Consider the following 108,868-nt stretch of genomic DNA (forward strand, 5'->3'; position numbering starts at 1 on the left):
GTGACCATGGCGAACGCATCGGTGCGCGTGCGCGCGGCATAAGCGTTGGCGCTGTCTTCGTTCGCAAAGCCGGCCGCGCCACCGCTTGCCCCTGGTCCGCCATTCTGCCGCGCGACAGGATCGGTGAGCAGGCCCATGAACTGGCCCATCGCCTGGAACGTCGTCTGCTGCGTGCCGGCGCCGAGTTCGCCTGAGGCTTGCGTGAGCGCTGCGGGCGTCAGCGTGCCATAAACCAGCGGAATGCCGCCGTTCGCGTTGAAGAAATTCGTCAACGCATTGCCGACCGCCTGCTGGTTAGCGTTGAGCCCGGCAGGAATTGTAAAGATCAGCGCTAGATTGAGATAGACATGGTTGGCGTCGTAGCTGAGGCTCGTTCCGAAGCTGGACGGCAAGTTGGTGTTGACCACGGCCGGATCAAACGTCCCAGAGATGCCGCCGCTCGCGCTGAGGATCGTGTAGGTCCTGCTGACATAGCTGCCGCTTGCGAAGACGGCATTGACCTTGGCGTTGCCGAGCTGCGCTGTGCCAGTGACATTCGCATAGGAGGCCGCCGAGGGACTGACCTGAACGAGGTAGATCGCGCCGGACTGGAAGGCGAGGTTGCCGGTGATCGTCATGGAGCTGCCCGGCATGCCATTGCCAGGCGCAAACCTCCCAGCGACGTTGACATAGGTGTCGCCGACCGAACCGCTGCCGGCCAGCGTGCCGCCGCTGTTGATCGTGGGATCGCTGAGCGTGCCCAAGACATCGAGCACGCCGCCGTTCACCGTCGTCCCACCGCTATAGGTGTTGCTTCCGGTCACAAAGGTCGTGCCGCTCGTCGTCGTCAGACTCGCGGTTCCGCCGATACCATTCAGTGTGCCGCCAGTAGAGGTGATCGGCGCATTGAGATTGCCGTTCTGGATCGTGCCGCCGGCAAGAGCGACGGCAGCCTGCGTCTGCGTCGTACCGCCGAGATCGAGGGTGCCGCCCGCAACAGTCGTCGTACCAGTCGTGGCACCGAGAGTGCCGGCGCCCGAAAGCTGCAGCGTACCGGCCGAAACCGTCGTGACGCCCGAATAGGTGTTGGTGCCGGACAGCAACGTCGTGCCGCTTGTCGTCGTCAGGCTGGCGCTGCCGCTGATGCCATTGAGTGTGCCGCCGCTCGAGGTGATCGGCGCGTCGAGATTGCCGTGCTGGATCGTGCCGCCCGAGAGACTGATGGCAGCCTGCGTCTGCGTCGTGCCGCCGAGATCGAGCGTGCCGCCGGACACGGTGGTGGCTCCGCCGGTGGCGCCAAGCGTGCCGGTGCCCGTGAGGTGTAGCGTGCCAGCCGTGACGGTGGTACCTCCGGTGTACGCATTCGTTATCGAAAGTGCCAGCGTTCCGTTGCCGGTCTTGGTGAGAGCGCCGGCGCCGGCGAGCGCGTTGGCGAACGCGACGTTGTTGCCGTTGGTATCGAAGGTGGCGCCGCCGGCGCCGATCGCGGTGAGCCGGGCGGAAATGTCGATCGTGTTACCGCTTGCCCATTGCAGGCCGCCGCCATTCAGCGTGACGTTGCCGGATCCGAAATTGTTCGCGGCGCTGAACTTGATTAGGCCGCCGGTGATCGACGTGCCGCCGCTATAGCTATTTGCAGCACTGAGGGTCAGTGTCCCGGCGCCAGACTTGATGATGCTGCCGCTTCCGGCGATATCGCTGGCAACCGATTGGCTGCCGCCGCTTCTGACGCTGTAGGTCGCGGTAGCGCCGTTCAGGTACAGAGCGCCGCCGGCGGCCGAACCGCTCGCACCGTTCGTGTTACCGGCGCCGCCCGCACCGGCCGTTACCGTGTTGCTGGACGCAAAGGAGGTGTCCTGGATCGTGAGCGTCCCGCCCTGGCGAACGAAGACGGCACCACCATAGGCCGAGCCACCGTCGCCGCCGTTCCCGGGAGTGCTGCCCTGGTTGCCGAGGCTGGCACCGCCATTGCCGCCGCCGAAACCAGCAGTGCCGGCGCCACCAACGGGGCCGCCAGAAGCGCCTTGCGACCCGCCGCCGCCACCACCCGCGCCGAAACCTCCGGCGCCGCCATTTGCCCCGGTGCCGCCGCCGCCGCCGCCGCCGAAATCCCCGCCGCGGCCGCCCGGGCCACCCGTCGCGCCGCTTCCGTACGCGCCGCCGCCGCCGCCGCCGCCGACACCGCCATTGCCTCCATTACCCGCAGTGCTGCCGTACGCGCCGCCCCCGCCGCCACCACCGAATCCTCCGGTACCCCCGGAGCCTCCGTTGCCCAACGCGTTACCGTTACCGCCACCGCCGCCACCGCCGCCGTACCCACCAGCTACGCCATCTCCTCCGTTTGTAGACCCGTTGCCCGCGGCTCCGCCCGATCCTCCATTCGGCGCGCCGCCCGCGCCACCGGCGCCGGAGCGGTTGCCGTTTGTGCCGGAGCCACTCAGGCCACCCCCTCCGCCAGCGCCGGAACTCATCCCAACGTTGTTCCCGCCACCGGTCCCACCATTGCCCGCAAGACCCCCGCCGCCGCCGCCGGCGCCTTCCCCACCCGCGCCGCCCGTGCCGGACCAGCCGCCACCGCCGCCGCCAGAGCTATTACCGCCAGCACCGCCGGCGCCGAAGATTCCTCCGCCGCCTCCGCCACCCCCCACCAGAGCGCCGCCCGAGAAGGATGAGCCACCAGCGCCGCCCATGGCGTTGTTGTTGGCGAGGCTGACGCCCGAGAGGGTGACATTCGCCCCCGTATTGACGAACACCGCGCCACCTGCGCCGAGCCCTCCGCCGCCCCCACCGGAACTGAAACTTGACGAGCCGCCGGCCCCGCCTTGCGCCACCGTGTTCTGGATCGCCAAATTGCCGATCGAGACCGTTCCCGAGTAGACAAAGAACCCGTGCTGCACGCCGCCGCCGTCGAGTGCGTTGTTACCGCCGTTGATCGTGATCGTGCTGTTGCTCATGACCACAGGCAGCGTCGTCATCCCGGTCAGCGTGATATTCTGGGTGAGGTTGAGCGTGTAGCTGGTGTTCGGATTGTTGTTGATGGTGGTGAGCGCCGCCACCAAGCTGGCGCCATCGCTCGCCGTGAGGACGGTCTGAGCGGCAACCGGGTCAAGGCTCACCAACTCCGATGTCGCGAGCACCACAATCGCACAGCCAACCATGACTGCACGCGCGGCGAGCGATCGACGTGGCAGGTCCAGCAACTGTAATCTGGCTGTCATAAACCAATCTCGGACGCGAACTGTGCCGCACGCGATCAAGAATGAGGCAGGGCCTGCGGCAAGTGGATCGGGACACCCCTTAACAGGCAGGCCGCATACGCGATGTGCCCAGAATCTCAGCCGTGAATTCATGCCGTCACTGATGCAATCGCATCACAACTTCCGCGGCAGGCGTTGCCACTTCCACGCGGTTGCTCGACATTGTCCGGATCACTAGATACGGCCGTGGATGTCGGCAGTCCGGATGATCTATGTCCGCGGCCGGTGTCATCGGGGGACGGCGTGGACGGAGCAGTTGCGAACGAGAGCCTGCCGGCGGATGACGGCGAGCGCGGACCGGCTGCGCTGGCGCAGATGCGCGCCATGACCGCCGACGTCTGCGAAGTCATTCCGCTCACCCCAGAGGACGATTTCCATATCACCGCCGTGACGAGGATGGCCGGCAACGCATTGCTGGTCGAATCACGCGTGACTGACGTCGAATACGACCGGACGCCCGCGCACATCGCCCGCGGGGGCATGGATCACTATCACGTGACCCTGTGTCTCGAAGGCGAGATGTGGTTCAGCTCCGGCCGGCGCGAGGTGACGCTGAAGCCTGGCGACATCTGCCTGCTCGATATGGGCCCCCCGAACCGGACCGTGCTGCGGGGCGGCAGCGGCCGCACCCACCTCAGGGCAATCATCCTGCCACGCGCAATGCTGGCGCCACGCCTCGCCCATCCCGATGCGGCCACGGCGGTGTTGTTGCCGGCGGAGCATCCCCATGCCCGGCTGCTCGCCAGCCATTTTGCGGCGCTGATGCTGCCTCCAGATCCCGAGGCCGGCAGCGTCGAGGCCACGATCGAGGCGATCGCCGATATCGTGGCATCGGCCGCCGGCGGCGCCGCTGACATTGCAACAGGCGTCGAGCGGGCCGAGCGGCATCTCTACCTTGCGATGATCAAACGCCACATCGCGCACAATCTGGAGACGGACGCGCTTACCGTGCAAGAGCTGTGTCGTCATTTCCAGATTTCGCGCGCGACCCTCTATCGTCTGTTCGAGGCCGATGGCGGGCTGGCGCATTACATCAGGGAGCGGCGGCTCGACCTGGCCTTTCGCCAGATGATTTCCCCGTCCGCGGAGGACAAGCGTCTGATCGACCTCGCGGTCGACCTGCGCTTCAGCAGCGATTCCACCTTCATCCGCGCCTTCCGCCGCAAGTTCGGCGTCACGCCGGGCGAGCTCAGGGAAATGGCCGACAATTGGCTCCGCGAGACCGGAGCGATCCCGGCGATCGACACGCTGCTGCACCAATTGGGGCGCCGCCGCAGGTCATAGCTTCGGCGACCACCTTCAGGCGAGATGACACGCCACGAAATGCCCGCCCGCGCCTTCCTTCAGCTCCGGCGCGACTTCCGCGCAGCGCGGCTGCGCGATCGGGCAACGGGTGTGGAAATGGCAGCCTGACGGCGGCTTCATCGGGCTCGGCACGTCGCCTTTGAGGCGGATGCGCTCGCGCTTGAGCTTCGGATCGGGTACCGGTACCGCCGACAACAGCGCCCTGGTGTAGGGATGCTGCGGGTTGCGGTAGAGGTCGCTCGCCTTCGCCAGCTCGACGATGCGGCCGAGATACATCACCGCGACGCGGTCGGAGATGTGCTCGACCACGGACAGGTCGTGCGCGACGAAGAGATAGGTGAGGTTCAGCTCGGCCTGCAGATCCTCCAGCAGGTTGATGACCTGGGCCTGGATCGAGACGTCGAGCGCGGAGACCGGCTCGTCGCAGACGATCAGCTTCGGCTCGACCGCGAGCGCGCGCGCGATCACGATGCGCTGGCGCTGGCCGCCGGAGAATTCGTGCGGATAGCGCCGCATGTGCTCGGGCTTGAGCCCGACCTTCACGAGCAGGCCCGCGACGCGCTCCTCGCGCTCCTTGGCAGAGGAGGCGAGATTGTGGATGGTGAAGGCTTCGCCGAGGATGGCACCGACCGTCATGCGCGGATTGAGTGAGGCGAACGGATCCTGGAACACCAGCTGCATGTTCCGCCGCATCGCGCGTAGATCGCTGCCGCCGAGCTGGCGCACGTCCTGGCCGTCGAAGGTGACCTCGCCGTCGGTCGGCTCGATCAGGCGCAGCACGCAGCGTCCCGTCGTCGACTTGCCACAGCCGGATTCGCCGACGAGACCGAGCGTCTCGCCGCGATTGACCGAGAACGACACGCCGTCGACCGCGTAGACGGTGCCGACCTGGCGCGACAGCAGGCCGCCGAGCACGGGGAAGTGTTTCTTCAGGCCGCTGACGCGCAGCAAGGGCTCGCTCATGACACGTTCCCCAACTGCGGATCTCCCAGATGACAGGCCATGCGGTGGCCGGGCGCGACCTCGCGAAGCAGCGGCTCCTTCGCAGTGCAGACGTTCATGGCAAACTTGCAGCGCGGCGCAAAGCGGCAGCCGACCGGCGGATTGATCAGGATCGGCACCGAGCCGCCGATCGCCTCGAGCCGCGTCTTGTGCTCGCTGTCGAGATCGATGCGCGGGATCGAGCGGATCAGGCCTTGCGTATAGGGATGGCGCGGGTTGGCGAAGAGATCGTCGACGGGCGCCTCCTCCACCACCTTGCCGGCATACATCACGACGACGCGCTGCGCAGTCTCGGCGACGACGCCCATGGCATGGGTGATCAGCATCACCGCCATGCCGAAACGCTCCTTCATGTCCTGGAGCAGATCGAGGATCTGCGCCTGGATGGTGACGTCGAGCGCGGTGGTGGGCTCGTCGGCGATGATCAGCTTCGGCTTGCAGGCGAGCGCCATCGCGATCATCACGCGCTGGCGCATGCCGCCGGAGAACTGGTGCGGATAGTTGTGCACGCGGCCTTCCGCGTTCGGGATCTGCACCAGCTTCAGCATCTCGATGGTGCGCTCGAGCGCCTGCTTCTTCGTCACCGCCTCATGCCGGCGCAGACTCTCGGCGATCTGCTCGCCGACGGTGAGCACCGGATTGAGCGAGGTCATCGGCTCCTGGAAGATGAAGCCGATCTCCTTGGCGCGGATCTCGTCGAGCTGGTTGCTCGTCAGCGGCACCAGGTCGCGGCCCTCGAAGATGATCTGGCCCGCGGCGATACGGCCGGGCGGCATCGCGATCAGCTTCAGGATCGACATCGCGGTCACGGTCTTGCCGCAGCCGGACTCGCCGACGACGCAGAGCGTCTCGCCGCGGTTGATCGAGATGTCGACGCCGTCGACGGCCTGGAGGATGCCGTCGTCGGTGGAGAAATGAGTTTTGAGCCCTTTGATTTCGAGCAGCGGCGCCATCAGATCACCCGTCGCGCATCGAGCGCGTCACGCAGGCCGTCGCCGGTGAAGTTGATGGCGACCACGGCGATGAAGATCGCGCCACCCGGAAACAGCGCCCAGTGCGGGCCGATGTCGAGAAAATCCTTGGCGTCGAACAATAGCCGGCCCCAGGTCGGGGTATCCGGCGGAAAGCCGAGGCCGAGGAACGACAGTGTCGATTCGGCGATGATAGCGGCCGCAACGTCGATCGTGCCGGCGATGATCACGGGTCCGACCGCATTGGGTAGGATGTGCCGTACCACCTGCCGCACCGGGCTGGCGCCCAGCGCGCGCGCCGCCTCCACGAACTCCTTCTCGCGGATCGACAGGAACTGCGCGCGCACGAGGCGGGCGACCGGCATCCAGCGCAGGCCGCCGATGACGAGCACGATCAGGATGAAGATGCCGCCTTCGGGACCGAACATCGACTTCAGCCCGTCGCGGAAGAGATAGATCAGCAGCAGCAGCAAGGGCAGCTGCGGCAGGGACAGGAACAGGTCGGTGAGCCACATCAACCCGTGCCCCAGCGCACCGCGCGACATGCCGGCGAGCGCGCCGATCAGCGTGCCGATGAACACCGAGACCAGCATCGCGGCCAGCCCGACCGCAAGCGAGATCCGCCCGCCATAGATCATGCGGGCGAGGATGTCCTGGCCGAGATCGTCGGTGCCGAAAGGGTGCGCGAGCGAGGGCCCCTGCAGCCCCGCCACGATGTCGATGTCGTTGATCTTGATGCGCCAGATGAACGGGCCGATGACGACCGCCAGGATCAGGATGAGGAGCAGGAAGGCGCTGATCACGGCGAGCTTGTGGCGGCTGTAGCGCCGCCACGTCTCGCGCCAGGGCGAATAGACGCCCCGCTCAGCGGAGGGAGATGCGAGGGTCAAGCCAGCCATACAGGACGTCCGCGATGAGGTTGAACAGCACCACGAGGCACGCGAAGACGAAGGTGACGGCCATCACCACCGGCGTGTCGTTGGAAAGGATGGAGGAGATCAGCAGCGAGCCGATACCAGGGATACGGAAGATCTGCTCGGTGACGATGGCGCCGCCGAACACCGCCGGCATCTGCAATGCGATCAGCGTCACGACCGGGATCATGGCGTTGCGCATCACGTGCTTGACGATGACCTTGGCCTGGCCGAGGCCCTTGGCGCGCGCCGTGGTGACGTAGTCGAGCCTGATGACGTCGAGCATCGCGGAGCGGACGAAGCGCGTCATCGATGCGGCCTGGAACAGGCCGAGCACCGCCACAGGCATGATCGCCTGGCGGATCATCTCCAGCACCCAGTGGATGCCGGTCGCCTTGATGTCGGTGGTGTAGACGAAGGGCAGCCAGTCCAGCGTGACCGAGAAGATCAGGATGAACAGGATGCCGGTGAAGAAGGTCGGCAGCGAGAAGCCGACGAAGGCGAGCGTGTTGGCGATCTGGTCGAACAGCGAATAGGGCTTCGTCGCGGCATAGACGCCGACGGGAATCGCGATCAATAGCGCCAGGATCTGCGCCGAGCCGATCACGTAGAGCGTGGCCGGCAGGCGCTGGAGGATGAGCTGATCGACGTTCATCCGGCTGACGAACGAGAAACCCCAGTCGCCATGCAGCATGGCGGAGAGCCAGCTCAGGTAACGAAGGTAGATCGGATCATCGAGGCCGAACTTGGCCCGAAGTGCGGCCTGCACTTCGGGCGGCACGTTCGGGTTCGTCGCCAGCTCCGAGAAGGGATCTCCCGGCGCCAGCGCCAGCACGACGAACAGGACGACCGAGATCCCGAGCAGGCTCGGAATCGCGATCAGGAGGCGACGCAGGACATACTGACTCATGAAAGAAGGACCCCGCCTAGCTGCGCGTGATCATTCCTCGCGGTACCAGTCGTGCAGATTGTCGGTTTCGTTGGCCCATCCGCTGATGATCGGGCGCAGATTGTTGGCCGCCGCTTCCACCTTCAGCCGATGCTGCACCGGGATGAACACGGTGTCCTGGAACATGAGATCGTTGGCCTTGATGTAGAGCGCCGCGCGCTTGACCGGATCCATCTCGCTTTCGGCGGCTTCGATGGTCGCGTCGTATTCCTTGTTGACCCATCGCGGGAAGTTCGTGCCCTGCCACTTGTTCTCCTTGGTGGCGACGAGGGTCGACAGGTAGCGACGCATGTGCTGCGCCGGATCCGGCTGGCTCAGCGGGATCTGGAACATCTCGAGGTCGGCGTAGAAATGCGCATAGGTATCGGGGTTGGCGACGTCGGAGGAGAAGAACACCGAAGCGACGACCGATTTCAGCTCTACGTCGATACCGGCCTTCTGACAGGCCTGCTTGACGATCGCCTGGGTCTTCTGGCGCGGGCCGTTGATCGAGGTCTGGTACAGAAGCTTCAGCTTCTTGCCGTCCTTCTCGCGGATGCCATCCGCGCCGGGCTTCCAGCCGGCATCGTCGAGCAGCTTCGAGGCCTTCTCGATGCTGAACTCCCAAGAGGTGTTCTTGGAAACGAACTTCTCGGGACCGTTGAGGAAGTTGGCGGTGGTGCGGCCGGCGCGGCCGTAGATCGCCTTCTTGACGGACTCGCGATCGACCAGCAGCGACAGCGCCTTGCGCACCGCAGGGTCGGACAGCAACGGATGCTTGGTCTTCATCGACGAGCGCTCGCCGTCGACCTCGGTATTGGGATCGGTGAAGTTGAGTGCGATGAACTCGGTATCGCCGCCCACGGCGTAGATGGTCTTGCCCTTGCCGCCCTTCTCCAGCCGCAGCAGCACGTCGTCCTCGACCTGGATGTTCCAGCCGAAATCATATTCGCCGGTCTGGATCACCGCGCGCGCCGCCGAGACGGCGTCGCCGCCGCCCTTCATCTCGACCGTGTCGAAATAAGGCCGGGTCGGCATGTGGTAATCGGGATTGAGCTGGCCGCGGACAAGATCGCCCGGCTTGAACTCGACGAACTTGTAGGGGCCGGTGCCGACCGGCGAGAGGTTGGTCGGCGCTTCGCGCGACTTGGCTCCCTTGTAGTCGGCGAAAAGATGCTTCGGGATGATGGTGTTGGGAGCACCGACGAAGGCATCGGCCCAGAACGGCGTCGGCTTGTTGAAGAGGATTCGCACCGTGAGATCGTCCACCTTCTCGACGGTAATGTCGCGATAGGTTCCGATCGTCAGCGCCGAGGTCGCCGGATCCTTGGCATATTCCCAGTTGAACACGACGTCGTCGGCGGTGAACGGCTTGCCGTCGTGCCACTTGACGCCGGGCTTGAGCTTCCAGGTGACCGATTTGCCGTCAGCGGCCAGCCCGCCGTTCTGGATCGACGGAATCTCGGCTGCCAACACCAGCTTCATGTTGCCGTCCGGATCCCAGCAGGCGAGCGGCTCGTAGAACAGACGCGAGCCGTCCTGGTCCTTGGTGCCGGTGGCAAAGTGCGGATTGAGCAGGGTCGGGCCCTGCCACCACAACAGCTTCAGGGCACCGCCGCCGCCGCGCTTGGTCGGCTTGTAGACCTGCGGACCTTCCGCCATGGCGACGCCGCCGAGCGCGAGGATCTGGTTGGCCAGGGGAGCGGTGAGGCCGACCGCGGCCATGCGCTTGATGAAGGCCCGGCGATCCATCCGCCCGTCCTTCACGTCGCCGATCATCGAACGCAGTTCTTTATCCAGCATGGTTGTCCCCCGTCTGGTTCCCGGTATGGATGCAGGCGACCGCGAGCGGCCGCCGATTTGGCTGGCGGTAGATGGCACACCGAATAGGCTGCGCGTCAACTCCGACCGTGTGTATGCGAACGGTGTTCTGGCTGTCTGTTGGGCAAAACTGCGTTCCGCAGCCCAGGCCCTTGGCAAACCGGCGTCAAAACACGCCGGATTCCTCGTTGCACTGCGAAAAATTTGTTCGCCGGATCAGACGAAGTATCGAGACTATATTTTCTACACCACGGACATATCGAGCGGCGGCGCGACGTGGTCCGGCAGCGGACAGACATAGGGCGTCTTGGCTGTCCGCTTGGTGAGGTCCGCTTTCGCGGCCTTGATCAGCTCCGGCTCCGTCAACGCCTTGATGCCGAGGCCCGCCATCGCCTTGGCCGCCTGCACCATGGCCTTGTGGGCGTGCGGGCTTTTGCCCTGCGCCACCACCTGCCAGGTGTGGAACGGAGTGCCGATTGCAACCGTCGGTGCGTGAACCTGCACGGTCGGCACCACCCAGCTCACATCGCCGACGTCGGTCGAGCCGACAAGCGGGTTGCGCTTGGCGTCGAGCGGCACCAGGAAGTCCGCCAACGGCTGATCGGTCGGCTCCATGCCGATCGCGTAATAGACCGAGGCGATGTCCTTGTCACTCAGGGTCGCGCGGATCTGGCTGGCAAAGCTCTTGTCCGCATCGTCGAAATGCGGGGGCCCGAGCTCCTCCATCACCCGATGCAGCGCCTGCTCCAGAGGTGCGTTCGGCAGGATGTTGGAGACCGCGGAGATGATCTTCATCTCCACCTTGGTCTCGGTCATCAGGGCTGCGCCCTGGGCAATCTTGTTCACGCGCCCGACCAGCTCGTTCATGCCGGGCAGGTCGCGGGCGCGGATCGAATAACGCACGCGCGCATGGGCCTGCACCACGTTGGGGGCGATGCCGCCGGTGTCGAGCAGCGCGTAATGCACGCGTGCGTCGCTCGGCATGTGCTCGCGCATGTAGTTCACGCCGACATTCATCAATTCCACCGCGTCGAGCGCGGAGCGGCCGAGATGAGGCGAAGCCGCCGCATGCGAGGTGCGGCCGGTGAAGATGAAGTCGGCGCGGGTATTGGCGAGCGACGGCGTCACCGCGACTTCCCAGAAGCTGTGCGGATGCCAGGTGATGGCAATGTCGGCATCCTCGAACGCGCCCGAGCGCACCATGAAGGCCTTGGCCGCGCCACCTTCTTCCGCCGGGCAGCCGTAATAGCGCACGCGGCCCGGCACCTTGTTCTCGGCGAGCCAGTCCTTGACCGCGGTCGCGGCGAGCAGCGCGGCGGAGCCGAGCAGGTTATGTCCGCAACCATGACCATGGCCGCCGGTTTCGACCGGACGGTGTTCCGCAACGCCGGCCTCCTGACTGAGGCCGGGCAGCGCGTCATATTCGCCCATGAAGGCGATGACGGGACCGCCCTCGCCCCATTCGCCCATCAGCGCGGTCGGAATGCCCGCGACCTTCTCGGTGATGCGGAAACCCTGGTGACGCAGCTCGGCAAGATGCTCGGCGGCCGACCTCGCCTCGGTGTAGCAGACTTCGGGCATGCCCCAGACCTTGTCGCTGAGGTCGATGAAACGCCCCTTGATCGTGTCGATGCCACGCCAGATGTCGCTGCGATTGTCCATTGCTTCGGTCCGTGATCCCTTGGTCAAACGAAGCGGCAATGGTTAGCAGCTTCATTGCAGGCCGCCTAGCATATCGTCGGACAGCAGCCATGCGGCCCTTGCCGGATCACACACCGCCTGTCGTGCGCGCGATGTTTCCGCGCCTTTCGAAGATTTCACGCGGCGTTCTCCGGAATAGTTGAGGTCAAGTCTTTTAAGATGACCCTCGTCGGCCTAAATTACCGGTGCTTCGCCTGCCCTCGCTTGGCGGCGAAGGGACCGCTCGCAAATCAGGAGACCTCCATGGCCGTTCTAACCGAATGGAGAGTGCCGCCGGCCAACCAGCCGCGTGCGAGCGACTACGGTTTCGATCTCGATCACGCGCTCGGCTCCGTCGTCGGCCTGCACGCCATCATCCCGCCGGACGCTTTCAGCGCCGAAACATTGGGTACCGAACGCGCCGGCAATGGCGTCGTGATCGATGACGGGTTGGTGCTGACCATCGGCTATCTCATCACCGAGGCGGAATCGGTGTGGCTACACCTCGCCGACGGGCGCGTCGTCGAGGGGCATGTGCTCGGCTTCGATTCCGTCACCGGCTTCGGCCTCGTGCAGGCGCTCGGCAGGCTCGACCTCGAGCCCTTGCCGCTCGGCAACTCGGCCGACACCCGCATCGGCGACCGCGTCGTGGTCGGCGGCGCCGGCGGGCGCACGCGCTCGGTCGCGAGCCAGATCGTCGCCAAGCAGGAATTCGCCGGCTATTGGGAATATCTGCTGGACGAGGCCATCTTCACTTATCCTGCGCACCCCAACTGGGGCGGCACGGCACTGCTCAACGAGCGCGGCGAATTGATCGGCATCGGCTCGCTCCAGCTCGAACGCGAGCGTGAAGGCAACGCCGAGCACGTCAACATGATCGTGCCGATCGACCTGTTGAAGCCGATCCTCGATGACTTGCGCAAGTTCGGCCGCGTCAACAAACCGGCACGGCCGTGGCTCGGGCTCTACTCGACCGAGATCGACAACCGTGTGGTGGTGATCGGGATCTCCGCCAACGGCCCGGCCGCGCGTGCCGAGCTCAAGACGGGCGACGTCATCCTCGCCGTCGACGGCGAGAAGGTCAGGAGCCAGACCGGCTTCTACAGGAAGATGTGGGCGCTCGGCGCTGCCGGCGTCGATATACCGCTCACCGTTCATCATGAAGGCGTCACTTTCGATGTCACGGTGACCTCGACCGACCGCTTCAAGCTTCTGAAGGCGCCGAAGCTGCATTGATCCCATACTGGGGTAGCCGCGATGAGCGAGGCCGTGATCGACGACATCGTGGCCCTGCTGCCGCCGCTGCTCAATGCGCTGGAAGCGCTCGGTTTCTTCCAGCGGCATTTGCATCCGCCGGCCTTCGCCTCGGTGATGAATGCAATCGGCAGGCCTGACAAGACGCTGCAGGCGGCACATAGAGCGATCGGAGAATGGCCGGAGCAGTTCGCCGGATTACGCGAGCGGCTCGATCGCGCCTGCAACGAGACGCTCGCCGCCCTTGCCGGCATCCGCGATGTCGAGCGCGGCAATGGCGATCTCGTCGCGGTCTTCCGCGCGCTGCGTCACGTCCCGCGTGCGCAGGAGGCGCTCTATCCGATGGCGGCGCAGTTTCCGCCGGTGAGCAGCTTCTTCCTCAACGCCGCCAATCGCGACAACGGCGATCTGCTGGCGCGGCTCGAAGCCGGCGCGGGCGACGGCACCGGCATCTTCCACGATCAAAATGAGCCCGGCAGCCGCGGCGGCTTCTCGGTCTATGTGCCCGAATATTACAGGCCCGATCTCGCCATGCCGCTGGTGATGGCGCTGCATGGCGGCAGCGGCAACGGCCGTGGTTTTCTCTGGAGTTGGCTGCGCGACGCCCGCAGCCTCGGCGCGATCCTGGTGGCTCCGACTGCAACCGGCCCGACCTGGGCACTGATGGGCGACGATTCCGACACGCCGAACCTGATGCGTATCCTTAAGACTGTCCGCAGCCGCTGGAGCATCGATGCCTCGCGCCTGCTGCTGACCGGCATGAGCGACGGCGGCACCTTCTGCTACGTTACAGGCCTCGACGGCGCTTCGCCCTTCACGCATCTCGCGCCGGTGTCGGCGACATTCCATCCGCTAATGGCGGAGATTGCGGACGCCACGCGCCTGCAAGGCCTCCCCATCTTCATCACCCACGGCAAGCTCGACTGGATGTTTCCGGTGCAGACCGCGCGCCAAACCCAAGCTGCGCTCTCGGCGGCGGGCGCCAACATCACCTATCGCGAGATCGACGATCTCAGCCACACCTATCCGCGCGAGATCAATGCGGAGCTGTTGGAATGGCTGAATGGGGAATGAACGATCTCTCCTTACATGCGCCGCATCGCCGCGGAACCATCACTCCGGGCCGACGTTATCGCCCGTCACCGGAGGTTCGCAAATGCAGACTTTTTTCGGAATGATCCTGGGCGCGCTGCTGCTCGTGTGCGGCGTCTACGCCTATGACTCCATGCAGACGTCCTCGGTCGCCAATGGCGACGTCGCGGCCACCAACCGCACCATCGTAAACTGGGACGTCGCGAAGGCCGATTGGAACGCGCTGCGCGATCGCGCGCACAAGGACTGGGTCCGAATCTCATCGAAGTAATTCGGACGAAGTATTCTCGACTTGCCAAATGAACAAGGCGCCGTCGCGGCTTCGCGGCGGCGCCGTCGCGTTGGCTGTGATCGATGCGCCAGCTCAGTTCATCTTGGCCTTGCGGGCGTCGGCAATGACCTGCTCGAACTCGTTCATGCTGAGCACGCCCGGCACGCGGTACTTGCCGACGATGAACGAAGGCGTGCCGCGGAAACCGAAGGCTTCCGCCTGCTCGTTGTTGCGCTTGAGGATGGCGTCGATGTCCTTGGCATGACCGGTGAGATCGCGTTTCAGGCGGTCCATGTCGACGCCGGCAGCCGCCAGCAGCTCGTTGATGCGCGGCTCGGTGAGGCGGGAGCTGACGGCCATCATGGCATCATGGGCCTGGTGATACTTGTCCTGGAATTTTGCCGCGAGCGCAATCCGCGCCGCGGTGACTGAGACCGGACCGAGGACCGGCCAGTCCTTGATCACCAGCCGCACCTTGCCGTCGTCCTGGACCACCTGGCGCAGCTCGGGCTCGAGCTTGCGGCAATAGGGACAATTGTAGTCGGACCACTCGACGATGGTGATGTTGCCATCGGGATTGCCGGCGACCGGCGTCTCGGGATCGCGCAGCACCTTGGCTTCGGTCAGCACCTCGTCATCGTCTGCCGCCGCCAGCGCCGAGGTGATCCCGCCCGCAGCAAGCGCGCCCGCCCCAATCAACGTCAACGCACTACGCCGCGTCGCCACGAGGCCTTTCTTGCCAAATCCAGTCATATCTCGTCCCGTTTCGGTCCCATCCCGCAAGAATACGGCCCAGGACCGGCAATTGTTACGGGTCATATAGAACTTCGCGGGCGCGATGTCATTGCCGCGCCCTGCGCAAATCGTGTCCGACGGGCTTAAGCCGCCGCGCGCGGCAGCATCGCCATCAAGGTCCCGGTCATGGTGGCGATCAGCGCGGTCGTGCCCTCATGCTCGGCAAAGGCTTTGGCCTCGCAGAAGGTCAGCGTGCGGCCGGGCTTGATCACCTCGGCCTTGAAGATGAAGCGCGTGCCGCGGGCGGGTGCGAGCAGCGTGGTCTTGAACTCGACGGTCAGGATGTCCGCCTCGTGCGGCATCAGGCTGAAGGCAGCAACGCCGCAGGCATTGTCGAGGCCCGCGGTGATGATGCCGGCATGGATGAAGCCGTTCTGTTGCGTCAAAGCCGGCGCGTGCAGCATTGCCAGCTCGACCTGGCCCGGCGCGAGCCGTACGATTGCGATACCGAGCGTACGCATCGCCGGCTGGCTCTCGAACATGGCAATAGTCGCTGCGCGATAGCCCGGGTTTTTCGGCTGGAATGCGGTCATGACTCAGACCTCGGCCGGTTCGGCGAGATGTTTCAAAGCGACCGCCCGGATCGCGTCCGCGAACGGCGTCGACTTGCGCAGCCCACGGTCCATGTGCACACCCGTGATCTCGCAAATTGCGGCGATCTCGCCAGTCTCGGCATTCGTCATGTCGTGCCGGAAGCGGATCGACTTGTCGCGGACCTCGAGCAAGTGGCTGCGGATCTCGACGATGTCGCCGGCGAGCAGCTCGCGCCTGTAGGTGATGTTCTGCTGCACGGCGGCCATGCCACGGCCGGAGGAACGCAGATAGCTCGGCGTCAGCCCGAGGCGAGCGAACAGATTCCAGTTGGCTTCGTCGAACTTGCCGACATACCACATGATGTTCATGTGGCCGACATGATCGCATTGCCACGGATACACCGTGCCGCGATAGGTCGCCTCCTGCTCCATCGCAATGTCTCCCTGCCCTTTTTCTTGCTGACTTTTTGGTGCCTTTTTGGCTTTGATACGGTAGCGTATCAGGGGCTCGCCGCGTTAGCAATACGGCACCGTATCAAGAACCGGTGAGGCGACTTCATGAGCGAGGGCAAGCGCGACGTCTGGGTCGAGGCGGGGTTTGCCGAGCTCGCCCGCTCGGGGGTCGAGGGTGTCCGGGTCGAAGTGCTCGCCAAGAATCTCGGCGTCACCAAAGGCGGGTTCTACCGCCGCTTCTCCGACCGGGCTGCACTGCTCGATCTCATGCTGGAACGCTGGCGCGAGGGACGCGCGGCGTCAATCGCGCAGCAGACCAGCCTGGACGGCGAGGCGCCGCGCGAGCGGCTGAGGGCGGTGATCCAGCTCTATTCGGAGCGGCTCAACCCGGAAGGCATGGCGATCGAGCTCGCGATCCGGCAATGGGCCCGCTCGGACGAGAATGCGGCGGCGGCGGTGGCGAGCGTGGATGCGGTGCGGCTGAAGCACGTCGCCGAGCTCTATCGCGCGACCGGCCTTGCGGCCGAGGAGGCCGAGGCGCAGGCCTTCCTGTTCTACTGCTTCATCTTCGGCCAAAGCCTTTTGTTCGTGGAGCGCGGCCCGCGCAAGCGGTCGCAGCTGGTGGCGAAATCGGCGGAGAAGCTGCTGGATTAGAGCATGATCCGGAAAAGTGCGCAGCGGGTTTTCCGAAAAGATCATGCTCAAACACCAACCTAAAGCGCGATGACGATTCATCCCAATCTCATCACGCTTTAGGCGCGCCAGAGGGCCAAGCAAGATGGCCGGAGCATTGCTCCGGCCATCGCATCAAATCGAAGCTCAGGCGGCGCCTTTCAGCCTCTTGTTGCATTCGCTGTAATAGCCGCCCCCCTTCTCGATCCACTTCATGCCGCCATTGCCGTTGGTGGCCTTGTTGGCGTTGTACTGGTCGACACAGGTGTGCAGGCGTGCCTTGCCGGCGGTCTCCTTGGAGTATTTCGGATCGATCGCATTCGGATAGACCGCAGGTCCCGCCGGCAGGGTCGGTGCGGCGGGAGCCGCTTCCTTCTTCGCTTGCTTCGGCTCGGCGGGAGCGGCGGGCGCAGCCGGAGCGGCTGCGGTCGGCGCGGCGGCGGGGGTCGCGTCCGCGCCGCACTGGGCCTTGCGGAATTCATTCCACTTCATGGTGCCGAGCGAGCCGTCCTTCTTGGCGGCCTGATATTTCGCGCTGCACTCCTGCGAGGTCAGCGCGTGCGCCGGTGCGCTCGCCGCCAGCGCGGCAAACCCCGACACCGCAATCGCACACAGCAATTTCGATTGAATGGTCATCCCTGATCTCCTCCTTGGTCTTCCCTTGGTCATTCCCTGGGGAAGTGAAACGAACATTGCTATCCTAGCGTGTCGGCCGCTTGCGACAAGGAAGCGATGGCGCCCTCCGCCAAAATATAGTGAAGCCGCCGTTCAAATTATTCATGTCGCGTTCAGCAACACCAGCCGACGTTCGCAACCCTTCGCCATTTTCGCAAGAAGAGTGCAACACCATGACCTTTACGTCCCGCCTCGCCGTCGTCGCTCTCGCCTCCCTGCTCGCTTCCGGCACCGCGTTCGCACAGACCGCCGCGCCGGCTGCCAAGACCGATGCCGTCACCATCGACAAGAAGGCGCCGAAGGAGCGCTCGGCCGAGTCGCTGGAATGCTCCAAGCAGGCGGACGCCAAGGGCCTGCATGGAAAGGAGCGCAAGAAATTCCGCTCCGAATGCATCAAGAGCGCGAAGGCCGGCACCGCCGCCCCCGCCGCCGACAAGAAGTAAATCCGTCACAATACGGCTCGCGAGCATCCGCGGGAGGCGTGCGCATTGCGGCATGACCAGCCTGCAATTGTGCGCCTGCCGCTGATTTGCGATAAGGTGGCGTGAAGCAAATCACCACCTCCCTGCCGTTCGAATGGCCGAGCCGTGCCAAGCTCTTGAGCACGGTGGAGACGCTCGTCATTGGCACCGCCGGCGGCCTCGTGTTTCTGCTCGCCGGCCTTCCCGGCGGGCTGATCTCGGGCGCGATGATTGCGGTCGGCATCGCCGCGATCGCCGGCCGCCAGCTGACGCTGCCGCCGATCCTGACCCAGACCGTGCTGGTGCTGCTCGGCATCTCGCTCGGATCAGTGGTGTCGCGCCATCTGATCCAGCAGGTCAGTGCCTATCCCTTAACCATCGGGCTGCTCGCGCTCGCCACCTTCTGCTCGACCTTCGGCTCGAGTTATTACCTCCAGCGCATCCATGGCTGGGACCGCACCTCCGCCTTCCTCGCCGGCAGCCCCGGCGCGCTGTCGCAGATCACGATTTTGGCGGTCGAGCGCGGCGCCGACCTGCCGGGCATCGCCGTGGTGCAGACCATGCGCGTCATCATTCTCACCGCGGCGCTGCCGATGGTGCTCGCGATCGCGGGCGTCGCGCCCTCCGCCGCGCCAACGCTCACTACAGCGATCGCCTCGCCGCTCGACCTCGTCGAGCTGGTCGCGGCCTCGCTGGCCGCCGCGCTGCTGCTGCGGCTGATCAAGTTTCCGGCGAGCTGGATGTTCGGCGCGATGATCGCCTCCAGCGTGCTGCATGGGGTGGGCTGGGTCGAAGGCGGCCTGCCGAACTGGGTGCGGGGGGTGGCGCTGATCGGCATCGGCGCGCTGATCGGCAGCCGCTTCGCGCGGATGCGGATCAAGACGCTGGCCGGCCACATCAACGCGGCGCTCGGCTCGTTTACTGTGGCGATCGCCGTCTCCGCGATCTTCGTCGGCATCGTCGCACTGACCACGCAGGTGAAGTTCTCGGACGTCGTCGTCGCCTTCGCGCCGGGCGCGATGGATGCGATGCTGGCGCTGGCACTCACCCTGCATATCGACCCGATCTTCGTCGGTGCCCATCACCTCTCGCGCTTCGTGTTCGTCACGATCGCAACTCCGGGCATCGTGCATCTGTTCGGCCGCACGCAGGACGATGTGGATGATTGACGGGGCACAGCTGCCGTAGCGGAGCACAGCTCTCGTGGGGTGGGTAAAAGGCGCACTAGCGCCGTGCCCACCATTCTTACGACGGTATCACTAGGAGTGGTGGGCACGCTCCGCTTTGCCCACCCTACGGCAGCTTGCCTAGCGCTTCGCCGTCCGCACAAATCCCCACGCGGCGAGCGCGGCCATCAAGAGCGAGATCAGCACGTTGTAGCCGGCGAGCGAAAAGCCGAGGAAGCGCCACTGAACCTCGTCGCAGCGCACCACCTTCACGGTATCGAGCTTCGACAGCAGATCGGCGGCGCTGCCGAGATTGACGACCGGACCGGAGCAGTCGGTCGGGCCCTTCCAAAAGCCCCATTCGACGCCGGAGTGATAGGTGCCGAGCCCGGCATTGGCGAGCGTCGCCAGCGCGAGGATCGCGAGTCCCGCGAGCAGCAGCGGCCGCGGTGCGCCGTTCCGCGCTGCAAGCGCCGTCAGCGCGCCGAGCGGGATCGCGAGATAATAGGCGTAGCGCTGCTCCAGGCACAACGGACAGGGCAGGATCTCCAGCACGAGCTGGAAGAACCAGGCACCTGCGATGGTCGCCGTCGCGATCAAAGTGACCAGCACCGAGGCGGTCAGCGCGGGGCCGGCGCTGTCCTGCCTGAACGCAGCTATTGCGGCACTCTGGGTCGTCACGGCAGCCTCTTCTCGACGGGGTCGCGCTTTAAGGCTGTAACCCCGGCCTATGCGGCTGTCGAGAACGGCCGGGATCACTTTGGCGCGGGTTGACCTCGCTTTGTTCATGGCTATAGTCCGCCGGCTTCGCGACGCTCTCCCTGGAGGGGCCGACCGAGGGCCCCTGTGGCGGAACTGGTAGACGCGCTCGACTCAAAATCGAGTTCCGCAAGGAGTGCTGGTTCGATTCCGGCCAGGGGCACCAGCCTTCGCTGCTTCGCAGCTACGGCTGGGCGAGCCACGCACATCTCTACTGGAGCGAAGCGGCGAAGGCTGTCCCGCCGGAGTCTTGGCGATGGCGGACTGGCTCAACGAAGCCTTCCCTTCCAATTGTCACATCCGCCCTGTAAAAGCCGGTAGCTTCTTCCATAACTCGAAGGAGCTAGTATGAACGACCTGCACGCGTGGCTTTCAGAGCAGCACCACGGCCTGCGCACTTTCCGGACATTCCAGCAGAAGCTCGAGACGCTCGGTCGCGACGACCCTGAGCAGCGCGGCCTGTGCCGGCTGTTGAGCAGCCTCGTCGGCAGCTATATCGAAGCGTTTGACGAGGCTCCGCTGCCGGTCCAGGTCGCCGATGGTGCCTATCAGCGTCTGCTGGCGCTGGTCGAGAGCATCGACCTGAACGCCGACGCGAGCCGCCGGCTTGCGGACATCAACCGCGTGGCGGAAAGCCGGCTCTGGCAGTGACCAGAGCGCCTCCACGTCAGCCCCCGCGCTCGTCCTCGACAGCACGCTTCAACATCGCGAGCGCGCCGCGCCAGTAGAAGGCCGCGTGCTTCCAGCCGGAGTCTTCGCCGATCTCCCAGCCGGGTCCCCAACGCGGAGGTGAAGGCGGCACCAACTGGTCGACCGTCAGGATCGTCTCCGCCTCGTCGGCGCGGAGCGCCATGGTGATGATCGACCAGGATTGAGGATGGTCCGGCAGACCGGAGACGCGCGACCAATAGGCGCAGCGAAGCAGCATCAGCGGCTCGACCGCGATGACGCGGCCCTTGTCGCGATAATGCTTCGTCCCGATCACGGCCTCGATCTCGAAGGGCTCGCCGACGCGCCAATCCGTCTTGAAATGAGCGTTGCGCCACCTCTCCCCTGCGTGGGGATCGGTGAGCGCATCCCACACGCGTACCCGATCCGCCGCGATCCGGATTGATTCGGTCACCGTCTTGAAGGTCATTTTCAGGCTTTCGGACATGCAGCGGAGGGGCGCGATTTTGTCCTGTCCGCCGCAAGGCGTTCGACTTCACCGCGCCGACACCTATATTCCTACCGGAACGTGTAGCGATGCAGCGAGCAGCTTTGATGGCCAGACGACGCGCGACGGAAGCGGAGGCCGACGACCTCCCCCGCTATTTCGTCTGGGTCCGGGGCCTCGACGGCCCCGAACCGCAGAAATGGATGGCGATGGACTTCGGTGTAGGCGACTGGAAGCGGGCGCTGGTGCTGGCCTATCTGGAGCTGCCGGAGGGCGAACGGCATTTGCCGCTTTCGGTGCTGGCGCGGCGCTATCCGCCGCCGAGGATGGAGACGCTGTAAAAGCCGTACCTCACTTCCCCTTGCTGCGGTCAGTGTCAGCCGTCGATGCCCCATGATTATGGGTGTCACGGCAAGTGCGCTGCGGATAAACTGGCTCGCGCCGCGGGGGACACGCGGTGCGGGACGATGAACATGAGCGAACAGGGCGAGACGGGTGAGGCCATCACCATCCTCCTCGTCGAGGACGACGCGCCGACCTGCTGGCGGCTCCAGGATGCGCTGGTCAAGGCCGGCTACGAGGTGCGCAGCGCCGGCACGCTCGGTGAGGCCCGCTTCGCGCTCGGCGAGGGTGTGCCGCGCGTGCTGCTGACCGATCTCAGGCTGCCCGACGGCCACGGCGTCGAGCTGATCCGCGAAACCCGCCAGCGCTTTCCCGACACCGAGATCATGGTGATCTCGGCGCTCGGCGACGAGGAAAGCGTGATCTCGGCGATCACGGTCGGCGCCACCGGCTATCTCCTGAAGGACGCCTTCCCCACCGACATCGCGACCACCGTGCGCGATCTGGTCGCCGGCCATTCGCCAATCTCGGCCTCGATCGCCCGCTTCATCGTCCGCCGAACACAAGGAGCGGCGCAGAATTCGGCGGCGCCGCCGCCCGGGCCCGTGCTCAACACGGCGAGGCTGACACCGCGGGAGATCGACATCCTCTGGGGCATCGCCAAGGGCTTCAGCTACGCCGAGATCGCCAGCCATCTCGGCCTGTCCAGGCAGACCGTGCCGGGCCACATCAAGAACATCTATCGCAAGCTCGAGGTGCACACGCGCAGCGAGGCGGTGTTCGAGGCGGTGCAGCAGGGCCTGATCAAGCTGTGAGCGAGATCGCGGCGAAGGCACCGGGCAAACCCGCGCGGCCCCGGCTGCTGGCCTCGCGGCTGCTGCCTTATCTGCTGCTCCAGGCGCTGATCGTGATCGCCACCATTCTCGGACTGCGGCTGCTCCAGCCCAGCGATCCCGACGATCATGCCGTGACGGCATTCTCGTTGCGGGAGGACGGCATGACGCGCCCCGTGACGCTGCCGCACTTCACCTCGTCGCGCTATTCGCTGGCGGACCCGCCGCTCTATACCGGCACTTTCATCTTCAAACGCGGAGACGCGGGGTCAGGATGGTCGGTCTACCTGCCGCGCTTCAGCAATGCGGTCGAGGTCGCCGTCAACGGCGTCGTCGTGCTCGATTCCTGCCGCGACGCCAACGCCAACCGGCCGGACCGCAACACGCCGCAGATCGCGCTCATCCCGGCCTCGCTGCTGCGCGACGGCAGCAACGAGATCACCGTGCGGTTGTTCGTATGGGGACCGCTGAAGGGATTTCTCGACACCGTCTATGTCGGGCCGGATATAGCCTTGCGTCCGGCCTATGAGACGCGCACGCTGCTGTTCGTCACGTTGCAGGTGGTGTTCTCCGCCTGGCAGTCGATCCTCGCCGTCATCCTCGCGATCATGTGGCTGATGCGGCGACGCGAGCCGGTCTATGGCGTGCTGGCGGCTGCGATGGTGCTCGGCGTCATCCAGGCCTTCATGCCGCCGCCGGTGCCGCCGTTCACCGTATCGCGGCTTCCCGCGGTGCTGCTCGCATCCGCGCCGATCGAGAGCGCGCTGATCGTCGCCTTCGGCGTGCTGTTCTTCGGCTGGCGCTGGCCGCGCTACGGCGCCCTGCTGTTCGCGCCGGGGCTGATCATATTCGTGGTCGGATTGATCGGGGGCCCGCCGCTGCCACGCATCCTGTTCCTGGTGCTCGGCATCCCCACGGTCGGGCTCAGCCTGTTCCTGATGGCCTGCGTCACCACGGCCGCGGTGATCAGGCGGCGGGACGCGGCGAGCTTCACGATCGGCTGCGCGGTGACGATCGTGCTGACCTGCTGGATCCACGACATGCTGTCGGTGTTCGAGATCGTGACCAACGAGCGCATCTTCGTCTCGCGCCTGTCCTATTCGGCGATGCTGGTGGCGATCGGCGCCGGCCTGACGTGGCGTTTTGCCCGCGCGCTGAACCAGATCGACAGCTTCGCCGGCCAGCTCGTCACCCGCGTGCGCGAGGCCGAGGAGCGGCTGAAGGCGAGCTTTGCCCGCGAGGAGGAGCGGGCCCGCGCCGCCGCGCTGGCGAACGAACGCACGCGCCTGATGCGTGACCTGCACGACGGCCTCGGCGGACAGCTCGTCAGCATCGTGGCACTGTCCGAACGCGGCCATGAGGGCGCGACCATCACTGACGCGGCCCGCGCGGCGCTGAAGGACCTGCGCCTCGTCATCGACTCCATGGACGATATCGGCGGCGACCTGATGCTCGCGCTCGGCTCCTGGCGCGAGCGCGCGACGGCGCAATTGCGACCGCACGACATCGCGCTCGACTGGCGCGTGACGACGCCGCAAGGCCTGCCGCTGCATCCCGAGCTGCGGCCCTGGCATGTCATCCAGATCGTGCGCATCCTCGACGAGGCCGTGACCAATGCCGTCAAGCACGCCAAGGCGCGCCACATCGCAGTGACGATCGAGACCCTGGAAGGCGGCCAGCGAAGCGGCCAAGGGCCGTATGGCGTGATCAGCGTGACGGATGACGGCTGCGGTTTTGCGCTCACGGGCCATGGCGAAGCCGCGGGCGCGAGCCAGACCGCGCGGGGCTTGCGCAACATGAGAAGCCGCGCCGCGCGCTGCGGCGCCGCGCTCGACCTGAGCTCCGAGGGCTCGGGCACGCGCGTGCGGCTGCAATTGCCGCAAGTCTTTCCCGACAGCGACGCCGCCGCCGGCTGAAAAGCCCCCTCCCCGAACGCGTGGGACGCACGGAGAGAGGGAACGGGCCGGATGTCTGCCTTGCGGAGGACGGGGGGTGTTCGTCCGCAGGGCGCCGTTGCCCGAAACGATGCAATCAGCTCAATCCAAGGAATTCGTCAGCGCACGCCGACGCGATTGACCGGACCGCCGCGGTTCATCGGCGTGCCTGCGCGAACGCCGACACCAGGCGCGCCGACGCCGGGCGTCGCCACCGCTGCCGCGGCGACCGGGGCCGCGGGCGCGACCACCACCGCAGCGGTCGGCCGCACCACGCAGCCCTTGGGCACGCCGACCGTCTTGCAATACACCACCGCCTGCGCCGGGCTCGTGCCCAGCGACACCATCGCCGCGCCCGCCAGCATCATCACCGTCAACCCGGCGCTCAGCGCTCCCGCTTTTCTCGACATCTTGCTCTCCTGCTTCCCGTTCGGCGTCCCGATGCACTCACCTGGGTTTCGCAGCCGACGTGCAGGTGTGAATGGCAAAAGACGGCGCGCGAATACATGCCATGAAGATGGGGGTGCGGCGGCGATCAGGCCGAGCCGATGCCATGAACATGGCATGGACCGCGCGCACGGCTTCGCGAGATGGTCCGGCCTGCTTGATCCCACGCGGGACCAGCGACAATCCCAAAGAGGTGCTTTATGAAGATTTCGGTTCTTGCCGCGGTGCTGCTCGCCGCCACCGCCCTGCCCGCCGCAGCGCAATCCGGCCCTACACCGCAGGAGCAGATGGCCTGCCGCAGCGACGCCAGCAAATTCTGCGCCGAGCATGTCGGCAAGCCGCCGCAGATGAATGCCTGCCTGCGCGAGAACAAGTCGAAGCTCTCCGACGGCTGCCGCAAGGTCGTGGAATCGCACGGCGGCTGATCGCTTCCGGGAGAAGATCGCGCGCTCAGGAAGCAGCTGGGCGCGCCGACACGCTAATCGTCGTCGTCGGGCCCGAACAGCCTGATCTGCGGGAAGGTGCTGCGCGGGCGGTTCGCATAATCGCGCGCGCCGGAATCTTCGCGGATGTTGCGCGCGACATCGTCCCAATCGGTGCGGTCGCGCATGCCGCGCGGTTCACGGGATTCGTAGTGACGGCGCTCGGCCCAGCGCTCGCGGCGCTCCGCCCGGCGCCGCTCGGAGGCGGCGCGCCTCACGTCGGAATCTTTGGCCCTGGCATAGGCATTGTCAGGTGAGGAGGACGGCTCTGTCGACGCCTGCTGCTCGCCGGGCTTTGCTGCATGTGGAGGGGATGCGGGCGCCGGCTTGATCACGTCCTTGGGTGGCTCGACTGCGGCAGCTTGCGAAGGCCGCGGAGCCGCCGGCTCGGCGTCGGCCTGGACAGTCTGCGTCTCCGACTTGGTCTCTGGCTTGGCTAGGGGCTTGGCTTCGCCCTGCGCCTGTGCGGGCGCGGCAATCATCGCCCCGAAGGCTTGCGAGCCGGTGAGGTATTGGACGCGCTCGGACGGCGCGTTCGTCGCCGCGGGTGTATTGTCCGATGCAGCGGCTGCGGCGCGCTGCGCCATCTTGCTGGTGTCCGCACCCTGCTTCGGTGCGATCGGATTCATGATGTTGCCGGCGACGATGCCGCCGCCGAGGCCAATGGCGATGGCGGCGACGATCGTTCCGGCGCCGACGAAATAAGCTGTCGAGGCGCGCATTGGCCACTCCCTGTTTGGAGCGGGCAACGCGTGAGGATTGCCGGATGTTCCTGATACCGGCGGGAACCGCGCCTCAGATCTGCTGCGCGACCTTCTCGAGCCCGATGAGGCGGGCGAGCTTGCGCACTTCTTCCTTCTGGTCGTCACGCAGCTGGAACAGCAGCGGCATCGCGGCCGACTTCAACTGCTGGACCTCATCGCAATTCGGATCGATCTGCGCACCGGGCGGCGCGTTCGGATTTGACAGCTTGTTCGCCTGGATCTTGCGGGCGACGTTGCGCAGCGCGGTCTCGACCGAGGGCCAGTAATATTCCTGCGACGATGACAGCTTCAGGCGATCCTTGATCCCCGAGATCTGAACGTCGGACAGCAGCGAATAAGATTTCTGCGGCTGCGGCTTGGCGACGACCTTCGGCTTGGCCGGGACCTCGACGGCGGGAATCTCGGTGGGGGGCGCCTTTTGCGTGCTCGCCTTGGGCATCGGAAAATCCGACGGCGTGGCGGCGGCAAAAGCCTGACGCAGCGGCTCAGTCGGTGCGGCCGCCTGCAAAAGCTTGTCGGCCGGCACCTGAACCGGGTCGATCGCGGCCGAGGCCAGCGCCAGCGTCGGAACCAGGCGGTCGGCTTTGGCGGCGCGGTTGGTCGCGAGCGGCTTGGGCGCCGGCGTCTGCGCGATCATCTCGGCACTGACGCTGGGCACGCTGTCGCGGCCGAGAATGGCGGTGGCGGCGCCGCCGAGGACGAGGAAACAGGTCAGCACGACGATGGTGATGGCTCTGGACAAACGTCTCTCCGGGAACGACCGCTTCACGAGCTTGTTAGATTTGCTGGGAAAAAGGGCACGAAATAAGGCTTGAGTGTGCCTTCGCTGCGACAATCAGCATGCCTGCGGCGACATTTCCCGAAAAGGCCTAGGAAATCAGGCCGCTGCCGACAGCTCGTAGGCGTCCTGGATGTCGGCGACGATCTCGGAGGCCTCCCACACCGCACGCGGCTCGACCGATTGCAGCGCCACCGTCCAGTTGCCGCCGCGACGGGTGCGGGGGACGCTGACGATGTCGAACCGCACGTTGCGGCACAGCGGGTGGCGGGCCAGCGCGTGGGCGACGCGGATGCGGATCTCGTCCAGGGTCGCGGCTGTCTTGCTGTTGAGAAAATCGAAGTCCATCGCCTGTCCCTCTCGGTCCTGATTGGCGGCCGTGAGGGGATTCTTGGCGGGCGATGGTTAATCTGCCGTTAAGTGGGCGCGACGGAGGAGCGCTGGATTAACCGTGAGCAATGCGACAGCGTCGCCTCTCCCTCTCCCCGTCAACACGCCGACGTCGCCATGCTCACAACTGTCAGCGTCCCCGATGGGAAATGGTGGGGTAAATCCCCGGGATTTTACGGTGGTCATTGTGGCTCCGACACCACAGCGCGCAACGGAGTGCGCGCCGACAATGCCGACCCGATTGCCCGCGAATCAGGGAATCACCTAGACCGCTGACGGGGCTGGGAAGCGGAGTACGATATGAGAGTCGCTTCCCTGGAAAGTGCAGTCGCCGCGATCACGTTGATCACGGCTATCATCGTGGTGCTGTGGGAGATCAAGATCTTCTACGGAATGTGAACTGGCAGGATGCCGAGCATCCCTTCCGCGGCGGCGGAAGTCTGCCGTTCATTCGGCGCCATGCACGACCATGACGCGCTTGCCGTCACTTCACCGCTTCTCGATCACCAGGCTCTGCACCGCACGGCCAAAGTAACCTTGCCTGTCGGCCAGCCGCGACATCGCGAGCCCCGCGCCGTCAGGGCCGATCCAGGATTCGCCGTCGAGCAGGATCCACTCGCCGACCGGCTGGCGTGCAAAGCTCACCGTGAGATCGGCGTTGATATAGGTCCAGGCGCGAAAATCGAGGGCCGATGCCGTGCCGTTGGAGAAGTCGGCAGCGACCACGGCACGCATGGCCTGCGAGATCGCTTCACCCTCGATCAGCGGATGGTCGACGCGAAACCAGATCGCGCCGGCGCCGGCTTGGCCGAAACGGCCGCGCGCGGCGCGCATCGAGACCGATCGCACGAACGGGCTGGTGGCGGCGTGACCGTCCTCGACCAGCGAGTCCTCCGGCGAGGGCAGCGTGACCGGCAGCTGCCCGATGTCATCGGGCAGCGCCTGCGCCTGGCGTCTGATCTTGAGCACGGTGGCACCCACCACTTGCACGCCGTCGGCCAAGAGCTTCACCTCGCAGAGCTGAATCTTGCGGCCCTCGCGCAAAACCTTGGTCACGATGGTGAGCGGTGCCACCGGGACGGGGCGCATCAGGTCGATGGTGACCCGGGCGACGTCCATCGCAACAGGCGTCGGAATGCGCTCGGCCGCCCACGTCACCAGCGAGGCCGGCGCCGAGCCGTGCTGCATGCGCCGGTCCCAGGGTCCGGCAGCGTCCGGGCTGGTGACGACGCTGTTGCCGTCGACGCGGTAGATGGGGGTCATCGCTCAATCCCAGTTGGCTTAGACAATCGGAGCTCAGCAAGAAGGTGTCGCCGCTGCGAAGGCAGGGACCACAATCCCAGGGAGAAGTTGTAGCGCAAGACAGTAACCACGAGCCTTCGCCAAACTCCTCCCTGTGGTGATGGGTCCCGGATCGGCGCTGCGCTTGTCCGGGACGATCGATGAGAGAAATGTGGGACGACGGCCTGCATCACAACGGCGGATCGATCGCTTCCTCGTATTCCTTCTTGAAGCGCGCGATCAGTTCGGCAGCGGGCACGACGCCCTCGATGCTGCCGATGCCCTGGCCCGAGCCCCAGATCTCCTTCCAGGCCTTCGGCTTGGCGCGCTCGCCGGAGGCATCAGTGCCGAAATTCATCTTGGAGGGATCGGAGGTCGGCAGGTTTTCCGGATCCATGCCGGCCGCGAGAATCGATGGCTTCAGATAATTGCCGTGCACGCCGGTGAAAAGGTTGGAATAGACGATGTCGTCGGCGCTCGAACCCGCGATCATCTCCTTGTACTTCTCGACCGCGTTGGCTTCCTTGGTCGCGATGAAGGCCGAGCCGATATAGGCGAAGTCGGCCCCTAAGATACGCGCAGCGCGGATCGCCTTGCCGTTGCCGATGGCGCCCGACAGCGCGATCGGACCGTCGAACCACTTGCGCGTTTCGGCAACGAAAGCCAGCGGCGAGATCGTGCCAGCATGGCCGCCGGCGCCGGCTGCGACCAGGATCAGGCCATCAGCGCCCTTCTCGATCGCCTTGTGCGCGAATTTCTGATTGATCACGTCGTGGAAGACGATGCCGCCCCAGTCGTGAACCGCCTGATTGAGCTCCTCGCGCGCCCCGAGCGAGGAGATGATCATCGGCACCTTGTACTTGGCGCAGAGCTGCATGTCGTGGTCGAGCCGGTTGTTCGACTTGTGCACGATCTGGTTGACCGCAAACGGCGCCGACGGCTTGTCAGGGTGAGCGCGGTCATAGGCCGCGAGCTCTTCGGTGATCCGCGCCAGCCATTCGTCGAGCAGCTCCGGCGGCCGCGCGTTGAGCGCCGGGAACGAGCCGACCACGCCTGCCTTGCACTGCGCGATCACGAGATCGGGCACCGAGATGATGAAGAGCGGCGAGCCGATCACGGGGATCGACAGGCGCCCCTTGAACAGGGCAGGCATGGACATTGCGGAGCGATCCTCTTTTGGCGGTCAAATGGAAGCTGGGGCCCATACCAACAAGGCAATCTTTCCACTGTCAAGTATTGCGTTTTGCCGCCGCGGCGGATGCCGCTACCGAATTCCAAGCAGCGGAATTCTTATCTCACCTCTTGGGAGAGGTGAGGCACCTGCGCGTGACGAAAGATCACCCGATCATATCCGGATTGATCAACCGCTCGAACGAGAACATCTCGTCCCATTTCTCCTGCGTCAGCAGCTTGCGTTCGGTCACCACGATCTGGTGCAGCGACTTGCCGCTTTTGTAGCCCTCGCGCGCGATCTCGGCGCATTGCTTGTAGCCGAGCAGCGGCTTCAGCACGGTGACGATGCCGAGCGAGTTCAGCACCATGTTGCGGGTGTGCTCTTCATTCGCGGTGATGCCGACGATGCAGTTCTCGCGCAGGCTGTTGACCGCACGCTCCATGGTGCGGATCGAGAAGAACAGCGCGAACGAGATCACCGGCTCCATCACGTTGAGCTGGAGCTGGCCGGCGCTGGCTGCCAGCGTCACCGTGGTGTCGAGGCCGATGACCAGGAAGCTGGTCTGGTTGACGACCTCGGGGATCACGGGATTGACCTTGCCCGGCATGATCGAGGAGCCCGGCTGCAATTGCGGCAGGTTGATCTCGTTGAAGCCTGCGCGCGGGCCCGAGGCGAGCAGGCGGATGTCGTTGCAGATCTTCGTCAGCTTGCTCGCGGTCCGCTTGAGCACGCCGGAGAGCTGCACATAGGCGCCGGTATCTGACGTCGCTTCCACGAGATCGCCGGCGAGGATGAAATCGACGCCGGTCAACGCGCTGAGATGCCGGACGGCAAGCTTGGGATAGCCGACCGCAGCGGTAACCGAAGTGCCGATCGCGGTGGCGCCGAGATTGATCTCGCGCAGCAGCGAGCGGGCTTCCGAGATGCGGTCGACCTCCTCGCCGATCGTGGTGCCCCAGCCCCGGAATTCGGCCCCGAGCGACATCGGCACGGCGTCCTGCAAATGCGTGCGGCCCATCTTCAGCACGCGGTCGAACTCGCGGCCCTTGGCGAAAAAGGCCTCCTGCAACTGGCGCAGCGCCGTCATATAGCTCTCGAGCCGCAGGATCAGCGCCAGCCGGAATGCCGTCGGATAGGTGTCGTTGGTGGACTGGCCGTAATTGACGTGATCGTTGGGGCTGACTTTCTGATAGTCGCCCTTGGCAAAGCCGAGCGATTCCAGCGCGAGGTTCGCGATCACCTCGTTGGCGTTCATGTTGGTCGAGGTGCCGGCGCCGCCCTGGATGAAGTCGGTGACGAACTGGTCCATCATGTCGCCGGCGATGACGCGGTCGCAGCCGAGGATGATCGCATCGGCCACTTTGGCGTCAATCGCGCCGAGATCGCGATTGGCCATCGCGGCGGCTTTCTTCACGTAGCCAAGCGCCTTCACGAAGTAAGGCTCCTGATTCATCGGAATGCCGGTGATGTGGAAGTTTTCCTTACCCCGGATGGTCTGGACGCCGTAATAGATGTCGTCGGCGATCTCACGCTGTCCGAGGAAATCCTGCTCCGTACGGCTCATAGGCGCTCCTTGCTGCTCGCGCGTCGCCGCATCAGTTCTGGCATAGCGCGCTGGTCACGAAAGTGTCGGTGCGGCAATCGTCAGGTTTGCGTTGCCGGCCCGGAATCAGAACCTTGGCCGAGCATTTTTCGGCGGAGTCGGCGTTGAGGCTCTTGCCTTCCTTGTAGCCCTTGCTCCGGCAGAGCTGGTCGGCGGCAAGCTTGCAGTCGGGCGCGCCGTTGGACGAGACCGGGCACGCCACGCGCCCCGAGACCATGGTCGAGGGCGTTGCCAGCCGCGACAGGTCGCTCATGGTCTCACTGGGGCTTTTGATCGGCGGCAGGATCGAGGGCAGCTTGTCGAACAGCTTGCCCATTTCGTTGATCAGCCCTGGATTTTCCTCGCGCGCCGGCGGGGCGGGCGTCGATGGCGGCGGGGCGGCCTGCGGCCCCTGTTCCTGAAGGCCGAGCGAGGGAGGTGCGGATTGCGGCCATCCCATCTCGCTGCCGCCAAGCAGGATCAGCAGCACTGCTGAAGTCGTCGTCCCGAACCGCAAGCCCGGATTGCCGGATCGAACCATCATGAGGGCAACCGTAGCCGAAGCCGGCGCCGCGGCAAAGCGTTGCGGGTCAGATCAATCTGACGGCAACGACGAAGCCGAGCACCAGCACGGCCGCGCCGATCGCCACCCATAATCCGAGATGCTCCTCGAGCTTGTGCCGGATCCAGTCGCCGTAGCGGTTGAGCAGGATCGCCACGATGAAGAAGCGGCCGCCCCGCGCGACGATCGAGCAAAGGATGAACAGAATGAGACTATAGCCGGCAAAGCCCGAGGTGATGGTGACGAGCTTGTAGGGGATCGGCGTCAGGCCCTTGAGCAGGATGATAACGGCGCCCCATTCCGCATAGGAGGCGCGGAAGGCTTCGACCTTGTCGCCAAGGCCATAGACCTGGATCAGCCAGTGGCCGACCGAGTCGAACAGCAGCGCGCCGATGGCATAGCCGAGCAGGCCGCCGAGCACGGAGGTGACGGTACAGACCATGGCATAGACCCAGGCGCGCTGCGGGCGCGCCAGCGACATCGGGATCAGCATCACGTCCGGCGGAACCGGAAAGAAGGAGCTTTCTGCGAAAGCCACCGCTCCCATGATCCAGAGCGCGTAAGGCTTGTGGGCGGCGTCGATGCACCAGTCGTAGATACGTTTCAGCATGGCGCCGCGATGAAGCACCATGGGACGGATTTGTCCATCGCGAGTTTTTGAGCGATTTGTGACGCCCTAATGGCGCTTGCGCGCCGCCCGCCCTTCCAGCGCGACAATTGGCCGCCGCGCGGAGATGCGCGGTGAGGCGACCTTGGGCAGTTTCATCGGCGACTTCGGCAGCTTCTCGGCGATGCCCAGCATGTCTTCCCGCCGCGCCATCTCGCGCCAGACGTCATCGGGGCGCACGCCGGCCGACGCCCAAAGCACGGTCAGGTTGTAGAGCAGGTCGGCGCTCTCGCGAACCACGGCTTCGCTATCGCCGTTGACCGCGTCGATCACGACTTCGATGGCCTCTTCGGCCAGCTTTTTCGCCATTTTGGAGGGGCCGCGCTGAAACAGCCGGGCCGTACGCGATGTTGCCGGATCAAGATCCCTGGCCGCGAGCACAGCCAGATATAGCCGCTCAAGCGAATCACTCATGTACGCGAAATTACTCTAAACCGGTGGCGAGCGCGTTAACGCACGACAGCAAAAGCAAAAAACTGGCCGCCGCGGCGCGGCGACGGCCAGTTGTGGTCAACCTTTGGTAGCCAAGGTCAGTAGCAGTTCTGGACATAGCCCTGGCCGCAGAGCTCCGACGGCGCCGAGCCGCCGTAGCGCTGGTATTGGTAGTTGGGGCCCGGACCATAGTAGGGGCCGTAGGCAGGGACGCTGTAATAGGCCGGACCGCCGTAATAGCCGTAGCCCGGACCGTAGGCGTAGGCGTCGCGAGTCGCGGCGATCGCAAGTCCGGTGCCGATGGCGCCCGCAATGGCCGCACCAGCGAGGGCTGCGCCGCCGCCACCATGCCAGTGGCGGCCGCCCGCATAAGAGGCGGTCGGGGCGGCAGCGGTCAGCGCCAGCACCGCGGCCGTGGCAAGGACGGCTTTGCGGCCGCCAAATCTGGAAAATCTGTCAAACATGTCCTGGACCCTCCTTGGGACCTTCAATGGTGCTTGAGACAGGCTCATGTCTCTCAAACACCCGCATCCCATGTTGGGTTCCCCAACCCCAACACAAGCTGAACGAGGTTGCGTAATCGTGACGCAACCTCCGCTCATCCGCCGTTCATATTGGCGTTGAGAGACTGTCCGCCAGCCGGCGCTGCAAGCGTCACGAGATCATAACAATGCGGGACCGGCGCCACTTATGTCTGGATTCAAGACGATCGCCCTTTGCCGTCTGCCGGCCCTTGTGCTCGCCCTCGCAATCTCGCTCGCCGCTCTGCCTGCAAGCGAGGTCACGGCGGGCGAGACCGCCGCGCCGTCCACCGCGATTCACTTCACGTTCGATCGCCCGATCGATGCGAGCATGGCGCCGTTCTTCCTGGCCGCGAAGGACGGCAGTTTCGGCTCCGAGCGTCTCAACGTCTCCTTCAACACCGCCGCCGGATCGCCGGAGGCGCTCGCGCGCGTCGCCAAGGGCGACAGCGAGCTCGCGTTCGTCGACCTCAACGAGCTGATCCGCTTTCGCGACAAGGACGATGCTGCACCCGTCAAGGCGGTGTTCGTGCTGTTCAACCGCGCGCCTTACGCCATCATCGCGCGCCGGAGCCGCGGCATCCATGTGCTGCCCGATCTCGACGGCAAGACCGTCGGCGCTGCCGAGAGCGATCTGTCGATGCGGCTGTGGCCCGCGCTGGCGCAGCAGAACGGCATCAACACCTCGCAGGTGAAATTCCACAAGATCAGCGCCGCGGTGCGCGAGCCGATCCTCTCCGCAGGGCAGGTCGATGCCGTCGCCAGCTTCAGCTATCTATCGGCGGTGAACCTGCGCGATCGCGGCGTGCCCGGCAGCGATCTCGTCGTGCTGCGCTTTGCCGACTACGGCTGCGAGGCCTACGGCTTTGCCGTGGTGGCCAATCCCGCTTTCGCCGCGGCGAAGCCCGAAGCAGTAAAGGGATTCGTCCGCGCCTTGGTCGCGGGCGTCCACGCAACCGTCAAGGAGCCGGCGCGTGCGGCGGATGAGGCCGCGAGCCGCATCGACGACGGCGACCGCGACCTCGAGCTCGAGCGTCTGCGCACCGTGCTCGCCGAGAATATCCTGACCGACGAGGTCAAGCGCAACGGGATAGGCGGCATCGATCCGGCGCGCCTGGAGCACTCGATCGACCAGATCGCGCAGGATTTCAAATTCCGCAAACGCCCGGCGGCCGCCGACATCTTCGACGACCGGTTCCTTCCGCCCGTCGCAAGCCGGCTCGTCAACTGAGCAAAACCGCAAGCTTCCGCTGTATCTCGCGGGCGATCCCTGCTTAAAATGCGGCTCCATCGCCGTCCGAGTTGCTCGCCCGCATGTCCATGCTCCGTCTCTACACCCGTGTTCTCGAACTGCTCGGCAAGGAAGCGCGGCTCGGCTGGCTGCTGGCGGTCGCCAATCTCCTGCTCGCGGGCTCGCAATTCGCCGAGCCGGTGCTGTTCGGCCGCATCGTCGACGTGCTCTCCGGCAAGACGGTGGCCGGGTCCAACTCGGCCTGGCCGTTCCTGGGCGCCTGGGTGGCGTTCGGGCTGTTCACCATCGCCTGCAACGCGCTCGTCGCGCTGCAAGCCGACCGGCTGTCGCATCGCCAGCGCCAGGCGGTGCTGACCAGCTATTTCGAGCACATCCTGCAACTGCCGCTGACCTTCCACTCCGGCACCCATTCGGGCCGGCTGATGAAGGTGATGCTCAACGGCACCGATGCGCTGTGGCGGCTGTGGCTCGGCTTCTTCCGCGAGCATTTTGCCGCGATCCTGTCGGTCGTGGTGCTGCTGCCCCTGTCGCTCTACCTGAACTGGCGGCTGGCGATCCTGCTGTTCGTGCTCTGCGTCGTCTTCACCGCGCTGACGACCTTCGTGGTGCGCAAGACTTTCGGCATGCAGCTGGCGGTCGAGGAGCACTACAGCGAGCTCTCCGCGCGCGCCTCCGACGCACTCGGCAATGTCGCGCTGGTGCAGAGCTTCGTCCGCGTCGAAACCGAGGTGAAGGGACTGCGCTCGGTCGCCGACGAGCTGCTGGCGGCGCAAATGCCCGTGCTGTCGTGGTGGGCGCTCGTCACCGTCATCACGCGCGCATCGACCACCATCACGGTGCTGGCGATCTTCACGCTCGGCATCGCGCTGCACGACCAGGGCCTCACGTCGGTCGGCGAGATCGTGATGTTCGTGAGCTTTGCCACGCTGCTGATCCAGAAGCTCGAGCAGGTCGTGAGCTTCATCAACAACGTCTTCATGGAAGCGCCGCGCCTGCGTGAATTCTTCGGCGTGCTCGATGCCGTGCCCGCGGTGCACGACCGGCCCGATGCGATCGACGCGGGGCGGCTCTCCGGCCTCGTCGAGTTCAACGACGTCACCTTCTCCTATGACGGCAAGCGCCCGGCGGTCGAGGACCTCTCCTTCACCGCGCTGCCCGGCCAGACCATCGCGCTGGTCGGCCCGACGGGTGCCGGCAAGTCGACCGCGATCGCGCTCTTGCATCGCGCCTTCGACCCGCAATCCGGCTTCATCAAGATCGACGGCATGGACGTGCGCGGCGTGACGTTGACATCGCTGCGGCGGAACATCGGCGTCGTGTTCCAGGAAGCGCTGCTGTTCAACCGCTCGATCGCGGAGAATCTGCGCGTCGGCAAACCGGATGCGACCGAGGCCGAGATGCGCAAAGCCGCGGAGCGCGCACAGGCCATCGACTTCATCGAGCGCAGCGGCGGGTTCGAGACCAATGCCGGCGAGCGCGGCCGCATGCTCTCCGGCGGCGAGCGGCAGCGCCTGTCGATCGCCCGCGCTCTGCTGAAGGATCCGCCAATCCTGATCCTGGACGAGGCAACCTCCGCGCTCGATGCCGTCACCGAGGCCAAGGTGAACGCCGCTCTCGACGAAGTGATGAAGGGCCGCACCACCTTCGTGATCGCCCATCGTCTGTCGACCATCCGCAATGCCACGCGGATCCTGGTGTTCGAGAATGGCCGCGTGATCGAAAGCGGAACTTTCGATGAACTCGTGGCCAAAGGCGGCCATTTCGCCGAGCTCGCCAGGGCCCAGTTCATGGTGCAGGAAAACGCACGGGCCAGCGTGACGGCGGCCGAGACTGCCGCGACTGCGGTCAAGTCCCCGTAAGACCGTCGAAATTCGGCCTATTTCATTGCGGAATACAGCACCGATCCCCCTATTCTCGACGGACCAGCCGGTATAGGTTTGCGACGCCGCAAGCGGCGGCGCCGGATTTCAGAACCGAACGTCAGATCACGAGAGCCGACCGTATCAGGCGGGTCTCCAAGGACCGGAATCGGATAGTGCACGCCATTCGCCCGCTGCTTCGCAAATCGCTGTTCAACCTGGTCGCGGCGACGCTCGCCTGCGCCGCATTGCTCGCGCCGCGCGCGGCGGGTGCGGAAGCGCTGCTGCTGATCGAAGCCGACAGCGGCAAGGTGCTCCAGGCGGAGAACGCGACCATCCCGTGGTATCCGGCCTCCGTCACCAAGATCATGACCGCCTATGTGACGCTGAAGGCGGTGAAGGACGGCAAGCTCACGCTCGACACGCTGCTGACGGTGTCGCCGACGGCCGCCTCGCAGTCGCCGTCAAAGATGGGGTTCCGGCCGGGCACGCAGCTCACCGTCGACAACGCGCTGAAGATGATGATGGTCAAGTCGGCGAACGACATGGCCGTGGTGCTCGCCGAAGGCGTCGGCGGCTCGATCGATGGCTTCTCGGCGATGATGAACGACACCGCGCAGCGGCTCGGCATGACGCAGACGAGCTACGTCAATCCGAACGGCCTGCCCGCGGACGGCCAGATCACCTCCGCGCGCGATCTCGGCATTCTCGCGCGCTCATTCCTGCGCGACCTGCCCGAATACGAATACTTCGTGCACATCCCGGCGATCCGCTTCGGCAAGCGCGTCACCGGCAATTTCAACAAGCTGATCGGCCGCTATCCAGGCGCCGACGGCTTCAAGACCGGCTTCATCTGCGCCTCCGGCTACAATCTCGTCGCCTCCGCCACGCGCAACGGCCGCCGGCTGATCGCGGTGGTGCTCGGCGCCAACTCGGGCACCGCGCGCGCGGTGAAGGCGGCGCAGCTGCTCGAGCGCGGCTTCAGCCAGGACAATCTCACCTGGCTCCGTCCATCGCTCGGCACCGTCGATAAGCTCGTCCCGGTCGATGCCTCGCCGCCGAACCTGCGCGAGGAGATGTGCGGCGGCCACCGCAAGCGCCCGGCCAGCGACGATGACGACGCGCTGATCGCCACCAATGGCGGCTCGGCCGGATCGGCCTCGGCCACCGGCGGCGAAGCCCAGGTCACCTTCTTTACGGCCGGCCTCCAGCCGCCGCTGATGAAAGCCTCCGAGCTGATGGCCTCCGCTCCGGCGGCAGCCGAGCCCGTGCTTGTCTATACCGGCCCGACCCGCACCGGCACCGCCCTGATCGCGGCGGTCGCCGCCGATGCTGACCAGCAGGCGACGCCAAAAGCGCGTGGCAAGAAACCGCGCGTCGCCAAGAAGCCCGACGCGGCCGACAAGCCCGCGGATAAACCGAAGGAGCCGAAGACGGCGGCGGCGAAGCCGGATGCTGCCAAGCCCGATGCGAAGAACAATGCGAAGGGCGACGGCAAGACCGCAGCCAAGCCGGCCGCCGCCAGGCATGCCGCGGCCAAGCCGGATGCCGCGGCGAAACCGGCTGAGAAGCCCGCGAGCGGGGATGCGGCGGCAAAGCCCGCCAAGCCCAAGGCCGCGACCAAGCCTGCGGCCGCCAAGCCGGCCAACAACAGTTAACGCCGCCTCATAACTACATCACAGCTAACGCATCAGAATTAGATCACAGCCTGCGCTTCGCAGTTGCGGGAGCGCGGTTTGCGAGGATTCCAGTAGCCACTCCCCGGCCTTTGCCCTAAGCCACGACGGCTTGCCACCCGTTGCGGCAGGCTCGATACTGCCGGCAATGAGGCAAGCCCGAGACACAGCGGGCTCTGGTGCAAGAGAGGGGAGTTTCCATGGAGCGCATCTGGCTCAAGCAATATCCGCCCGGCGTGCCCGCCGATATCGAGCCGACGCAATACGCATCGCTGGTCGATCTCCTGGAGGAGAGCTTCACCAAGTTCGCCGACCGCAAGGCGTTCATCTGCATGGACAAGTCGATCAGCTATCGCGACCTCGACCAGATGTCGCTGGCGCTCGCCGCTTACCTGCAGGGTCGCGGCCTGCAGCGCGGGGCTCGCGTCGCGATCATGATGCCGAACGTGCTGCAATATCCGGTCGCGACCGCTGCCGTGCTGCGCGCCGGCTACGCGGTCGTCAACGTCAACCCGCTCTACACCCCGCGCGAGCTCGAGCATCAGCTCAAGGATTCCGGCGCCGAAGCCATCATCGTGCTGGAGAATTTTGCTCACACTGTCGAGCAGGTGATCGCGAAGACGGACGTGAAGCATGTCATCGTCGGCAGCATGGGCGATCTGCTCGGTTTCAAGGGCATGATCGTCAATCTCGTCGTCCGCCGCGTCAAGAAGATGGTGCCGGCCTTCTCGCTGCCGGGCGCGGTGTCCTTCAACGACGCGCTTGCGGCCGGCCGCGGCTTGACCTTCAACAAGCCGAAGCTCTCACCCGGCGACGTCGCCTTCCTGCAATATACCGGCGGCACCACCGGCGTCTCCAAAGGCGCCACGCTGCTTCATCGCAACATCGTCGCCAACGTCCTGCAGAACGACGCCTGGCTCCAGCCGGCGCTGGCGCAGCCGCCGCATGTCGAGCAGCTGATGATCGTGTGCGCGCTGCCGCTCTACCACATCTTCGCGCTGACGGCGTGCTACCTGCTCGCGGTGCGCGCCGGCGGCTGTAACCTGTTGATCCCGAACCCGCGCGACATTGCCGGCTTCGTCAAGGAGCTCGCAAAGTACCAAGTCAACAGCTTCCCGGCCGTGAATACGCTCTATAACGGGCTGATGCAGCACCCTGATTTCAAGAAGCTCGACTTCTCCAAGCTGAAGATCTCCAACGGCGGCGGCATGGCTGTGCAGCGCCCGGTGGCCGAGCAGTGGAAGGCGGTGACCGGCTGCTTCATCGCCGAAGGCTACGGCCTGTCGGAGACCTCGCCGACGCTGACCTGTAACCCCGCGACCACGACCGAGTTCTCAGGATCGATCGGCATCCCCGTGCCGTCGACCTGGATCTCGATCCGCGACGACGACGGCAACGAGCTGCCGCTCGGCCAGGCCGGCGAGATTTGCGCCAAGGGTCCGCAGGTGATGTCGGGCTACTGGAACAGGCCGGAAGAGACCGCCAAGGTCATGACGGCGGATGGCTATTTCCGCACCGGCGACATCGGCGTGATGGACGAGAGGGGCTACACCAAGATCGTCGACCGCAAGAAGGACATGATCCTGGTCTCAGGCTTCAACGTCTATCCGAACGAGATCGAGGAAGTGATCGCGAGCCATCCCGGCGTGCTCGAATGCGCCGTGATCGGCATCCCCGATTCCAAGTCGGGCGAGGCGGTGAAGGCCTTCGTGGTCAAGAAGGATCCGAATCTCGCGGCGGAGGACGTCATCAGGTTCTGCCAGGAGCAGCTCACCGGCTACAAGGTGCCCAAGCACATCGAATTCCGCACCGACCTGCCGAAGACCAATGTCGGCAAGATCCTGCGCCGGCAGCTGCGCGACGAGAAGAAGGCGGAGGCGGCGTAAGCCGCATCGCTGATTCATGACCGACGTGAGTGACAACACCCCGGCCGGCATTCTCGCCTTCTGGCGCGAGGCCGGCCGCGAGCGCTGGTACGAGCATAGCGAGACTTTCGACGCCGAGGTCAGGCGCCGGTTTCTGCCGCTGTGGCAGAAGGCGGCCGCCGGCGAGCTGGCGTCTTGGGAGGACAGCGACGACGGCGCGCTCGCGCTCGTCATCGTGCTCGACCAGTTTCCGCGCAACATGTTTCGCGGCACCCGCGAAGCCTTCGCCTCCGACGCGCTGGCGCGCGAAGTCGCCCGCCGCGCCATCGACCGGGGCGTCGACCGCAGGATCGATCCGATGCTGCTCGAATTCCTCTATCTGCCCTTCATGCATTCCGAGCATCTGCCCGATCAGCTGCATTGCGTTGCGCTGTTCGAAAACACCGACAATGCCGAAAATCTGAAATACGCCAGGGAGCACGCCGACATCATCCAGCGGTTCGGCCGCTTCCCCCATCGCAACCGCCTGCTCGGCCGCGATACGACCGAAGAGGAGCAGGCCTTCCTCGACAGCGGCGGTTTTGCCGGCTGATGACATCACGGTGAAGGGACGCCGCCCCCGCTGCTTTCCCAGTCGGCAATATTGTGCAGGCCCGCGCCACGGTCTAAAAAGCGGGACCGATTTTCAGGGAGACTCACGATGGCGATCCAGACTGGCGACAAGCTGCCCGAGGCGAAATTCCGCGTGATGACGGCGGAAGGCCCGCAGGTGAAGACCACCGACGACATCTTCAAGGGCAAGAAGGTGGCGCTGTTCGCCGTGCCCGGCGCCTATACCGGCACCTGCCACAAGATGCACCTGCCGAGCATCTTCCTCAACGCCTATGCCATGAAGGACAAGGGCGTCGACACCATCGCCATCGTCTCCGTCAACGACGCTTTCGTGATGAACGCCTGGAAGCGCGACACCGACCAGCGCGACGAGGCCGTCTTCCTCGCCGACGGCAATGCCGATTTCACCAAGGCGATCGGCATGGAGCTCGATGCCTCCGCCAACGGCCTCGGCATCCGCTCCAAGCGCTACTCGATGCTGGTCGAGGACGGCGTGGTCAAGAAGCTGAACCTCGAAGCGATGCCCGGCAAGGTCGAGGTCTCCGGCGGCGATACGCTGCTGGGGCAGCTGTAAGCTTTAGGCGAAGGATGACGTCATGCCCGGGCTTGTCCCGGGCATCCACGTTCGTGGTCGCACATTGGCCGGGTCGAGCCCGGCCATCACGAGTGGAGAGAGCGAGCGCCTCGTTACTCGCTCACCCGCTGCTGCAACCGCGCCTTCACGATCCCATCGCGCGCGAGCTGATCGGCCCGCTCGTTCTCCGGATGCCCGGCGTGGCCCTTGACCCAATGCCAGCGCACTTCGTGCTGCTTCAACGCCGCATCGAGGCGCTGCCATAGCTCGACATTCTTGACCGGCTTCTTGTCGGCGGTGCGCCAGCCGTTGCGCTTCCAACCGTAAATCCACCCGGTGATGCCCTGCCGGACATATTGGCTGTCGGTGTAGAGATCGACGGTGCACGGCTTCTTCAGCGCTTCGAGCGCGGAGATCGCCGCCATCAATTCCATCTGGTTGTTGGTGGTGTGCGGCTGGCCGCCGTTCAGCTCTTTTTCCTTGTCGCCGAACTTCAGGATCGCGCCCCAGCCGCCGGGCCCCGGATTTCCCGAGCAGGCGCCGTCGGTATAGATCGTGACGACCGGCTTTTCGCTCACGCGACCAGTCCTGACGGCGTCAGCCCATAGTCGCGCACGCTGGAAACGCTCTGGTGGAAGCGCAGCTTGCGGACATATTCGAGCGGGTCCTTCGGCTTCACAAGCGCGCCCGGTGGCACGTTGAGCCAGTCCACCAGCCGCGTCAGCAGGAAGCGGATCGCGGCGCCGCGTGCCAGCAGCGGCAGCGCGGTCTCCTCGGCCTCGCTCAGCTTTCGCACCCGGCCATAGGCATTGAGGAAGGCGCGCGCCTTGGTGACGTTGAACGAATGATCCGGCTCGAAGCACCACGCGTTGAGGCAGATCGCGACGTCATAGGCCAGCATGTCGTTGCAGGCGAAAGTGAAGTCGATGATCCCCGAGAGCTTGTCGCCGAGGAAAAAGACGTTGTCGTTGAAGAGGTCGGCGTGGATCACGCCTTCGGGCAGATTGGTCGGCCAGACCCCACTCGAGAGATGGTCGAGCTCGGTGGCAAGGAAGCTGCGCAGGTCCGGCTGCACCTCGTCGGCGCGGTTTGCGGCTGCATCGAACAGCGGGCGCCAGCCCGCAACCGAGAGCGCATTGGCGCGCTTGATCGCGAAGTTCGCGCCGGCCAGATGCATCCTGGCCAGCCCCTCGCCGACGCCGGCGCAATGCGTCGCATTCGGCTTGCGCGGCCAGACGCCTTCGAGAAAGGTGATGATCGCGGCGGGGCGGCCCGACAGCTCGCGCAGCGCTTCTCCGTCTTTCGCCTTCACCGGCAGCGGACAGCTCACGCCGTGCTCGGCCAGATGCGTCATCAGCGCGAGGAAGAACGGCAGATCGTTCTTCGCCACGCGCTTCTCATAGAGCGTGAGGATGAACGAGCCTTTGCTCGTGTGCAGCAGGAAGTTGGAATTCTCGACGCCCTCGGCGATGCCCTTGTAGGAGAGCAATTCGCCGAGATCGTATTGCCTCAGGAAATCCGCAAGCTCGTCGGCGGCAACGTCGGTGTAGACCGCCATGCAGATTTACTCTGCGGCGGCTTCGGGGCGCACCGAGCGCGGCAGCGGGAAGAACTCGTTCTCTTCCGCGGCCGAGACCGTCTCCACATGCAGCGTGTAGCGCTCGGCGAAGGCGTCCATGATCTCCTCGACGATCACCTCCGGCGCGGACGCGCCCGCGGTGATGCCGAGGCTCGAGATGTTGCCGAACTTGTCCCAGTCAATGTCGGTGGCGCGCTGCGCCAGAACCGCGACCTTGCAGCCCTCGCGCTCGGCGACCTCGCGCAGGCGCTGCGAGTTCGACGAATTGGGGGCACCGACGACGATCAGCGCGTCCACCACCGGCGCCACCTTCTTCACTGCGAGCTGCCGGTTGGTGGTGGCGTAGCAGATGTCTTCCTTGTGCGGACCGTTGATGTTCGGGAAGCGCTCCTTGAGCAGCGCCACGATCTCGGCGGTGTCGTCGATCGACAGCGTGGTCTGGGTCACGAAGGCGAGATTGTTCGGGTCCTTCGGATTGATGGTCTTGGCGTCCTCGGCGGTCTCGATCAGGGTGACGGCGCCGGCCGGCAGCTGGCCGAGGGTGCCGACCACCTCGGGATGATGCGAATGGCCGATCAGGAAGATCTCGCGGCCGCGCTTGAAGTGGATCGCAGCCTCGCGATGCACCTTGGTCACCAGCGGGCAGGTCGCATCCAGCGAGAACAGGTTGCGGGACTGGGCGTCGGCCGGAACCGATTTCGGCACGCCATGGGCCGAGAACACGACCGGAGCAGTCGTATTTTCCGGGATTTCGGCCAGTTCCTCGACGAAGATAGCGCCCTTCTTCTTCAACCCATCGACGACGTATTTATTGTGCACAATCTCGTGGCGAACATAAACGGGGGCGCCGTATTTATCGAGCGCCCGTTCCACGGTGTCGATCGCCCGGACCACCCCGGCGCAGAAACCGCGGGGAGAACAAAGCACGATCTTGAGGTCTGGTTTGGCTGACATTGAGCGATCTCGGGACCGAATCACCCGTTTCGCCTTCTGGCGGGGGCGGTCGATGGCTGGAAAGGGCTAAAAACGGTTGCTCGGACTTTACCGGGTCTGCAGAGGGAATTGGGCCCCCTTTCGGGCGCTGTCAAGGCACTATCTATAGCAGAACCATTGCGTGGCCAGCCCCTCCGGGCTTATATAGCGCGAATTCCCTGTCATCGCTGATGACCACCGGTTTCGCCTCCAGAGGGGTGGGCGAAGCACAAAGGAGATTTGCCATGAGCAACGCACCTCTGATGCCCAAGGCGACCGCCGTCTGGCTGCTGGACAACACCGCGCTGACCTTCGACCAGGTCGCCGATTTCACCAAGATGCACCCCCTCGAGGTGCGTGCGATCGCCGATGGCGATGCCGCCCAGGGCATCAAGGGCATGGATCCGCTCTCCAACGGCCAGCTGACCCGCGAGGAGATCGAGAAGGGTGAGAAGAACCCGGATTACCGGCTCCGCCTCCAGGAGAGCAAGGTGGTGCTGCCGCCCCAGCCGAAGCGCAAGGGCCCGCGCTACACCCCGGTGTCGCGCCGCCATGAGCGCCCGAGCGCCATCCTCTGGCTGCTGCGCAGCCATCCGGAGCTCAAGGACGCCCAGATCATGCGTCTGGTCGGCACCACCAAGAGCACCATCGCCAGCGTGCGCGACCGCACCCACTGGAACACCTCGCAGCTGACCCCGATCGACCCCGTGACGCTCGGCCTCTGCTCGCAGATCGAGCTCGATTTCGAGGTGCAGCGCGCCGCGAAGGAAAAGCCGGTCGACGCAGCCTATGGCGGCGCCACCCTGCTGCCGGCCTCCGAGACCACCCGCAAGGACGAGTACGAGCCAGCGGAGAAGTCCGGCGACGACCTCAACGTCGACGCCGTGTTCGCCAAGCTCAAGACACTCGGCGGCAAGAAGCACGAGGACAGCGAGGAGTAACGCTCCGCTCTTCGTTTACGATCGAACAAGAAAACGCGGCAGGGAAACCTGCCGCTTTTTTTTCGAGCTCAATTGCCCATTGTCGTGGGATAACTCTCACCGATTTCGTCATTGCGAGCGCAATGACGGCGAAAGTGGAGGGAGCGCGCCTTACGGCCGCTCGGGATGGTTCAGCATGTATTCGCCGAGATCGCGCTGGCGGCGGTCGGCGCGGGCGGTGGCGGCACTGCGCTGGACGTCGCGGTCCTTGCGGCAGGCCACGTATTCGGGCGAGCCCTGCGCATAGCCGCGGCTCTGGCAGACCGCATCGTCATCGTCGCCGCCCATCGCCACCGGCGTCTGGTAGCGCGCGGAGCAGGCGGAGAGGGCGATGGCGAGTGCTACGGCTGCAAGCAGGCGCGGCGCGGTGGCGAGTGGCATACGAGGTCCCCTGTTGGCACGGCCCTGTTTAACGCGGAATGAGGAGATAGTAAGTCCCCGGATGCCGTTCCCCAGTCGTCGTCATTCCCCGCGAAAGCGGGGAATCCAGTACGCCGCGGCGGTCAACGGGTTAGACAACAACCGCCGCGGAGTACTGGATCGCCCGCCTGCGCGGGCGATGACAGTGGAGGCGGTGAAGCAGCGCCTCTCCTCGCTGCCATGACGCTTCACCTCACACCCGCCCCTTCAGCGCCTCGCCGATCTCGTCCAGCACCTTGGGGTCCTCGATGGTGGCCGGCATGGTCCAGGGCTCGCCGTCGGCGATCTTCTTGATGGTGCCGCGCAGGATCTTGCCCGAGCGCGTCTTGGGCAGGCGGCCGACGGTGATGGCGAGCTTGAAGGCGGCGACGGGGCCGAGCCGCTCGCGCACCAGCGCGACGATCTCCTTCTCGATCTCGTTTGGTGCGCGCTTCACGCCTGCCTTGAGCACCAGAAAGCCGCAGGGCACCTCGCCCTTGATCGCGTCCTTGACGCCGAGCACGGCGCATTCGGCGACATCCGGATGCGAGGCCAGGATCTCCTCCATGCCGCCGGTGGACAGACGATGGCCGGCGACATTGATGATGTCGTCGGTGCGGCCCATCACGAAGACATAGCCATCCTCGTCCTTGTAGCCGGCGTCCGAGGTTTTGTAATAGCCGGGGAATTCGCTGAGGTAGGCTTCCCTAAAGCGCGCATCCTGATTCCACAGCGTCGGCAGGCAGCCGGGCGGCATCGGCAGTTTGATCACGATCGAGCCCATCGTGTTGGGACCGACCGGCTTTGCCGCTTCGTCCACGACGTCGACCTGATAGCCCGGCATCGGCACCGTCGGCGAGCCGTGCTTCACCGGCAGCATGCCGAGACCGACCGGATTGCCGGCGATGCACCAGCCGGTCTCGGTCTGCCACCAATGATCGATCACGGGCACCTTCAGCTGCTGCTCCGCCCATTCCACCGTCGGCGGATCGGCGCGCTCGCCGGCGAGGAACAGCGTGCGGAATTTCGAGAGGTCGTATTGCCGGATGAACTTGCCGTCCGGATCCTCCTTGCGGATGGCGCGGAACGCGGTCGGCGCCGTGAAGAAGGCGACCGCCTTGTGCTCGGAGATGACGCGCCAGAACGCGCCGGCGTCGGGCGTGCCGACCGGCTTGCCCTCATACATGATCGAGGTCGCGCCATGCAGCAGCGGGCCATAGATGATGTAGCTGTGGCCGACCACCCAGCCGATGTCCGAGCCGCACCACCAGACCTCGCCCGGCTGGACGCCATAGAGGTTGAACATCGACCATTTCACCGCGACCAGATGCCCGCCATTGTCGCGCACCACGCCCTTGGGGATGCCCGTCGTGCCCGAGGTGTACAGAATGTAGAGCGGATCGGTGGCGGCGACGGGAACGCAAGGCGCCTTCTTGCCCTCGTTCAGTGCCTTGCGGCGCAGGCTCGCCCAATCATAATCGCGCCCCGGCGTGAGATCGCAAGTTAGTTGGGGACGTTGCAGCACGATGCAGGCCTTGGGCTTCGCTGATGCGAGCTTGATCGCCTCGTCGAGCAGCGGCTTGTACTGCACGATGCGGCCGGGCTCGATGCCGCAGCTCGCGGAGAGAATCAGCTTTGGCTGCGCGTCGTCGATGCGGGTGCCGAGCTCCTTGGCCGCAAAGCCGCCGAACACCACCGAGTGCACCGCGCCGATGCGCGCGCAGGCGAGCACCGCGACCACGGCCTCCGGCACCATCGGCATATAGAGGATGATGCGGTCGCCCTTGGCGACGCCGAAATCCTGCATGACTGCGGCAAGCGCCTGCACCTCGCCGAGGAGTTCGGCATAAGTGAATTTGGTGATGCTGCCCGTCAGCGGCGAGTCATGGATCAGAGCGACCTGGTCGGCGCGGCCGCGTTCGACATGACGGTCGAGCGCGTTGTGGCAGGTGTTGACCACACCGCCGGTGAACCAGCGGCCGTAGACGCCTTGCGAGGCATCGAAGATCTTCTTCGGCGACTCGATCCAGTCGATCTCCTTGGCCGCCTCGGCCCAAAACCCTTCCGGATCGGCCAGCGAGCGCGCATGGACGTCGTGATACTTGCTTCCACCCTCGGCGTTCATTCCGCGCTCCCGTTCCCTTTATTCGCCTGGCCCCGACCTTGCGGCACGACGGACGTCCCGCCATGACCCGGATCAAGTGCCGGCCTTGTTTGAGGGCTATTTTCCCGGGAACGGGCCGCGGTTCAAGCTGAAATCTATCAGCTCCCTCTCTCCGTTCTTACGGGGAGAGCGTCGGGGTGAGGGTGCTGCATCCGCAAAAGGCGGAGGGCGTCGAACGCGCGGAGAGTCCCCTCGCCCGGAATTTGCTATCGCAAATTCCGGCCTCTCCCGGCACGCGGGGAGAGGCGAAGAAGAACCTCAATACCCGTCCACGCCGTTGATCCGCTGCAGCCGCTCCTGCATTGCCTTCTTCAGATCATACCCGGGCCGGCCGTACCCGGCATTGCGGCGGGCGATGAATTCATCCTGCTCGCGCTGGTGGTTCTTCGCTTCCGCAGGATTGCGCGCTTCCCGGATCGCGCGCGCATTCGACGCAAAAATCTCGCGGTCGAGATCGGCGAGCTCGCGGCTGGCGCAGATCGCCTTCTCAACGGCCCGGGAGGCGCGGGCGCAGTTGAAGCTTGGCTTGCCGGCGACCGCCATCTGCGCCCCGATCCGCTCGAGCTCCCGCGCCATCGTTCTGTGATTGGCCTTGGCCTTCTCGTGGTTCGGATCGATCTTCAGCGCAGCGCCGAAATCCTGTACCGCCTTGGGCTTGTCGCCCTTCTTCAGCCAGAGCTCGCCGCGCGCGTTGAAGACATCGGCGAGCGTGGGATCGAGCTGCAACGCGCGGGTGTCGTCGGCGATCGCGCGGTCGATCTGGTCATGCCGCGCATAAAGCGCGCCGCGCGCGATCAGCGCCTTGACCAGATCCGCCTTCGCCGTCTTCTCGTTGTCGATCACAGCCGCGCAGGCGGAGGCCGCCTTGTCCATGTCGTCGGCCACGGTTGCCGCGAGGCATGGCGCGACGTCGACCGGCGCGACGGCCACCGGCTCGCCGCCGGTCGCGGCATGAGCGGCGGCGAGCAAGAGCGCGGAAAGCAGAACGGCACCTGACGGTTGAATGAGCTTTTGAAAACGCATGCTGTTGCGGTCGGAAATTCGTCTTCAGTCTTGCCTTGCGGCCGTACTATCCAACATACGGCCGGATTGGTGCTAGCTTGTGGCACCGTTCAAATTGGCCTCGGGGATCGACGTGTCGACATTCGAATGGATCATCGCGCTGCTGCTCGGCGCCGTTGCATTATCGGCGCTGGCGCGGCGGATCAAGGTCCCTTACCCGACCTTTCTCGCCATCGGCGGCGCGCTGATCGCCTTCGTGCCGAACAGCCCGTCCTGGGCGCTGGAGCCGGACCTCGCCTTGGCGCTTTTTGTCGCACCGGTCCTGCTCGATGCCGCCTTCGACACCTCGCTGCGGGACTTGCGCAACAACTGGGTTCCGGTCTCGACCCTGGTGGTCGCCGCGGTCGGTCTGACCACGGCTGGCGTCGCCTATGTCGCGCACCGGCTGATGCCCGACATGCCCTGGGCCGCGGCGGTGGCGCTCGGTGCGATCGTGGCGCCGCCGGATGCCGCGGCCGCGGTCGCGATCCTGAGCCAGGTCAAGCTGCCTCATCGCATGGTCAAGGTGCTGGAGGGCGAAAGCCTGCTCAACGACGCCAGCGCGCTGCTGATCTATCGCATTGCGGTCGGCGCGGTCGCCACCGAGCATCTGACCTGGAGCGAGGTCGCGCCGACCCTGGCGCTGGCGCTGGTCGGCAGCGTTCTCGCCGGTCTCCTCGCAGCCCGCATCATCCCGCCGATCATGGAGCGCGTAACCGAGGCCCCGAGCGCGATCATCGTGCAGTTCGCCACCACTTTCATGATCTGGATCGCCGCCGAGCATCTCGGCCTCTCCGGCATCCTCACCATCGTGACCTACGCCATCACCATTGCGCGCACCGCGCCGGCGCGCATACCGGCGCGGCTGCGGGTGCCGTCATATGCGGTGTGGGAGACGATGGTGTTCGTGCTCAATGTGCTCGCCTTCATGCTGATCGGCATGCAGATGCGGCCGATCTGGACGCGGCTGGATACGGACGTGCGGTGGGAATATTGCGTCGCGGCGGCCTGGATCCTGCTCACGGTGGTGCTGGTGCGGCTCGCCTGGATTGCATTCTACCGCACGACATTGCGCGTGCTGATCGCGCGCGGGCTCTATCACCCGAAGGACCCGAAGGCCGTCGCCTCGCCCAAGGGCGGCCTCATCATCTCCTGGTGCGGCATGCGCGGCCTCGTCACGCTTGCCACCGCCTTTGCCTTGCCCGAACACTTCCCCTATCGCGACTTCATTGTCTTCATCGCCTTTGCCGTCGTGCTGGGTTCGCTGGTGGTCCAGGGCCTGACGCTGCGGCCGCTGATCCTGGCCTTCAACCTCAAGGACGACGACCCCGTCGGGGTCGAGGTCGCGCGCGCCCGCGCCGTGGCCTATCGCGCGGCGCTCGATGCGATCGAGGACGATCCGTCGGAGGAGGCGGAAATCCTGCGGCTCGAATACCGCGCCATCCTGATGCAGGCCGACGATGATCCGCACGGCGGCATCGCCAATGGCGAACTGCCCGCCGATCCCTTGCGCCGCCGCGCCATCGAGGCCGCACGCAAATCGATCTTCGACCTCCGTACCACCGAGGTGATCGGCGACGATGCGTTTCACCGCATCGAGGAAGAGCTCGATCGCGCAGAATTGAGCGCGGGGGGATAGGCTAGGCTCGCTGTCGTCCCGGACAAGCGTAGCGAAGCTGAGCGCCGATCCAGGACCCATCAGCACAGGGAGAGGTTTTGGCGCGAGACTGCCGATTCCGAGGCTTCGTCAAACACGATCCTGCGGTTATGGGTTTCGGGCTCGCGCTGCGCCGGGACGACACAGGTTTGAACCAAACCCCACTTCCGCAGACACATTCCAGATGACGACCTTGATCGACGACCGTCGTGTACGCGCGCGTGATGCGTCGCCTGCACGATATTTTTATCTCCACATGGCGCTGGCCTGCGCGGCCACCGCATTCCTCGGCTTTGCACCGACCTATTGGCTACCGCTCGCCCACCGGACATTTTCCGCCGGCCCGGTGATTCATTTCCACGGATTGCTGTTCTTCACCTGGACGCTCTATTTCGTGCTCCAGACCTGGCTCGCGGCCTCCGGCCGCGTGGTCAATCACCGCGCCCTCGGCATCGCCGGCGTGTCGCTCGCCACCGCGATGACGATCTTCGGCTTCCTCGCCTCGGTCACGTCGATGAAGCACGCCGCTGCAGTCGGGCAAACCGACGCCGGCGTCGCCTTCTCGATCGTGCCGATGAGCGGCATCGCGTTCTTCGCGGTGGTGTTCGTGGTCGCGATCATGAACACGCGCCGGCCCGAGATTCACAAGCGCCTGATGCTGCTCGCTGCGGTCTCGATCCTCGATGCCGCCATCGCACGCTGGTTCCTGACCTTCCTCGCCCCTCCCGGACCGTCCGGCCCGCCGCCGGTGCCCGTCACGATCGCCCCGGCGGTGGTGGCCTCGCTCCTGCTCGTAATCGCCATGGTGCGCGACTGGCGCACCGAGGGCCGCGTGCATCCGGTCTACATCTATGGCACGTTGGCGATGCTGGCGGTGAAGTTCTTGAACTGGCCGATCAGCGGGACCGCGACGTGGCACACATTCGCCGGCGGGATCTTGGCGCTGGCGCAGTAGGAGCCACAACCACCGCCGTCGTCCCGGAAGCATGAATGCAAAATCCGTCACCCTGAGGTGGCCGCTTCTTCAGCGGCCCTCGAAGGGCGACGGCCCGGCTGCAGCGGGGCCGCTCATCCTTCGAGGCTCCCCGCGCGATGCTCTGCATCCCGCGCGTCGCACCTCAGGATGACGGGGCTGGTTGAAGTGCGTTAAGCCCCCGCCTTGCACGTGATCCCGCCGTCCACCACGAGCTCGATCCCCGTCACATATTTCGACTCGTCCGACGCCAGAAACAGCGCCGCATTCGCGACGTCCCAGGCATCGCCCATATGCCCCATCGGCACCTGCGCATCGCGGGCGCGCCACATCGCCTCGATATCGCCCTTGGCGTAGCTGTTGGCGAGGCCCGCGGAATGCTCCACCATCGGTGTCTTCATCAGGCCGGGCAGGATTGCGTTGACGCGGACATGATGCCGCGCGAACTCGATCGCGGTGGTGCGCGTCATCTGGTTCATCGCCGCCTTCGAGGCGCCGTAGGTCACGTAGGAGATGCCCATGTGGCGGATCGAGGCGATCGAGGAGATGTTGATGATCGAGCCGCCGCCCTGCTTCACCATCACGGGGATGACGTGCTTCATGGCGAAATAGGCGCTCTTGAGGTTGACGCTGAAGACGCGGTCCCAGCTCTCCTCGGTGACCTCGACCACGCTGCCCATCTCGGCGATGCCGACATTGTTGTCGAGCACGTCGATGCGGCCATAGGCTTTCAGGCAAGCGGCGACCATCGCCTCGATCTCGGCAGGCCGCGCGACGTCGGCGGTGAACGCCATCGCCTTGCCGCCCTCGCTGGTGATAATGTTCGCGGTCTCCTCGGCCGCCGCGCCGTTGCGGTCGACGCAAAACACCTGCGCGCCCTCGCGTGCGAATGTCACCGCGGTCGCCTTGCCGTTGCCCCAGCCGGGTCCGATCGAGCCGGCCCCCACCACCATCGCAACCTTGCCCTTGAGCCGATCCATCGCGTGTCTCCCGTGTTGTTGTTCTTGTAGCCCGGGCGTGGCGGGCTACGGATCGTTGCATATCTTCATCGTGGTGACGTTAGCACCGACGGGATGGCCGACAATCTCCGAAAGCGTCTGGCACGTACCCTCATGGCACAACCGCCACTCCCCCGCCGCGCCGGAATTGCCGAGCACGACCTCCGGCAACGACGCGCGCTGCGGCTGCCACTGAAACCAGCCGTCGGCGAGCCGCGCCTCGGGCGGCGGCTCCATGCCGGGACCGGTGCCCTTCACGCGCGCCTGCACCAGCTCGAGACCGGCCGGTGTGACGCGCCAGTCTTCCTGCCAGTCGACCTTGGCGATCGAATGCGTCCATGCAAGCGTGAACGCGGACAGCGCCAGCGCCTTCACGCCGCCAGCTGTCGCAAAGCAGAGACTCACACCGCCTCGACCGCTGCCGGCCGGCGCTGCCGCCATTGCCACAGCAACAGCGCAGCCGAGAGCACGAAGCCCGCGGTGTCGCTGAAGGCGAAATCGCCGAGCAGACACAGCGCGGCCCCGAGCGCGACCACACGTTCGAGCAGCGACAGCCGCGTGAACAGGAATCCGATCGCCACCATGCCGAACAGGCCGATCGCCACCAGCGCCTTGAAGCTCGCCAGCGCCACCGCACCGTAGAAGCCGAGCTTGGCCGCCATGGGATCGCCGGCCTGCAGCATCAAGGCCGGCGAATAGACGAAGATGAAGGGAATGACGTAGCCGGCGAGCGCGATGCGCATCGCCTCCCAGCCGATCTTGTCCGGGTTCTCCTTGGCGATCGGCGCCGCCGCGAGCGCGGCCAGCGCCACCGGCGGCGAGAGGTCGGCCATGATGCCGTAATAGAACGCGAACATGTGGCTCGCGATCAGGGGCACCCCTAACTTGGCCAGCGCCGGCGCGGCCAGCGCGGCGGTGATGATGTAGGTCGGGATGGTGGGAATGCCCGTGCCGAGCAGGATCGAGAGCAGCATGGTCATGATCAGCGCCAGGAACAGGCTCTTCTCGCCGAGCCCGATCACCCAGCTGCCGAAGATGGTGCCGACGCCGGTCTGCGACATCATGCCGATGATGACGCCGACGATGGCGCAGGCCATGCCGACGGTGATCGCGGACTTCGCGCTCTCGGCCAGCGCATCGCGGCATTCGCGCAAGGCCTTGAGCCCGCCGCGGATGAAAGCGGTGATCACGATCAAACCGACCACGACGCTCGCGACCGGCACGATCTGGAGACCGTCGCGCGACAGTGCGGCGACGACCAGCGCAAGGCCGATCCAGAAGATGGTGCGGATCACATTCGAGGGCGCGCCGGACGTGATGGCGGTGCCGAGGATCAGCGTCACCGTCAGCGCAAGGCCCATGCTGCCGGCATAGAGCGGCGTAAAGCCTTCGAACAGCATGTAGACGAGGGCTGCCAGCGGCAGCACGAGATACCAGCGCGTCACCAGCGCCTTCCACGCGCTCGGGATCTCCGAGCGCTTCATGCCGACGAGCCCGTGCTTGCCGGCTTCGAGATGCACCATCCAGAACGCGGAAGCGAAATAGAGGATCGCGGGGATCGCGGCGGCCTTCACGATTTCCGAGTACTGGACGCCGAGCGTCTCCGCCATGATGAACGCGACCGCGCCCATCACCGGCGGCATGATCTGGCCGCCCATCGAGGCCGTGGCCTCGACGCCTGCCGCGAACGCGCGGCGGTAGCCGAACTTGATCATCAAGGGAATGGTGAACTGGCCGACGGTGACGACGTTGGCGACGCCCGAACCGGAGATGGTGCCCATCATGCCCGAGGCGAACACCGCGACCTTGGCGGGGCCGCCGCGGGTGCGGCCGAACAGGCCGAGTGAGACGTCGGTGAACAGCTGGATCATGCCGGCCCGCTCTAGGAACGAGCCGAACAGGATGAAGAGAAAGATGTAGGTCGCCGAGACGTAGATCGGCACGCCGTAGAAGCCTTCGGTGCCGAACGACAGATGCGTGACGATCTGGTCGAAATCATAACCGCGGTGATTGAGCGGCGACGGCAGATATTGCCCGAAGAACCAGTACAGCAGACAGGCGCCGCACATCAGCGGCAGCGCCGCGCCCATCAGGCGCCGCGTTCCCTCGAAGATCAGCACCGCCAGCAGCGTTCCGACCGCGAGGTCGAGTTTGGTCGGATCACCGTCGCGCGCGATCAGATCGGCATAGAAGATCCACTGATAGAGCCCGCAGAAGAAGCCGGCGGCGCCGATCACCCAGCCCAGCGCGCGGCCGAAATCGCTCTTCGCGGTGAAGTTGGCGATCAGGCCGAAGGTGAGCAGCACCAGGAAGCCGACATGAACGCCGCGCACCACCTGGCTCGGCAGATAGTTGAAGGCGGCGACATAGAGCTGGAAAGTCGCAAACGCGATGCCGATCCAGTAGGCGAGCGTGCCCCACCAGCCCGGGCCGAAACCTTCCGGGAAACCGTGCTCAAAATTGTCGAACTCGACCTTGATGGGGGCCTCGGTGGCCTCTGCCTGCAACATCAATATTCCCCGCGCCCTGATGAGCTCCTACAGCATTCGCGCTGCACCCCGAATACGTCATGCCCTGCATAGCCGTCTGAAGGACGGCGCCGCTTCCGCTCGCCTATGACCCGGGCATCCACGAAAGTCTCTCGTCGTCATTTCCGGGGCGATGCGAAGCATCGAGCCCGGAGTCTCGAGATTCCGGGTTCGGCTCTGACGAGCCGCCCCCGAATGACAACAGAGGGAGATTACTTGATCAGCCCCTTTTCCTTGTAGTAGCGGATCGCGCCGGGGTGCAGCGGAACCGGGCTGCCGGTAGCGGCGGTCTCGAGCTTGATCTCCTTGCCGGCGGCGTGCGCGTTGGCAACCTCGGGCAGCGACTCGTAAACCAGCTTTGTCATCTGATAGGCGAGATCATCCGACACCGCCGAGCTGGTGACGAGATAGTTCACCACGGCCGCGGTCGGCACGTCCTTGTCCTGGCCGGTATAGGTGTTGGCCGGAATGGTCGCGGAGATGAAGGGCGGGCCGATCTTGTCCACGGTCTCCTTCGGCACCGACACCACGGTGATCGAGGCCGAGGTCGAGAGGTCCTTCAGCGAGGCCACGCCGAGGCCGGCCGATTGAAGCGTCGCACCCAGCTGGCGGTTCTTCATGAGGTCGACGGATTCGGCGAAGGGCAGATATTCGACCTTGCCGAGGTCCTTGTAGCTCATGCCGGCGGCGGCCAGGATCGCGCGGGAGTTCAGCTCGGTGCCCGATTTGGGCGCGCCGACCGAAAGGCTCTTGCCCTTGAGGTCCGCGAGCGTCTTGATGCCGCTTTCGGCGGTTGCGACGATCTGGATGTAGTTCGGATAGATCGCGCCGATGGTGCGCAGCTTGTCCAGCTTGGTCTTGAAACCGGCTTCCTCGTCGCCATCCCAGGCGGCTTTCAGCGAGTCGCCCAGCGTGAACGCCAGCTCGCCGCGGCCCTGCTGCAGCAGGATCAAATTCTCGACCGAGGCCTTCGTGGCCTGCACCTGGGTCTTCACGTTTGGAATCTTGTCGCCGTAGATCTTCCCGATCGCGACGCCGAGCGGATAGTAGACGCCGGAGGTGCCGCCGGTCAGCACGTTGATGAAAGACTGCGCGTGCGCGCAAGGCGCCGACGCCGCCAGGGCAAGAGCCGCGGCCACGCCGATGATCGTCCGTTTCATGGTTGTTGTACTCCCCAAACCGGCGGCGAAATTGGCCGGATGAAGGGGGCGGGTCAACCCATCCAAAAGGCAAAACAGCACTGCGGTAAACGGCCGTTCCGGCTCGACTTTTTGGGAACCGGACGGTGCGGCGACGTGGCGCAGCCGCCCGCGTCACATCCTTCGAGACGCCCGCCTACCGCGGGCCCTCAGGATGAGGACGGAGAGCGTGGCAACAGTTTCGACAGGCAAAGCTGCCGCTCAGCCTCCTCCTGAGGAGACCGCTGAAAGCGGTCGTCCCGAAGGACGAGGCGCTGCGCTCAGGCCCCGCCAAACTCATATGCGATCGCGCTCCCCGCAAGCTTGCGGGAGAGAGCGCGGCATCACTGGAACGTCATGTCCAGGCACTTCGAGATGTCGGAGCCGAGGCCGGAGGAGATGGTGATGCAGCCGCGCACTTTCTGCGCAGTGACGTCGGCGGCCCAGATCGAATAGCCCCCGGGGCCGAAGAACGAGTTGGTGTTCGGCGGCTCGGTCTCGGTGGTGTCGAAATCGTACTTGCCGTCGGTCTCGAAGATGCGCGGCTTCTTGGTGCAGCCGCCGTCGGTCTGGACGTTGATGACCTCCTTGTTGTCGCGGGTCAGCGCCAGCGAGACCTGGCAGCGGAAATATTCCGAGGTCTTGGTGTTGAAGACATAGGTGTAGGATTTGCAGGTCGCGGTGTTCAGCTTGCCCGGGGCAAGGCCGCGGCTGCAGGAAATGCGCTGGTTGTGGCTGAGCTGGTAATCATCGGCCCTGGCGGCCGGCGCCAGCACCGTCAGCAGCAGCGCCGCAGCCGGGCAAACTCTCATCACATGCTTCATCCCGAATCATCCCCACCAATATTTTTGTCGAATTGCGTTCTAGACCGAAAGCGGAACATAGTCGCGCGGGGTCGAAGGGAAAATCACAAACTGCTGGGCAGGACGTGATGCGCTGCGGCGCTATCGCAAATTGACCGGGACATACCGTTCGTGATTTGTTCAAGACGGATGCCCCAACGAAGGGGAGGATGGATGATGGCATTTTCAACGAAGCCGTTTGCAGTTGTAGCCGTGCTCGGCGCATTTGCCGCGCCCGCATACGCGCAGACCGCGGCGATGCCGTGGGAGCTCAAGCCCGACACGGGCTATGCCTATGACAAGGACGGCAAGACCTTTTCCTACAAGATGGGCACGAGCAATGCCGGCGAACTCTTGAAGGGCGCCAAGAAGGTGCCGAAGGGCACGCTGTTTTTCATCGGCCACAACGGCCAGCTCTACATGCGCAGCGGCCCGTATCTGGAAGGCGACGGCAAGTTCAAGTTCGGGCCGGATCAGTAGGGCGACGCGGGGTGACGGCGGGCGACAGCGCTGCCACACACTCGCTGTCATCACCCGCCTTGTGCGCAACTTGCGCACTGGGGCGGGTGATCCAGTACTCCGAGGCGCCAGTAAGATACGGAGAAGCCGCGGCGTACTGGATGCCCCCGCCTTCGCGGGGCATGACGGCTCCCTGGCACTAAAACGCCCCCGCCAATTCCCTTGCACCGGCGTTGCTGCTGTTCGAGTCCATCCGCGTATCCGTCACCGCCAGCAGCTTCGCCACCGTGTTGTGGCGGATCGCGACCGGGTTGCGCTCGTAGCCGCCGCGCTGGAAGAAGTTCGAGGTCGGCACCTGCTCGCGCATCGCCTGCGGCATCGTCACCATGTCGAGGCCGGTGCCGTCGCCGGTGAGATTCATCATCTCGAGCTCGGCCGCGGTGAGCGGACGGGTGTAGCCCTTGGCGCGCGCGAACAGCACTGACGTCAGGAGCTTGTGGGTCTGCAGCATCGGCCCGACATCGACGTCGAGCACCATGGCATGCATCGCCCAGCCCTGCGCGGTGTTTCCGATCTTCTCGTGCTCCGACCAGGTGTCCGGCACCGACTTCGCATGCGCCACCATCTTCTTCAGCACCGCAAGCTTGTGCTCGAGGGACTGGCGCGCCGGCCCGGAGGTGCGCGCCACCTTGTCGGAGAGCGCGCGGATGAATTCATGGCCCTGCTCGGCCAGCAGCTCGACGCTGTTGGTGGTCAAGAGCTGGTTGTAGCCGATTGCGGTCGAGATCGCGCGCTTGCCGCCATGCTCGATGCCGGCCTGCACGTCGTAGCTGCCGGTGCCACCGGTCTCGAACGAATAGACCCGCACCGCCTGCTCGCGGGTCAGGCCAGAGGCCAGCGCGTAGCGCGCATAGGCGCGCTTGAACTCGAGCTCGCTGGACGGACGCTGGGGCGTGAACTGGTAGAGCTCCTGCGCGGCGCGCAGGAAATCGGCGACGACGGGAATGGGCTTCCTGGCGGGACGCTCGGGCGTCTCCTCCGGCTCCGGGTTCACCGGCCGCTTCGGCCCGTTATAGAGCGGCGGGTGCTCCAGCACGTAATCGTCGAGCGTGATCTGCTGGCCATTGCGCCGCTTGGCGTTGCGACCTTTCCGCTTCTCCGAGATCTGGCCCCAATAGGCGCCGGCCTCCTCGTCGAAGGCGGCGCGCGCGGCCTGATATTCCTGGAGCTTGCGGCGATATTCGAGCACGGCAGGCGACGCCCCGCCTTGCGCGAAAAACTGCGACAGCAGCTGGGCGTTGGCGTCACGAAGGGCCGGCGGCAGCGCGTCGGCTTCGCCGCCGCGCGCGGTGGGGGCGAGCAGGACAAACGCGAACGGAACCAACGCCAGAGATTTTCGAATCGAGTGATGCATGCTGCCCTCTTAGCAGGCATCCGGTAACCGTCACGTTAACACGCCGTTTACCATCTCATTTCCAGGCGAACACCGGCTGTTCCAGGTCGGTGACGCGGGTGTGACGCCCTGCCAGCACCTCGCGGAACTGGTAGATCAGCGCCGCCGTCGGCGCGTGGATCAGCCTCATCTGGTGATGGAAGCGGATCACCCGGCGCGTGCTTTCGGGGACCGCGGTGAAATCGAAGGCGTCGTCGCGCTCGATCGTGTCGAGCGCGATGCGATGGACGGAGGCGACCTCGTCCGGGTTCGGGTGGATCGCGGCGCTGTCCGCGGCCCACACCACGACCGGCGTGATCAGATAGCCCGAGCGCGTCGGATAGTCGTCGAGCAGGCCGAGCACCGCGTCGGCCGAAAGCCGGAGCGCGAGCTCCTCATCGAGTTCGCGCAGCGCCGCGTCGACCGGCGTCTCGCCGGCATCGCAGCGTCCGCCCGGCAGCGCCCATTGGCCGCGATGCGCACGCAAGCTCGATGCACGCCTGGTGAGCAGGAAAGCCGTGTCGTCACCGTCATTGGACTCGGTGAGCGCCAGCACCACCGCGGCGCGCTTCAGCGCCGACGGCTCGGCCGCATCAGGCAGCCGCGCGAAGGCCGCGCAGGCCTCTGCGATATTCCGTCTGGTGGCATCGTCGAAAGCTCTCATGATGCTTGACTACACCAGGACCGCATCTGATGAAACGAGGAGAGACAGCGTTGCAGGAATGGACGGAGCGATGACGAGCAAGGCCGCCGCAAGGCTGAAATCAGACGGCTGGACCATCCTGGAGACCACCGGCTTCCTACACCTGATCGGTCCGTTATGGGAGCGCAAGGTTGACGGCCACTACGAATTCGCGCTCGCGACCGAAGACAAGCATCACAACCGCCGCGGCATGGTCCAGGGCGGCGTGATGATGACCTTCGCCGACCGCACCTGCGGCATGACCGCCCGCTATGTCTCGGGCAAGGAGTACATGGCGACGGTGCAGCTCGATACTCATTTCGTCGAAGCCGGCCAGATCGGCGACGTCCTGATCTCCCGCCCACGCGTGGTCCGCTCGACCCGCAGCCTGATCTTCATGAGCACCGAAGTGACGGTCGATGATCGCTGCATCGTGATGGCAAATGGCGTGTTCAAGATCTTGAAGGGGCCGGCGTAGCTCCACCCCACTGCTGTCATTCCCCGCGAAGGCGGGGAATCCAGTACGCCGCGGCCTATCGATTGAACTAGCAGCCGTCTCGGAGTACTGGATCGCCCGGTCAAGCCGGGCGATGACGGCGGAGAATGCGGAGCGCACCTGCCTCCTCAACTTCGTCATTGCGAGCGCAGCGAAGCAATCCAGGAATCCCTCGGCAGACACATTTCTGGATTGCTTCGCTGCGCTCGCAATGACGGGATTGGCTGGCTATGCTGCCAGCTTCGATAGCGTTGAGGACCCGCCCATGCAATACCGCCAGCTCGGCCGCTCTGGCCTGAAAGTGTCGCCGATCTGCCTGGGCACCATGATGTTCGGCGGACCGACCGATGAAGCCGTCTCGAAGCGGATCATCGACAAGGCGCGCGGCGCCGGCATCAATTTCATCGACACCGCCGACGCCTATTCGAAAGGTGCCTCCGAGGAGGTCGTCGGCCGTGCCATCGCCGATAGCCGCCAGGCCTGGGTGCTCGCGACAAAACTCGCGAATCCCATGAACATTGGTATGGGCGACGATCCCAATCGCGTCGGCCTGTCGCGCCGCTGGGTGTTGCAGGCCGCCGACGAAAGCTTGAAGCGGCTCGGCACCGATCACATCGACATCTACTATCTGCACAAGGAAGACCATGCGACGCCGCTGGAGGAGACCGTGCGCGCGATGGGCGATCTGATCCGCGCGGGCAAGGTGCGCTATTTCGGTGTCTCGAACTATCGCGCCTGGCGCGTCGCCGAGATCTGCAACATCTGCGACCGGCTCGGCATCGACCGGCCCGCCGTGAGCCAGCCTTACTACAACGCGATGAACCGCATGCCCGAGGTCGAGCATTTTCCGGCCTGCGCCTATTACGGCCTCGGCATCGTGCCCTATAGCCCGCTGGCGCGCGGCGTGCTCACCGGCAAGTACAAGCCGGATGCTGCTCCCGACAAGGAGACGCGCGCGGGCCGCAACGATACCCGCATGATGCAGACCGAATGGCGGCCGGAATCGCTCCAGCTCGCGCAGGAAATCAAAAGCCACGCCGAGAGGAAGGGCATCACCGCCGGCCAGTTCGCGGTCGCCTGGGTGCTGAACTCCGCATTCGTCTCCTCGATCGTCGCAGGTCCCCGCACCGAGGAGCAATGGGACGGCTACATCGGCGCGCTCGACTACCGCTTCACCGCCGATGACGAGGAGCTGATCGACCGCCTCGTCGTACCGGGCCATCCCTCGACGCCGGGCTACAACGACCCGGCCTATCCGATCGAAGGACGCCGCGCACGAACGGCTTGAACTTTCGGAGGCGACGATGGCGCATCAAGACCGTTACGGCCTTCCGATCTCCACCACCTCCGATCAGGCGGCATCCGCCTATCGCGACGGTGTCGATCTCATGCTGGCGGGATGGACCGGCACGGCGGAGACGCTGGAGCGCGCGATCGCCGCTGATCCGGATTTCGCGCTGCCCTACATCGCCCGCGCCCGCGTGCATGCCTTCTACCAGCAGGGCGATCTCGCACGGCAGAAGGCGGCGCTCGCGCGCGAGCTGGTCGTCAGACGCGGCACGGAGCGCGAGCGCTCGCATGTCGAGACGCTGGCGCTCGCGATCGAGGGCCGGCTGCCCGAGGCGATCGCATCGACGCTGAAGCACGTCGAGCGCTGGCCGCGCGATGCCGTGGTGCTGTCGCTGCCGCTCGGCGCCTTTGGCCTGTTCGCCTTCTCCGGCATGGCCGACCACGACCGCGCGCGGTTTGAGCTGTGCGAGCGCGTCGCGCACCACTATGGCGAGGACTGGTGGTTCCTCACCTTGTATGGCTGGGCGATGACGGAGAACGGCGACGTCGCCCGCGGCCGCAGCGTCACCGAACGCTCCTTCGCTCTGCGGCGCGCCAACGCCCACGCAGCCCACGCGGTGCTGCATGCGATGTTCGAGGACGGCTCGATCGAGGAGGCCGACCGCCTCGTCGACGAGTGGATCCCCTCTTACGACCGTGCCGGAATTTTGCATGGCCATATCCGCTGGCACCAGGCGCTCGGCGCGCTCGAGCATGGCGATGCGGCGCGGGCGCTTGCGATCTATGCCGACGAGCTGCAGCCCTCCGCCACGCAGGCGCCGCCGCTGAACGCCGTCACTGACAGCGCCTCGCTGCTCTGGCGCCTCTCGGCGTACGGCCACGCGGTGCCGAAGGCGCTCTGGGTCGAGGCCGACGCCGCCGCGCAAAAACTGTTTCCGAAATCGAGCCTGCCCTTTGCCGACGTCCACATGGCGCTGTTCGCGGCGGCGACGCAAAATCGCGACGCGCTCGCCGCACGCCTTGCCGTGATCGAACAGCGGCTCGCAGAGGGCAAGCTGCCGGCCGGCTCGGTGGTGCCGGCGATCTGCCGCGCGCTCGCGGCCTTCGCCGATCAGGATTACGCGTCATGCGTGCAGACGCTGGCGCCCGTGCTCAGCGAGGTCGTGCGCATCGGCGGCAGCCACGCCCAGCGCGAGCTGATCGAGGACACTTTCATCGTCGCCCTCATGCGCAGCGGCGAAGTGCCTCGCGCCCGCGCGCTGCTCGATGCCCGCCTGCACCGCCGCCCGTCCCTGCGCGATGCGCGCTGGCAGGCGGCGATGGCGTGAGGCAGGATTCGACTTTGACGAGCCGGAGGTCGTGCGCGAAACGCCGCGGTCCGATGCGGCGACGCTTTGGCTGCGGCGTGGACGATTTTCGACGAGCTGGCCGAGACTTATCCGGCCTTTGCACGGGCCATGAGAGGCAGCTTGACCCGTCATCTCTGGGTCTCTGCCACGAAAAAAACATCGGCCTGACGGCAAGTGCCCGCCGGGACGGTCTTGGGGTGATGGGGCGAATCGCCGATGGGTGGTGCGGTGGTATTCCAGTCGGGTTTGACGGCACAAACGGGATCGCAATCAATTTCGGCTTCGATGGTTGTCAGACGGGCATATTCCGTGGCCCCTTGGCATACGAGCATGACGATGCGCCTCCGCAAACCGGTTCTGGCCGCAACGCTCCTCGCGTTGGCATGCGCAACTCCTTGTTTCGCCGAGTCTTCCGCGCCGATCCCGGTCAATAATCCGCAGCCTCAGCAGAACGCCTATATCGATCTCCTGGCGCTGATCTCAGGCCACTGCAAGACGCTGAAGGTCGCCGGGCGCACCCTCGCCTGCAAGACGGTGGCCTACGCCCATGGGGACAAGGGCCGGGTCAATTTCGCGGTCGCAGTCGACGATCCCAGCGATGCGAATCACGTGGTGTCGTTCTCCGGCGAGAACGGCAAGCGCGCCGACGACAATTCCTACGAGCTACCGGTCGATCGCATGCTGCTCAACTCCAAGGACCGGCCGAAGGTCGACGGCCTGCCGGTGCCGGCCGAGCAGGTCTCCAGGGGTGTCTGCCGCCAGACCGGCAATTTCGCCGCCAGGAAGGTCAACGACGTCACCTGCTCGGCGACCGACAGCGAAGGCCGGACCTACGAGCTGCTGTTCGTCTCCGACGGCAAGCCGGTGAGCGTGCGCCGCATCCGGCAGTCGGCGCCGTCCATCCAGGATCCGTTCAAGTAGCTCGTCCTCCATTGTCGTCAGTGTGTATGATCGCGGCCATCTGGAGCGAGCCATGACGCGCGACCGCCTGTTCCTGCTGCGCCCCGATTTCGAGGACCCGGCGTTTCCGAACCAGCGCTTCTGTTGCTGGCACTGCGCGTTGATCGAGGGCGTGCTGGCCTCGTTTCCGGCGCTTGCCGAAAAACTCGATGTCGAGCGCATCGGCTGGCCGCGGCCGCGCCAGGCGGTGATCGCGCTGCTCGGCGAAGAGAACCAGTCGTTGCCGCTGCTCGTGCTGACGGAGGGAGCGACATCGCGGCACCAGACCGGCAGTCATCAGGGCCGCGCCTTCATCGCCGACAAGGACGCGATCCTCGCGGCGCTCTCCGAGCGACATGGATTCCCCCATCCGCATCCGTGAATGAAGACGTCCTGCAGCCCTTGTCATGAAACGAGGGAAAATCGGCATTGCCTGCGCGCGCACAGCCCGCATATTCGTCTCGACGAAAACGTGGAAGCCGCGCCCATGACGAACCCCCTCCCCGCCCTCATCGTCGTCGACATCCAGCGCGCATTCGACGAATGGGAGGCGGCGGGCAAGCGGCGCAACAATCCGGACGCGGTGGCGCGCATCGCCGACCTGCTGAAGGCGTTCAGGGCGAACGGTGCACCGATCTTCCACATCCGCCACGAAGGCACCAAGCCGAACTCGACATTCCTGCCATCGCGCCCCGGGTATGCCGTCAAGGACGAGGCGCGTGAGCAAGCGGGCGAGCCCGTCATCGTCAAGCGCGTCAACAGCGCCTTCATCGGCACCGACCTCGAGCCGCGCCTGCGCGCTCGTCACATCACCACGCTCGTGATCTGCGGCGCCACCACCAATCATTGCGTCGAGACCACGACGCGGATGGCCGGCAATCTCGGCTTCGATGCGCGTCTCGTGCGCGATGCGACCTGGACCTTCGACCGCGTCGGCCCCGACGGCGAGCCGCATTCCGCCGAAGAGATCCACGCGATGACGCTGTCGAATCTGAACGGCGAATTCGCACGGATCGTCACCACCGGTGACGTGATCGCGTCATTCGCGGCGGAGTGATGGCGGCGGTGCGGCCAACACCGCCGATGCGACAATACATCTCACGACACTCGCTGAATCGCGCAGAATGAGGCCTCGCGCGCTGCGTCGTTTCGACGCCCGCTCTGGACGGAACGCAGCCGACGTCCATCTGTTGTCACACGACATTCAACTGGAGTGATGACATGAAGTATCTCTTTGTCGCGCTAGCGGTCGGGGCTGCGGCGCTTGCCGGCGGATCGGCGGCGCACGCGGCCAACGACACAAGCGCGAAGCAAAGCGCGCGAGGAAGCCAGGCGACCGACATCAGCGCGCAGCATCGGCACCATCATCACGGCTATGGTCATCATCACTGGCGCCATCACCACCATGGCTACTATCGTCCGAACTACAGGAGCTATGGCTATTACCCGCGGCACCACGGCTATTACGGCGGCGGACCGTATGGATATTACGGCGGCGGTCCCGGCGTGACGTTCAGCTTCGGCGGCAGCCGCTGGTGACGCAAGGCCCGCAGACATGCGGGCCTCTCTTTCTCAATGATGATCTGATCGTCATGGCCGGGCTTGTCCCGGCCATCCACGTTCTTGTCGGTCACCAAGACGTGGGGCATGACGAATAACTATGGCCGCAAAATCATCCTGGCCGTCTCGAGCCCGGTCGCCAGCGCCGCCTCGACCGTGCCCATGTCGCGGCCGCGATAGAGCGCTTCGCCGGAGAACAGCACGGGGCCATCGGCGCGCGCGAGGATCGCCTGCGCCGCGCGTGTCTGCGGCGTTGCCCAGGAATAGGCACCACGGGCGAAGGGATCGTGCGCCCAATTGATCGCCGCGGACGCGACGAGCTCACGCGCAATCTCCCCACGCGACAGGCCGAAGATGGTCGCAAGCGAAGCGACACCGGCATCAACCAGTCCCTGTGGATCGAGGCATTGCAAGTCCGCCGTGCGCGGGCCGCCGAACCAGCCTGTGAGCACGGGATGCTGATCCGGATATCGCGTCCACCACACCGGAATCGTTGCGTCCGACAGCAGGAAGGTCATGTCCGCGAGATCCGGCTTGAGCTCGCGCCACCACGGCCGCGCGAAACGCAGCACGATCTTGATGACGCTGCCGAAACCGATGTCGTCGCTGGCCGCAGACTTCGCGCGTGCCACCGCGGGCAGAGCGATGTCGCGGAGCAACGGCAGCGGCACGGTGAGGATCACGCGATCGCAGCGATGCACCTCGCCGCCGGCGCAGCGAACGGCCAATACGCCGCCCTCCTCCTCGATGGCCGATACCGCGCAGCCAAACCGGATCACGGCGCCGTGCCTGCGGCACTCCGCCGCCAGAAACGCGATCAGCGCGCCATAGCCGCCATTGATGCGCGCCTGCACGCGGTGTCCGCCGTCCATCCATTCCTCGCGTATCGCCAGGATGGAGGCGCGTTCGGGATCGGCAGCATCGTAGCCTTCGACCATTCGCTCGATCGAGTGGCGCAGCCGCGCATATTTCTCGCCGGCGAAGTGACGACGCAGAAATTCGGCGACGGTGAGGTCGTCCTTCAGCTCGCTGAGCACGGCACGAAGCTCCGCCTCATACGGATCGTGGCGATCCTCGCGCGACAATTTTGTGCCGTCAAAGCTCCATTGCGTGCCTTCGATCTCCTGTAGCGACAGACCGGCCTCGCGCAGCAGAGCGCGCGTGACCGGCGCCTCGCCATGGACGAATTCGGCGCCGCCGTCGGCGGGATCGCCGAATTCCGCCGCCGGCAGCGGATGGATACGCCCGCCGCAGCGCTCGCGCGCCTCCAGGATCGTCACCGTCCGGCGCGCACGCGCGAGCGCGCGCGCTGCCGTCAACCCGGCCGCACCCGCGCCGACGATGATGATGTGCTCCGACTTGTTCGACATGCCGGCGCTTCACATCGCTACGGCTTGCGGATCGTTCTTGATCAGATAGCGCAGCAGCAGAACGCCGCCCCCGAGGTCACGCGTGCTCTCCAGCGTCATCGCCTTGATCGGCGCGCGCTTGTCGGCATCCGCTTCGGTCGAATCGAACACGAACGGGGCACCTTTCGCGCCGTCGATCGCGGGGCTGAGGATCAGGTTGAATTCGTCGATGAGACCGGCGCGCAGGAACGCGCCATTGGCGACACCGCCGCCCTCCACCAGGAGACGCTTCACCCCAAGGTCGCGATTGAGGATGTCCAGCGTCAGCACAAGATCGATCTCGGACGTGCCGGCGAAAATGTAAGACACGCCCTCGCCGCGAAGTCCGGCCAGATGCGAATCCGGCACGCCCTCGGTCAACACCACCAGAAGCGGATCGCCGCCGATATCCGAACGGCCCCAACTGATCTTGCCTCGCGCATCGAGCACGACACCATAGCTCTTCACATCCGGTTTTTGGCCATCGCCCCAGGCGAACCAGCTCTTGCGTGGAAACGTCTCGCTGGACGCCGCGGGATAGGGTTTGCCTTTGGCAAACTCCGAGCCCGTAACGCGGCCGATCACCCAGGCATCGCCGCCGAGCTCCTCGTGAATCTTCTCGAACCAGTCGGTGCCCGCGCCCTTGGGACGCCAGCGGCTCGGATGCGTGCGGCCGTCGAGGCTCGAGTGCATCAGACAGATGACGTAGGGCTTCATGGCAGTTCTCCAGATAACGCTCAAGTCGCGGTGCCGCTGCCGCTTTCGGCCTTGGCGCGATCGTTCACGATCACGGCGAGCGGATTGAGCTTCGGCGGCGCGACGAGCCTGAGCGTATTCGTGTCGTGATGATCGAACGGCGCGCCGCGGACGAACAACTCGGTCTGGATCAGATAGGTCCAGCTTCCATCCTCGTTGAAAGTGATGTCGCAGCGGTAGGAATCGGTGCGGAAGGCCTGTTCCAGGAAATCGGTCGAGCAGATCCCGTAAGCGGTGTCGCCGCGCCTCGCCGTGACGGAGATCTTTCCGTCGTCAGACCTGGCGTTGCCGGAGGCGAGCAGCACCTGTCCGCGCGGGATCGCCAGCGTCTGCAGGATCAGCCCGGTCGCGGGCTCCCACAGCCAATAACCGACCTGGTCGTGGAAGGTGATGTCTTCCTCGGGCGTGTTGATGTGGATGTGGTAGCGTAGGCCATAAAACAGCTGCGGGCCGTTGGCCTGCGGATCGATCGGGTCCATCCGGATGCGCTCGATGAAGGTCCGCCGCTCCGGCCCCTCCGCCTTCGGATTGATGTCGATGCCCTTGTCTGCCTGCCAGGTGCCGGCCAGACGGCGGAGCGGGCCGAGATTGGCAAGGGCGTCTGGCGAGACGTTCTCGGGTTCGGTGAAGATGTCGGCGGGAAGGGGCAGCATGGGGGCCTCGCGGAAGTTGCGGAGGCAGCAATAGCACAGGCGAATGCGGCGTGGATTCAAACCCGTGCCTCCGACCAACGCCGGAGGGCATTCGAGCCATGCGGCGATGCCTCATGATTCGGCAATTGAAGTTGCATCGTAAAATCCTGCAGCCCGACACGCTGCCGCAATCTTGATCAGGCAGCATGCCGATCAAGCGTCGGACCTGGGCAATGAAGCCGCGGACATCTCGGTTCGGGAAATCGTGGCACCCGCCCTGGAGGCGTCACAAAAGTTTGTGTTCGACGGTGCCGTTTGCGCCGATAAGACCATCTGTCGATGGGCTGTGACATTCGCCCTCGGCGAATGAATCCAGAACGAGTTTCAGTGACTTCAGTTATTTTCAAGTGAGCAGTTTGGAATGCAGCAGGCCTCGGTCGAACAGTTCTCGGATCTCATCGGCAATATCTATGATTGTGTGATCGCACCCGAACGCTGGACCGGGGTTCTGGACGGGATTTGCGCGGAGTTCGGCTTTGCCACCGGCGCGCTCTCGGTCGCCAGCCTCACCAACATGAAGGCTGTCGTCAACGCGGTCTCCGGGTCCGACCTCGCCCAGATGACCCAGAATGGCATCGGCTATGGGCCCGACATCATCGAGCTCTGGGGTGGTGTCGAGCGCATTCAGCAATACCCGCTCGGCGAGCCCATCGTTCAATCCCAGGCGGTCCGGCACGACATCATTTCCAGCAATCGTTATTATCGCGAATGGGCCTTGCCCAAGGGCTTGTTCGACGCCGTTGCCGTCGGTCTCGTGCGCGACAGGGCGATGGTCGGAAATGCGATCTTCAGTCAGCATCAATCGGCGGGCCCCATCGACGATGCGCAGCTCAGCGGATTGCGCCTGCTCGCGCCGCATATCCGCCGGGCCGTGACGATCAGCAACCTGTTCGACATGAAGGCGGTGGAAACCGCGACATTCGCCGCGACGGTGGAGGCTCTGACGACCGGTGTCGTGCTGGTGGACGAGGACTCGAAGATCGTTCACGCCAACGCCGCAGCCAATGCGATGCTTGCAGCCGGCGATCCCATCGTGGCGCGACACGACCGGATCGCGGTTCAGTCCGCAGCGACCACCGCCGCATTGCAAGCGGCGGTCGCGCAGGCCGCGAAGGACGAGGCGAGGCTCGGCCAGAAAGGCATCGGCATCCCGATCCCGCGCCCGGGTGCTGAGCCGCTCGTCATCCACGTCCTGCCGCTACGGCGCAGCCATATGCGCGCCGGCTTGATCCAGCGGGCCGCCGCCGCCCTGTTCGTGGCGTCGGCCTCCGGACCGCCGCGAATGCCGCACGACGCGCTCAACCAGCTCTACGATCTGACGCCGGCCGAGATCCGCATCTTCGAGCTGATCTGCGAGGGCCACACCCGCGAGGCGATCTCGGCGCTGCTCGGCGTGTCCATCAGCACCGTCAAGAGCCACCTCGTCCACGTCTTCGAAAAGACCGGCTGCCGTCGCCAGGTCGATCTGGTCAGGCTGGCAAAGTCGCTGACGTTTCCGGTTTAGGGCGCGCTTGATGCCGACGCCAATGACGGGACGACGACAGTCTGACGAAGCCGGGCGGTGCCTTTCGATCCAAGACCGCTCTCAGGCCGCCTCCGACATCGATCTCGCACGCTGCTCGAGCAGGCCGATCGTCGCGACCAGATTGTCGCGTCGCGCGCGAAGGGTCGCCGCGAGCATCGGATAGGTCGGCTGCTGCACGTCGAACACCCCGGCTTTCGCCTCTTCCTCGAGAATGTCGGTGTTGAGCAGCCGAACGCGCCACCATAGATCGGCAATCAACCCATCGAGCCGGAGTTCGTCGGCAGTACCAGAACGGGACACTTCCTGCATTGCTTTGCCTCAACCTGAAACGGTCTCCATGCCGGGACCGGGCTTTGGTCCTGACTCAGCAAGCCGAATGCCAGGAATGGGTGGCGCGATCGGGCGGGGGACTTGACTGCGCGCTGCGGGATGCTCGGCTTGTCAGCGGACGCTGGTGAGCCGCTGCGAGGGCGGATCCGCAGCCGCCTTTCAGGTTGCGGGGGGTCGTGGGCTTCAGCGAATGAGCGATGGCGCCATTCAATACAAAAACTGTGAACTCGCATGCCGTTGAAATAAGTGCATAATTCTGACGAGGTCCGATCTCGCCAAAAGCTTCGTTGAACCACGATCTGCGGCGCCCTCAGGAATTGTCCTCCTTCACGCGTGCGATCAGCTTCTGTCGGGCGCGCGCGAGCCTCGACATCACCGTTCCAGTCGGCGTCCCCGTAATCTCGGCGATCTCACGATATTCGAGTCCGTGAATATCGCGCAATACGAGCACTTCCCGGAAGTCGGCTGGCAAAGACGCGATTGCTGCTTCCAGCTTGGACGCGTCAGCCGCGGCAATGAGCGCCGTCTCAGGTGATCCGTCGCTTCCGAGCTCGCCGCTCCGCTCGACAGCCAAGCGATCGTCCTCGCCGAGCTCGTCGAAGCTGACCAGAGCGGCGGCCCGCTTCTCTCTGAGCCAGGTAAAGGCGGTATTCTTGACAATCGTGAGCAGCCAGGCGCGTGCATTCGGTCCCGAAAAGCGATTCATGGCCCGAAATGCCCTGATGCACGCTTCCTGCACGACATCCTCGGCATCCGCCCGGTCGCGGGTGATCCAACGCGCAAAGGCGTACGCATCCGCCAGGTAGGGCGCAATCAGCCTCGCGAACCGCTCTCCATTGTCGTCGGGGTCCAACATGACCTTCTGCGAAACTACGCAATCTGCCTGCAATAAATTTGGCTTCGGTGCCGCACGTCTCCAGCGACCGGTCGCCCGCGTCAGAAAATTGTCCCACCTGCAAAGGATGGGCTTTGCACCCTCGCCATCATAATCGGCAGTCTGTCATTCGTTGGTGAAATAGGCCACGAACTTGTGCTTTCCGTTCGCGTGCAAGCGCATGAATCTTAAAGGTCGCGTGCACTCCAGCATCGGTGCAAGTCGATGGTCGGCGGCGAAATTAGGTTGGCCCATTTCAACTGGACCTGCGGCGACGCGGATTGCTGCGTAATAACAAGCCGATACGCCTTGGTCGGCGGCCGCCGGATACACTTTGTGAGCTTGCCTATCTGGCTCGTCTGGTGCTGGGTAAGGTCGCTATCCCGCGGCGTCTCGAAACGACTTTACGAAAGCCTCGAGCTCGGCGGAATTCAGGTCCGAGATCGCCACGTAGGACCGGTCACGGTCTCGCCATTGGATAACGTTGAAGCCGTTCTCTGTGCGCCGTTCGAACGACACGCCCATGCGGCCTTGCTCGGCAATTTCGGTCAGGCTGATCATGTGCTCCCGTTTCCGATAGACCAGCGTCGGAACCGGCACCTTGCTCACCACATCAACCCGGCCACCGAGGAGCTCGAAGCCCTGGCTGCCGAGATCAACAACCCGCGGTGATTGCGTGATCCGCCCGTTGAACCAGGGTTTTACCTTGTGTCGATCGGAGGAGCCGACATCCGTCGGCTGCGCGGCCATCAACGAACGCAGGTGTCCATCGATCAGTTCGGCACCCGTGTTGCTCGGCGTGAGCTCGCGCAGCCCGATGGCCGTCAACGCGCTCGACATTGCAACGGCGATCATCAGTGACGCCGCCATCAACATCCAGCGTTGCGGTCGCCAGATGCGTTCGATTCCCACGGCAGCCCTGATCCGTGTGCGCAGCTGCGCCGGTACGGACTCGCGCGGGAATGTCTTCGCAAGTGCAATCTTCAAGGCAGAAACCTCGGTGGCGAGCTTGCGAAGCGCCGGGTCGGCGGCGATCTTGCGCTCGATCATCAGTGCAGTCGCGAGGTCGAGCTCGCCGTCGAGATAGGCATGAACGAGCTGCGTCTCGTCGTCATTGGCGAAGGTCATCAGAACCTGCTCCCGGTTCGGAGCACGAGGGCACGTCCCGGTATCATCGGACCGATCGGCGCGCCCGCTACGTCCGCGATCTCGCGAAATTCCTCGAATCTGACCAGAGCCACTGTTGTCTCCCGCATCCGGATGAGCGCGAAGGCTTGTCGGTCTGAACTGACAGATCCTGTCGTCGTCCGGCGGACCAACCTTGTTCCCTACCTAGCTGACTCAAACTGGAACCCAAAATTCCCGCCATTCAACAAAAATATGGCGCTGCGCCGCAGCGTACGAGGCGGCACAGCGCGTCGTCCATCAAGCTGCCGGTTGGAGCGGCAGACCTGATCAGACTCAGGTGACGCGTCATTTATTCCCACGGGGCAGCCAAACATTTCTTCGCGCGAGAGCGGAATTTTTCCGCGTTGCATCAAGTTACCTCAATGAGCCCCGCGGGGCGGGATAGCCGGTCACGCCGCCAGAAGTGGAGGATGTTGATGTTGGTAGCTGACGAGCCTTTGCAGGCTGTACCGAGCTCATCCGGAGCGACGATGCTCGATCCCGCCGTTCACCGCCTCGATGCGCGCCACCTTCCGGCAGTTCACCGCTTTTTCACCGGCCTTGATCCGGAGACGCGCTGGGGACGATTTGGCGGGCCGGTCTCCGACGCCGCAGCCGAACTACACGCAGTCAGCGCGCTGCAAGATACCTCGCTGATGCTCGGCGTCTTCACGAGGCACCGGCTGTGCGGAATTCTCGAGCTTTACCCGCGCGTCATCTGCGGAGAGATGGAGCTGTTGCTGGTCGTCGAACAGGATTCGCGCGGGCAGCGCCTCGGCTGGCGGCTTGTGGAGGCCGCGCTGCGATGTGCCCCGCTAATAGGCGCGCGAAGCTATCAGCTCGCCTATTCCAGGGACAACTGGCCGATGCGACGAATTGCGCATCGGGCGCAGGCCAGACTCGATCTGGAATTCGGCACGTACCGCGCCTGCATTGATGTCAGGCATCCGCGTTTCGTTGCAACAGATTTGGAGAGCGCGTTGTGTAGTGACATCGTCGCGCAGCAACAGGGTTTCGCAAGGCGACAGGTGGTTGCACGCTGCGAGTGATCCGCTCGAGCAAGGACACGATCGGTTGCCAGATCGCGGTTGCCAAGTCATCGCCGATATGATCGTCCGGAGGTGTTTCGAAATGCGTGGAGATATTCGTATTGGAGTCTCAAATGACAAAACACTTGGTGGTGGATTGTCGGACCAAAGCATATCTGGAGTACCTCAGGCCCGAGGATCAAGAGCTTTGGCGGAAATGGCAGATTGGTTGGTGCTGTGTCTACTCCGCAGGTCTAGCCGCTCTTATCGCGGTCGGTTTGCTCCTCCTTGGATCCGCCGACACACAGGTCGCGAAAGGCGCCTCGGCAACTCAGCAAGTTAGCGTTCGCCTGGACCGATTGAGATGACGGTCGGCTGCGACGCCTTGCGCAACTGGCTTGGTCGATCGTCCTTGGCTGGTAAATCCTCGAGTTGATTTTCACTGGAGTTATGCATCATGGCAATTCTAGAGCACACCCGCGAGATTTCTTCGGTTCGTGATTACGATGCGTGGATCATCATCGGTTACGCGTCCCTGGCCTTGCTCGTGCTCGTCGCGCTGTATTTCGCGGCCAGCGGACCCGGCTTCTCGGCAGATGACGTTGCTGTCATGACGATCCTGCCCTGACGTCAACAGATATCGGCTCGGCCCAGCAGACCGGCCATGAGCTGATCGACCGGCAAGCGGCGGGTCGTGTGGCCGAACCGGTTGTGCCGAGGGCAGCGGACGCAGAACCAGATTTGGCTCCTTCTCGCGTTCGGCGGTGGCCGGCATGAGGCCTCCGCGATCTCTGTTCGATTCGGCTGCAAGTGGAGCGTGACGCAACTCATGCGCCACGCGGGGAACGCGGCGTGCCCAAAGCTGGCAGCGACAGGCATCGGAGCACGTCAACATCATTCCGCCCGTCTGGGTGAAACCCCGATCGGGTTGAGAGTTCAACATTCGAATGGGTGGCACATCGAGATGAGTATCGTCGGAAGAATGATCTCCCTCATTGGCGGACAGGGGCCGATCCTTCTGGTCGCTGCCCTTTGTTTCGGAGTCATCAGTCATCCACTTGGTGATCTCGGCTACAGACTGTTGCCGGTGTCGGCCTTGCTGCTCACGCTGGGCTCCTTTCTCACCGCCGGCCTCGCCCCCTCCGAGACGAAGTCCCCCAATTGGCTCCTCGCGGTGGTGATTGCCTGGGTCGGCATCGGCCTTCCGCTGGCAGCCGCTGGTCTGCTGTCGCTGTTCCCGCTGGATTCATCGCTCCGAGCAGGCGTGTTGCTGTCGCTGCTTGCGCCGCCGGTCGGCAGCGCGGCAGCGATTGCGGCAATGCTCCGGCTGCAGCCCCGTCTTGCGCTGATCGTTTCGATCTCGCTGACGCTGCTTGCACCGATTTCACTTCCGGGGTTCGCGACGCTGCTTGGCCTCGGCGTTACGTTTGACACGGGAATGCTGGCGCTGCGGCTTCTCAGCATAATTGGCCTGGCGGCGCTGGTCGCTTTCCTCGCGCTCAAATTCCGCGAGAGAATCGCGGTCGTGCTGCCGGACCAGCGCGCCGCGACCGGCATTGCGGTCATCGGATTGATCATCGTCGGCCTGGCGACCTCGCATGGTGTGCTCGCCCAGTGGCAAAGCAGCCCGCGCCGCTTCGAGGGAATGCTCACGGCCGCCATCGGGACCAATTTCGGACTGTGCCTGCTGGCTACACTGGCGTTCTCCCGTCTCGGCTTGCAGCTTGCCGGCACCATCGGCCTTGTCAGTGGAAACCGCAACGTCACGCTGGCCTGGGCTGCCGCGAGCTTCGGCCTGCCGCCGCTGACCGAAGGCTATGTCGCCGTGTGCGTGATTCCCGTGCTCGCGCTTCCCCTCATCATCAAACTCGGTGCGGCGCTCTACGCGAGGACAGGCCTGTTGCCTCTGCAGACGCTCGGCCGCCTGCGCCGTGACAAGCCGGCATCGTGAATTTTAGGCCCCCCGATGCTCAAGATACTCCAAAGAGCCGTGGCGCCTTGGTGCCAGCCGACATTGATCCTGTCAGCCGCGATTCTCGGCCAGTGGCTTGCGCCGGCGATTCCGGCCAGCGCGCACGTCCATCATGGCCGCGACGGCACCGCCGTGAAGTGGTACCCCTACGATTGCTGCCATGACGGCGACTGCCATCCTGTTTCCAGCGTGCGAGCTCGGGCCGACGGCTTCCTGATGACAACCGAAGAGGGAGCCACACTCTTCGTTCCTTCCCAGAAGGCGCGAAGGCAGTCGCAGGATGGCCGATGGCATATCTGCTTCGCCGCAAGCGAAAAGCCTTTGATACTTTGCGTGTTCGAGCCACCAACGTCTTGAACTGGTTATGCAGATCAACGCGAATATGCGAGCAGGGGTTTTGAACGCGCGCGGCCAGGCAATCTCGGGGCCAACCAGGTCCGCGCCCGCTGTTCGGGTTCGTAGCTCTATTCCGAATGGAAGCTTGGTGCCCGGGGAGGGAATCATACGCAACCACCGACAGGAGGGACGGCTGTTTGTCCTTACTATGGTGGCGTGAGCGCTGGCACGGCGGCGGGAATTCGCTATAGCCGCCCTCAGGCGAAGCGATAGTCTGTGATGTCGACGCCAACGAGGCCGCCATGGGCCTCGATTGCCTGCCGCTGAGGATCACGCATCAGCCCCCCTCACTCGTCCAGGAAGGTTCGGCAGTGGGCAACGAACCGCCCTGGATACTGGAACAACGCCCCGTGGCCGGAATCCGGATAGAGAACGAGCTGGGCGTTCCTCATCGCCTTGAACATGTCGTAGGCGTTGATGCTCGGAAACATCGTGTCGTCGCTGCCGTGCACGATGAGCGTGGGCTGCGAGATGGCGGGGAGCGTCGCCTTTCCTTCATGCTTCCTGGCGCACCAGCCAATGATTGCCTTCGCCTGCGCGTTGCTGACATCCTCACCGCTGTCCGGATCACGATTTTGCTTGCGCATCGTGGCGCGGGCGACGAAGGCGCGGCCAGCGCGCTGACTTTCTTCGGAGGGGGTGAAGAATAGGGGCAACCGGACATCGGGCGCACCTCGGGCGAAGGCTTCGTCGACTACGGCGAGCAGATGTTCCTCGCCCCCGCGCGGTGCGGCGCCCGCAATGATGAGCTTGCGGATCAACCCGGGGTGCTGCTCGGCAAGAACCTGAGCGAGCATGCCACCGAGGGAGAAGCCAAGGAGATCGACCTTTGGTAGGCCAAGGCCTCGTATGAACGTCTCGGCATCCGACGCCATCTGCTCCACCGTATCGGGCGTCCGGCCGGTCGAGGTGCCGATGCCGAGATTGTTGAACGGAATGACGGGCCGCGTTTCAGCAAGGCTATTCACCACTGCCGGATCCCAGGCATCCATTGTCCCGGTGAAGTGCTGCAGCAGGATGAGCGGCGTCCCGACCGTCGGGCCGAGCCGCCGGAAGCCGAAGCGCACATCACCGATGTTCAAATATTCTGTTCTAGCGGCTTCGAGCGACATGGTTGCTCCTTCGTGACTTGCATTGCTTGATGCGGAGCCAATTCTTGTGATTGACGGCGCATCTACATGGTGAGAACGATGCGGAAGCGGGCTTCGCCCGCCATCATCTTGCGATACGCTTCCGGCGCGCGTTCCAGCGGCATCATCTCGATCATGGCGGCGACGCCGGCGAGTGAGCTGAACCGCAAGGTGGCATCGGCGCTCGCTGGATCGCCGGTCAAGGCGCCCTCTATCGAACGCCCGCCGAACAGGAGGTCGGACGTCGCGATCTCCACAGGTTCGGCAGATGCGCCGAGCGCGATGATCCGGCCGCGCGGCCGAAGCCCCTTCACCGCGTCTGCCACGGCCCTACCACCTGACGCGGTGACGACGACGAGCTGCGCGCCGCCCAGATCCTGCAGCGCGGAAGCAACCGCGACGGTCGAGCTGTCGACATAGTGGTGAGCGCCGAGCTTTCCGGCGAGACCACCCTTGTCCGGTCCGCGCCCGATCGCCACGACCTCGAAGCCCATGCGCCGGGCGAACTGCACGGCGAGGTGCCCGAGACCGCCAATGCCGATCACAGCGACGAGATCGCCGGCGCGTGCGGGAGAGTTGCGGAGCGCGCTGAACGTCGTCAGTCCGGCGCAGAGCAGCGGAGCGGCGTCTTCCGAGGTGAGCCCATCGGGGATCGACACGAGGCCACTTGAGCGCGCGAGCATGTACTGCGCGTAGCCCCCGTCATGATGAACGCCGGTGAACTCCTGGTTCCGGCAATTGACGAGATCGCCGCCGCGGCACTCTGCACAATGTCCGCAACTGCCTCCGAGGAAGCCGATGCCGACGCGCTGCCCGAGCGTCCAACCCTCGACATTGCTGCCGACCGCGTCGATCACGCCTACAGCCTCGTGGCCCGGCACGCGCGGCCATTGGATCGGGAAAGCCCCTTCGACCGTCGCGGCGTCGGAATGGCAGACACCGCAGGCCTCGACGCGAACGCGGACCTGCCCGTGGCCGGGATCGACAAGCGGCTTTTGCGTCAGTTCGAGCTGTCCCGGCGCGACGGCCTGAACAGCGCTGTATGTCGTCGGTTCGCTCGACATGAAAGCTCCAGGGTCTGAAAAACTTTTGTCAGAGCGCTACCAGTGGCCTGCCCAAGTCGACAGGACGTAGATGCCATCATTCCGGCCATGCATGGCGAAACGTCGCTGGAAGAACCATCTAGGCGGGTAGCAACCGTCACGGAGAAAGCATGAAGGTCGGCCTGGTCCTTTGCCCGAGTTTCCAACCCATCTGCTTCGGGGCCGTAGCAGCGTTTGACGTGGCCAACAAGCAAGCCGGCGAGACGCTCTACGACGTGCGCGTCCTCTCCGAAGAAGGAGGGCTGGTCGCCTCGTGGGCCGGCATGCAGGTCATGACGGACCCATTCGACGACGCGCCCTATGACACGCTGATCGTCGCCGCGGGCCTGGAGGTACCGACCTCTTCGCCGGGATTGGTCCGGCTGCTTCGCGCCGCTGCTCGCGACGCGCGCCGCGTCGCCGCCATCTGCCTCGGCTCGTTCGTCCTGGGAGATGCAGGCTTGCTGAACGGCCGGCGCGCCACCACGCATTGGCGTTACGCGCAGGCGCTGCAGGACCGTTTCCCCAGCTGCGAGGTCGACATGGACAAGATCTTCATCGCGGATGGGCCGATCTGGACGTCAGCCGGCATGACCGCGGGGACGGACCTGGTCGTGGGCATGATCGAGCGCGACCACGGCTCCGATATTGCCCGTTCGGTGGCGAAGGGCATGGTCATGTACCATCGCCGCTCAGGCGGACAGTCCCAGCATTCCACCTTGCTGGACCTCGGCGCGAATGAAGATCGAGTCCAGCGCGTGCTGAACTACGCTCGTCAGAACCTTGCCGAAAGCCTGACCGTTGACGAACTTGCTGAGGCCGCGTGCCTCAGCCCCCGGCAGTTCACGCGGCTGTTTCGGGCGGAGACCGGCACCACGCCCGCAAAAGCGGTCGAAGCGTTGCGGGTCGAAGCCGCGAAGTTGATGCTGGAACAAAGCCGGTTGCCGATCGAGGTCATCGCTCGCGAGGTGGGGTTCGCGAACCGGGAGCGGATGCGTCTGGCGTTTGCGCGCGTGCTTGGAGAGGTCCCCAGAGCCATCCGCAACGACGCCGGACCGCTCGCCGCGCTATGATCGACGCGCGACCACGGCAGTGCGTGTGAGAAGGCGGCCCACGTCGGACCAGTCGTCAAAGGGCCACCGGATTCTCACGCCGTCGAGCTTGGATTCCATAGGCTCATCGCTAGCTGAGCCGGATGTTGGAGAGATCGATCGAAACGACGAGGGGCTCGGTGCTGAAACTGCCGTCTAGCTGGCGGGCATAGATACGGCGTTTCGTCGGGAATTTGATGCCCGAGACTTCCGTGTAGTCTTCGATGATATGCGCGCCGGACGTGTTGCCGGATATCTCGACGTTGTAGTCGTGGCGCTTCAGCAGCCCCTCACCGTCGAAATAGAGCGTCTGGACGGTGCTGTGCGTCGCAATTTCTGCCGGAAATCGCACCGCAAGGCGGCGCCAGTCGCCGCTGTCGGTCGGCCAGGGCTCCAGTTCCTCTGTCTCAACTCTCGGCCAGGCGAGCAGGAACGGCATGTTCAGATAGGTCCACATCGCGCAGCCGGCGAAGTAGGCGAGTTGCAGTTCAGTCCACGGCGTTTGCAACTCATGGCCGGTAAAGCTCGGGCGCGGTTCAAGCAGCTCTTCGAGAACCGTTCCGTTGTCTGCTTCCAGAGCCACCCGGCTCGGCTCAAAACGTGAGCGCCGATTGTCAGCGCCGAACGGAGCGTGTGACGCCCACTGCCTCTTCAAACCCACGGTGACGTTGGTCCGCTCGAGGGTGACAGCCTGTCCCTTCAAGGACCACAGGACGCCGCCCTGCACAAGATCGGCCGACACCTGCTCGAACTGCCGCCACCGATCGAGGCCTCCATGAGCTTCGATGGCAAGATCCTTGAGTTGCTTCATTATTGGGCTCCTGCGGAAGCCGCACGGGATCGCGCGGCCTTTGTGGCGGGAGCCTAGGCGGTCGGCCACGCCTGCCGAACGACTTAGATGCCTTGATTCCAGACACCGCCGCGAGCCGGGTTCAGATGCCTCTTCCACGCGTGCGCTGATTTGAAGCCGCCGCTACGATGCCGTTTCAAGAGAAATACGCGAGCGCGCTTCGCGCCGATCATCTGGCGAGGCGCTATCGTACGAGATCGTGCTCCAGCGTGGAAAAGCGTGGATTTGGTGCCCAGGGGCGGAATCGAACCACCGACACTGCGATTTTCAGTCGCATGCTCTACCAACTGAGCTACCTGGGCGTGCTGAGCGAAGGACCCAAGGCCCATCGAGCGGGCGGTTTATAGTGGGCTCAGGGCTGCCTGTCCACCCGGCTTCGCCAACAGGCTTCGCCGGGCGCGGCCCGGCTGTGCACAAGCCGGGACCGGGTTGCCGCGGCAGGCGCGCGGCGTGGCGGTAACTCCATCAAGACACTGATATTCTTTGGTTATTCGACGTCGTCAGTTTCATCGTCGCGGCCGGGGATGACGTAGGAGCCTTTCAGCCAGCGGTTCAAATCGACGTCGCGGCAGCGCGAGGAGCAGAACGGGCGGGTGGCATGCTCAGCGGGCTTGCCGCAGATCGGGCAGGTTTTGAGCGGGCCGGTCGGCTTTTTGACGAGGTCGTCCATGACAGGGCGCAGCTTACATGGTGTGAAGGATTTTAAACGCCAGTCCGCAAACAGGTTCCGGGAGCAGCGGCGCATGCGACCCGGCCGGGGTCCGGCCGAGCCATTCTACTGTGCATGGGGTTGTTTTCGAGATTTTTATCGGTGTGCTTCAGACCGCGGTGGCGTTGAGCCAGCCGAAGCGGATCGGGAAACCCTCGCCGCCGAGCAGTGTCGTGGTCTCGTAGAGCGGCAGGCCGACCACGTTGCTGTAGGATCCGACCATCTTCACCACGAAGGAGCCGGCGATGCCCTGCACGGCGTAGCCGCCGGCCTTCCCGCGCCATTCGCCGGAACCGATATAGGCCTGGATGTCGTCTTCCGAGAGGCGCTTGAAGCGGACGCGGGTCTCGACCAGGCGCTGGCGGAAGGCCTCGCGCGGCGTGACCAGGCAGATGGCGGTGTAGACGCGGTGGTTGCGGCCCGACAGCAGCCGCAGGCATTGCGCGGCTTCGTCCACCAGATTGGCCTTGGGCAGGATGCGGCGGCCGACCGCCACCACCGTGTCGGCGGAGAGGATGAAGGCGCCGCGCAGCTCGTCGTCGAGCCGCACCGATTTGAGCGCCGCGTCGGCCTTGGCCCGTGCGAGGCGGTTGGCGCAGGCGCGCGGCAGCTCGCCCCGTTTCGGCGTCTCGTCGACGTCGGCCGGCCGGAGCGCATCCGGCTCGATGCCGGCCTGGTTGAGCAGCGACAGGCGCCGCGGCGAACCGGAGGCAAGTACGAATTTGGGGCGGCCGAGCATCAGATGATTTGGGGGATGAAGCGGGGGTGAATTGCGCGCGGAACCTATCGGAAGGGGGCTGATTTCACAACCGGGAACCCGAGATTAGGTGATTCGAGGCACCCAGATATGCGTGTGCCTGCGCTCTGTGACGCGGGTGTTACGAGCCTTCGACCCTTACCCGCTCGCCGCGCCGACCTTGGCAAACCGCCGGCGGATGCGCATCAGGAGCTGGTCACAGACGTCGCGGTAGGCGGCGAGCTTCTGGTCGCGGCTGCCCTCGGTGGTGGTGGGATCGTGCGTCGGCCAGTATTCGACGTCGGCGGCGAGCGTGCGGGTCAGCTCCAGCGCCTTGTGGTGCGCTTCGGGCGAGAGCGTGATGATGAGGTCGAAATTGAGCCCCTCCCAATCCTCCAGCTCCTCGAAGGTCTGCGGCTTGTGGGTGGAGATGTCCTGACCGAGCTCGGCCATCACGGATATCGCGAACGGATCGAGCTCGCCCTTCCTGGCGCCGGCCGACTTCACGTAGAGGCCCTGCGGAAACATGTGCCGCAACAGGCTCTCGGCCATCGGCGAGCGCACGCTGTTCATCGCGCAGGCGAACAGCACCGATTGCGGATCGCGTGCGCGTGGGGGCGCAGCCATCGCTTACGCTCTTTTTGTCTTGCGCATGATCCGATCCGAAAACCGGTTCCCACTTTTCGGGATCATGCGCGTTTAGCCTTTCCAGTGCAGGACGGTAATGAGCGTGAACAGCCGGCGCGAGGTCTCGAAATCGACCCGCACCTTGCCCTTCAGCCGCTCCTGCAGCGTGCGCGATCCCTCGTCATGGATGCCGCGGCGGCCCATGTCGATGGCCTCGATCTTGTCCGGAGTCGCGGTGCGGATCGCCTGGTAATAGCTGTCGCAGATCATGAAATAGTCCTTCACGATCCGCCGGAATGGCGTCAGCGAGAGCAGATGCGCGACCACCGGCGTGCCGTCCTCGCGGCGGATGTCGAACATCAGCCGGTTGCCGGTGATGCCGATATGCAGCGTGAACGGGCCCTGCCCGTCCGCGCCATCGGGCGCGAACAGGTTCTGCTCGATCAGGTCGTAGATCGCGATCGCGCGCTCATGCTCGATGTCGGGCCCGGAACGGCCGATCGAGTCCTCGTCGAGCGTGACGCCGACGATGCGGTTCTGCGAGTCGTCCTGTTCGGGCGGCTTTGTCATGACAGATTGAGGCGCAATCCAATCGAGCGCGAATGGGCGTCGAGACCTTCCGCTTGCCCGAGCGTCATCGCGGCAGGTCCCAGCGCACGCAACTGGTCCGGCCCGCATTTCAGGATCGAGGTGCGCTTCATGAAATCGTGCACCGAGAGCCCCGAGGAAAACCGCGCCGAGCGCGCCGTCGGCAGCACGTGGTTGGAGCCGCCGACATAGTCGCCGATCGCCTCCGGCGTATGCGCGCCAAGGAACACCGCGCCGGCATTGCGGATCCTTGCAGCGAGCACGTCGGGATCACCAGTCATGATCTCGAGATGCTCGGCGGCGATCGCATCCGCGAGCGGGATCGCGTCGGCCAGGTTCTTCACCATGATGATCGCGCCGAAATCGGCCCAGGAGGCGGTGGCAATCGTGGTGCGCGGCAGCGTCTTCAGCTGCGCCTCGACGGCCGTTTCGACATCTGCCGCCAGCCGCGCAGAATCAGTGATCAGGATCGACTGCGCGCTGGCATCGTGCTCGGCCTGCGCGAGGAGATCCGCGGCGATCCAGTCGGCATTGCCGGTATCGTCGGCGATGACCAGCACTTCGGAGGGACCGGCGATCATGTCGATGCCGACCTTGCCGAACACCAGCCGCTTGGCGGCGGCGACATAGGCGTTGCCCGGGCCGACGATCTTGGCGACCGGCGCGATCGTCGCGGTGCCGTGCGCAAGCGCAGCCACGGCTTGCGCGCCGCCGACGCGGTAGATCTCGGTGACGCCGCCGAGATGCGCTGCCGCGAGCACCAACGGATTGAGCTTGCCGTCCGGCGAGGGCACCACCATCACGAGGCGCGAGACGCCGGCGACCTTGGCCGGCACTGCGTTCATCAGCACCGAGGATGGATAGGCCGCGGTACCACCGGGCACGTAGAGGCCGGCGGATTCGATTGCGGTGTAGCGCCAGCCGAGCTCGACGCCGAGCGGATCGGTGAAGCGCTCGTCCTTCGGCAGCTGGCGCCGGTGATAGGTCTCGATGCGATCGCGCGCGAGCCTGAGCGCATCCAGCGTCGCGGCATCGCAGGCCTTCACTGCGGCGTCAATCTCGGCGGCAGTGACGCGCAGGCCCGATGCATCCAGCGTCAAGCGGTCGAACTTGGCGGTGGCCTCGAGCAGGGCCGCGTCGCCGCGCTTGGCGACCTCGTCGACGATCGCGCGCGCGGCGGCCTCGACGTCGGCCGAGACCTCGCGCTTGGCGGCGAGGAAGGCCGCGAATCGCTGGTCAAAATCGGCGCTGCTGCGGTCGAGACGAACGGGCATTTTTGGCTTGGCTTCCGGCTGGACTTTGGGGCGGATTGGCTCACCCGGCCCCCTGCTCAATGGCGCGGCGGGGAAGCGGCGTCAACCCTTGGCGGGTGCCCCGCAGGCGAAGGCCTGAGGCGGATCAGTTGGTATACAGGTGACCTCACCCCTCCCCCTCGATCTCCAGCCCCGTTCCCAGTTCGTCCGCCCCGAGGTCGGTCAGCTCGCATTCCAGGCATTCGACGTCGAGGCGGATGGCGCCGCCCTGGGCGAACAAAAGCAGGGCGCTGCCGCCGGGCTCCTCGGCGCGCCCGTCCTGGGGGTGAAACTCGATGCCGACGAGGTCCAGCACCTTGTCCGGCGCGTCGAGATCGATGTTGCGCGACTTGCAGGCGAGCACGCGATCGAAGCGAAGCGCGGCGACCAGGCGGCGCGGCTCGGCCTCGCCCGCCAGCGTCTGCTCCCAGTCCAGCCGGTGCATGCCAACCACCAGCCGCTTCTCGCTCTGGCGCCAGATGATGTCGGAGGCCTGCACGCGGGCATCCTGGACATGGGTCGAGATCACGGCGAGATCGTCGGCATCGAGCGCGATCATCTTGAGCTGGGGAGACATCGCGGGCGTTTCTCCTTCAGGGCGACAGAGCTCAACGCGCGCGGTGACGGAAATTTCCTTCACCCGGCGGCGGCGATCTCGTCGAAGGATACACCGGTCAGCGTCGCCGACACCTCCCAAAGCATCGCGGCCGCGGCGAAATCCGTCGCTTGCGGCATGATCTTCGCAGGCACTGGCGGTCCCCGGAGCTTTTCGTGAAGTGGACGTTCGAGGCGATCCGGGCGATATTGAAGTGACGGGCTCACCCTCCCCTGGAGGGCAGGGGAGGTAAGAGTCGCGTCCCGCTTACTCCTTGAAAAACGCCAGCAGGTCGGCGTTGATGGTCTCGGCGTGGGTGGTCGGCATCCCGTGCGGGAAGCCCTTGTAGGTCTTCAGGACGCCCTGCTTGAGCAGCTTGGCCGAGAGAGGCGCGGAAGCAGCGTAAGGCACGATCTGGTCGTCGTCGCCGTGCATTACCAGGACGGGGACGTTGATCTTCTTGAGGTCCTCGGTGAAGTCGGTCTGCGAGAACGCCACGATGCCGTCGTAATGCGCTTTCGCGCCGCCCATCATGCCCTGGCGCCACCAATTCTGGATCACCGCTTCCGACGGTTGCGCGCCGGGGCGGTTGTAGCCGTAGAACGGGCCGGCGGCGATATCGCGGTAGAAGGCCGAGCGGCCGGCCGCGAGCGCAGCCTGAAAGCCGTCGAACACGCTCTTCGGCAGGCCGCCGGGATTGGCCGCGGTCTGCACCATCAAGGGCGGCACCGCGGAGAGGATCGCGGCCTTCGCCACCCGGCTCTCGCCGTGGCGCGCGATGTAGTGCACGACCTCGCCGCCGCCGGTGGAATGGCCGACATGGATCGCGTTCTTGAGGTCGAGATGCGCGGTGACCGCGGCGAGATCGTCAGCATAATGATCCATGTCGTGGCCGTCGGCGACCTGCGAGGAGCGGCCGTGGCCGCGGCGGTCATGGGCGATGACGCGGTAGCCGCGCGTGACGAAAAACATCATCTGCGCGTCCCAATCGTCCGACGACAGCGGCCAGCCATGGCTGAACACGATCGGCTGGCCTGAGCCCCAGTCCTTGAAAAAGATCTCGACGCCGTCTTTGGTGGTGATGGTGGGCATGGTGGGGCTCCTTATTGCCTCGATTCATTCCGGGGCGCGCGAAGCGCGAACCCGGAAATCTGGAGATTGTTGCGCGAGATTCCGGGTTCGATGCGTTGCATCTCGGAATGACGAGAGCATAGCGATCAAGCAAACGTCATCGGCTTGAAGCGGCGCCAGGCGCCGATCGTCAACACCACGAAAAACACCAGCACGATGCCCTGCACCACCGCGAACACCGAACCCGAGGGCGGCGCCGGCGGCACGGCGGGCGCGAGCGCGGCCAGCGCCGGCACCTTCAGGAACGACTGGATCACCAGCACGAAGACGTTGAAATAGAGCGAGACCATCGCCGTGACGATGTAGACCGGACGCCAGACCCCGGCGAGCTTCATGCCATAGAGCGCGAAGCAGGCGATCGCGAGCAGCACCAGCGAGATGATGCCGATGATGTGCGAGGGCAGCAGCTCCTTGAACGGAAACAGGAAGCCGGTGGCACTGGTGAGGATGGTGAACAGCAGGAAGGTCGCGGTGAGGCCCGGCATCGATTTCGAGCCGAGCAGGCCGAACATCACGACAAGGCCGGCGGCGATGGCGATCAGGCTGATGATGACATGGACCAGTGTGAAGGCGGGCAGGCTCAACCCAAGGACCATGACACCTCTCCTACGCTCTGCATTGAGATGGAGATTGATATTACGGTCCTCATCGGATGGCTACATGCGCGATGTCACAGGCGCGTGCGGAGCCATGCGTCATCGTGCGAATCGACAAACGCATGGCTGATTTTTTTGCAGCGCTGTCACAAACGACAGCAGCTTCGACAAAAGTTGAAATCGAGGCTCACACTTCCTTGGTATCGAAGATCAGGAGGTCTGCGCCGCCGCTGGCAAACTTCGGCACGTCGCCGGCTGCTGCCTTGCCCGCTTCGCTGCCGAATGCCTTCTGGATGTCGCCCACGCTGTCGAAGGTGAGGATGGCGACGAGATGGATTCCGGACGGCCCGGCGGGCGAGCCGACCGGGCCCGTGCTGACGGCGTATTTCTTCAGGCCGGGCAGCTTCTTGGCGAGCGCAATGTGGATCTCGGCATAATGCTTGTCGAAGGCGGCAGCGTCCTTGGGCGTTTTGTAGAGCACGACGAGTTCGGCCATTTAGTCCTCCCTTGAAACGTGTTGTTGGTGGATCCTGAGGATGAGGAGAGATAGTCACGCATGGCGCAGCAAAATGGCAAGCCGAATTCGACTTGCCATTTGCTTGTCCTGTTCTTGACTCACTGTTTGAGCACGATGTTTTCGCAAAACCGCTTCACACTTTTCGCTAACGCGGCCCTTCGGGTCCGGATCGTGCTCTAAAGCGCCGGCTTTGCGGCGTCGCCGAGATAGCCGTGGAGGGAGGCGACGACCTGTGCGCCCTCGCCGATGGCGCCGCCGACGCGCTTGACCGAGCCGGAGCGGACGTCTCCAACGGCGTAGACGCCGGGCACGGAGGTCTCGAGCGGCGCCACCAGCTTGCCCTGGTTCTGCTCGGACTGCGCGCCCGTCACGACGAAGCCGCCGCGATCGAGCGTCACGCCGCAGCCGTCGAGCCAGCCGGTGGCGGGATCGGCGCCGACGAACAAAAAGAGATTTCGGATCTCGGCTTCATCCTCGTCGTCCGAGAGCCGGCTCTTCCAGCGGATGCGCCGCAACAGCGAGGTCTCGTCGCCCTCGAGCGCGGTGATCTCGGTGTTGAACATCAATTCGATGTTCGGCGTCGCTTCGATGCGCTCGATGAGATAGCGCGACATGCTGGCCCCCAAGCCGCCGCCGCGGATGATCATCAGCACGCGCTTCGCATGGCCCGACAGGAACACGGCCGCCTGCCCCGCCGAATTGCCGCCACCGACCAGCGCGACCTCTTCGCCGGCGCAGAGCCGCGCCTCGACCGGCGAGGCCCAGTACCAGACGCCGCGTCCCTCGAACTTCTCGAGGTTGGCGATCTCAGGCCGTCGATAGCGCGCACCGCTTGCGACCACCACCGCGCGCGAGCGCAAGGTGTCGCCGCAATCCAGCGCCAGTGCGAAGGTGCCGTGTGTGCGCGAGCAATCCAGCGATTTCACCGACATCGGAATCATGATCTCGGCGCCGAATTTCTGCGCCTGGGTGAAGGCGCGCCCCGCCAGCGCCTGGCCCGAGATGCCGGTCGGAAAGCCCAGATAGTTTTCGATGCGTGCGCTGGCGCCGGCCTGACCGCCGAACGCGCGGGTGTCGACGACGGCGACCGAGAGCCCCTCGGATGCCGCGTAGACCGCGGTTGCAAGCCCCGCCGGTCCGCAGCCGACGATCGCAACATCGTAGATGCGATCATCCTTGGCGCCGCCGATCATGCCGATGGCGCGGCCGAGCTCGGTCTCGCTGGGATTGCGCAGCACGGTGCCATCGGCGGTGACGACGAGCGGCCAATCCTCCGGCTTCGGCGAATAGCGCGTGATGATCTCGGCTGCATCATGCTCGCTGGCCGGGTGGAGCAGATGATGCGGCTGGCCGTTGCGGGTGAGGAAGCCTTGCAGGCGCACCACGCCGGCGGAGTTCGAGGGCCCGATCAGCACGGGCCCGCCGATGCCGCCCTGGATCAGATTGACCCGGCGCAGGATCAGCGCACGCATGATGCGCTCGCCAAGCTCGGCTTCGGCCACCAGCAGCGCACGCAACCGGTTCGGCGGAACGAGGAGCACCTCGACCTCGCCCTCGGCGCGTCCGTCGACCAGCGCCGGCCTGCCCGAGAGCTGGCCGAGTTCGGCCAGGAACTGCCCCGGCCCCTGATCGATCACCGGCGTGACATGGCCGAGCCCGTCGCGCTGGGTGATGGCGACGTGGCCCGCCAGCACCACGAACATGCCGGGACCCTGCTTGCCGGTCTCGAACAGCAGCTCGCCATCTTTATAGCGCCTGAGCTCGCCGAAATGGCGCAGGCGCTCGATCTCGGCAGGCGCCAGCGCCGGAAAGGTCTGCTCGGGACGCGTGAACCGCGCCATGAGCGCGTTCCTGTCGGTTCGTTGCACCTCGTCCTGCGCCATCATCATTCTCGCTCATTGCAAAATTGAGCCGCCTGGCTTTCCGGCGGCTCCCTCGTCGAGGGAATCATCATCGTTCCGCGCGGGCTCGGTGCCTGCGGCGCGTTCGCGCGCCTGCACCTTCCGCCGCTTCAGGTTTTCGCGCAGCGCCGACTTCAGCCGGTCGTCCCGGGACGTCTTCGCCTGCCGCGCGCGCTTGTCGTTCTCGTCAGCCATCACGGCTCCATTCGCGGGATCGGCGATAACATGCCCCATCAACGTGGCAGCTCAAGAGGCGCGCGCAATTCGATCGTGCGAAACTCCAAATGAGTCCAATCCGCCAAGTGGGCCAATTGGCCAGTTGGGCGGGGATATCGGAACCCGAATCGGCAAAAAGACGGTCGTTTCGCGCCAAAACGGGCATTTGGGCGCCGATATCAGCCCGATTTTCTCGTTTTGACGGGACCAGCAAGCTTGCACAGGAGGGGGGCTTGTGGCAGATATCGGCCCGCTTGGTAGGCCCCGTGGCGGCCGATTCTGATCCCAGCACATGCTGCCGTAGCTCAGTGGTAGAGCACTCCATTGGTAATGGAGAGGTCGACAGTTCAATCCTGTCTGGCAGCACCATTTCTTCGGTTCAATCACGCGCAGATCGGCATTCTCGCGGCACCAAACGCCCGAGTTTTGCTCTCCTCTTTCGCCCTCCTCCAATGGGAGGGCGCAGGGAAGGCCGCATAGGCGTTAAGGTAGCGCAAGCATTGATTGATATTGACGTTTTCGGGGAGGCTCGCGCAGGTGCCGCCCGAGCGCTCGCTTACTGCGGCGCAAGCGGCGGATGGTTGGTTGTGGAATGATTGCTTGCAGCAAGGATGCAACGAGTTGTTGCAAGATACGCCAACCGCCAGGTGTCGTCAGGCGGCCTGCTTCCAGTGGGGAGAGTCCTCGAAGTCGCGGACAAGCGGCTCGAGCAGCAGGATAATCAAGAGGTGAGCCAGCAGGTAGGGCTTCGCCGAACGCTGATCAGTTCCAGGCGGTGTCTTGAGACCAATCAGGCTTTTCAGTCGCTTGAAGCCAAGTTCGATCCGCCATCGCAGTCGATAGAGTGCAAGCACATCCTTGGCGGAGAACTCGTCCCGTGCGAGCGACGTGACCAGAATGACCCAATCCGCGGCTTCCAGAGTCCCTTTGGAGATGATGCGGTTTTCGTCTCGTGCGTCTCGCCGAGCTTTACGACGCGAAGCCGCGGCCGCACCGGTGGGCTTCTTGACCGCAACCAGACGCATAGCCAGAGGCGCCCCGTCCTTGCGTTTGATCCAAATCCTCCGATCGATCAGTCCGCGTGCCTTTGCCGCACGCAATTGGGCCATCAGATCGAATGGAAGGCCTTGGGCATCAAGCCAGCGCGCGTTCTTCCAGCCTGCTCGGATCAGAACGTCGGCACCAGCCGCGCGGACAGCCGCGATGCGGTCAGGTTGCAGATAAGCGCGGTCAGCAATGCGGATCTCGTTCTTGACTACTGGTATCCGGTCAAACGTTTCGCCCTCTTGCTGATCCGTTAGCTCGAAGTGACCAAAGCGCTCACTTGGCAGATCAAATGCACTATGAAGCCGCCAAAGCTCACTGCTCCTGCGGGCAGTCGGCCCGGCCTGAGGTACTGTCGTCGCATCGACGATGCGGATCAGGCGGCCTCGGCTCGCCTTCGGCGCTGCCGCATCGAGCAAGCTCTCCACCAGCACTGCAAACCAATCGCCACATTGACGCAGGCGATAGAACAACGCCACGCTGCTGAGGTCCGCAAGGCCAACAGAAGCCGCCCACGCAGCTGTCGATCTCAATCCTCTTTCCCCTAAACAATAGGCCAGCATCAGCCGAAGCAACGCCACCGCGTCTGGAATTTGGCGCCGCCGCGCGAAAGCCTTCGTCTGGCGCGCGCTTATCTCAAGCTGCTCAGCCCCACCCAGCTGCGCAACCACTCTCGTCCAGTCCTCATTTAGAAGCGATTCGTCTGCCATGCCCCTTGGAATCACGTGTGATTCCAACACTCAAGAATAAACTTAACGCCTATGGGGAAGGCCGGGTGCCGGCTGGCACCCATGATCCGCTGCGCGAAGGATTGCACACGCAAATGCGCAGGCGGGAAACAGGTGGGCCGGAGAACACCCGGCCTTCCCTGCGCGATGGGTTGACGGCTTATACGCGCTCTCCCCGGAGCCGAGTTCCTTCTGGCCTCCGTCACCTCGCGAATTGGCGATGGCTTGAGGCCCGGTTGAGCCTCGATCCATCTCCGCAAGGCTTGACCGTAGCAACGACGGTCAGGACCACGCGCTTTCGCCGTACGCGTCGGCCCGGCTTCGCTCGAGGAGCTTCGCCGGGCGCAGCGCCGTCCGTCCGCACGGAGCAAAGACCTCACGAGGTTCATCTCGCCCTGGTCCCGCATACCCGTGCCCGGCGCTGCCGCGTCCACCGCAACCCGATCCACGTTCGACACGACGTACGATCGCCCCTCTCCGGGGACCGGGATGGCCGGGATAGTGCCGCAAATCCGAATTTCGGTAAAGTGGAATATTTTTGCGGAAGGGGATTGACGGGATTTGGCGGGAGGCGGGCGTGTTGCCGACGGGTCGCGCAGGTAAGGTTAATTCTTCCTTTCGATTGTCGGTAAAGTTTTATCTATTATCGTCTTTGTCATTCGTGACGAACCAGAGGCTCCAATAGTGTTTGCGTGTTGCCTGATCGTGACTGGAACTGCACTGCTCCTCGCCGGCCTGGTCGCCTTCGGCCTTCATAGAAACTCGTTGCACTCATTGGCATTGCTGTAGTCGGCCGCGATAGGCCGAGAAGCCCGGCAGATAGCCGCCGATCAGCAGGGGCTGAACGAGCACGAGGCCGAGGGCGATGATCCCGGCGAAGCCGGCGAGGATGTAGACCGGGCCGCGCTATGCGAGCTGCTCGCTAGCCTCGGCAAACGCGATCGGCACGCCGATCGCCGTGACAAGGGCGGTCCAGATCAGGATCACCCGGGCCAGCAGCAACAGGCGCAACACGCCCAGTCGAGACGAAGGACGCCCTACGTCGCAATAACAGGGTTGTGAATGCGGCCGCCGGCGGCGAGAGCAGCTTCCTGCACGCTGGCATTACATATGATCTTCGCAGTCCCTCCACGCCGGTACCCCGCCCATGATCCCTTTCTCCATCCTAGACCTCGCACCTATCCGTCAGGGCGGCGACGCGTCGCAGGCGTTCCGCAATTCGCTTGATCTCGCGCAACATGCGGAGACGTGGGGCTTCAAGCGTTTCTGGCTCGCCGAGCATCACAACATGACGGGGATCGCGAGCGCGGCGACTTCAGTCGTGATCGCCCATGTCGCAGGCGGGACGAAGACGATCCGCGTCGGCTCTGGGGGGATCATGCTGCCGAACCATTCGCCGCTTGTCATCGCCGAGCAGTTCGGCACGCTGGAATCGCTTTATCCCGGCCGGATCGATCTCGGCCTCGGGCGAGCGCCGGGCACCGACCAGTTGACCGCGCGGGCGCTGCGGCGCGACCTCGCCACCACGTCCGAGAATTTCCCGCACGACGTGCTGGAGCTGCAGGCGCTGCTCGGTGACGTGCAGCCGAACCAGGCGATCCGCGCCGTGCCGGGCATGGGGACGAAGGTGCCGCTCTGGATCCTGGGATCGAGCACCTTCGGCGCGCAGCTTGCGGCGATGCTCGGCCTGCCCTTCGCCTTCGCCTCGCATTTCGCGCCACAGATGATGATGCCGGCGCTGCGCGAATATCGCGCGCGCTTCGAGCCGTCGGCCCAGCTCGACAAGCCCTATGCGATGATCGGCGTCAACGTGTTCGCCGCCGACAGCGACGCGGAGGCGCGGCGCATGTTCTCCTCGCTGCAGCAGCAGTTCATCAACCTGCGCCGCGGCACGCCGGGGCCCCTGCCGCCACCGGTCGACGACATGGACGCGCTGTGGTCGCCGGCCGAGAAGGCCGGCGTGGGCCAGTCGCTGTCCTGCTCCGCAGTCGGCTCGCCGGACGTGGTCGAGGAAAAGCTGAAGGCGCTGATCGCCGAGACCGGCGCGGACGAATTGATGACCACGGGCCAGATCTACGACCACGCGGCGCGCCTGCGCTCGTTCGAGATCGCGGCCGAGGTGCGGGATCGGCTGGCGCAGCAGCCGGCGGTGTGAGGGCGATCGCAGCTCAACGAGGTGCGCTCCCTCCCCCGCACGCGGGGGAGGGCTGGGGAGAGGGTGTCTCCACAATGGGACAATCCCCAAGAGCAAAGAGCCCTCACCCCGCCCCTCTCCCGCAAGCCAAGCGGGAGAGGGAGTGCACCGTGATCGTGGCGAGCTTCGCGCGCTCTAATCCGGAAAGCCGAACAGCTTGGCCGGATTGTGCACCAGGATCTTTTCCAGCTCGGTCGGATCGGGCGCGTAGCGGTACATCAGTTCGAGCAGATCGGCATCGTTCGGCGGCTGCTTCACGGAGACCGGGTGCGGCCAGTCGCTGGCCCAGACGCAGCGGTCGGGTGCGGCCTCGATATAGGCGCGCGCGATCGGGATCACGTCGTCGTAGGGAGCGCCGGCCTTCGAGGTCTTCTCGCCGAGCGACAGCATGACCCAGAAATTGCCCTTCTTGAGCAGCTCCAGCATCTTGCGCAGGTTCGGATCGTCCTTGCCGGCTTCCGGATCGGGCCGCGCCATGTGGTCGATCAGCACGGGCACGTCGAGATTCTCGTACTTGGCGACGCTGGATACGATGCCATCCTTCTCCGGTTGGATCTTGACGTACCAGCCGAGCTCGCGGATCCGCGCGATGGCCCGGGCGAAGTCGGCGTCCGAGAGCACGGCACCGAGCTCCTGGCGAAAACTGAAGCGCGCGCCGCGCACGCCGGCCTCGTGCAGCTTGGCAAGATAAGAGTCGCTCGCCTCCGCGAACACCAGCGCGTTGGCGCAGCCGCGATAGTTCGGACCCATCGCGGCGAGGCCGTCGAGCACGACGGCATGGTCGGCGCCGTAGGTCGTGGTCTGCACGATGACGCCGCGCTCGATGCCGAGCGCCTTGTGCATGCGCAAGGCCGCCTCCCAGGTCGCGGTCGGCATCCGATAGGCGGCGCCGGGACGCTCCGGATATTTCTCGATCGGACCGAGCACGTGAAACTGGCTGTCGAGGCTCTTCGGTGGCGGCGGCTTGCTTGGGCGGCGCGGATTGGGATCGAACGGCAGATAGGTCGGCATGCGCAAATCTCCTCAGTCGATCACGGCGGTGAAGTCGCACTGCACCAGCGCGCCGCCATCCATGTTGTCCATCGGCAGCGCGTGGCGCGCCGGGCGCGAGTGCTCGTCCGGAAACATCTTCAGCCATTCAACATTGACCGGACCGCGCTGCGTGCGGTCCTTCAGCCACACCGTCATCTTGATGATGTCGTCGGTGGTGCCGCCGGCGGCCTCCACCGTCGCCTTCATATGCGCGAACATGTTGGCGCATTGGGCTTCGAGACTCTCGGGCATCACGCCGGCCGCATCGCGGCCGAGGATGACGCCGGACATCACGAGATTGCCGATGCGGCAGGCGTTCGGAATCGGATTGGCGTGCTTGAATCCGCCGATATGGATGCTCTTGCGCCGTGTCATGGTACGCTCCCTGCTTGTTGTTGGTTCAGACGAACTGGCACGACACCGAGCCGAACGCGCCATAATCGGCATGGAAGGTGTCGCCGCGCCGGATGTCGACGGGCCGCGTGAAAGACCCCGCCAGCACCACCTCGCCGCTCGCGAGATGCTCGTCGTGTGGCGCGAGGCGGTTGACGAGCCAGGCGATGCCGTTGGCGGGGTGGTTGAGCACGCCGGCGGCAAGGCCGGTCTCCTCGACTTCGCCGTTGCGGAACAACAGTGCGCCGATCCAGCGCAGATCCGCATCCATCGGGCGGATCGGCCGGCCGCCGAGCACCAGCGCGGCATTGGCCGCATTGTCCGAGATCGTGTCCATGACCTTGCGCGTCTTGCCCGTCTCGGGATCGACGCGATGCATGCGCGTTTCCAGGATCTCGAGCGCCGGCGTGACGTAGTCGGTGGCATTGAGCACGTCGAAGATGGTGCAATCGGGCCCGCGCAGTGGTGCCTTCAGCACGAAGGCGAGCTCGACCTCGATGCGCGGCGCATGGAAGCGGTCGAACGGGATCGGCGTCGCATCGGCATAGAACATGTCGGCGAACAGCACGCCGTAATCGGGCTCATTGATGCCGACCGCGTTCTGCATCGCCTTCGAGGTCAGGCCGATCTTGTGGCCCTTGATGACGCGGCCGCGGCCGAGCTGGAGCTTGGTCCATGCGCGCTGTATGGCGTAGGCATCCTCGATGCTGAAGTCCGGATATTCTTTCGAGAACATCGGGATCAGCGCCTTGGTGCGCTCGGCCTCGTCGAGGCGCGCGGCCAGGCGTTCGATCGTCGCGGCATCCAGCATGATTTAACTCTCCGCGGCGACGGTGTTGCGCAGCACGCCGATGCGGCTCGATTCGACCTCGACGACGTCGCCGACCTTGAGCCAGCGCGGCGGATCGAAGCGTGCGCCGGCGCCGGTCGGCGTGCCCGTCACGATCATGTCGCCGGGCTTCAGCGTGGCGAAGGTGGAGAGATAGGAGATCAGGAAGTCGAACGGGAACATCAGCCGCTCGGTGGTGTCCTGCTGCCGCACCTCGCCGTTGACGCGGGTGACAATGTCATGCGGCCCGCGGGGGTCGAGCTCGTCCGCGGTAACGATCCACGGCCCGATGCTGCCGGAGCGGTCGAAGTTCTTGCCTTGCGTGACGTTGAACTTGCCATGACGCAGCCAGTCGCGAACCGTGCCCTCGTTGCAGAGCGTCATGCCGAAGATGTGCGCCCACGCCTTCTCGCGCGGGATGTGACGGCCGCCCTGCCCGATCACGATGACGAGCTCGCCTTCGTAGTCGAGCTGGTCGGAGACGTCAGGCTTCTCCAGCGGCTGGCCGGAGCCTGATATCGACGACATGCTGCGCACGAACAGGCTCGGATATTTGGGCAGGTCGGAATTGTCTTTGTATTCGGCGTTGCGCTCGGCGTAGTTGACGCCGATGCACCAGAGCTTTTCCGGGGCGAGCACCGGCGGCAGCAGGACGAGATCTTCCAGCGCGTGATCCGGCTTCTGTCCGGCCGCGGCTTCCTGCGCATCGGCGAGCGCGTTCGCCGCGATCAAGGCCCGCACGTCGGAGAAGTCGCGGCCGATGCGTTTGGTCAGATCGACCACGCCGTCTTCAACGGCCGCGCCATAGCGCGGCTCTCCGTCCAGGAGATAGCTTACGAGTCGCATTGTCGTTTCCTCCAATGATTTTCCGGCGCAGGCCGGCGCGGCTGGCCGCGTGCTCAGTCTTTCGATTTGGGCGTCTGGAACACGGTGTTCAGCGTCACGATCTCGCCGAGGCGGGCGTAGCGTGGCCCGCCGATGCGCGCGATCGGGTCGAGCGCCTTGGTCTCGACCTTGCCGTCGTTGACGAGGCCGTCGCGCAAGTGGAACATCACGACCTCGCCGACAATGAGCCGGCTCTTGGCCTCGCCGAATTCGAGGCACTGACGGAAGCGGCATTCCATCGCAACCGGCGCCGCCGCAAGGCGCGGCACCTTGATGCGCTCGCACGGCACCGTCTCCAGGCCGAGATGCTCGACCTCGCTGATCTCAGGTGGATGCTCGACCGAGCTATCGTGCACCGCCGACATCAGCGGGGTATCGGCGATGTGGATCACATATTCCTCGGTATCGAGGATGTTGTGCGCGGTGTCCTTGTAGTCGGCGCCCTTGCGGCCGACGCTGATGGCGAGCATCGGCGGCTTCTGCGAGACGAAGGTGAAGGCGCTGAACGGGGCGAGATTGAGCACGCCCTTGCTCGAGAGGCTCGTCACCCACGCGATCGGGCGCGGCACCACGATGCCGGTCATCAGGCGATAGATGCGCTCGGCGCCGAGCTCGGTGGGATCGATCCGCATGCGATCAGTCAGCCTTGATGTTGGCCTTGCGCACGACCGGAATCCATTTGGCGTCCTCGCGCTCGAGATAAGCCTTGAACTCCTCCGGCGTTATCGCCGTTGCTTCGCCGCCGAGCTTCTCGAACTTGTCGATCACGCCGGGGTCCTTCAGGATCGCAACCAGCGTCTCGTGCAGCTTGTCCACGATCGGCGCCGGCGTGCCCGCGGGCGCGAACAGGCCGGTAAAGGTCTGGCCGTCAAAATCCTTGTAGCCGAGCTCGGCGAAGGTCGGCACGTCCGGCAGCGACTTCAGGCGATGCGGGCTGGTGACGGCGAGCGGGCGGAACAGGCCGGCCTTGATGTGCTGCAGGCTGACCGTGAGCTGGTCGAATGCGAACTGCACCTGGCCGCCCAAGAGGTCGTTGATGGCCGGCGCGTTGCCGCGGTAGTGCGCGGTGACCCATTGCAGGTCGAGGCTCGACTGCATCAGCTCGCTGAGCAGGTGGTTGGTGGTGCCGGGGCCGGGCGAGGCCATGGTCAGCTTGCCGGGCTCGCGCTTGGCGAGGTCGATGAATTCCTTGAAGGTCGTCGCCTGCACCGAGGGATGCACCTCGAGCACCAGCGGCGTCATCGAGATGGTCGAGATCGGCAAAAAGTCCTTCTTCCAGTTATAGGCCTCGCGCTTGTTGATCTCGGTCGCGAACAGCACCGGGCCGTTGGCGCCGACGAACAGGGTGTAGCCATCGGGCGCTGATTTGGCGAAGGCCTCGCCCGCGATCATGCCGCCGGCGCCGGCCTTGTTCTCGATTATGAAGGGCTGGCCGAGCTTTTCCTGGAGCTTGTCGGCGATGATGCGCGCCGCGCTATCGACATTGCCGCCGGCAGGATAGGGCACGATCAGCTTGACGTTGCGCGCCGGCCATTGCTGGGCCGATGCAGGTCCCGCCAGCATCGCGGCGGCGGCAGCTATGGCAAACCAGATTAATCTCATGTTAACCTCCCGGCGGCGCTTCCAATTTCAGGTCGGTTGCCCTGACGGCAGGGCATCCCGACGGAAGCGCAATCTCCAGATGCGCGCTTTACCTGTCGAGCGAATTGTGGCGTTCTCGTCCATATTATGGACAGAGCAGAATCCACCCGCAGCGCGATGGAACCGCGGCAAGGCGCACAAACGATCCGGCGCGCGCTCGCGGTGCTGCGCATTCTTGCAGCAGGCCGCGAGGACGGCGTGCCGCTGGCCGAAGTCGTGCAGGCGACCGGCCTCACCCGCCCGACCGTGCATCGCATCGTCCACGTGCTGATCGAGGAAGGCATCGTCGAACGGAACGAGAAGAGCGGCCGCTATGCAATCGGCAATCAGGTGCCGGAATTGGCGCTCGCGCGTCCGCGGCCGTCGCGGCTGCTGGTCGCCGCCAATCCGTCGATGCGGCGCGCCTCCGCCGAGATCGGAGACACGCTGTTCCTGACGGTGCGGACCGGCAACGACACGCTGTGCGTCGATCGCAGGATCGGCGTCTATCCGATCCAGGTGCTGTCGATCGAGATCGGCGCGCGCCGGCCGCTCGGCGTCTCCAGCGCAGGCGTTGCCATCCTCGCGGCGATGCCGGCACAGGAGGCACGAAAGATCGTTGCAGCCAACGAGAAGCGGTTCGAGGCCTATCACACCGACGCCGCGACCGTGCTGGGCGAGGTCACGTCGGCGCGCAAGCGCGGCTACTACATGCGAGAGAGCGGCCTCGTGCAGGGCACGAAATCGATCTCGATCTGGATCAAGACGCCGGACGGCCAGCCCGCCGCGGCAATGACGGTCTCGGCCGTCCGGACGAGGCTCGGACCACGGCGCGAGCAGGAGGTGGCGGAGATCTTGCTCCGCGAGGCGCGGATCATCGAGCAGGCGATCGGCTAAAGCGCGATGAGATTTGGATGCATCGTCATCGCGCCTTTAGGTTGTTGTTTACGCATGATCTTTCCGGAAAACCGCTTCGCACTTTTCCGGATCATGCTTTAGCGCTGACGGCGCTCCTTCGCCTCTCCCCGCGTTCGGGGCGAGGGAGCGCACCGCCATCGGCGCTGTCAATGGCTGACTTCACGCTCCGTTTTATGGCACAACGGCCGCCTCGCCGAATGACCAACGAGGCCACGCAATGCCTGCGCCGAAACCGCCTTCCTTCGAGACCCTGAGCCTGCATGCGGGCCAGCATCCGGATCCTGCGACCGGCGCCCGCGCGGTGCCGATCTACCAGACCACGTCCTACGTGTTCCAGGATTCCGACCACGCCGCCGCGCTGTTCAACCTGGAGCGCGCCGGCCACATCTACACGCGCATCTCCAACCCGACCACCGGCGTGCTGGAGGAACGGCTTGCTGCGCTCGAAGGCGGCGTCGGCGCGATCTGCACCGCGAGCGGCATGGCGGCGCTGCATCTGGCCATCGCCACGCTGCTCAATGCCGGCGACCATATCGTGGCGTCGAGCTCGCTCTATGGCGGCACTATCAACCTTTTGGCGCATACGCTGCCGCGCTTCGGCATCACCACGACGTTCGTGAAGCCGCGTGATCTCGGCGCGTTCCGCGCGGCGATCAAGCCGAACACGAAACTCGTGATCGGCGAGACCATCGGCAATCCCGGTCTTGAGGTGCTCGACATTCCCAAGGTCGCGGCCATCGCGCATGAGGCGAAGATCCCGCTCTTGATCGACAATACATTTGCCACGCCCTATCTCAGCCGGCCGATCGAGCTCGGCGCCGACATCGTGATGCATTCGGCGACCAAATGGATCGGCGGCCACGGCATCGCGATCGGCGGCGCGATCGTCGATGGCGGCCGCTTCGATTGGCGCGGCTCGGGCAAGTTCGGCGTGCTGACCGAGCCCTATGGCGGCTATCACGGCATCGTCTTCGACGAGCAGTTCGGCACGGCCGCCTTCATCATGCGCGCCCGCACCGAAGGCCTGCGCGATTTCGGCGCCTGCCTGTCGCCGACCAACGCGTTCCAGCTTTTGCAGGGCGTCGAGACGCTTCCCGTGCGCATGGACCGCCATATGCAGAACACGCATCTCGTGCTGGAGGCGCTGAAATCCAACAAGGCCGTCGACTGGGTGCTGCATCCCTCGCTCGAGGACCACATCGACTACCAGCTCGCAAAACAGCTGCTGCCGCGCGGCGCCGGCTCGATCGTCTCCTTTGGCATCAAGGGCGGGCGGCCTGCGGGCCGCAAGTTCATCGAGTCGCTGCGCATGATCAGCCATCTCGCCAATGTCGGCGACGCCAAGACGCTGGTGATCCACCCGGCCTCGACCACGCATCAGCAGATGGACGCCGAGCAGCTCAAGGCGGCCGGCATCGGCGAGGAGCTGGTGCGGCTGTCGGTCGGCATCGAGACCGCCTCCGACATCATCGACGATCTCGCGCAGGCGCTGCGCATCTCGCAGAAGGTCTGAACCATGAAGCTCTCCGTCAACGGCCTCGAGGTGTTTGTCGCGAACGGCGGCCGCGACTTCGACAAGTCCCTGCCTACCGTGGTTTTCATCCACGGCGCCGGCTTCGACCATTCGACCTGGGCGCTGCACACGCGCTGGTTCGCCCATCACGGCTTTAGCGTGCTGGCGCCTGACCTGCCCGGTCACGGCCGCTCCACCGGCCCTTCGCTCGGCAGCATCGCCGAGATGGCCGACTGGACGGCCGCGCTGCTCGATGCCGCAGGAGCTGCGAAGGCGCACCTGATCGGCCATTCCATGGGCTCGCTGATCTCGCTGGAGACGGCGGCCCGCCACCCCGACAAGGTGTCCGCGCTGAGCCTGATCGGCACCGCCGCGACCATGACGGTCGGGCCCGATCTGCTCAAGGCCGCCGAAGCCAATTCGCAGGATGCCAACGACATGGTCTCGATCTGGGGCCTCGGCTTCAAGGCCGAGCTCGGCGGCAGCCTCGCGCCCGGCCTGTGGATGCATGGCGGCGCGCAGGCGGTGCTCAAGCATTGCGAGCCGGGCGTGCTGTTCAGGGATTTGTCGGCCTGCAATGCTTATGCGAATGCACTTGCGGCTGCCGCGAGCGTGAAGGTGCCGACGACGCTGATCCTCGGCGAGCGGGACATGATGACACCGGCAAAGGCGGGCAAGGCGCTTGCGGCAGCGATCCCGCACGCGAAGACCGTCGTGGTGCCGGGCGCAGGTCACATGATCATGGCCGAACGCCCGGATGAACTGCTGGCGGCGCTGAGGGCCTGATAGGATCAATCTCCCGCGTCGCGCGTTGCGGTCAGACACCCCTGTGACTGAAACGGGATTTTGACCCATGCCAAGACAGGAAATCATCCGCAAAGCGAAGCAGGACAAGCGTGCCGGCAAATCGGCGAGCACGCAGGCCGGCGAGTTCGTCAAGGACGAGATCGACAAGATCAGGAAGGGCAAGCACGGCGCGCGCTCGACCAAGCAGGCCATCGCCATCGGCCTGTCCGAGGCGCGCCGCGCCGGCGTCGACCTGCCGCCGCCGCGCAAAGGGCGCACCAAGAAGTCGACGCGCCGTAGCGCCAAATACGCCTATGAGGTCGGTCAGGGCAAACGCACGGCGAAGCGCCGGCCGAAAGTGTCGCGCGCCGTCGAAGGCGTGTTGAAGAAGGAGCCGCGCTCGACCGCATCGCGCAGCGCGCTGTCGAAGCAGGGCAAGCGCGCCGCAAGCCGGCGCACCGCAGCTTCGCGTTCGGCCGCTGCGCGGAAGGCCAGTCGCACCAAGGGCGCCAAGGCCCGCTCCGCTGCAGCAAAGAAGGCGGCACGCACCCGGTCGCGCCGCCGGAGTTGAACAGTCGCGCGCTGGTATAGGCCGAGGTTGCGCTCTGGCGAGGCCCCTCAGGATGAGGCGGAACCGCCTCCTGCTCAAGAGCTTGGACGAAGACGGCCGCCACGAGCGTCATGGCCGGACTTGTCCCGGCCATCCACACCTGAGATCAGGTAGCGAACAGTTGGGAATTCGCGCGGCGACTCCGCTCGGAGAGCACGGCGCGGGCGGCCCGCTCGGCCTCGCGCGCCGAGCGGAACTGGCGGCCTTCGAGACTGTCGAACAGGCGCTCGGAGGAGAAGAAACGGAAGCCGCGCTCATCGCGGGTGATGATCCCGGCGGCACGATCGTGGATCTCGATGATGTAGGCGTTCGATAGGGTTTGGACACGGCTGCTCGTTCGCCGAAGTTCGGCGTTCCTGTCTTGGGATTTCCGGTGTGCGGTGTTGCTAAGAGACGGTCAGCAACAACAGGCGCCTGTGGCCGCCGAGAAACAGCGCCGCGTCATGCACGCATGCATGTCGCCTCTGTTACGCTGGTGATCGGTTCTCATATCGCGGCTTCAGGCTTGAGGAGCAGTTTCGACGCGTCGAATATCGAGCGGTTGGCACAATTGGTCAATGAAATGGCTATCCATATTTGTCGTGAGCGCGCTCGTGCGCTTCTCCCGCGGCAAGAGCTGGCAGGCGGTTTCATCTCGCGATGAGTTCAACACGGCACGCACGGCCGGCATGGTATGCTTCCGGTGGGCGCAAGAGAAAAATCGGGAGATAACGGCATGGCAAATGATCTGAGGGGGCGCACCGCGCTCGTGACCGGCGGCTCGCGCGGAATCGGCGCGGCCGTCTGTCGTGCGTTGGCCGAAGCTGGTGCGGCCGTGGCGATCAATTGCCGCGAGCAGATCGGACAGGCCGAGCAGCTGGCCGGCGAGATCAGCAGGCAGGGTGGCCGCGCCATCGTCGTTGCCGCCGATGTCTCGCAAAGCGAGGCGGTGGCGAACTTGGTCGAGCACGTCACCGGCGGGCTCGGCCCCATCGACATCCTCGTCAACAATGCCGGCATCGCCATCACGCGCGGCGTCGACGACCTCACCGAGGACGATTTCGACCGCACCATGCTGGTCAATCTGAAATCGGCGTTCCTGTGCACGCAGGCGGTGCTGCCGTCGATGCGTGCGCGGAAATGGGGCCGTATCGTCAACATCTCCTCGGGCGCGGCGCGCGGTGCCGGCTCGATCGGGCCGCACTACAATGCGTCCAAGGCCGGCATGGAGGGCCTCACGCGCGGCTATGCGGCGCGGCTGGTCAAGGAAGGCATCACCGTCAACGCGGTGGCGCCGTCGCTGATCGAGACCGACATGATGAGCGGTCAGCCGCAACTCGTCAGCCGCATCCCGCTCGGCCGTTTCGGCACGGCGGACGAGGTGGCGAAAGCCGTGATGCTGCTGGTCGACAACGCCTACATGACCGGACAGACCATCGCGCTGAGCGGCGGGATGGCGTTCAACTAGGGTGTGCACACCCCGTATGGCCGGGCTTTGTCCCGGCCATCCACGCCTTACAGGTGGCACGAAGAAACTGGATGCCCGGGACAAGCTCGGGCATGACGATCATTAGAGCCGCAGGGTGGGCAAAGCGGAGCGTGGCCAAGTTCTGTCGCGATGTTGGACAGGTGGTGGGCACGGCGCAAGTGCGCCTTTGCCCACCCTACGATTCCGCAAGAGCGGGGCGAGGGAGACGAGAGAGCGGAGATCACCACATCGTCGCGGCCGCGCGCGTCGGCCAGATGCGGTCGTACTCTTCGCCGCCGACCTTGTTCTCGCTCATCTCGGCGAGGATCTGGCCCGGCGTCGGCAGCGTCCTGGGATCGACGCGCTTGTCGGGATTCCAGAGGTCGGAGCGGACGATGGCGCGGGCGCACTGGAAGTAGATCTCGTCCACCGCCATCACCATGACGCTGCGCGGCGCCTTGCCGTCGACCTTGAATGAATCGAGCAGGCCAGGATCGATCGAGAGATGGGCGCGGCCATTGGCGCGGACCGCGTTGCCGGAGCCGGGAATCAGGAACATCAGCGACACGCGCGGATCGCGCACAATGTTGCGCAGTGAATCGACCCGGTTGTTGCCGCGCCGGTCCGGCAGCATCAGCGTCTTCGGATCGTGGATGCGGACGAACCCGGGCAGATCGCCGCGCGGCGAGCAGTCGATGCCCTCGGGGCCGATGGTCGCGAGCGCCGCGAACGGCGCCTTCTCGATGAAGATGCGGTAGAGCGGAGTGACGTGGTCGGCGACTTTCACGGTCGAGGCGTCGTTGGTGGTGCCGTAGATGGCCTCTAGCTCCTCGACCGTATTGATCACGGTCATTCCACTCTCTCCTTGTTTTGCCGGCCGCTACTCGCGCCAGCCTTCGTTCCTGATCACCCGCACGAGCTGGCGGCTGTGGTAGTCCGCGCTGCCGGCGTTGAGGATGGTGACGTCCGCATTCGCCGACGCGTCGTCGACGCTGCGCGACAGGCGCGCCGCGATGTTGCCGTCGCTGTGACGCGCCCGCGCGGCGAGCCGCTGCGCCAGCACGTCCGGCGGGGCGGTGATCGCGACCACCACGACGTTCGCATAGGTCTTGCGGAGCGCGCCGATCACCGTGCGCGAGACGTTGACGACGACGGCGCGGCCGGCGCGGATGTCGTCGTTGATTTCGAGCGGCAGGGCGTAGCAATGCCCGTGCGCCTCCCAGTGCAGGGCGAAATCGCCGTGGTCGAGCGCGCGGCGGAATTCATCGGAGCTCATCGCGATGTTGTCCTCAGCCGCTGAGGATTCGCGCGTCACGACGCGGCGCGGGAAGACGATGTCGTGATCCTCGACGCAGGCTGCTTGCGCGAGCCGCAACAGCGTATCCTTGCCCGCACCGCTCGGTCCGACCACAAGCACGAGCCGCCCCGGGCCAATCGCGCCCGTCTCATCCTGCGCTATGGCCATCGTCTCGCTCATGCGACGCGGCGTCCTTCGCGCCAGACGCTGCGGACGACGGGAACGTCGCCTGCAACATGCACGCGGATCAGATCGGCGCGCTTGCCGGTCGCGACCTCGCCGCGGTCGGTGAGGCCGACCGCCTCGGCCGGCGCCTTGGTCACGGTGCGAACCGCGGCCGGCAGGCTGATCGCCGGCACATGCTCGGGCAATTGCAGCGCGGCCATCAGGAGGCTCGACGGGATGTAGTCCGACGACAGGATGTCGAGCAGGCCTTCGCGGGCGAGGTCGACGGCGGCGATGTTGCCGGAATGCGAGCCGCCGCGCACCACGTTCGGCGCGCCCATCAGGATGTCGATTCCGGCCTGGTGCAGGCCGCGCGCGGCCTCCAGCGTGGTCGGGAATTCCGCGACCGACACGCGATCGCGCACGGCGTCCGCGACGTTCTCCTCGGTGGTGTCGTCGTGGCTCGCGAGCGGAATGTTGTACTCGTGTGCCAACGCCACGATCTCGCGCATGTTGGCCGAGGCATAAAGCCTCTGATATTCGAAGCGCTTTGCGAACAGCTCGTCGAGCTCGGCATCGGTCTTGCCGCCGCCCTTGCCGCGGTAATAGTCGCGCAGCTTGACCTCGTCGCGGAACTGGCGCTGGCCCGGCGTATGATCCATCAGCGACATCAGCTTGACGTCGGGACGGTCGATCAGCTCCTTGGCCTCCTCGACCACGCTCGGCATCGGGATCTCGCAGCGCAGATGAAGGAAGTGGTCGGCGCGCAGCAGATTGGCATTGCGCGCGGTCGTGATCGCGGCAGCGAGCACGCCGGCACGGCCGTCGACCTCCTCGGCGCCGTCCTCGCGCCAGACCCGGAGCGAGTCGAACACGGTGGTGATGCCTGAGGTCGCGAGCTGGCCGTCATAGGAGATGACGGCGGCGACCGGATTCCAGAATACCTTTGGCCGTGGCACGTAATGCGCTTCGAGGTGGTCGGTGTGGAGCTCGATCAGGCCGGGCATGATGAGGTCGCCGCCGGCGTCTTCTGCGTCCGCGGGCGCGGTCCCATCGCCAATCTCCGCAATGCGTCCGTCGGCAAGGGCGAGCCAGCCCTGCTCGATCACCCGGTCAGCCAGCACGATCCTGGCGTTGGCGATCAACGATTCCTTCGACTTCATTTCCATTCCCTTCAGGCCGCGGCGGCAAAGCTGGTGACGTCGACGATGCGGTCGGCGATCAGATGGCGGATTTCATCGTCATGGACAATGGCGACCATGGCGACGCCCTCGCGCTTCTTCTCGGCGACCAGCTCGACCACGACGGCGCGGTTGGCGGCATCGAGCGAGGCGGTCGGCTCGTCCAGTAGCAGGATCGGCAGATCCGAGATGAAGCCGCGCGCGATGTTGACGCGCTGCTGCTCGCCGCCGGAGAAAGTCGCAGGCGGCAGCTGCCAGAGTCTTGCGGGGATGTTGAGCCGATGCAGTAATTCGCCGGCACGGGCCTGCGCGTCGGCCCGGCTCATGCCGTTCACGATCAGCGGCTCGGCGACGACGTCGATGGTGGCGACGCGCGGCACGGCGCGCAGGAATTGGCTGACATAGCCGATGGTACAGCGGCGGATGTTCAGGACCTGCCGCGGTTCGGCAGTGGCGAGATCGACCACCACGCCGCGATGGCGGATGCCGATGCGGCCGCTATCGCAGCGGTAGTTGCCGAAAATCATCTTCAGGATCGACGATTTGCCGGCACCCGATGGCCCCGACAGCACGACGCATTCCCCCGGGGCGACCTGGAAGCTCACGCCGCGCACGACCGGCAATTCGATGCCGCCTTGCAGATGCATCGTGAAGGTCTTACCGGCGTCGGTGATGTCGATCATCGCGGTCATCGGAGAACTCATGTTGGAAGCTTATGGCGGCAGAATCGAGGAGACGAGGAGCTGGGTGTAAGGCTCGCGGGGATCATCGAGCACCTGGTCGGTGAGGCCGGTCTCGATGACGCGGCCGCCCTTCATCACCATCACGCGGTGTGACAACAGGCGCGCGACCGCGAGATCGTGGGTGACGATGATGACAGCAAGGTGCAGCTCGGCGACGAGGCTGCGCAAGAGGTCGAGCAGGCGCGCCTGCACGGAGACATCGAGGCCGCCGGTCGGCTCGTCCATGAACACCAGCCGCGGCTCGGTGACGAGGTTGCGCGCGATCTGGAGGCGCTGGCGCATGCCGCCGGAATAGGTACGCGGCGCATCATCGATGCGCGCGGTGTCGATCTCGACGCGGGTGAGCCAGTCCGACGCAGTGTTGCGGATGCGGCCATAGTGGTTCCAGCCCACCGCCATCAGCCGCTCGCCGACATTGGCGCCGGCCGAGACCGCCATGCGCAGGCCCTGCGCTGGATCCTGGTGCACATAGCCCCAATCGGTGCGGAACAGGAAGCGGCGCTCGGCCTCACCCAGCGTCTTGAGGTCGCGGGTGATACCATCGCGCATCCGATACGACACCCGGCCGGCGGTCGGCGCGAGCTGGCCCGACAGCATCTGCAGCAGCGTCGATTTGCCCGAGCCGGACTCGCCGACGATCGCCAGCACCTCGCCGGGATAGAGCGCGAACGACACGTCGCGGCACGCTGCGATGCGGCCATAGGACTTGCCGAGGGATTCCGCCACCAGCAGCGGCTGGTCGTCTTCAAGCGTGTCGAGATCAGCCATGTGAACTCCCCTGCGCCTTCTCCTTGTACGGCGCGGCGCTGAGGCTGCCGTGATGGCCAGCGGCCTGGCGGCCCTCGCAATAGTCGGTGTCGGAGCAGACGAACATCCGGCCGCCCTTGTCGTCGGTGACGATCTCGTCGAGATAGGAATTTTCGGCGCCGCACAGCGCGCAGGGCGCGTTGAAGCGGTACGGTTCGAACGGGTGATCCTCGAAATCGAGCGACACCACCCGGGTGTAAGGCGGAATCGCGTAGATGCGCTTCTCGCGGCCGGCGCCGAACAGCTGCAGCGCCGCGCAATTGTCCATCTTGGGATTGTCGAATTTCGGCGTCGGCGACGGATCCATCACATAGCGCGCATTGACCTTCACCGGATAGGCATAGGCGGTCGCGATGTGGCCGAAGCGGGCGATGTCCTCGTAGAGCTTGACGTGCATCAGGCCGTATTCGGCGAGCGCATGCATGCGCCGCGTCTCGGTCTCGCGCGGCTCGAGGAAGCGTAAGGGTTCCGGGATCGGCACCTGATACACCAGCACCTGGTTCGCGCGCAGCGTCGTCTCCGGAATGCGGTGACGGGTCTGGATCACCGTTGCCTCGTCCGTCGCGGTCGTCGTGGCAACGCCCGCGGTCTTGGCGAAGAATTTGCGGATTGAGATCGCGTTGGTAGTGTCGTCGGAGCCCTGGTCGATCACCTTGAGCACGTCTTGGGGACCGAGGATCGCGGCCGTCACCTGCACGCCGCCGGTGCCCCAGCCATAGGGCATGGGCATCTCGCGGCTGGCGAACGGCACCTGATAGCCGGGGATCGCGATCGCCTTGAGGATCGCGCGGCGGATCATCCGCTTGGTCTGCTCGTCGAGATAGGCGAAATTGTAGGCGGGCGCGTTCATTCCGCGGCCTCCTTCATGGCATCGGGGGCGTTGGCGTCGGCAAACGCTCTGGAAAATTCTTGGCGAAGCTTGCGCAAGAGCCCGAGCTCGGACTGGAAGTCGACGTAGTGCGGCAGCTTCAGATGCTCGACGAAGCCGGTCGCCTGGACGTTGTCCGAATGCGACATCACGAATTCTTCATCTTGCGCGGGGGCCAGGGCCTCTTCACCCAGCTCGCGGGCGCGCAGCGCGCGGTCGACCAGCGCCATCGACATGGTCTTGCGCTCGCTCTGGCCGAAGGCGAGACCGTAGCCGCGGGTGAAGCACGGGGCTTCGGTCGCCGAGCCCTTGAACTGGTTGACCATCTGGCACTCGGTGAGCTCGATGGAGCCGAGCGGCACCGCGAAGCCGACCTCCTCGGCGAAGAATTCGACCTCGACCTCGCCGAAGCGGATCTCGCCGGCGAAGGGATGGTTGCGGCCATAGCCGCGCTGGGTCGAGTAGCCCATCGCGAGCAGGAAGCCTTCGTCACCGCGCGCGAGGTTTTGCAGACGCAAATCGCGATCCGCCGGAAAGTTCAGCGGCTCGCGGGTGAGATCGCCGACGCTGGCGCCTTCTTCGGCCTGCGGCGAGGATTCGATCAATCCGTCGCGGCCGAGAATGTCGGTCACCCGCGGCGTTGCCGCGCTCGAGGCTTCGGCCGTCGCGGGCGGCTCCGGCACGAAGCCTTCGGCAAGCGCAGGATCGAGCAGGCGATGCGTATAATCGAAAGTCGGACCTAAGATCTGGCCGCCGGGGATATCCTTGAAGGTCGAGGACACCCGCCGCTGCACGCGCATCGCGCCGGTGTCGACCGGCTCGCTGACACCGAAGCGCGGCAGGGTGGCGCGGAAGGCGCGAACCAGGAAGATCGCCTCGATCAAATCGCCGCGCGCCTGCTTGATCGCGAGCGCCGCGAGTTCGCGGTCATAGAGCGAGCCCTCGCTCATGACGCGGTCGACGGCAAGGCCGAGCTGCTCCGAGATCTGGTCGAGAGTGACCTCCGGAACGCTTTGATCGCCGCGCCTGGCATTGGCGAGCAGGCGATGGGCGTTCTCGATGGCGCGTTCGCCGCCTTTGACTGCGACATACATGCTTCAGCTTCCCTTGTTCGCGACGCGCGTCGTGCGCGGGATCGCAACCACGGCATCATCGGCGACCAGCACCACGTCGATGCCGCGCGGAAACAGCGTCTCGTTGAACTTCAGACGGTCGAATAAATCGGTCGGCTTGATCGAGGCCTGGAGCGTCGCGACGCCGTCGATACCGGGGCCGCGCAGCTCGAAGGCGCGGCCGGAATCGAGGCTCTCGACCTGGATGATCACCGTGGTCGAACGATCCGGATATTCATTGGTGCCGAGCGCGAAGCGCTCCAGCGCCGGCAGCAGGACGCCATCGCCGATCAGCGCGAAGCTCGCAATCGAGTTATCCTGGATCACCGGCGCACCGGTGTGGAACTTCAGCCACTTCGTCACGTCGGAGCTTTCCGCCAACCGCGCATCGAGCCAGAGCGGCGTGTCGTGATCGAACAGCGTGAGCGCGATCGCGGCCGTGCCGCGCATCATCATGCCCGGCGCGCCCGCCATCGGCACGATGCGCTGGACCGAGCCCGGCCGCGCCATCGCATCCATCACCGAGCGAAAGGTCGATTGGGCCGACAACACCTTGTCGGCGAACCCCGGCGGCAATTCCGCAATCGTGGTCATGGTCTCACCCCTCACCGCGCACCATGGTGTAGAAATCAACCTTCGTCGCGGCGGTCTCTTCCGCCACCTGCCTGCGCTCGACCATAAGCTGCTCGCGCAACGGCGCGATTACGTCGCGCTCGACGGCGGCGGCGAAATCGCGCGACTGCATCAGCGCATCGCACAACGCGATCAGCCGCGCCTTGCCGCCGTCGCGTCCGAGCGTGTAGCCGAAGCCGACCTCG

Annotated in this window: 116 protein-coding genes, 3 tRNA genes and 1 pseudogene (2 of these 120 running past the window's edge); 44 read left to right on the forward strand and 76 right to left on the reverse strand. The window is 65.1% G+C overall.

Annotated features, from left to right (window positions below; genetic code table 11):
• On the reverse strand, positions 1–3,197 hold the 5' portion of the coding sequence (locus AC5V87_RS36570; protein ID WP_495369354.1) for an autotransporter family protein. It extends 877 nt beyond the left edge of the window; 3,197 of the gene's 4,074 nt are visible here — the first part of the coding sequence; it begins with the start codon at positions 3,195–3,197; its stop codon lies beyond the left edge, outside the window.
• A gap of 363 nt (positions 3,198–3,560) precedes the next feature.
• Between AC5V87_RS36570 and AC5V87_RS36575 the strand changes: the two genes are divergently transcribed.
• Positions 3,561–4,520 (forward strand): helix-turn-helix domain-containing protein, encoded by a 960-nt coding sequence (locus AC5V87_RS36575; protein ID WP_495369355.1) that lies wholly within the window; start codon positions 3,561–3,563, stop codon positions 4,518–4,520.
• 15 nt (positions 4,521–4,535) lie between these two features.
• Here AC5V87_RS36575 and AC5V87_RS36580 read toward each other — a convergent pair whose 3' ends face one another.
• From AC5V87_RS36580 to AC5V87_RS36605, 6 genes are all read right to left on the reverse strand, one after another.
• Positions 4,536–5,504: an ABC transporter ATP-binding protein gene (locus tag AC5V87_RS36580; RefSeq protein ID WP_456842329.1), complete on the reverse strand. Its 969-nt coding sequence runs from the start codon at positions 5,502–5,504 to the stop codon at positions 4,536–4,538.
• Positions 5,501–6,496 carry an ABC transporter ATP-binding protein gene (locus AC5V87_RS36585; protein WP_495369356.1) on the reverse strand — a complete coding sequence of 332 codons (996 nt, stop codon included), beginning with the start codon at positions 6,494–6,496 and terminating at the stop codon, positions 5,501–5,503. Before AC5V87_RS36585 ends, AC5V87_RS36580 begins: the two co-directional genes overlap by 4 nt.
• Complete coding sequence (locus AC5V87_RS36590; protein ID WP_495369357.1) at positions 6,496–7,413, reverse strand: ABC transporter permease; 918 nt, start codon at positions 7,411–7,413, stop codon at positions 6,496–6,498. Before AC5V87_RS36590 ends, AC5V87_RS36585 begins: the two co-directional genes overlap by 1 nt.
• Positions 7,379–8,338, reverse strand: coding sequence for an ABC transporter permease (locus AC5V87_RS36595; protein ID WP_456842326.1), 960 nt, complete (start codon positions 8,336–8,338; stop codon positions 7,379–7,381). The genes AC5V87_RS36590 and AC5V87_RS36595 overlap by 35 nt, the downstream gene beginning before the upstream one ends.
• A 30-nt stretch (positions 8,339–8,368) precedes the next feature.
• Positions 8,369–10,159, reverse strand: coding sequence for a peptide ABC transporter substrate-binding protein (locus AC5V87_RS36600; protein ID WP_456842325.1), 1,791 nt, complete (start codon positions 10,157–10,159; stop codon positions 8,369–8,371).
• 261 nt (positions 10,160–10,420) lie between these two features.
• Positions 10,421–11,839 (reverse strand): M20 family metallopeptidase, encoded by a 1,419-nt coding sequence (locus AC5V87_RS36605; protein WP_456842324.1) that lies wholly within the window; start codon positions 11,837–11,839, stop codon positions 10,421–10,423.
• A 282-nt stretch (positions 11,840–12,121) separates the two neighbouring features.
• Between AC5V87_RS36605 and AC5V87_RS36610 the strand changes: the two genes are divergently transcribed.
• The 3 genes from AC5V87_RS36610 to AC5V87_RS36620 all read left to right on the forward strand — a co-directional run bounded on the left by AC5V87_RS36610 (position 12,122) and on the right by AC5V87_RS36620 (position 14,474).
• Positions 12,122–13,093, forward strand: a complete 972-nt coding sequence (locus tag AC5V87_RS36610; RefSeq protein WP_456842323.1) for a S1C family serine protease — start codon at positions 12,122–12,124, stop codon at positions 13,091–13,093.
• 21 nt (positions 13,094–13,114) lie between these two features.
• Positions 13,115–14,185 carry a carboxylesterase family protein gene (locus AC5V87_RS36615; RefSeq protein ID WP_495369358.1) on the forward strand — a complete coding sequence of 357 codons (1,071 nt, stop codon included), beginning with the start codon at positions 13,115–13,117 and terminating at the stop codon, positions 14,183–14,185.
• Between the two features lie 82 nt (positions 14,186–14,267).
• On the forward strand, positions 14,268–14,474 hold the full coding sequence (locus AC5V87_RS36620) for a hypothetical protein (protein WP_495369359.1): 207 nt from the start codon (positions 14,268–14,270) through the stop codon (positions 14,472–14,474).
• A 93-nt stretch (positions 14,475–14,567) separates the two neighbouring features.
• Here AC5V87_RS36620 and AC5V87_RS36625 read toward each other — a convergent pair whose 3' ends face one another.
• The 3 genes from AC5V87_RS36625 to AC5V87_RS36635 all read right to left on the reverse strand — a co-directional run bounded on the left by AC5V87_RS36625 (position 14,568) and on the right by AC5V87_RS36635 (position 16,234).
• Positions 14,568–15,227, reverse strand: coding sequence for a DsbA family protein (locus AC5V87_RS36625; RefSeq protein ID WP_495369360.1), 660 nt, complete (start codon positions 15,225–15,227; stop codon positions 14,568–14,570).
• 125 nt (positions 15,228–15,352) lie between these two features.
• Complete coding sequence (locus tag AC5V87_RS36630) at positions 15,353–15,802, reverse strand: PaaI family thioesterase (protein WP_495369361.1); 450 nt, start codon at positions 15,800–15,802, stop codon at positions 15,353–15,355.
• Positions 15,803–15,805: 3 nt separating this feature from the next.
• A complete protein-coding gene (locus tag AC5V87_RS36635) occupies positions 15,806–16,234 on the reverse strand; it encodes an acyl-CoA thioesterase (RefSeq protein WP_456842318.1) in 429 nt (142 codons plus the stop codon).
• Between the two features lie 126 nt (positions 16,235–16,360).
• On the opposite strand from AC5V87_RS36635, the gene AC5V87_RS36640 reads away from it, so the two are divergent.
• Positions 16,361–16,909, forward strand: coding sequence for a TetR/AcrR family transcriptional regulator (locus tag AC5V87_RS36640; protein WP_456842317.1), 549 nt, complete (start codon positions 16,361–16,363; stop codon positions 16,907–16,909).
• Positions 16,910–17,074: 165 nt separating this feature from the next.
• Here AC5V87_RS36640 and AC5V87_RS36645 read toward each other — a convergent pair whose 3' ends face one another.
• The gene (locus tag AC5V87_RS36645; protein ID WP_456842316.1) at positions 17,075–17,563 is read right to left on the reverse strand and encodes a hypothetical protein; all 489 of its coding nucleotides are present in this window, start codon (positions 17,561–17,563) and stop codon (positions 17,075–17,077) included.
• A 212-nt stretch (positions 17,564–17,775) separates the two neighbouring features.
• Here AC5V87_RS36645 and AC5V87_RS36650 point away from each other — a divergent pair, with 212 nt between their 5' ends.
• Together AC5V87_RS36650 and AC5V87_RS36655 are read left to right on the forward strand one after the other, a co-directional pair.
• Positions 17,776–18,045, forward strand: coding sequence for a PsiF family protein (locus tag AC5V87_RS36650; protein WP_495369362.1), 270 nt, complete (start codon positions 17,776–17,778; stop codon positions 18,043–18,045).
• A gap of 101 nt (positions 18,046–18,146) precedes the next feature.
• Positions 18,147–19,232: an AbrB family transcriptional regulator gene (locus AC5V87_RS36655; RefSeq protein WP_456842314.1), complete on the forward strand. Its 1,086-nt coding sequence runs from the start codon at positions 18,147–18,149 to the stop codon at positions 19,230–19,232.
• 138 nt (positions 19,233–19,370) lie between these two features.
• On the opposite strand, the gene AC5V87_RS36660 is transcribed toward AC5V87_RS36655, so the two are convergent.
• On the reverse strand, positions 19,371–19,910 hold the full coding sequence (locus tag AC5V87_RS36660; RefSeq protein WP_456842313.1) for a disulfide bond formation protein B: 540 nt from the start codon (positions 19,908–19,910) through the stop codon (positions 19,371–19,373).
• A 159-nt stretch (positions 19,911–20,069) separates the two neighbouring features.
• Here AC5V87_RS36660 and AC5V87_RS36665 point away from each other — a divergent pair.
• Together AC5V87_RS36665 and AC5V87_RS36670 are read left to right on the forward strand one after the other, a co-directional pair.
• A tRNA-Leu gene (locus AC5V87_RS36665) sits at positions 20,070–20,154 on the forward strand.
• Positions 20,155–20,336: 182 nt separating this feature from the next.
• Positions 20,337–20,639 carry a hypothetical protein gene (locus AC5V87_RS36670; protein ID WP_495369363.1) on the forward strand — a complete coding sequence of 101 codons (303 nt, stop codon included), beginning with the start codon at positions 20,337–20,339 and terminating at the stop codon, positions 20,637–20,639.
• A gap of 16 nt (positions 20,640–20,655) precedes the next feature.
• Here the strand turns inward: AC5V87_RS36670 and AC5V87_RS36675 are convergent, their stop codons facing one another.
• The gene (locus AC5V87_RS36675) at positions 20,656–21,126 is read right to left on the reverse strand and encodes an SRPBCC family protein (protein ID WP_495369364.1); all 471 of its coding nucleotides are present in this window, start codon (positions 21,124–21,126) and stop codon (positions 20,656–20,658) included.
• Between the two features lie 125 nt (positions 21,127–21,251).
• On the opposite strand from AC5V87_RS36675, the gene AC5V87_RS36680 reads away from it, so the two are divergent.
• The 3 genes from AC5V87_RS36680 to AC5V87_RS36690 all read left to right on the forward strand — a co-directional run bounded on the left by AC5V87_RS36680 (position 21,252) and on the right by AC5V87_RS36690 (position 24,235).
• Positions 21,252–21,485 (forward strand): hypothetical protein, encoded by a 234-nt coding sequence (locus AC5V87_RS36680; RefSeq protein ID WP_456842310.1) that lies wholly within the window; start codon positions 21,252–21,254, stop codon positions 21,483–21,485.
• 132 nt (positions 21,486–21,617) lie between these two features.
• Positions 21,618–22,301 (forward strand): response regulator, encoded by a 684-nt coding sequence (locus tag AC5V87_RS36685; protein ID WP_456842309.1) that lies wholly within the window; start codon positions 21,618–21,620, stop codon positions 22,299–22,301.
• Positions 22,298–24,235, forward strand: coding sequence for a sensor histidine kinase (locus AC5V87_RS36690; RefSeq protein WP_495369365.1), 1,938 nt, complete (start codon positions 22,298–22,300; stop codon positions 24,233–24,235). Before AC5V87_RS36685 ends, AC5V87_RS36690 begins: the two co-directional genes overlap by 4 nt.
• Before the next feature lie 137 nt (positions 24,236–24,372).
• Here the strand turns inward: AC5V87_RS36690 and AC5V87_RS36695 are convergent, their stop codons facing one another.
• Positions 24,373–24,663, reverse strand: coding sequence for a hypothetical protein (locus AC5V87_RS36695; RefSeq protein WP_456842307.1), 291 nt, complete (start codon positions 24,661–24,663; stop codon positions 24,373–24,375).
• 237 nt (positions 24,664–24,900) lie between these two features.
• Between AC5V87_RS36695 and AC5V87_RS36700 the strand changes: the two genes are divergently transcribed.
• On the forward strand, positions 24,901–25,125 hold the full coding sequence (locus tag AC5V87_RS36700; RefSeq protein ID WP_456842306.1) for a cysteine rich repeat-containing protein: 225 nt from the start codon (positions 24,901–24,903) through the stop codon (positions 25,123–25,125).
• A gap of 53 nt (positions 25,126–25,178) precedes the next feature.
• Here the strand turns inward: AC5V87_RS36700 and AC5V87_RS36705 are convergent, their stop codons facing one another.
• The 10 genes from AC5V87_RS36705 to AC5V87_RS36750 form a co-directional block, all read right to left on the reverse strand.
• The gene (locus AC5V87_RS36705; RefSeq protein ID WP_495369366.1) at positions 25,179–25,904 is read right to left on the reverse strand and encodes a hypothetical protein; all 726 of its coding nucleotides are present in this window, start codon (positions 25,902–25,904) and stop codon (positions 25,179–25,181) included.
• A gap of 73 nt (positions 25,905–25,977) precedes the next feature.
• Positions 25,978–26,688 carry a hypothetical protein gene (locus AC5V87_RS36710; protein ID WP_495369367.1) on the reverse strand — a complete coding sequence of 237 codons (711 nt, stop codon included), beginning with the start codon at positions 26,686–26,688 and terminating at the stop codon, positions 25,978–25,980.
• A gap of 135 nt (positions 26,689–26,823) precedes the next feature.
• The gene (locus AC5V87_RS36715) at positions 26,824–27,072 is read right to left on the reverse strand and encodes a hypothetical protein (RefSeq protein WP_495369368.1); all 249 of its coding nucleotides are present in this window, start codon (positions 27,070–27,072) and stop codon (positions 26,824–26,826) included.
• 531 nt (positions 27,073–27,603) lie between these two features.
• A complete protein-coding gene (locus AC5V87_RS36720) occupies positions 27,604–28,377 on the reverse strand; it encodes a thioesterase family protein (protein ID WP_456842302.1) in 774 nt (257 codons plus the stop codon).
• A gap of 208 nt (positions 28,378–28,585) precedes the next feature.
• Positions 28,586–29,554, reverse strand: coding sequence for an NAD(P)H-dependent flavin oxidoreductase (locus AC5V87_RS36725; RefSeq protein ID WP_456842301.1), 969 nt, complete (start codon positions 29,552–29,554; stop codon positions 28,586–28,588).
• A 178-nt stretch (positions 29,555–29,732) separates the two neighbouring features.
• Entirely contained in the window at positions 29,733–31,133 is a 1,401-nt protein-coding gene (locus AC5V87_RS36730; RefSeq protein WP_456842300.1) for an aspartate ammonia-lyase, read from the reverse strand.
• A gap of 31 nt (positions 31,134–31,164) precedes the next feature.
• On the reverse strand, positions 31,165–31,695 hold the full coding sequence (locus tag AC5V87_RS36735) for a hypothetical protein (protein ID WP_456842299.1): 531 nt from the start codon (positions 31,693–31,695) through the stop codon (positions 31,165–31,167).
• A gap of 46 nt (positions 31,696–31,741) precedes the next feature.
• Positions 31,742–32,344 carry a YqaA family protein gene (locus AC5V87_RS36740; RefSeq protein ID WP_456842298.1) on the reverse strand — a complete coding sequence of 201 codons (603 nt, stop codon included), beginning with the start codon at positions 32,342–32,344 and terminating at the stop codon, positions 31,742–31,744.
• 45 nt (positions 32,345–32,389) lie between these two features.
• Entirely contained in the window at positions 32,390–32,794 is a 405-nt protein-coding gene (gene hisE / locus AC5V87_RS36745) for a phosphoribosyl-ATP diphosphatase (RefSeq protein WP_456842297.1), read from the reverse strand.
• A 116-nt stretch (positions 32,795–32,910) separates the two neighbouring features.
• Positions 32,911–33,276, reverse strand: coding sequence for a hypothetical protein (locus AC5V87_RS36750; RefSeq protein ID WP_495369369.1), 366 nt, complete (start codon positions 33,274–33,276; stop codon positions 32,911–32,913).
• Between the two features lie 226 nt (positions 33,277–33,502).
• Between AC5V87_RS36750 and AC5V87_RS36755 the strand changes: the two genes are divergently transcribed.
• The 6 genes from AC5V87_RS36755 to AC5V87_RS36780 all read left to right on the forward strand — a co-directional run bounded on the left by AC5V87_RS36755 (position 33,503) and on the right by AC5V87_RS36780 (position 41,171).
• On the forward strand, positions 33,503–34,564 hold the full coding sequence (locus AC5V87_RS36755; protein WP_495369370.1) for an ABC transporter substrate-binding protein: 1,062 nt from the start codon (positions 33,503–33,505) through the stop codon (positions 34,562–34,564).
• An 83-nt stretch (positions 34,565–34,647) separates the two neighbouring features.
• Positions 34,648–36,444 carry a glucan ABC transporter ATP-binding protein/ permease gene (locus AC5V87_RS36760; RefSeq protein WP_456842294.1) on the forward strand — a complete coding sequence of 599 codons (1,797 nt, stop codon included), beginning with the start codon at positions 34,648–34,650 and terminating at the stop codon, positions 36,442–36,444.
• A 176-nt stretch (positions 36,445–36,620) separates the two neighbouring features.
• Positions 36,621–38,102, forward strand: a complete 1,482-nt coding sequence (locus tag AC5V87_RS36765; protein WP_495369371.1) for a D-alanyl-D-alanine carboxypeptidase family protein — start codon at positions 36,621–36,623, stop codon at positions 38,100–38,102.
• 218 nt (positions 38,103–38,320) lie between these two features.
• The gene (locus tag AC5V87_RS36770; protein ID WP_456842293.1) at positions 38,321–40,006 is read left to right on the forward strand and encodes a long-chain fatty acid--CoA ligase; all 1,686 of its coding nucleotides are present in this window, start codon (positions 38,321–38,323) and stop codon (positions 40,004–40,006) included.
• A 16-nt stretch (positions 40,007–40,022) separates the two neighbouring features.
• On the forward strand, positions 40,023–40,577 hold the full coding sequence (locus AC5V87_RS36775; protein ID WP_495369372.1) for a DUF924 family protein: 555 nt from the start codon (positions 40,023–40,025) through the stop codon (positions 40,575–40,577).
• A 108-nt stretch (positions 40,578–40,685) separates the two neighbouring features.
• Positions 40,686–41,171 carry a peroxiredoxin gene (locus AC5V87_RS36780; protein ID WP_456842291.1) on the forward strand — a complete coding sequence of 162 codons (486 nt, stop codon included), beginning with the start codon at positions 40,686–40,688 and terminating at the stop codon, positions 41,169–41,171.
• A 113-nt stretch (positions 41,172–41,284) separates the two neighbouring features.
• On the opposite strand, the gene rnhA is transcribed toward AC5V87_RS36780, so the two are convergent.
• The 3 genes from rnhA to ispH are packed head-to-tail and all read right to left on the reverse strand — an operon-like array spanning position 41,285 to position 43,704.
• Positions 41,285–41,749, reverse strand: coding sequence for a ribonuclease HI (gene rnhA, locus AC5V87_RS36785; RefSeq protein ID WP_456842290.1), 465 nt, complete (start codon positions 41,747–41,749; stop codon positions 41,285–41,287).
• Positions 41,746–42,729, reverse strand: a complete 984-nt coding sequence (locus AC5V87_RS36790) for a homoserine kinase (protein WP_495369373.1) — start codon at positions 42,727–42,729, stop codon at positions 41,746–41,748. The genes rnhA and AC5V87_RS36790 overlap by 4 nt, the downstream gene beginning before the upstream one ends.
• 6 nt (positions 42,730–42,735) lie before the next feature.
• Entirely contained in the window at positions 42,736–43,704 is a 969-nt protein-coding gene (gene ispH / locus AC5V87_RS36795; protein ID WP_456842288.1) for a 4-hydroxy-3-methylbut-2-enyl diphosphate reductase, read from the reverse strand.
• A gap of 263 nt (positions 43,705–43,967) precedes the next feature.
• On the opposite strand from ispH, the gene AC5V87_RS36800 reads away from it, so the two are divergent.
• On the forward strand, positions 43,968–44,663 hold the full coding sequence (locus AC5V87_RS36800; protein ID WP_495369374.1) for a DUF1013 domain-containing protein: 696 nt from the start codon (positions 43,968–43,970) through the stop codon (positions 44,661–44,663).
• Between the two features lie 150 nt (positions 44,664–44,813).
• Here the strand turns inward: AC5V87_RS36800 and AC5V87_RS36805 are convergent, their stop codons facing one another.
• The 3 genes from AC5V87_RS36805 to AC5V87_RS36815 form a co-directional block, all read right to left on the reverse strand.
• On the reverse strand, positions 44,814–45,083 hold the full coding sequence (locus tag AC5V87_RS36805) for a hypothetical protein (RefSeq protein WP_456842286.1): 270 nt from the start codon (positions 45,081–45,083) through the stop codon (positions 44,814–44,816).
• A gap of 232 nt (positions 45,084–45,315) precedes the next feature.
• Positions 45,316–47,226, reverse strand: a complete 1,911-nt coding sequence (locus AC5V87_RS36810; RefSeq protein ID WP_495369375.1) for a propionyl-CoA synthetase — start codon at positions 47,224–47,226, stop codon at positions 45,316–45,318.
• A gap of 297 nt (positions 47,227–47,523) precedes the next feature.
• Entirely contained in the window at positions 47,524–48,288 is a 765-nt protein-coding gene (locus AC5V87_RS36815; RefSeq protein ID WP_456842284.1) for a tetratricopeptide repeat protein, read from the reverse strand.
• A gap of 112 nt (positions 48,289–48,400) precedes the next feature.
• On the opposite strand from AC5V87_RS36815, the gene AC5V87_RS36820 reads away from it, so the two are divergent.
• Positions 48,401–49,945 (forward strand): cation:proton antiporter, encoded by a 1,545-nt coding sequence (locus AC5V87_RS36820; protein WP_495369376.1) that lies wholly within the window; start codon positions 48,401–48,403, stop codon positions 49,943–49,945.
• A gap of 202 nt (positions 49,946–50,147) precedes the next feature.
• Positions 50,148–50,918, forward strand: a complete 771-nt coding sequence (locus AC5V87_RS36825; protein WP_495369377.1) for a hypothetical protein — start codon at positions 50,148–50,150, stop codon at positions 50,916–50,918.
• Between the two features lie 191 nt (positions 50,919–51,109).
• Here AC5V87_RS36825 and AC5V87_RS36830 read toward each other — a convergent pair whose 3' ends face one another.
• From AC5V87_RS36830 to AC5V87_RS36850, 5 genes are all read right to left on the reverse strand, one after another.
• Positions 51,110–51,916, reverse strand: coding sequence for an SDR family NAD(P)-dependent oxidoreductase (locus AC5V87_RS36830; protein ID WP_495369378.1), 807 nt, complete (start codon positions 51,914–51,916; stop codon positions 51,110–51,112).
• A gap of 45 nt (positions 51,917–51,961) precedes the next feature.
• Complete coding sequence (locus AC5V87_RS36835) at positions 51,962–52,375, reverse strand: DUF1850 domain-containing protein (protein ID WP_456842280.1); 414 nt, start codon at positions 52,373–52,375, stop codon at positions 51,962–51,964.
• Complete coding sequence (locus tag AC5V87_RS36840; protein WP_495369379.1) at positions 52,336–54,444, reverse strand: TRAP transporter permease; 2,109 nt, start codon at positions 54,442–54,444, stop codon at positions 52,336–52,338. The genes AC5V87_RS36835 and AC5V87_RS36840 overlap by 40 nt, the downstream gene beginning before the upstream one ends.
• A 230-nt stretch (positions 54,445–54,674) precedes the next feature.
• The gene (locus AC5V87_RS36845; protein ID WP_495369380.1) at positions 54,675–55,622 is read right to left on the reverse strand and encodes a TAXI family TRAP transporter solute-binding subunit; all 948 of its coding nucleotides are present in this window, start codon (positions 55,620–55,622) and stop codon (positions 54,675–54,677) included.
• Positions 55,623–55,984: 362 nt separating this feature from the next.
• On the reverse strand, positions 55,985–56,464 hold the full coding sequence (locus tag AC5V87_RS36850) for a hypothetical protein (RefSeq protein WP_456842277.1): 480 nt from the start codon (positions 56,462–56,464) through the stop codon (positions 55,985–55,987).
• A 195-nt stretch (positions 56,465–56,659) separates the two neighbouring features.
• On the opposite strand from AC5V87_RS36850, the gene AC5V87_RS36855 reads away from it, so the two are divergent.
• Complete coding sequence (locus tag AC5V87_RS36855; protein ID WP_456843523.1) at positions 56,660–56,962, forward strand: hypothetical protein; 303 nt, start codon at positions 56,660–56,662, stop codon at positions 56,960–56,962.
• Positions 56,963–57,140: 178 nt separating this feature from the next.
• Here the strand turns inward: AC5V87_RS36855 and AC5V87_RS36860 are convergent, their stop codons facing one another.
• Positions 57,141–58,355, reverse strand: a complete 1,215-nt coding sequence (locus AC5V87_RS36860; RefSeq protein ID WP_495369381.1) for a hypothetical protein — start codon at positions 58,353–58,355, stop codon at positions 57,141–57,143.
• A 55-nt stretch (positions 58,356–58,410) separates the two neighbouring features.
• Positions 58,411–59,040: an NUDIX hydrolase gene (locus tag AC5V87_RS36865; protein WP_495372004.1), complete on the reverse strand. Its 630-nt coding sequence runs from the start codon at positions 59,038–59,040 to the stop codon at positions 58,411–58,413.
• A gap of 67 nt (positions 59,041–59,107) precedes the next feature.
• Here AC5V87_RS36865 and AC5V87_RS36870 point away from each other — a divergent pair, with 67 nt between their 5' ends.
• From AC5V87_RS36870 to AC5V87_RS36900, 7 genes are all read left to right on the forward strand, one after another.
• The gene (locus AC5V87_RS36870) at positions 59,108–59,533 is read left to right on the forward strand and encodes a PaaI family thioesterase (RefSeq protein ID WP_456842275.1); all 426 of its coding nucleotides are present in this window, start codon (positions 59,108–59,110) and stop codon (positions 59,531–59,533) included.
• Positions 59,534–59,816: 283 nt separating this feature from the next.
• Positions 59,817–60,839 carry an aldo/keto reductase gene (locus tag AC5V87_RS36875; protein WP_495369382.1) on the forward strand — a complete coding sequence of 341 codons (1,023 nt, stop codon included), beginning with the start codon at positions 59,817–59,819 and terminating at the stop codon, positions 60,837–60,839.
• A gap of 16 nt (positions 60,840–60,855) precedes the next feature.
• Positions 60,856–62,169, forward strand: coding sequence for a tetratricopeptide repeat protein (locus AC5V87_RS36880; RefSeq protein ID WP_495369383.1), 1,314 nt, complete (start codon positions 60,856–60,858; stop codon positions 62,167–62,169).
• Between the two features lie 357 nt (positions 62,170–62,526).
• On the forward strand, positions 62,527–63,111 hold the full coding sequence (locus AC5V87_RS36885) for a hypothetical protein (RefSeq protein ID WP_456842272.1): 585 nt from the start codon (positions 62,527–62,529) through the stop codon (positions 63,109–63,111).
• Positions 63,112–63,163: 52 nt separating this feature from the next.
• Positions 63,164–63,511: a DUF3088 domain-containing protein gene (locus tag AC5V87_RS36890; protein ID WP_495369384.1), complete on the forward strand. Its 348-nt coding sequence runs from the start codon at positions 63,164–63,166 to the stop codon at positions 63,509–63,511.
• Positions 63,512–63,616: 105 nt separating this feature from the next.
• A complete protein-coding gene (locus AC5V87_RS36895) occupies positions 63,617–64,186 on the forward strand; it encodes a cysteine hydrolase family protein (protein WP_495369385.1) in 570 nt (189 codons plus the stop codon).
• 164 nt (positions 64,187–64,350) lie between these two features.
• On the forward strand, positions 64,351–64,668 hold the full coding sequence (locus AC5V87_RS36900) for a hypothetical protein (RefSeq protein ID WP_495369386.1): 318 nt from the start codon (positions 64,351–64,353) through the stop codon (positions 64,666–64,668).
• Between the two features lie 119 nt (positions 64,669–64,787).
• Here the strand turns inward: AC5V87_RS36900 and AC5V87_RS36905 are convergent, their stop codons facing one another.
• Genes AC5V87_RS36905 through AC5V87_RS36915 form a run of 3 tightly spaced genes read right to left on the reverse strand, consistent with a single transcriptional unit; the run spans position 64,788 to position 67,486 of the window.
• Positions 64,788–66,059 carry a flavin monoamine oxidase family protein gene (locus tag AC5V87_RS36905; protein WP_495369387.1) on the reverse strand — a complete coding sequence of 424 codons (1,272 nt, stop codon included), beginning with the start codon at positions 66,057–66,059 and terminating at the stop codon, positions 64,788–64,790.
• 9 nt (positions 66,060–66,068) lie between these two features.
• Positions 66,069–66,794 carry a RibD family protein gene (locus tag AC5V87_RS36910; protein WP_495369388.1) on the reverse strand — a complete coding sequence of 242 codons (726 nt, stop codon included), beginning with the start codon at positions 66,792–66,794 and terminating at the stop codon, positions 66,069–66,071.
• 20 nt (positions 66,795–66,814) lie between these two features.
• Positions 66,815–67,486, reverse strand: coding sequence for an FABP family protein (locus AC5V87_RS36915; protein WP_495369389.1), 672 nt, complete (start codon positions 67,484–67,486; stop codon positions 66,815–66,817).
• Between the two features lie 400 nt (positions 67,487–67,886).
• On the opposite strand from AC5V87_RS36915, the gene AC5V87_RS36920 reads away from it, so the two are divergent.
• Positions 67,887–69,029, forward strand: a complete 1,143-nt coding sequence (locus AC5V87_RS36920; RefSeq protein ID WP_495369390.1) for a helix-turn-helix transcriptional regulator — start codon at positions 67,887–67,889, stop codon at positions 69,027–69,029.
• A gap of 81 nt (positions 69,030–69,110) precedes the next feature.
• On the opposite strand, the gene AC5V87_RS36925 is transcribed toward AC5V87_RS36920, so the two are convergent.
• From AC5V87_RS36925 to AC5V87_RS36935, 3 genes are all read right to left on the reverse strand, one after another.
• Positions 69,111–69,359: a hypothetical protein gene (locus tag AC5V87_RS36925; protein WP_456842264.1), complete on the reverse strand. Its 249-nt coding sequence runs from the start codon at positions 69,357–69,359 to the stop codon at positions 69,111–69,113.
• Between the two features lie 331 nt (positions 69,360–69,690).
• The gene (locus tag AC5V87_RS36930) at positions 69,691–70,236 is read right to left on the reverse strand and encodes a sigma-70 family RNA polymerase sigma factor (RefSeq protein ID WP_456842263.1); all 546 of its coding nucleotides are present in this window, start codon (positions 70,234–70,236) and stop codon (positions 69,691–69,693) included.
• Between the two features lie 396 nt (positions 70,237–70,632).
• Entirely contained in the window at positions 70,633–71,382 is a 750-nt protein-coding gene (locus AC5V87_RS36935) for an anti-sigma factor family protein (RefSeq protein ID WP_495369391.1), read from the reverse strand.
• Positions 71,383–71,858: 476 nt separating this feature from the next.
• Between AC5V87_RS36935 and AC5V87_RS36940 the strand changes: the two genes are divergently transcribed.
• The 4 genes from AC5V87_RS36940 (at position 71,859) to AC5V87_RS36955 (ending at position 74,778) form a co-directional block, all read left to right on the forward strand.
• Positions 71,859–72,470, forward strand: a complete 612-nt coding sequence (locus AC5V87_RS36940) for a hypothetical protein (RefSeq protein ID WP_495369392.1) — start codon at positions 71,859–71,861, stop codon at positions 72,468–72,470.
• 436 nt (positions 72,471–72,906) lie between these two features.
• Complete coding sequence (locus AC5V87_RS36945) at positions 72,907–73,077, forward strand: hypothetical protein (RefSeq protein ID WP_456842260.1); 171 nt, start codon at positions 72,907–72,909, stop codon at positions 73,075–73,077.
• 189 nt (positions 73,078–73,266) lie between these two features.
• Positions 73,267–74,400 carry a hypothetical protein gene (locus AC5V87_RS36950; RefSeq protein WP_495369393.1) on the forward strand — a complete coding sequence of 378 codons (1,134 nt, stop codon included), beginning with the start codon at positions 73,267–73,269 and terminating at the stop codon, positions 74,398–74,400.
• A gap of 15 nt (positions 74,401–74,415) precedes the next feature.
• The gene (locus tag AC5V87_RS36955) at positions 74,416–74,778 is read left to right on the forward strand and encodes a hypothetical protein (RefSeq protein WP_456842258.1); all 363 of its coding nucleotides are present in this window, start codon (positions 74,416–74,418) and stop codon (positions 74,776–74,778) included.
• Positions 74,779–75,104: 326 nt separating this feature from the next.
• Here AC5V87_RS36955 and AC5V87_RS36960 read toward each other — a convergent pair whose 3' ends face one another.
• Together AC5V87_RS36960 and AC5V87_RS36965 are read right to left on the reverse strand one after the other, a co-directional pair.
• Complete coding sequence (locus AC5V87_RS36960; RefSeq protein WP_495369394.1) at positions 75,105–75,929, reverse strand: alpha/beta fold hydrolase; 825 nt, start codon at positions 75,927–75,929, stop codon at positions 75,105–75,107.
• Positions 75,930–75,991: 62 nt separating this feature from the next.
• Positions 75,992–77,011, reverse strand: a complete 1,020-nt coding sequence (locus AC5V87_RS36965) for an alcohol dehydrogenase (RefSeq protein WP_495369395.1) — start codon at positions 77,009–77,011, stop codon at positions 75,992–75,994.
• 149 nt (positions 77,012–77,160) lie between these two features.
• On the opposite strand from AC5V87_RS36965, the gene AC5V87_RS36970 reads away from it, so the two are divergent.
• Positions 77,161–78,102 carry a GlxA family transcriptional regulator gene (locus AC5V87_RS36970; RefSeq protein ID WP_495369396.1) on the forward strand — a complete coding sequence of 314 codons (942 nt, stop codon included), beginning with the start codon at positions 77,161–77,163 and terminating at the stop codon, positions 78,100–78,102.
• A gap of 109 nt (positions 78,103–78,211) precedes the next feature.
• Here AC5V87_RS36970 and AC5V87_RS36975 read toward each other — a convergent pair whose 3' ends face one another.
• The 13 genes from AC5V87_RS36975 to AC5V87_RS37035 all read right to left on the reverse strand — a co-directional run bounded on the left by AC5V87_RS36975 (position 78,212) and on the right by AC5V87_RS37035 (position 87,857).
• Complete coding sequence (locus tag AC5V87_RS36975) at positions 78,212–78,931, reverse strand: hypothetical protein (RefSeq protein ID WP_495369397.1); 720 nt, start codon at positions 78,929–78,931, stop codon at positions 78,212–78,214.
• A gap of 265 nt (positions 78,932–79,196) precedes the next feature.
• Positions 79,197–79,272: transfer RNA gene (locus AC5V87_RS36980), tRNA-Phe, on the reverse strand.
• Positions 79,273–79,457: 185 nt separating this feature from the next.
• Entirely contained in the window at positions 79,458–79,640 is a 183-nt protein-coding gene (yacG, locus tag AC5V87_RS36985; protein ID WP_456842253.1) for a DNA gyrase inhibitor YacG, read from the reverse strand.
• 148 nt (positions 79,641–79,788) lie between these two features.
• Positions 79,789–80,418, reverse strand: coding sequence for a Maf-like protein (locus AC5V87_RS36990; protein WP_456842252.1), 630 nt, complete (start codon positions 80,416–80,418; stop codon positions 79,789–79,791).
• A gap of 156 nt (positions 80,419–80,574) precedes the next feature.
• On the reverse strand, positions 80,575–81,042 hold the full coding sequence (locus AC5V87_RS36995) for an arsenate-mycothiol transferase ArsC (RefSeq protein WP_495369398.1): 468 nt from the start codon (positions 81,040–81,042) through the stop codon (positions 80,575–80,577).
• Positions 81,043–81,114: 72 nt separating this feature from the next.
• The gene (locus AC5V87_RS37000; RefSeq protein ID WP_027561449.1) at positions 81,115–81,612 is read right to left on the reverse strand and encodes a UPF0262 family protein; all 498 of its coding nucleotides are present in this window, start codon (positions 81,610–81,612) and stop codon (positions 81,115–81,117) included.
• Entirely contained in the window at positions 81,609–82,904 is a 1,296-nt protein-coding gene (gene hisD, locus AC5V87_RS37005) for a histidinol dehydrogenase (RefSeq protein WP_495369399.1), read from the reverse strand. Before hisD ends, AC5V87_RS37000 begins: the two co-directional genes overlap by 4 nt.
• A gap of 145 nt (positions 82,905–83,049) precedes the next feature.
• Positions 83,050–83,499, reverse strand: a complete 450-nt coding sequence (locus tag AC5V87_RS37010) for a DUF2948 family protein (protein ID WP_495369400.1) — start codon at positions 83,497–83,499, stop codon at positions 83,050–83,052.
• Positions 83,500–83,784: 285 nt separating this feature from the next.
• Positions 83,785–84,609 carry an alpha/beta fold hydrolase gene (locus AC5V87_RS37015; protein ID WP_456842248.1) on the reverse strand — a complete coding sequence of 275 codons (825 nt, stop codon included), beginning with the start codon at positions 84,607–84,609 and terminating at the stop codon, positions 83,785–83,787.
• Between the two features lie 125 nt (positions 84,610–84,734).
• Positions 84,735–85,244 carry a hypothetical protein gene (locus tag AC5V87_RS37020; RefSeq protein WP_495369401.1) on the reverse strand — a complete coding sequence of 170 codons (510 nt, stop codon included), beginning with the start codon at positions 85,242–85,244 and terminating at the stop codon, positions 84,735–84,737.
• A 187-nt stretch (positions 85,245–85,431) separates the two neighbouring features.
• Positions 85,432–85,740 carry an EthD family reductase gene (locus tag AC5V87_RS37025; RefSeq protein ID WP_495369402.1) on the reverse strand — a complete coding sequence of 103 codons (309 nt, stop codon included), beginning with the start codon at positions 85,738–85,740 and terminating at the stop codon, positions 85,432–85,434.
• Between the two features lie 197 nt (positions 85,741–85,937).
• Entirely contained in the window at positions 85,938–87,644 is a 1,707-nt protein-coding gene (locus AC5V87_RS37030; protein WP_495372005.1) for an FAD-dependent oxidoreductase, read from the reverse strand.
• Positions 87,645–87,656: 12 nt separating this feature from the next.
• A complete protein-coding gene (locus tag AC5V87_RS37035; protein ID WP_495369403.1) occupies positions 87,657–87,857 on the reverse strand; it encodes a hypothetical protein in 201 nt (66 codons plus the stop codon).
• A 315-nt stretch (positions 87,858–88,172) separates the two neighbouring features.
• Between AC5V87_RS37035 and AC5V87_RS37040 the strand changes: the two genes are divergently transcribed.
• Positions 88,173–88,247, forward strand: a tRNA-Thr gene (locus AC5V87_RS37040).
• 284 nt (positions 88,248–88,531) lie between these two features.
• Here AC5V87_RS37040 and AC5V87_RS37045 read toward each other — a convergent pair.
• Complete coding sequence (locus AC5V87_RS37045; RefSeq protein WP_456836948.1) at positions 88,532–89,632, reverse strand: IS4 family transposase; 1,101 nt, start codon at positions 89,630–89,632, stop codon at positions 88,532–88,534.
• 807 nt (positions 89,633–90,439) lie between these two features.
• Positions 90,440–90,637, reverse strand: a pseudogene (locus AC5V87_RS37050) (ferric reductase); the annotation flags it as partial.
• Between the two features lie 160 nt (positions 90,638–90,797).
• On the opposite strand from AC5V87_RS37050, the gene AC5V87_RS37055 reads away from it, so the two are divergent.
• Positions 90,798–91,805: an LLM class flavin-dependent oxidoreductase gene (locus AC5V87_RS37055; protein ID WP_495369404.1), complete on the forward strand. Its 1,008-nt coding sequence runs from the start codon at positions 90,798–90,800 to the stop codon at positions 91,803–91,805.
• 174 nt (positions 91,806–91,979) lie between these two features.
• On the opposite strand, the gene AC5V87_RS37060 is transcribed toward AC5V87_RS37055, so the two are convergent.
• The 6 genes from AC5V87_RS37060 to AC5V87_RS37085 are packed head-to-tail and all read right to left on the reverse strand — an operon-like array spanning position 91,980 to position 96,585.
• The gene (locus AC5V87_RS37060) at positions 91,980–92,855 is read right to left on the reverse strand and encodes an amidohydrolase family protein (protein WP_495369405.1); all 876 of its coding nucleotides are present in this window, start codon (positions 92,853–92,855) and stop codon (positions 91,980–91,982) included.
• A gap of 12 nt (positions 92,856–92,867) precedes the next feature.
• Complete coding sequence (locus AC5V87_RS37065) at positions 92,868–93,251, reverse strand: RidA family protein (RefSeq protein WP_495369406.1); 384 nt, start codon at positions 93,249–93,251, stop codon at positions 92,868–92,870.
• Between the two features lie 25 nt (positions 93,252–93,276).
• Positions 93,277–94,080: a 2-oxo-hept-4-ene-1,7-dioate hydratase gene (hpaH, locus tag AC5V87_RS37070; RefSeq protein ID WP_495369407.1), complete on the reverse strand. Its 804-nt coding sequence runs from the start codon at positions 94,078–94,080 to the stop codon at positions 93,277–93,279.
• A 3-nt stretch (positions 94,081–94,083) separates the two neighbouring features.
• Positions 94,084–94,944, reverse strand: a complete 861-nt coding sequence (locus tag AC5V87_RS37075; RefSeq protein WP_456842209.1) for a fumarylacetoacetate hydrolase family protein — start codon at positions 94,942–94,944, stop codon at positions 94,084–94,086.
• 53 nt (positions 94,945–94,997) lie between these two features.
• The gene (locus AC5V87_RS37080; RefSeq protein WP_283083537.1) at positions 94,998–95,615 is read right to left on the reverse strand and encodes a flavin reductase family protein; all 618 of its coding nucleotides are present in this window, start codon (positions 95,613–95,615) and stop codon (positions 94,998–95,000) included.
• Between the two features lie 4 nt (positions 95,616–95,619).
• Entirely contained in the window at positions 95,620–96,585 is a 966-nt protein-coding gene (locus AC5V87_RS37085) for a Bug family tripartite tricarboxylate transporter substrate binding protein (RefSeq protein ID WP_495369408.1), read from the reverse strand.
• 126 nt (positions 96,586–96,711) lie between these two features.
• On the opposite strand from AC5V87_RS37085, the gene AC5V87_RS37090 reads away from it, so the two are divergent.
• The 4 genes from AC5V87_RS37090 to AC5V87_RS37105 all read left to right on the forward strand — a co-directional run bounded on the left by AC5V87_RS37090 (position 96,712) and on the right by AC5V87_RS37105 (position 100,391).
• The gene (locus tag AC5V87_RS37090) at positions 96,712–97,500 is read left to right on the forward strand and encodes an IclR family transcriptional regulator (protein ID WP_495369409.1); all 789 of its coding nucleotides are present in this window, start codon (positions 96,712–96,714) and stop codon (positions 97,498–97,500) included.
• 238 nt (positions 97,501–97,738) lie between these two features.
• On the forward strand, positions 97,739–99,034 hold the full coding sequence (locus tag AC5V87_RS37095) for an O-acetylhomoserine aminocarboxypropyltransferase (protein WP_495369410.1): 1,296 nt from the start codon (positions 97,739–97,741) through the stop codon (positions 99,032–99,034).
• 3 nt (positions 99,035–99,037) lie between these two features.
• Positions 99,038–99,820, forward strand: a complete 783-nt coding sequence (locus tag AC5V87_RS37100; RefSeq protein ID WP_495369411.1) for an alpha/beta fold hydrolase — start codon at positions 99,038–99,040, stop codon at positions 99,818–99,820.
• 67 nt (positions 99,821–99,887) lie between these two features.
• Positions 99,888–100,391, forward strand: coding sequence for a DUF6496 domain-containing protein (locus tag AC5V87_RS37105; RefSeq protein ID WP_495369412.1), 504 nt, complete (start codon positions 99,888–99,890; stop codon positions 100,389–100,391).
• Between the two features lie 145 nt (positions 100,392–100,536).
• Here AC5V87_RS37105 and AC5V87_RS37110 read toward each other — a convergent pair whose 3' ends face one another.
• On the reverse strand, positions 100,537–100,731 hold the full coding sequence (locus AC5V87_RS37110; RefSeq protein ID WP_495372006.1) for a hypothetical protein: 195 nt from the start codon (positions 100,729–100,731) through the stop codon (positions 100,537–100,539).
• Positions 100,732–100,987: 256 nt separating this feature from the next.
• Here AC5V87_RS37110 and AC5V87_RS37115 point away from each other — a divergent pair, with 256 nt between their 5' ends.
• The gene (locus AC5V87_RS37115; protein WP_495369413.1) at positions 100,988–101,161 is read left to right on the forward strand and encodes a hypothetical protein; all 174 of its coding nucleotides are present in this window, start codon (positions 100,988–100,990) and stop codon (positions 101,159–101,161) included.
• Positions 101,146–101,877: an SDR family NAD(P)-dependent oxidoreductase gene (locus tag AC5V87_RS37120; RefSeq protein WP_495369414.1), complete on the forward strand. Its 732-nt coding sequence runs from the start codon at positions 101,146–101,148 to the stop codon at positions 101,875–101,877. The genes AC5V87_RS37115 and AC5V87_RS37120 overlap by 16 nt, the downstream gene beginning before the upstream one ends.
• Before the next feature lie 241 nt (positions 101,878–102,118).
• Here the strand turns inward: AC5V87_RS37120 and AC5V87_RS37125 are convergent, their stop codons facing one another.
• The 9 genes in view from AC5V87_RS37125 to phnG are tightly spaced (at most 27 nt apart) and all read right to left on the reverse strand, a layout consistent with a single transcriptional unit that may run on beyond the window.
• Positions 102,119–102,730 carry a pyridoxamine 5'-phosphate oxidase family protein gene (locus AC5V87_RS37125; RefSeq protein ID WP_495369415.1) on the reverse strand — a complete coding sequence of 204 codons (612 nt, stop codon included), beginning with the start codon at positions 102,728–102,730 and terminating at the stop codon, positions 102,119–102,121.
• A gap of 27 nt (positions 102,731–102,757) precedes the next feature.
• Positions 102,758–103,354, reverse strand: coding sequence for a phosphonate metabolism protein/1,5-bisphosphokinase (PRPP-forming) PhnN (gene phnN / locus AC5V87_RS37130; protein WP_495369416.1), 597 nt, complete (start codon positions 103,352–103,354; stop codon positions 102,758–102,760).
• Positions 103,351–104,508: an alpha-D-ribose 1-methylphosphonate 5-triphosphate diphosphatase gene (locus AC5V87_RS37135; protein WP_495369417.1), complete on the reverse strand. Its 1,158-nt coding sequence runs from the start codon at positions 104,506–104,508 to the stop codon at positions 103,351–103,353. Before AC5V87_RS37135 ends, phnN begins: the two co-directional genes overlap by 4 nt.
• Before the next feature lie 5 nt (positions 104,509–104,513).
• Positions 104,514–105,212, reverse strand: coding sequence for a phosphonate C-P lyase system protein PhnL (gene phnL, locus AC5V87_RS37140; protein ID WP_495369418.1), 699 nt, complete (start codon positions 105,210–105,212; stop codon positions 104,514–104,516).
• Positions 105,213–105,233: 21 nt separating this feature from the next.
• Positions 105,234–106,031, reverse strand: a complete 798-nt coding sequence (gene phnK, locus AC5V87_RS37145; RefSeq protein ID WP_495369419.1) for a phosphonate C-P lyase system protein PhnK — start codon at positions 106,029–106,031, stop codon at positions 105,234–105,236.
• Entirely contained in the window at positions 106,024–106,920 is an 897-nt protein-coding gene (locus AC5V87_RS37150) for an alpha-D-ribose 1-methylphosphonate 5-phosphate C-P-lyase PhnJ (RefSeq protein WP_456842196.1), read from the reverse strand. Before AC5V87_RS37150 ends, phnK begins: the two co-directional genes overlap by 8 nt.
• Positions 106,917–108,032: a carbon-phosphorus lyase complex subunit gene (locus tag AC5V87_RS37155; protein ID WP_495369420.1), complete on the reverse strand. Its 1,116-nt coding sequence runs from the start codon at positions 108,030–108,032 to the stop codon at positions 106,917–106,919. The genes AC5V87_RS37150 and AC5V87_RS37155 overlap by 4 nt, the downstream gene beginning before the upstream one ends.
• 3 nt (positions 108,033–108,035) lie before the next feature.
• Positions 108,036–108,644 (reverse strand): phosphonate C-P lyase system protein PhnH, encoded by a 609-nt coding sequence (gene phnH, locus AC5V87_RS37160; RefSeq protein ID WP_456842194.1) that lies wholly within the window; start codon positions 108,642–108,644, stop codon positions 108,036–108,038.
• Positions 108,645–108,648: 4 nt separating this feature from the next.
• Positions 108,649–108,868: the final stretch of a phosphonate C-P lyase system protein PhnG gene (gene phnG / locus AC5V87_RS37165; RefSeq protein WP_495369421.1), read on the reverse strand. 245 nt of this gene lie beyond the right edge of the window; only the last 220 of its 465 coding nucleotides appear in the window; its start codon lies beyond the right edge, outside the window; its stop codon occupies positions 108,649–108,651.

This window comes from Bradyrhizobium sp. SOJA106 (assembly GCF_059448745.1).

Excerpts from the sequence above, each read along its gene's own strand:
- phnN (WP_495369416.1), bottom strand. The coding sequence starts at position 103,354 with ATGAGCGAGACGATGGCCATAGCGCAGGATGAGACGGGCGCGATTGGC.
- AC5V87_RS36890 (WP_495369384.1), top strand. The coding sequence starts at position 63,164 with ATGACGCGCGACCGCCTGTTCCTGCTGCGCCCCGATTTCGAGGACCCG.
- AC5V87_RS36705 (WP_495369366.1), bottom strand. The coding sequence starts at position 25,904 with ATGCGCGCCTCGACAGCTTATTTCGTCGGCGCCGGAACGATCGTCGCC.
- AC5V87_RS36770 (WP_456842293.1), top strand. The coding sequence starts at position 38,321 with ATGGAGCGCATCTGGCTCAAGCAATATCCGCCCGGCGTGCCCGCCGAT.
- AC5V87_RS37030 (WP_495372005.1), bottom strand. The coding sequence starts at position 87,644 with ATGGCGCAGGACGAGGTGCAACGAACCGACAGGAACGCGCTCATGGCG.
- AC5V87_RS36645 (WP_456842316.1), bottom strand. The coding sequence starts at position 17,563 with ATGACCATTCAATCGAAATTGCTGTGTGCGATTGCGGTGTCGGGGTTT.
- AC5V87_RS36835 (WP_456842280.1), bottom strand. The coding sequence starts at position 52,375 with ATGGCGGCAGCGCCGGCCGGCAGCGGTCGAGGCGGTGTGAGTCTCTGC.
- AC5V87_RS36885 (WP_456842272.1), top strand. The coding sequence starts at position 62,527 with ATGCGCCTCCGCAAACCGGTTCTGGCCGCAACGCTCCTCGCGTTGGCA.
- AC5V87_RS37135 (WP_495369417.1), bottom strand. The coding sequence starts at position 104,508 with ATGGAAATGAAGTCGAAGGAATCGTTGATCGCCAACGCCAGGATCGTG.
- AC5V87_RS37010 (WP_495369400.1), bottom strand. The coding sequence starts at position 83,499 with ATGTCTCCCCAGCTCAAGATGATCGCGCTCGATGCCGACGATCTCGCC.
- AC5V87_RS36805 (WP_456842286.1), bottom strand. The coding sequence starts at position 45,083 with ATGCCACTCGCCACCGCGCCGCGCCTGCTTGCAGCCGTAGCACTCGCC.
- AC5V87_RS36895 (WP_495369385.1), top strand. The coding sequence starts at position 63,617 with ATGACGAACCCCCTCCCCGCCCTCATCGTCGTCGACATCCAGCGCGCA.
- AC5V87_RS36915 (WP_495369389.1), bottom strand. The coding sequence starts at position 67,486 with ATGCTGCCCCTTCCCGCCGACATCTTCACCGAACCCGAGAACGTCTCG.
- AC5V87_RS36800 (WP_495369374.1), top strand. The coding sequence starts at position 43,968 with ATGAGCAACGCACCTCTGATGCCCAAGGCGACCGCCGTCTGGCTGCTG.
- AC5V87_RS36575 (WP_495369355.1), top strand. The coding sequence starts at position 3,561 with ATGACCGCCGACGTCTGCGAAGTCATTCCGCTCACCCCAGAGGACGAT.
- AC5V87_RS36995 (WP_495369398.1), bottom strand. The coding sequence starts at position 81,042 with ATGGCTGCGCCCCCACGCGCACGCGATCCGCAATCGGTGCTGTTCGCC.
- AC5V87_RS36595 (WP_456842326.1), bottom strand. The coding sequence starts at position 8,338 with ATGAGTCAGTATGTCCTGCGTCGCCTCCTGATCGCGATTCCGAGCCTG.
- AC5V87_RS36720 (WP_456842302.1), bottom strand. The coding sequence starts at position 28,377 with ATGACCCCCATCTACCGCGTCGACGGCAACAGCGTCGTCACCAGCCCG.
- AC5V87_RS36810 (WP_495369375.1), bottom strand. The coding sequence starts at position 47,226 with ATGAACGCCGAGGGTGGAAGCAAGTATCACGACGTCCATGCGCGCTCG.
- AC5V87_RS36960 (WP_495369394.1), bottom strand. The coding sequence starts at position 75,929 with ATGTCGCTCGAAGCCGCTAGAACAGAATATTTGAACATCGGTGATGTG.
- AC5V87_RS37075 (WP_456842209.1), bottom strand. The coding sequence starts at position 94,944 with ATGCGACTCGTAAGCTATCTCCTGGACGGAGAGCCGCGCTATGGCGCG.
- AC5V87_RS37115 (WP_495369413.1), top strand. The coding sequence starts at position 100,988 with ATGAAATGGCTATCCATATTTGTCGTGAGCGCGCTCGTGCGCTTCTCC.
- AC5V87_RS37120 (WP_495369414.1), top strand. The coding sequence starts at position 101,146 with ATGGCAAATGATCTGAGGGGGCGCACCGCGCTCGTGACCGGCGGCTCG.
- phnL (WP_495369418.1), bottom strand. The coding sequence starts at position 105,212 with ATGACCGCGATGATCGACATCACCGACGCCGGTAAGACCTTCACGATG.
- AC5V87_RS36880 (WP_495369383.1), top strand. The coding sequence starts at position 60,856 with ATGGCGCATCAAGACCGTTACGGCCTTCCGATCTCCACCACCTCCGAT.
- AC5V87_RS36970 (WP_495369396.1), top strand. The coding sequence starts at position 77,161 with ATGAAGGTCGGCCTGGTCCTTTGCCCGAGTTTCCAACCCATCTGCTTC.
- AC5V87_RS36735 (WP_456842299.1), bottom strand. The coding sequence starts at position 31,695 with ATGATGGTTCGATCCGGCAATCCGGGCTTGCGGTTCGGGACGACGACT.
- AC5V87_RS37045 (WP_456836948.1), bottom strand. The coding sequence starts at position 89,632 with ATGGCAGACGAATCGCTTCTAAATGAGGACTGGACGAGAGTGGTTGCG.
- AC5V87_RS36955 (WP_456842258.1), top strand. The coding sequence starts at position 74,416 with ATGCTCAAGATACTCCAAAGAGCCGTGGCGCCTTGGTGCCAGCCGACA.
- phnK (WP_495369419.1), bottom strand. The coding sequence starts at position 106,031 with ATGGCTGATCTCGACACGCTTGAAGACGACCAGCCGCTGCTGGTGGCG.
- AC5V87_RS37150 (WP_456842196.1), bottom strand. The coding sequence starts at position 106,920 with ATGAACGCGCCCGCCTACAATTTCGCCTATCTCGACGAGCAGACCAAG.
- AC5V87_RS36840 (WP_495369379.1), bottom strand. The coding sequence starts at position 54,444 with ATGTTGCAGGCAGAGGCCACCGAGGCCCCCATCAAGGTCGAGTTCGAC.
- AC5V87_RS36715 (WP_495369368.1), bottom strand. The coding sequence starts at position 27,072 with ATGGACTTCGATTTTCTCAACAGCAAGACAGCCGCGACCCTGGACGAG.
- ispH (WP_456842288.1), bottom strand. The coding sequence starts at position 43,704 with ATGTCAGCCAAACCAGACCTCAAGATCGTGCTTTGTTCTCCCCGCGGT.
- AC5V87_RS36700 (WP_456842306.1), top strand. The coding sequence starts at position 24,901 with ATGAAGATTTCGGTTCTTGCCGCGGTGCTGCTCGCCGCCACCGCCCTG.
- AC5V87_RS36850 (WP_456842277.1), bottom strand. The coding sequence starts at position 56,464 with ATGAAGCATGTGATGAGAGTTTGCCCGGCTGCGGCGCTGCTGCTGACG.
- AC5V87_RS36675 (WP_495369364.1), bottom strand. The coding sequence starts at position 21,126 with ATGACCTTCAAGACGGTGACCGAATCAATCCGGATCGCGGCGGATCGG.
- AC5V87_RS36740 (WP_456842298.1), bottom strand. The coding sequence starts at position 32,344 with ATGGTGCTTCATCGCGGCGCCATGCTGAAACGTATCTACGACTGGTGC.
- AC5V87_RS37020 (WP_495369401.1), bottom strand. The coding sequence starts at position 85,244 with ATGGTCCTTGGGTTGAGCCTGCCCGCCTTCACACTGGTCCATGTCATC.
- AC5V87_RS36695 (WP_456842307.1), bottom strand. The coding sequence starts at position 24,663 with ATGTCGAGAAAAGCGGGAGCGCTGAGCGCCGGGTTGACGGTGATGATG.
- AC5V87_RS37015 (WP_456842248.1), bottom strand. The coding sequence starts at position 84,609 with ATGCCCACCATCACCACCAAAGACGGCGTCGAGATCTTTTTCAAGGAC.
- AC5V87_RS36910 (WP_495369388.1), bottom strand. The coding sequence starts at position 66,794 with ATGAAGCCCTACGTCATCTGTCTGATGCACTCGAGCCTCGACGGCCGC.
- AC5V87_RS36900 (WP_495369386.1), top strand. The coding sequence starts at position 64,351 with ATGAAGTATCTCTTTGTCGCGCTAGCGGTCGGGGCTGCGGCGCTTGCC.
- AC5V87_RS36925 (WP_456842264.1), bottom strand. The coding sequence starts at position 69,359 with ATGCAGGAAGTGTCCCGTTCTGGTACTGCCGACGAACTCCGGCTCGAT.
- AC5V87_RS36790 (WP_495369373.1), bottom strand. The coding sequence starts at position 42,729 with ATGGCGGTCTACACCGACGTTGCCGCCGACGAGCTTGCGGATTTCCTG.
- AC5V87_RS36845 (WP_495369380.1), bottom strand. The coding sequence starts at position 55,622 with ATGAAACGGACGATCATCGGCGTGGCCGCGGCTCTTGCCCTGGCGGCG.
- AC5V87_RS37065 (WP_495369406.1), bottom strand. The coding sequence starts at position 93,251 with ATGACACGGCGCAAGAGCATCCATATCGGCGGATTCAAGCACGCCAAT.
- AC5V87_RS36975 (WP_495369397.1), bottom strand. The coding sequence starts at position 78,931 with ATGAAGCAACTCAAGGATCTTGCCATCGAAGCTCATGGAGGCCTCGAT.
- AC5V87_RS36650 (WP_495369362.1), top strand. The coding sequence starts at position 17,776 with ATGACCTTTACGTCCCGCCTCGCCGTCGTCGCTCTCGCCTCCCTGCTC.
- AC5V87_RS36605 (WP_456842324.1), bottom strand. The coding sequence starts at position 11,839 with ATGGACAATCGCAGCGACATCTGGCGTGGCATCGACACGATCAAGGGG.
- phnH (WP_456842194.1), bottom strand. The coding sequence starts at position 108,644 with ATGACCACGATTGCGGAATTGCCGCCGGGGTTCGCCGACAAGGTGTTG.
- AC5V87_RS36750 (WP_495369369.1), bottom strand. The coding sequence starts at position 33,276 with ATGTTTGACAGATTTTCCAGATTTGGCGGCCGCAAAGCCGTCCTTGCC.
- AC5V87_RS37035 (WP_495369403.1), bottom strand. The coding sequence starts at position 87,857 with ATGGCTGACGAGAACGACAAGCGCGCGCGGCAGGCGAAGACGTCCCGG.
- AC5V87_RS36625 (WP_495369360.1), bottom strand. The coding sequence starts at position 15,227 with ATGACTGGATTTGGCAAGAAAGGCCTCGTGGCGACGCGGCGTAGTGCG.
- AC5V87_RS36775 (WP_495369372.1), top strand. The coding sequence starts at position 40,023 with ATGACCGACGTGAGTGACAACACCCCGGCCGGCATTCTCGCCTTCTGG.
- AC5V87_RS36640 (WP_456842317.1), top strand. The coding sequence starts at position 16,361 with ATGAGCGAGGGCAAGCGCGACGTCTGGGTCGAGGCGGGGTTTGCCGAG.
- AC5V87_RS36670 (WP_495369363.1), top strand. The coding sequence starts at position 20,337 with ATGAACGACCTGCACGCGTGGCTTTCAGAGCAGCACCACGGCCTGCGC.
- AC5V87_RS36725 (WP_456842301.1), bottom strand. The coding sequence starts at position 29,554 with ATGTCCATGCCTGCCCTGTTCAAGGGGCGCCTGTCGATCCCCGTGATC.
- AC5V87_RS36905 (WP_495369387.1), bottom strand. The coding sequence starts at position 66,059 with ATGTCGAACAAGTCGGAGCACATCATCATCGTCGGCGCGGGTGCGGCC.
- AC5V87_RS36685 (WP_456842309.1), top strand. The coding sequence starts at position 21,618 with ATGAGCGAACAGGGCGAGACGGGTGAGGCCATCACCATCCTCCTCGTC.
- hisE (WP_456842297.1), bottom strand. The coding sequence starts at position 32,794 with ATGAGTGATTCGCTTGAGCGGCTATATCTGGCTGTGCTCGCGGCCAGG.
- AC5V87_RS37090 (WP_495369409.1), top strand. The coding sequence starts at position 96,712 with ATGGACAGAGCAGAATCCACCCGCAGCGCGATGGAACCGCGGCAAGGC.
- AC5V87_RS36825 (WP_495369377.1), top strand. The coding sequence starts at position 50,148 with ATGACGACCTTGATCGACGACCGTCGTGTACGCGCGCGTGATGCGTCG.
- AC5V87_RS36635 (WP_456842318.1), bottom strand. The coding sequence starts at position 16,234 with ATGGAGCAGGAGGCGACCTATCGCGGCACGGTGTATCCGTGGCAATGC.
- AC5V87_RS36755 (WP_495369370.1), top strand. The coding sequence starts at position 33,503 with ATGTCTGGATTCAAGACGATCGCCCTTTGCCGTCTGCCGGCCCTTGTG.
- AC5V87_RS37155 (WP_495369420.1), bottom strand. The coding sequence starts at position 108,032 with ATGTATGTCGCAGTCAAAGGCGGCGAACGCGCCATCGAGAACGCCCAT.
- AC5V87_RS36870 (WP_456842275.1), top strand. The coding sequence starts at position 59,108 with ATGACGAGCAAGGCCGCCGCAAGGCTGAAATCAGACGGCTGGACCATC.
- AC5V87_RS37060 (WP_495369405.1), bottom strand. The coding sequence starts at position 92,855 with ATGCCGACCTATCTGCCGTTCGATCCCAATCCGCGCCGCCCAAGCAAG.
- AC5V87_RS36780 (WP_456842291.1), top strand. The coding sequence starts at position 40,686 with ATGGCGATCCAGACTGGCGACAAGCTGCCCGAGGCGAAATTCCGCGTG.
- AC5V87_RS37105 (WP_495369412.1), top strand. The coding sequence starts at position 99,888 with ATGCCAAGACAGGAAATCATCCGCAAAGCGAAGCAGGACAAGCGTGCC.
- yacG (WP_456842253.1), bottom strand. The coding sequence starts at position 79,640 with ATGGACGACCTCGTCAAAAAGCCGACCGGCCCGCTCAAAACCTGCCCG.
- AC5V87_RS36830 (WP_495369378.1), bottom strand. The coding sequence starts at position 51,916 with ATGGATCGGCTCAAGGGCAAGGTTGCGATGGTGGTGGGGGCCGGCTCG.
- AC5V87_RS37095 (WP_495369410.1), top strand. The coding sequence starts at position 97,739 with ATGCCTGCGCCGAAACCGCCTTCCTTCGAGACCCTGAGCCTGCATGCG.
- AC5V87_RS37100 (WP_495369411.1), top strand. The coding sequence starts at position 99,038 with ATGAAGCTCTCCGTCAACGGCCTCGAGGTGTTTGTCGCGAACGGCGGC.
- AC5V87_RS36855 (WP_456843523.1), top strand. The coding sequence starts at position 56,660 with ATGGCATTTTCAACGAAGCCGTTTGCAGTTGTAGCCGTGCTCGGCGCA.
- AC5V87_RS37000 (WP_027561449.1), bottom strand. The coding sequence starts at position 81,612 with ATGACAAAGCCGCCCGAACAGGACGACTCGCAGAACCGCATCGTCGGC.
- hisD (WP_495369399.1), bottom strand. The coding sequence starts at position 82,904 with ATGCCCGTTCGTCTCGACCGCAGCAGCGCCGATTTTGACCAGCGATTC.
- AC5V87_RS36620 (WP_495369359.1), top strand. The coding sequence starts at position 14,268 with ATGCAGACTTTTTTCGGAATGATCCTGGGCGCGCTGCTGCTCGTGTGC.
- AC5V87_RS37055 (WP_495369404.1), top strand. The coding sequence starts at position 90,798 with ATGATCCCTTTCTCCATCCTAGACCTCGCACCTATCCGTCAGGGCGGC.
- AC5V87_RS36940 (WP_495369392.1), top strand. The coding sequence starts at position 71,859 with ATGTTGGTAGCTGACGAGCCTTTGCAGGCTGTACCGAGCTCATCCGGA.
- AC5V87_RS37125 (WP_495369415.1), bottom strand. The coding sequence starts at position 102,730 with ATGACCGTGATCAATACGGTCGAGGAGCTAGAGGCCATCTACGGCACC.
- AC5V87_RS36630 (WP_495369361.1), bottom strand. The coding sequence starts at position 15,802 with ATGACCGCATTCCAGCCGAAAAACCCGGGCTATCGCGCAGCGACTATT.
- AC5V87_RS36945 (WP_456842260.1), top strand. The coding sequence starts at position 72,907 with ATGGCAATTCTAGAGCACACCCGCGAGATTTCTTCGGTTCGTGATTAC.
- AC5V87_RS36600 (WP_456842325.1), bottom strand. The coding sequence starts at position 10,159 with ATGCTGGATAAAGAACTGCGTTCGATGATCGGCGACGTGAAGGACGGG.
- AC5V87_RS36585 (WP_495369356.1), bottom strand. The coding sequence starts at position 6,496 with ATGGCGCCGCTGCTCGAAATCAAAGGGCTCAAAACTCATTTCTCCACC.
- AC5V87_RS36965 (WP_495369395.1), bottom strand. The coding sequence starts at position 77,011 with ATGTCGAGCGAACCGACGACATACAGCGCTGTTCAGGCCGTCGCGCCG.
- AC5V87_RS36875 (WP_495369382.1), top strand. The coding sequence starts at position 59,817 with ATGCAATACCGCCAGCTCGGCCGCTCTGGCCTGAAAGTGTCGCCGATC.
- AC5V87_RS36730 (WP_456842300.1), bottom strand. The coding sequence starts at position 31,133 with ATGAGCCGTACGGAGCAGGATTTCCTCGGACAGCGTGAGATCGCCGAC.
- AC5V87_RS36930 (WP_456842263.1), bottom strand. The coding sequence starts at position 70,236 with ATGTTGGACCCCGACGACAATGGAGAGCGGTTCGCGAGGCTGATTGCG.
- AC5V87_RS36615 (WP_495369358.1), top strand. The coding sequence starts at position 13,115 with ATGAGCGAGGCCGTGATCGACGACATCGTGGCCCTGCTGCCGCCGCTG.
- AC5V87_RS36590 (WP_495369357.1), bottom strand. The coding sequence starts at position 7,413 with ATGGCTGGCTTGACCCTCGCATCTCCCTCCGCTGAGCGGGGCGTCTAT.
- AC5V87_RS37080 (WP_283083537.1), bottom strand. The coding sequence starts at position 95,615 with ATGCGGATCGATCCCACCGAGCTCGGCGCCGAGCGCATCTATCGCCTG.
- AC5V87_RS36990 (WP_456842252.1), bottom strand. The coding sequence starts at position 80,418 with ATGCTCGGCCGCCCCAAATTCGTACTTGCCTCCGGTTCGCCGCGGCGC.
- AC5V87_RS36610 (WP_456842323.1), top strand. The coding sequence starts at position 12,122 with ATGGCCGTTCTAACCGAATGGAGAGTGCCGCCGGCCAACCAGCCGCGT.
- AC5V87_RS36860 (WP_495369381.1), bottom strand. The coding sequence starts at position 58,355 with ATGCATCACTCGATTCGAAAATCTCTGGCGTTGGTTCCGTTCGCGTTT.
- AC5V87_RS36760 (WP_456842294.1), top strand. The coding sequence starts at position 34,648 with ATGTCCATGCTCCGTCTCTACACCCGTGTTCTCGAACTGCTCGGCAAG.
- AC5V87_RS37025 (WP_495369402.1), bottom strand. The coding sequence starts at position 85,740 with ATGGCCGAACTCGTCGTGCTCTACAAAACGCCCAAGGACGCTGCCGCC.
- AC5V87_RS36920 (WP_495369390.1), top strand. The coding sequence starts at position 67,887 with ATGCAGCAGGCCTCGGTCGAACAGTTCTCGGATCTCATCGGCAATATC.
- AC5V87_RS36815 (WP_456842284.1), bottom strand. The coding sequence starts at position 48,288 with ATGCGTTTTCAAAAGCTCATTCAACCGTCAGGTGCCGTTCTGCTTTCC.
- hpaH (WP_495369407.1), bottom strand. The coding sequence starts at position 94,080 with ATGCTGGATGCCGCGACGATCGAACGCCTGGCCGCGCGCCTCGACGAG.
- AC5V87_RS36680 (WP_456842310.1), top strand. The coding sequence starts at position 21,252 with ATGGCCAGACGACGCGCGACGGAAGCGGAGGCCGACGACCTCCCCCGC.
- AC5V87_RS36935 (WP_495369391.1), bottom strand. The coding sequence starts at position 71,382 with ATGACCTTCGCCAATGACGACGAGACGCAGCTCGTTCATGCCTATCTC.
- AC5V87_RS36580 (WP_456842329.1), bottom strand. The coding sequence starts at position 5,504 with ATGAGCGAGCCCTTGCTGCGCGTCAGCGGCCTGAAGAAACACTTCCCC.
- AC5V87_RS37085 (WP_495369408.1), bottom strand. The coding sequence starts at position 96,585 with ATGAGATTAATCTGGTTTGCCATAGCTGCCGCCGCCGCGATGCTGGCG.